This window comes from Ruegeria sp. R8_1, from assembly GCF_017743815.1.
Taxonomy (GTDB): domain Bacteria; phylum Pseudomonadota; class Alphaproteobacteria; order Rhodobacterales; family Rhodobacteraceae; genus Ruegeria; species Ruegeria lacuscaerulensis_A.
Window position 1 is genome coordinate 57,672 of sequence record NZ_JAGHRL010000005.1, and the last position, 115,343, is coordinate 173,014.

Annotated in this window: 106 protein-coding genes, 1 tRNA gene and 3 pseudogenes (2 of these 110 cut by a window edge); 56 read left to right on the forward strand and 54 right to left on the reverse strand. The window is 56.4% G+C overall.

Annotated elements, in window-relative coordinates; all coding sequences use genetic code 11:
• Positions 1–1,626: the 5' portion of an alkaline phosphatase family protein gene (locus J7380_RS12495; RefSeq protein WP_209196128.1), read on the reverse strand. 45 nt of this gene lie to the left of the window's left edge; the window shows 1,626 of its 1,671 coding nt (coding positions 1–1,626); it begins with the start codon at positions 1,624–1,626; the stop codon falls past the left edge of the window.
• A gap of 238 nt (positions 1,627–1,864) precedes the next feature.
• On the opposite strand from J7380_RS12495, the pseudogene J7380_RS20375 reads away from it, so the two are divergent.
• Both J7380_RS20375 and J7380_RS12500 read left to right on the forward strand, forming a co-directional pair.
• Positions 1,865–2,498, forward strand: a pseudogene (locus J7380_RS20375) (tyrosine-type recombinase/integrase).
• A gap of 13 nt (positions 2,499–2,511) precedes the next feature.
• Positions 2,512–2,706 carry a hypothetical protein gene (locus J7380_RS12500; RefSeq protein WP_209196129.1) on the forward strand — a complete coding sequence of 65 codons (195 nt, stop codon included), beginning with the start codon at positions 2,512–2,514 and terminating at the stop codon, positions 2,704–2,706.
• 25 nt (positions 2,707–2,731) lie between these two features.
• On the opposite strand, the gene J7380_RS12505 is transcribed toward J7380_RS12500, so the two are convergent.
• From J7380_RS12505 to J7380_RS12525, 5 genes are all read right to left on the reverse strand, one after another.
• A complete protein-coding gene (locus tag J7380_RS12505) occupies positions 2,732–4,252 on the reverse strand; it encodes a trimethylamine methyltransferase family protein (protein ID WP_209196130.1) in 1,521 nt (506 codons plus the stop codon).
• Positions 4,240–5,043: a glucose 1-dehydrogenase gene (locus tag J7380_RS12510; protein ID WP_209196131.1), complete on the reverse strand. Its 804-nt coding sequence runs from the start codon at positions 5,041–5,043 to the stop codon at positions 4,240–4,242. The genes J7380_RS12505 and J7380_RS12510 overlap by 13 nt, the downstream gene beginning before the upstream one ends.
• 3 nt (positions 5,044–5,046) lie before the next feature.
• The gene (locus tag J7380_RS12515) at positions 5,047–5,394 is read right to left on the reverse strand and encodes an SDR family oxidoreductase (RefSeq protein WP_209196132.1); all 348 of its coding nucleotides are present in this window, start codon (positions 5,392–5,394) and stop codon (positions 5,047–5,049) included.
• The gene (locus J7380_RS12520) at positions 5,391–6,452 is read right to left on the reverse strand and encodes an LLM class flavin-dependent oxidoreductase (RefSeq protein ID WP_209196133.1); all 1,062 of its coding nucleotides are present in this window, start codon (positions 6,450–6,452) and stop codon (positions 5,391–5,393) included. Before J7380_RS12520 ends, J7380_RS12515 begins: the two co-directional genes overlap by 4 nt.
• Before the next feature lie 102 nt (positions 6,453–6,554).
• Positions 6,555–7,529, reverse strand: coding sequence for a LysR substrate-binding domain-containing protein (locus J7380_RS12525; RefSeq protein WP_209196134.1), 975 nt, complete (start codon positions 7,527–7,529; stop codon positions 6,555–6,557).
• A 101-nt stretch (positions 7,530–7,630) separates the two neighbouring features.
• Between J7380_RS12525 and J7380_RS12530 the strand changes: the two genes are divergently transcribed.
• Both J7380_RS12530 and J7380_RS12535 read left to right on the forward strand, forming a co-directional pair.
• Positions 7,631–8,122 carry a flavin reductase family protein gene (locus tag J7380_RS12530; protein ID WP_209196135.1) on the forward strand — a complete coding sequence of 164 codons (492 nt, stop codon included), beginning with the start codon at positions 7,631–7,633 and terminating at the stop codon, positions 8,120–8,122.
• A gap of 79 nt (positions 8,123–8,201) precedes the next feature.
• Positions 8,202–8,624: pseudogene (locus J7380_RS12535) on the forward strand (IS3 family transposase); the annotation flags it as partial.
• 465 nt (positions 8,625–9,089) lie between these two features.
• On the opposite strand, the gene J7380_RS12540 reads toward J7380_RS12535, so the two are convergent.
• A complete protein-coding gene (locus J7380_RS12540) occupies positions 9,090–9,368 on the reverse strand; it encodes a hypothetical protein (RefSeq protein ID WP_209196136.1) in 279 nt (92 codons plus the stop codon).
• Positions 9,369–9,408: 40 nt separating this feature from the next.
• On the opposite strand from J7380_RS12540, the pseudogene J7380_RS20380 reads away from it, so the two are divergent.
• Positions 9,409–9,531: pseudogene (locus J7380_RS20380) on the forward strand (integrase); the annotation flags it as partial.
• Between the two features lie 268 nt (positions 9,532–9,799).
• On the opposite strand, the gene J7380_RS12545 reads toward J7380_RS20380, so the two are convergent.
• From J7380_RS12545 to J7380_RS12575, 7 genes are all read right to left on the reverse strand, one after another.
• Complete coding sequence (locus J7380_RS12545) at positions 9,800–11,311, reverse strand: mannitol dehydrogenase family protein (protein WP_209196137.1); 1,512 nt, start codon at positions 11,309–11,311, stop codon at positions 9,800–9,802.
• Positions 11,311–12,084, reverse strand: coding sequence for an L-iditol 2-dehydrogenase (locus J7380_RS12550; protein ID WP_209196138.1), 774 nt, complete (start codon positions 12,082–12,084; stop codon positions 11,311–11,313). Before J7380_RS12550 ends, J7380_RS12545 begins: the two co-directional genes overlap by 1 nt.
• Positions 12,081–13,085 carry an ABC transporter ATP-binding protein gene (locus tag J7380_RS12555; protein ID WP_209196139.1) on the reverse strand — a complete coding sequence of 335 codons (1,005 nt, stop codon included), beginning with the start codon at positions 13,083–13,085 and terminating at the stop codon, positions 12,081–12,083. The genes J7380_RS12550 and J7380_RS12555 overlap by 4 nt, the downstream gene beginning before the upstream one ends.
• 12 nt (positions 13,086–13,097) lie before the next feature.
• Entirely contained in the window at positions 13,098–13,928 is an 831-nt protein-coding gene (locus J7380_RS12560; RefSeq protein WP_170448185.1) for a carbohydrate ABC transporter permease, read from the reverse strand.
• A gap of 12 nt (positions 13,929–13,940) precedes the next feature.
• Positions 13,941–14,807, reverse strand: a complete 867-nt coding sequence (locus J7380_RS12565; RefSeq protein ID WP_209196140.1) for a sugar ABC transporter permease — start codon at positions 14,805–14,807, stop codon at positions 13,941–13,943.
• A 106-nt stretch (positions 14,808–14,913) separates the two neighbouring features.
• Positions 14,914–16,215 (reverse strand): sugar ABC transporter substrate-binding protein, encoded by a 1,302-nt coding sequence (locus J7380_RS12570; RefSeq protein ID WP_209196141.1) that lies wholly within the window; start codon positions 16,213–16,215, stop codon positions 14,914–14,916.
• A gap of 95 nt (positions 16,216–16,310) precedes the next feature.
• A complete protein-coding gene (locus J7380_RS12575) occupies positions 16,311–17,336 on the reverse strand; it encodes a LacI family DNA-binding transcriptional regulator (RefSeq protein ID WP_209196142.1) in 1,026 nt (341 codons plus the stop codon).
• A gap of 121 nt (positions 17,337–17,457) precedes the next feature.
• Here J7380_RS12575 and xylB point away from each other — a divergent pair, with 121 nt between their 5' ends.
• Positions 17,458–18,894, forward strand: coding sequence for a xylulokinase (xylB, locus tag J7380_RS12580; RefSeq protein WP_209196143.1), 1,437 nt, complete (start codon positions 17,458–17,460; stop codon positions 18,892–18,894).
• 250 nt (positions 18,895–19,144) lie between these two features.
• On the opposite strand, the gene J7380_RS12585 is transcribed toward xylB, so the two are convergent.
• Positions 19,145–19,750 (reverse strand): XRE family transcriptional regulator, encoded by a 606-nt coding sequence (locus J7380_RS12585; protein ID WP_209196144.1) that lies wholly within the window; start codon positions 19,748–19,750, stop codon positions 19,145–19,147.
• 114 nt (positions 19,751–19,864) lie between these two features.
• Between J7380_RS12585 and J7380_RS12590 the strand changes: the two genes are divergently transcribed.
• Genes J7380_RS12590 through J7380_RS12610 form a run of 5 tightly spaced genes read left to right on the forward strand, consistent with a single transcriptional unit; the run spans position 19,865 to position 23,471 of the window.
• The gene (locus J7380_RS12590) at positions 19,865–21,055 is read left to right on the forward strand and encodes an LLM class flavin-dependent oxidoreductase (RefSeq protein ID WP_209196145.1); all 1,191 of its coding nucleotides are present in this window, start codon (positions 19,865–19,867) and stop codon (positions 21,053–21,055) included.
• On the forward strand, positions 21,048–21,725 hold the full coding sequence (locus J7380_RS12595) for a glutathione S-transferase (RefSeq protein ID WP_209196146.1): 678 nt from the start codon (positions 21,048–21,050) through the stop codon (positions 21,723–21,725). The genes J7380_RS12590 and J7380_RS12595 overlap by 8 nt, the downstream gene beginning before the upstream one ends.
• Positions 21,722–22,207, forward strand: coding sequence for a flavin reductase family protein (locus J7380_RS12600; protein WP_209196147.1), 486 nt, complete (start codon positions 21,722–21,724; stop codon positions 22,205–22,207). The genes J7380_RS12595 and J7380_RS12600 overlap by 4 nt, the downstream gene beginning before the upstream one ends.
• A complete protein-coding gene (locus J7380_RS12605) occupies positions 22,204–23,100 on the forward strand; it encodes an alpha/beta hydrolase (RefSeq protein ID WP_209196148.1) in 897 nt (298 codons plus the stop codon). The genes J7380_RS12600 and J7380_RS12605 overlap by 4 nt, the downstream gene beginning before the upstream one ends.
• Positions 23,097–23,471 carry a nuclear transport factor 2 family protein gene (locus J7380_RS12610; RefSeq protein WP_209196149.1) on the forward strand — a complete coding sequence of 125 codons (375 nt, stop codon included), beginning with the start codon at positions 23,097–23,099 and terminating at the stop codon, positions 23,469–23,471. Before J7380_RS12605 ends, J7380_RS12610 begins: the two co-directional genes overlap by 4 nt.
• 350 nt (positions 23,472–23,821) lie before the next feature.
• Here J7380_RS12610 and J7380_RS12615 read toward each other — a convergent pair whose 3' ends face one another.
• The 10 genes from J7380_RS12615 to J7380_RS12660 form a co-directional block, all read right to left on the reverse strand.
• Positions 23,822–24,976 (reverse strand): Gfo/Idh/MocA family oxidoreductase, encoded by a 1,155-nt coding sequence (locus J7380_RS12615; protein ID WP_209196150.1) that lies wholly within the window; start codon positions 24,974–24,976, stop codon positions 23,822–23,824.
• Positions 24,976–26,031 (reverse strand): sugar phosphate isomerase/epimerase, encoded by a 1,056-nt coding sequence (locus J7380_RS12620; RefSeq protein WP_209196151.1) that lies wholly within the window; start codon positions 26,029–26,031, stop codon positions 24,976–24,978. Before J7380_RS12620 ends, J7380_RS12615 begins: the two co-directional genes overlap by 1 nt.
• Before the next feature lie 27 nt (positions 26,032–26,058).
• Entirely contained in the window at positions 26,059–27,117 is a 1,059-nt protein-coding gene (locus J7380_RS12625) for a LacI family DNA-binding transcriptional regulator (RefSeq protein ID WP_170356299.1), read from the reverse strand.
• Positions 27,118–27,124: 7 nt separating this feature from the next.
• Entirely contained in the window at positions 27,125–28,747 is a 1,623-nt protein-coding gene (locus J7380_RS12630; RefSeq protein WP_209196152.1) for a dihydroxyacetone kinase subunit DhaK, read from the reverse strand.
• A gap of 11 nt (positions 28,748–28,758) precedes the next feature.
• A complete protein-coding gene (locus J7380_RS12635; protein WP_209196153.1) occupies positions 28,759–29,751 on the reverse strand; it encodes an ABC transporter ATP-binding protein in 993 nt (330 codons plus the stop codon).
• Positions 29,744–30,841, reverse strand: coding sequence for an ABC transporter ATP-binding protein (locus tag J7380_RS12640; RefSeq protein ID WP_209196154.1), 1,098 nt, complete (start codon positions 30,839–30,841; stop codon positions 29,744–29,746). Before J7380_RS12640 ends, J7380_RS12635 begins: the two co-directional genes overlap by 8 nt.
• A gap of 2 nt (positions 30,842–30,843) precedes the next feature.
• Positions 30,844–31,032 (reverse strand): hypothetical protein, encoded by a 189-nt coding sequence (locus tag J7380_RS12645; RefSeq protein ID WP_058274732.1) that lies wholly within the window; start codon positions 31,030–31,032, stop codon positions 30,844–30,846.
• Positions 31,029–31,967 carry a carbohydrate ABC transporter permease gene (locus J7380_RS12650; protein ID WP_209196155.1) on the reverse strand — a complete coding sequence of 313 codons (939 nt, stop codon included), beginning with the start codon at positions 31,965–31,967 and terminating at the stop codon, positions 31,029–31,031. The genes J7380_RS12645 and J7380_RS12650 overlap by 4 nt, the downstream gene beginning before the upstream one ends.
• Entirely contained in the window at positions 31,964–32,911 is a 948-nt protein-coding gene (locus J7380_RS12655) for a sugar ABC transporter permease (protein WP_209196156.1), read from the reverse strand. The genes J7380_RS12650 and J7380_RS12655 overlap by 4 nt, the downstream gene beginning before the upstream one ends.
• Before the next feature lie 79 nt (positions 32,912–32,990).
• Entirely contained in the window at positions 32,991–34,310 is a 1,320-nt protein-coding gene (locus tag J7380_RS12660) for an ABC transporter substrate-binding protein (RefSeq protein ID WP_170724798.1), read from the reverse strand.
• Between the two features lie 399 nt (positions 34,311–34,709).
• On the opposite strand from J7380_RS12660, the gene J7380_RS12665 reads away from it, so the two are divergent.
• Positions 34,710–35,489, forward strand: a complete 780-nt coding sequence (locus tag J7380_RS12665) for an MOSC domain-containing protein (RefSeq protein WP_247742548.1) — start codon at positions 34,710–34,712, stop codon at positions 35,487–35,489.
• Between the two features lie 76 nt (positions 35,490–35,565).
• Here the strand turns inward: J7380_RS12665 and J7380_RS12670 are convergent, their stop codons facing one another.
• Genes J7380_RS12670 through J7380_RS12685 form a run of 4 tightly spaced genes read right to left on the reverse strand, consistent with a single transcriptional unit; the run spans position 35,566 to position 39,781 of the window.
• Positions 35,566–36,348, reverse strand: coding sequence for an arginine deiminase family protein (locus J7380_RS12670; protein ID WP_209196157.1), 783 nt, complete (start codon positions 36,346–36,348; stop codon positions 35,566–35,568).
• A gap of 3 nt (positions 36,349–36,351) precedes the next feature.
• On the reverse strand, positions 36,352–37,956 hold the full coding sequence (locus tag J7380_RS12675; RefSeq protein ID WP_209196158.1) for a 5-guanidino-2-oxopentanoate decarboxylase: 1,605 nt from the start codon (positions 37,954–37,956) through the stop codon (positions 36,352–36,354).
• Positions 37,953–39,137 (reverse strand): pyridoxal phosphate-dependent aminotransferase, encoded by a 1,185-nt coding sequence (locus tag J7380_RS12680; protein WP_209196159.1) that lies wholly within the window; start codon positions 39,135–39,137, stop codon positions 37,953–37,955. Before J7380_RS12680 ends, J7380_RS12675 begins: the two co-directional genes overlap by 4 nt.
• A complete protein-coding gene (locus J7380_RS12685; protein ID WP_209196160.1) occupies positions 39,134–39,781 on the reverse strand; it encodes a TetR family transcriptional regulator C-terminal domain-containing protein in 648 nt (215 codons plus the stop codon). The genes J7380_RS12680 and J7380_RS12685 overlap by 4 nt, the downstream gene beginning before the upstream one ends.
• Positions 39,782–39,874: 93 nt before the next feature.
• Between J7380_RS12685 and J7380_RS12690 the strand changes: the two genes are divergently transcribed.
• From J7380_RS12690 to J7380_RS12705, 4 genes are read left to right on the forward strand one after another with little or no spacing between them, the layout of a single operon-like run.
• Positions 39,875–40,669, forward strand: coding sequence for an ATP-binding cassette domain-containing protein (locus tag J7380_RS12690; protein WP_209196161.1), 795 nt, complete (start codon positions 39,875–39,877; stop codon positions 40,667–40,669).
• 35 nt (positions 40,670–40,704) lie between these two features.
• Entirely contained in the window at positions 40,705–41,469 is a 765-nt protein-coding gene (locus J7380_RS12695; protein ID WP_170356310.1) for a transporter substrate-binding domain-containing protein, read from the forward strand.
• A gap of 9 nt (positions 41,470–41,478) precedes the next feature.
• Positions 41,479–42,225, forward strand: coding sequence for an ABC transporter permease subunit (locus J7380_RS12700; RefSeq protein WP_209196162.1), 747 nt, complete (start codon positions 41,479–41,481; stop codon positions 42,223–42,225).
• The gene (locus tag J7380_RS12705) at positions 42,222–42,983 is read left to right on the forward strand and encodes an ABC transporter permease (RefSeq protein ID WP_209196163.1); all 762 of its coding nucleotides are present in this window, start codon (positions 42,222–42,224) and stop codon (positions 42,981–42,983) included. The genes J7380_RS12700 and J7380_RS12705 overlap by 4 nt, the downstream gene beginning before the upstream one ends.
• A 70-nt stretch (positions 42,984–43,053) precedes the next feature.
• Here the strand turns inward: J7380_RS12705 and J7380_RS12710 are convergent, their stop codons facing one another.
• Positions 43,054–44,058: an AraC family transcriptional regulator gene (locus J7380_RS12710; RefSeq protein ID WP_209196164.1), complete on the reverse strand. Its 1,005-nt coding sequence runs from the start codon at positions 44,056–44,058 to the stop codon at positions 43,054–43,056.
• Between the two features lie 127 nt (positions 44,059–44,185).
• Here J7380_RS12710 and J7380_RS12715 point away from each other — a divergent pair, with 127 nt between their 5' ends.
• The 5 genes from J7380_RS12715 to J7380_RS12735 all read left to right on the forward strand — a co-directional run bounded on the left by J7380_RS12715 (position 44,186) and on the right by J7380_RS12735 (position 49,317).
• Entirely contained in the window at positions 44,186–45,598 is a 1,413-nt protein-coding gene (locus J7380_RS12715; RefSeq protein ID WP_247742550.1) for an amidohydrolase family protein, read from the forward strand.
• Positions 45,599–45,684: 86 nt separating this feature from the next.
• Positions 45,685–46,389 (forward strand): DUF3299 domain-containing protein, encoded by a 705-nt coding sequence (locus J7380_RS12720; RefSeq protein ID WP_247742551.1) that lies wholly within the window; start codon positions 45,685–45,687, stop codon positions 46,387–46,389.
• Entirely contained in the window at positions 46,386–47,564 is a 1,179-nt protein-coding gene (locus tag J7380_RS12725; RefSeq protein WP_209196166.1) for a carbohydrate porin, read from the forward strand. Before J7380_RS12720 ends, J7380_RS12725 begins: the two co-directional genes overlap by 4 nt.
• Before the next feature lie 50 nt (positions 47,565–47,614).
• On the forward strand, positions 47,615–48,856 hold the full coding sequence (locus J7380_RS12730; protein ID WP_209196167.1) for a membrane dipeptidase: 1,242 nt from the start codon (positions 47,615–47,617) through the stop codon (positions 48,854–48,856).
• Positions 48,857–49,056: 200 nt separating this feature from the next.
• The gene (locus J7380_RS12735; RefSeq protein WP_209196168.1) at positions 49,057–49,317 is read left to right on the forward strand and encodes a hypothetical protein; all 261 of its coding nucleotides are present in this window, start codon (positions 49,057–49,059) and stop codon (positions 49,315–49,317) included.
• A 123-nt stretch (positions 49,318–49,440) separates the two neighbouring features.
• On the opposite strand, the gene J7380_RS12740 is transcribed toward J7380_RS12735, so the two are convergent.
• Together J7380_RS12740 and J7380_RS12745 are read right to left on the reverse strand one after the other, a co-directional pair.
• Positions 49,441–49,517 (reverse strand) — tRNA-Pro (locus J7380_RS12740).
• Positions 49,518–49,605: 88 nt separating this feature from the next.
• Positions 49,606–50,721: a class I SAM-dependent RNA methyltransferase gene (locus J7380_RS12745; RefSeq protein WP_209196393.1), complete on the reverse strand. Its 1,116-nt coding sequence runs from the start codon at positions 50,719–50,721 to the stop codon at positions 49,606–49,608.
• A 288-nt stretch (positions 50,722–51,009) separates the two neighbouring features.
• Between J7380_RS12745 and J7380_RS12750 the strand changes: the two genes are divergently transcribed.
• Genes J7380_RS12750 through nqrF form a run of 6 tightly spaced genes read left to right on the forward strand, consistent with a single transcriptional unit; the run spans position 51,010 to position 56,870 of the window.
• Entirely contained in the window at positions 51,010–52,353 is a 1,344-nt protein-coding gene (locus J7380_RS12750) for a Na(+)-translocating NADH-quinone reductase subunit A (RefSeq protein WP_209196169.1), read from the forward strand.
• A gap of 5 nt (positions 52,354–52,358) precedes the next feature.
• Complete coding sequence (locus tag J7380_RS12755; protein WP_170356560.1) at positions 52,359–53,567, forward strand: NADH:ubiquinone reductase (Na(+)-transporting) subunit B; 1,209 nt, start codon at positions 52,359–52,361, stop codon at positions 53,565–53,567.
• Complete coding sequence (locus tag J7380_RS12760; protein WP_209196170.1) at positions 53,560–54,375, forward strand: Na(+)-translocating NADH-quinone reductase subunit C; 816 nt, start codon at positions 53,560–53,562, stop codon at positions 54,373–54,375. Before J7380_RS12755 ends, J7380_RS12760 begins: the two co-directional genes overlap by 8 nt.
• A complete protein-coding gene (locus J7380_RS12765) occupies positions 54,375–55,028 on the forward strand; it encodes an NADH:ubiquinone reductase (Na(+)-transporting) subunit D (RefSeq protein WP_085822202.1) in 654 nt (217 codons plus the stop codon). Before J7380_RS12760 ends, J7380_RS12765 begins: the two co-directional genes overlap by 1 nt.
• A complete protein-coding gene (nqrE, locus tag J7380_RS12770; protein ID WP_039526851.1) occupies positions 55,028–55,636 on the forward strand; it encodes an NADH:ubiquinone reductase (Na(+)-transporting) subunit E in 609 nt (202 codons plus the stop codon). Before J7380_RS12765 ends, nqrE begins: the two co-directional genes overlap by 1 nt.
• 10 nt (positions 55,637–55,646) lie before the next feature.
• The gene (gene nqrF, locus J7380_RS12775) at positions 55,647–56,870 is read left to right on the forward strand and encodes an NADH:ubiquinone reductase (Na(+)-transporting) subunit F (RefSeq protein WP_209196171.1); all 1,224 of its coding nucleotides are present in this window, start codon (positions 55,647–55,649) and stop codon (positions 56,868–56,870) included.
• Positions 56,871–56,905: 35 nt separating this feature from the next.
• On the opposite strand, the gene tviB is transcribed toward nqrF, so the two are convergent.
• The 3 genes from tviB to J7380_RS12790 all read right to left on the reverse strand — a co-directional run bounded on the left by tviB (position 56,906) and on the right by J7380_RS12790 (position 59,819).
• Positions 56,906–58,189 carry a Vi polysaccharide biosynthesis UDP-N-acetylglucosamine C-6 dehydrogenase TviB gene (tviB, locus tag J7380_RS12780; protein WP_209196172.1) on the reverse strand — a complete coding sequence of 428 codons (1,284 nt, stop codon included), beginning with the start codon at positions 58,187–58,189 and terminating at the stop codon, positions 56,906–56,908.
• Positions 58,190–58,194: 5 nt separating this feature from the next.
• The gene (locus tag J7380_RS12785) at positions 58,195–59,208 is read right to left on the reverse strand and encodes a GDP-mannose 4,6-dehydratase (protein WP_209196173.1); all 1,014 of its coding nucleotides are present in this window, start codon (positions 59,206–59,208) and stop codon (positions 58,195–58,197) included.
• 86 nt (positions 59,209–59,294) lie between these two features.
• A complete protein-coding gene (locus J7380_RS12790; RefSeq protein ID WP_209196174.1) occupies positions 59,295–59,819 on the reverse strand; it encodes a CBS domain-containing protein in 525 nt (174 codons plus the stop codon).
• A gap of 110 nt (positions 59,820–59,929) precedes the next feature.
• On the opposite strand from J7380_RS12790, the gene J7380_RS12795 reads away from it, so the two are divergent.
• The 7 genes from J7380_RS12795 (at position 59,930) to J7380_RS12825 (ending at position 67,282) form a co-directional block, all read left to right on the forward strand.
• Positions 59,930–60,115 (forward strand): hypothetical protein, encoded by a 186-nt coding sequence (locus J7380_RS12795; protein ID WP_209196175.1) that lies wholly within the window; start codon positions 59,930–59,932, stop codon positions 60,113–60,115.
• Positions 60,116–60,181: 66 nt separating this feature from the next.
• A complete protein-coding gene (locus J7380_RS12800; protein WP_209196176.1) occupies positions 60,182–61,207 on the forward strand; it encodes an FAD:protein FMN transferase in 1,026 nt (341 codons plus the stop codon).
• A gap of 12 nt (positions 61,208–61,219) precedes the next feature.
• On the forward strand, positions 61,220–61,462 hold the full coding sequence (gene nqrM / locus J7380_RS12805; RefSeq protein WP_170356551.1) for a (Na+)-NQR maturation NqrM: 243 nt from the start codon (positions 61,220–61,222) through the stop codon (positions 61,460–61,462).
• 65 nt (positions 61,463–61,527) lie between these two features.
• The gene (locus tag J7380_RS12810; protein ID WP_209196177.1) at positions 61,528–63,201 is read left to right on the forward strand and encodes a sulfatase-like hydrolase/transferase; all 1,674 of its coding nucleotides are present in this window, start codon (positions 61,528–61,530) and stop codon (positions 63,199–63,201) included.
• Positions 63,202–63,290: 89 nt separating this feature from the next.
• Complete coding sequence (gpmI, locus tag J7380_RS12815) at positions 63,291–64,808, forward strand: 2,3-bisphosphoglycerate-independent phosphoglycerate mutase (RefSeq protein ID WP_209196178.1); 1,518 nt, start codon at positions 63,291–63,293, stop codon at positions 64,806–64,808.
• Positions 64,805–65,935, forward strand: a complete 1,131-nt coding sequence (locus J7380_RS12820; RefSeq protein ID WP_209196179.1) for a peptidoglycan DD-metalloendopeptidase family protein — start codon at positions 64,805–64,807, stop codon at positions 65,933–65,935. Before gpmI ends, J7380_RS12820 begins: the two co-directional genes overlap by 4 nt.
• A gap of 6 nt (positions 65,936–65,941) precedes the next feature.
• On the forward strand, positions 65,942–67,282 hold the full coding sequence (locus J7380_RS12825; protein WP_209196180.1) for a S41 family peptidase: 1,341 nt from the start codon (positions 65,942–65,944) through the stop codon (positions 67,280–67,282).
• Between the two features lie 32 nt (positions 67,283–67,314).
• Here the strand turns inward: J7380_RS12825 and J7380_RS12830 are convergent, their stop codons facing one another.
• From J7380_RS12830 to J7380_RS12840, 3 genes are all read right to left on the reverse strand, one after another.
• Positions 67,315–68,841 (reverse strand): MFS transporter, encoded by a 1,527-nt coding sequence (locus J7380_RS12830; RefSeq protein WP_209196181.1) that lies wholly within the window; start codon positions 68,839–68,841, stop codon positions 67,315–67,317.
• 88 nt (positions 68,842–68,929) lie between these two features.
• A complete protein-coding gene (locus J7380_RS12835; RefSeq protein ID WP_209196182.1) occupies positions 68,930–69,289 on the reverse strand; it encodes a hypothetical protein in 360 nt (119 codons plus the stop codon).
• A gap of 10 nt (positions 69,290–69,299) precedes the next feature.
• Positions 69,300–70,061, reverse strand: coding sequence for a DUF6478 family protein (locus J7380_RS12840; RefSeq protein ID WP_209196183.1), 762 nt, complete (start codon positions 70,059–70,061; stop codon positions 69,300–69,302).
• Between the two features lie 241 nt (positions 70,062–70,302).
• Here J7380_RS12840 and J7380_RS12845 point away from each other — a divergent pair, with 241 nt between their 5' ends.
• The 4 genes from J7380_RS12845 to J7380_RS12860 are packed head-to-tail and all read left to right on the forward strand — an operon-like array spanning position 70,303 to position 76,542.
• Positions 70,303–73,389, forward strand: a complete 3,087-nt coding sequence (locus tag J7380_RS12845; protein ID WP_209196184.1) for an ABC transporter transmembrane domain-containing protein — start codon at positions 70,303–70,305, stop codon at positions 73,387–73,389.
• Positions 73,390–73,391: 2 nt separating this feature from the next.
• A complete protein-coding gene (locus J7380_RS12850) occupies positions 73,392–74,288 on the forward strand; it encodes a type II CAAX endopeptidase family protein (protein ID WP_209196394.1) in 897 nt (298 codons plus the stop codon).
• 59 nt (positions 74,289–74,347) lie between these two features.
• Positions 74,348–75,271, forward strand: a complete 924-nt coding sequence (accD, locus tag J7380_RS12855; protein WP_209196185.1) for an acetyl-CoA carboxylase, carboxyltransferase subunit beta — start codon at positions 74,348–74,350, stop codon at positions 75,269–75,271.
• Complete coding sequence (locus J7380_RS12860; protein ID WP_209196186.1) at positions 75,268–76,542, forward strand: folylpolyglutamate synthase/dihydrofolate synthase family protein; 1,275 nt, start codon at positions 75,268–75,270, stop codon at positions 76,540–76,542. Before accD ends, J7380_RS12860 begins: the two co-directional genes overlap by 4 nt.
• A 75-nt stretch (positions 76,543–76,617) precedes the next feature.
• Here J7380_RS12860 and zapE read toward each other — a convergent pair whose 3' ends face one another.
• A complete protein-coding gene (zapE, locus tag J7380_RS12865; RefSeq protein ID WP_209196187.1) occupies positions 76,618–77,676 on the reverse strand; it encodes a cell division protein ZapE in 1,059 nt (352 codons plus the stop codon).
• Between the two features lie 148 nt (positions 77,677–77,824).
• Here zapE and J7380_RS12870 point away from each other — a divergent pair, with 148 nt between their 5' ends.
• Positions 77,825–79,063 (forward strand): MFS transporter, encoded by a 1,239-nt coding sequence (locus tag J7380_RS12870; RefSeq protein WP_209196188.1) that lies wholly within the window; start codon positions 77,825–77,827, stop codon positions 79,061–79,063.
• 1 nt (position 79,064) lies between these two features.
• Here J7380_RS12870 and J7380_RS12875 read toward each other — a convergent pair whose 3' ends face one another.
• From J7380_RS12875 to J7380_RS12895, 5 genes are all read right to left on the reverse strand, one after another.
• Entirely contained in the window at positions 79,065–79,685 is a 621-nt protein-coding gene (locus tag J7380_RS12875) for an HAD family phosphatase (RefSeq protein ID WP_209196189.1), read from the reverse strand.
• Between the two features lie 146 nt (positions 79,686–79,831).
• Positions 79,832–80,287, reverse strand: a complete 456-nt coding sequence (locus tag J7380_RS12880; protein ID WP_209196190.1) for a YaiI/YqxD family protein — start codon at positions 80,285–80,287, stop codon at positions 79,832–79,834.
• Complete coding sequence (gene sthA, locus J7380_RS12885) at positions 80,284–81,732, reverse strand: Si-specific NAD(P)(+) transhydrogenase (protein WP_209196191.1); 1,449 nt, start codon at positions 81,730–81,732, stop codon at positions 80,284–80,286. Before sthA ends, J7380_RS12880 begins: the two co-directional genes overlap by 4 nt.
• Positions 81,733–81,735: 3 nt before the next feature.
• Complete coding sequence (fghA, locus tag J7380_RS12890) at positions 81,736–82,569, reverse strand: S-formylglutathione hydrolase (protein WP_170755760.1); 834 nt, start codon at positions 82,567–82,569, stop codon at positions 81,736–81,738.
• 104 nt (positions 82,570–82,673) lie between these two features.
• On the reverse strand, positions 82,674–83,603 hold the full coding sequence (locus tag J7380_RS12895) for an AEC family transporter (protein WP_170356533.1): 930 nt from the start codon (positions 83,601–83,603) through the stop codon (positions 82,674–82,676).
• A 177-nt stretch (positions 83,604–83,780) separates the two neighbouring features.
• Between J7380_RS12895 and J7380_RS12900 the strand changes: the two genes are divergently transcribed.
• Both J7380_RS12900 and J7380_RS12905 read left to right on the forward strand, forming a co-directional pair.
• Positions 83,781–84,398: a TetR/AcrR family transcriptional regulator gene (locus J7380_RS12900; protein ID WP_209196192.1), complete on the forward strand. Its 618-nt coding sequence runs from the start codon at positions 83,781–83,783 to the stop codon at positions 84,396–84,398.
• 132 nt (positions 84,399–84,530) lie between these two features.
• Entirely contained in the window at positions 84,531–86,276 is a 1,746-nt protein-coding gene (locus tag J7380_RS12905; protein ID WP_209196193.1) for a sugar phosphorylase, read from the forward strand.
• On the opposite strand, the gene J7380_RS12910 is transcribed toward J7380_RS12905, so the two are convergent.
• From J7380_RS12910 to J7380_RS12930, 5 genes are all read right to left on the reverse strand, one after another.
• Positions 86,260–87,489, reverse strand: a complete 1,230-nt coding sequence (locus J7380_RS12910; RefSeq protein WP_209196194.1) for a glycosyl transferase — start codon at positions 87,487–87,489, stop codon at positions 86,260–86,262. The genes J7380_RS12905 and J7380_RS12910 overlap by 17 nt on opposite strands.
• A 16-nt stretch (positions 87,490–87,505) precedes the next feature.
• Positions 87,506–88,270 (reverse strand): HAD-IIB family hydrolase, encoded by a 765-nt coding sequence (locus tag J7380_RS12915; RefSeq protein WP_209196195.1) that lies wholly within the window; start codon positions 88,268–88,270, stop codon positions 87,506–87,508.
• Positions 88,271–88,404: 134 nt separating this feature from the next.
• Positions 88,405–89,775 (reverse strand): HlyD family type I secretion periplasmic adaptor subunit, encoded by a 1,371-nt coding sequence (locus tag J7380_RS12920; protein ID WP_209196196.1) that lies wholly within the window; start codon positions 89,773–89,775, stop codon positions 88,405–88,407.
• On the reverse strand, positions 89,772–91,529 hold the full coding sequence (locus J7380_RS12925) for a type I secretion system permease/ATPase (protein ID WP_209196197.1): 1,758 nt from the start codon (positions 91,527–91,529) through the stop codon (positions 89,772–89,774). The genes J7380_RS12920 and J7380_RS12925 overlap by 4 nt, the downstream gene beginning before the upstream one ends.
• Positions 91,530–91,590: 61 nt before the next feature.
• Complete coding sequence (locus tag J7380_RS12930) at positions 91,591–95,244, reverse strand: CHRD domain-containing protein (protein WP_209196198.1); 3,654 nt, start codon at positions 95,242–95,244, stop codon at positions 91,591–91,593.
• Between the two features lie 332 nt (positions 95,245–95,576).
• On the opposite strand from J7380_RS12930, the gene J7380_RS12935 reads away from it, so the two are divergent.
• The 7 genes from J7380_RS12935 (at position 95,577) to J7380_RS12965 (ending at position 103,346) form a co-directional block, all read left to right on the forward strand.
• On the forward strand, positions 95,577–96,497 hold the full coding sequence (locus J7380_RS12935; RefSeq protein WP_209196199.1) for a LysR substrate-binding domain-containing protein: 921 nt from the start codon (positions 95,577–95,579) through the stop codon (positions 96,495–96,497).
• Positions 96,498–96,754: 257 nt separating this feature from the next.
• Positions 96,755–98,338 carry an ABC transporter substrate-binding protein gene (locus J7380_RS12940; protein ID WP_209196200.1) on the forward strand — a complete coding sequence of 528 codons (1,584 nt, stop codon included), beginning with the start codon at positions 96,755–96,757 and terminating at the stop codon, positions 98,336–98,338.
• A gap of 68 nt (positions 98,339–98,406) precedes the next feature.
• Entirely contained in the window at positions 98,407–99,501 is a 1,095-nt protein-coding gene (locus tag J7380_RS12945) for a Xaa-Pro peptidase family protein (RefSeq protein WP_209196201.1), read from the forward strand.
• Complete coding sequence (locus J7380_RS12950; protein ID WP_209196202.1) at positions 99,501–100,508, forward strand: ABC transporter permease subunit; 1,008 nt, start codon at positions 99,501–99,503, stop codon at positions 100,506–100,508. Before J7380_RS12945 ends, J7380_RS12950 begins: the two co-directional genes overlap by 1 nt.
• Entirely contained in the window at positions 100,508–101,410 is a 903-nt protein-coding gene (locus J7380_RS12955) for an ABC transporter permease subunit (RefSeq protein WP_209196203.1), read from the forward strand. The genes J7380_RS12950 and J7380_RS12955 overlap by 1 nt, the downstream gene beginning before the upstream one ends.
• A 4-nt stretch (positions 101,411–101,414) precedes the next feature.
• A complete protein-coding gene (locus tag J7380_RS12960) occupies positions 101,415–102,329 on the forward strand; it encodes an ABC transporter ATP-binding protein (protein WP_209196204.1) in 915 nt (304 codons plus the stop codon).
• A gap of 60 nt (positions 102,330–102,389) precedes the next feature.
• On the forward strand, positions 102,390–103,346 hold the full coding sequence (locus tag J7380_RS12965; protein WP_209196205.1) for a dipeptide ABC transporter ATP-binding protein: 957 nt from the start codon (positions 102,390–102,392) through the stop codon (positions 103,344–103,346).
• Between the two features lie 2 nt (positions 103,347–103,348).
• On the opposite strand, the gene J7380_RS12970 is transcribed toward J7380_RS12965, so the two are convergent.
• Positions 103,349–104,023: a GntR family transcriptional regulator gene (locus J7380_RS12970; protein WP_209196206.1), complete on the reverse strand. Its 675-nt coding sequence runs from the start codon at positions 104,021–104,023 to the stop codon at positions 103,349–103,351.
• Between J7380_RS12970 and psrA the strand changes: the two genes are divergently transcribed.
• The 6 genes from psrA to J7380_RS13000 all read left to right on the forward strand — a co-directional run bounded on the left by psrA (position 104,022) and on the right by J7380_RS13000 (position 110,808).
• Positions 104,022–105,353 carry an iron-containing alcohol dehydrogenase PsrA gene (gene psrA, locus J7380_RS12975; protein ID WP_209196207.1) on the forward strand — a complete coding sequence of 444 codons (1,332 nt, stop codon included), beginning with the start codon at positions 104,022–104,024 and terminating at the stop codon, positions 105,351–105,353. The two genes, J7380_RS12970 and psrA, sit on opposite strands and share 2 nt — an antisense overlap.
• A gap of 74 nt (positions 105,354–105,427) precedes the next feature.
• The gene (gene phnA / locus J7380_RS12980) at positions 105,428–106,672 is read left to right on the forward strand and encodes a phosphonoacetate hydrolase (protein WP_209196208.1); all 1,245 of its coding nucleotides are present in this window, start codon (positions 105,428–105,430) and stop codon (positions 106,670–106,672) included.
• 13 nt (positions 106,673–106,685) lie between these two features.
• Positions 106,686–108,134, forward strand: coding sequence for a phosphonoacetaldehyde dehydrogenase (gene phnY / locus J7380_RS12985; protein WP_209196209.1), 1,449 nt, complete (start codon positions 106,686–106,688; stop codon positions 108,132–108,134).
• A gap of 12 nt (positions 108,135–108,146) precedes the next feature.
• Complete coding sequence (locus J7380_RS12990) at positions 108,147–109,085, forward strand: LysR substrate-binding domain-containing protein (RefSeq protein ID WP_348539100.1); 939 nt, start codon at positions 108,147–108,149, stop codon at positions 109,083–109,085.
• Between the two features lie 105 nt (positions 109,086–109,190).
• Entirely contained in the window at positions 109,191–109,895 is a 705-nt protein-coding gene (locus J7380_RS12995) for an NAD(P)H-dependent oxidoreductase (protein ID WP_209196210.1), read from the forward strand.
• Between the two features lie 262 nt (positions 109,896–110,157).
• Entirely contained in the window at positions 110,158–110,808 is a 651-nt protein-coding gene (locus tag J7380_RS13000; protein ID WP_209196211.1) for a GNAT family N-acetyltransferase, read from the forward strand.
• Between the two features lie 7 nt (positions 110,809–110,815).
• Here the strand turns inward: J7380_RS13000 and J7380_RS13005 are convergent, their stop codons facing one another.
• Entirely contained in the window at positions 110,816–111,823 is a 1,008-nt protein-coding gene (locus tag J7380_RS13005; RefSeq protein ID WP_209196212.1) for an AraC family transcriptional regulator, read from the reverse strand.
• Between the two features lie 233 nt (positions 111,824–112,056).
• On the opposite strand from J7380_RS13005, the gene J7380_RS13010 reads away from it, so the two are divergent.
• Positions 112,057–112,293 carry a DUF6489 family protein gene (locus J7380_RS13010; protein ID WP_209196213.1) on the forward strand — a complete coding sequence of 79 codons (237 nt, stop codon included), beginning with the start codon at positions 112,057–112,059 and terminating at the stop codon, positions 112,291–112,293.
• Positions 112,294–112,491: 198 nt separating this feature from the next.
• Complete coding sequence (locus J7380_RS13015) at positions 112,492–112,932, forward strand: phasin family protein (protein WP_170356509.1); 441 nt, start codon at positions 112,492–112,494, stop codon at positions 112,930–112,932.
• 57 nt (positions 112,933–112,989) lie between these two features.
• Here J7380_RS13015 and J7380_RS13020 read toward each other — a convergent pair whose 3' ends face one another.
• The 3 genes in view from J7380_RS13020 to J7380_RS13030 are tightly spaced (at most 12 nt apart) and all read right to left on the reverse strand, a layout consistent with a single transcriptional unit that may run on beyond the window.
• Positions 112,990–114,213 (reverse strand): DUF445 domain-containing protein, encoded by a 1,224-nt coding sequence (locus J7380_RS13020; RefSeq protein ID WP_209196214.1) that lies wholly within the window; start codon positions 114,211–114,213, stop codon positions 112,990–112,992.
• Positions 114,214–114,225: 12 nt separating this feature from the next.
• Positions 114,226–115,059 carry an alpha/beta fold hydrolase gene (locus tag J7380_RS13025; RefSeq protein WP_209196215.1) on the reverse strand — a complete coding sequence of 278 codons (834 nt, stop codon included), beginning with the start codon at positions 115,057–115,059 and terminating at the stop codon, positions 114,226–114,228.
• Positions 115,056–115,343: the 3' end of an alpha/beta fold hydrolase gene (locus tag J7380_RS13030; RefSeq protein WP_209196216.1), read on the reverse strand. Its footprint extends 1,350 nt past the window's final position; only the last 288 of its 1,638 coding nucleotides appear in the window; its start codon lies off the right edge, out of view — the gene reads right to left on this strand; the stop codon is at positions 115,056–115,058. The genes J7380_RS13025 and J7380_RS13030 overlap by 4 nt, the downstream gene beginning before the upstream one ends.

Below are 115,343 nucleotides of genomic sequence, written 5' to 3' on the forward strand. Positions count from 1 at the left end.
GCTAGGCTGACTGATACCTAAAATAGTGCTCAGAGTGACGGCGACGTCTACCGTGGAAACGGGGCGGCTAACACGAGCAGGCTTGATGCCAGGGCCAGCGAAAATGATTGGAACATGTGTGTCATAGCGCCAAGGCGATCCGTGCATTACAGCAATTGGACCATCCTCAAAGAGAAATGAATAAGGTGTCTGGACAACATAAATGTCGCCAGAGCGTGTTGGGTGATAGTTTCGCCGAATCTGCTCTTGAAGAGTATGGCCTCGCTGTTCAGCAAGCGGGTAGGTTGGCATTGCCAGCTCAATGCCAGGTGCAGCCATCAGTATATTGGCGATGCGTCGTTCGATTGCACGCCGGTCAGCGCCTGACGCTTCTATCGAGCCATAGTCCAGATAAACGTAAGGGCGGAAAAAGAACTGTATTGCGGATTCCACACCAAACTCATCGGCGATGACCGAATTCACTTCCATCATCAATGCTTCGGTTGAGTTACGGGATGTTGAGAGCCCAGCTTCGGCCATCTCTTCTGGCGCTTCCGGCATGCCATGATCGGCAGAAAGCACGTAAAGCACGTTCGCAGGCCCAACCTCTCGATCCATGAACTCAAAGAAATCTGCCAGTGTCTCATCCAAACAGCGCACCATTTCTTCATTTTCTAGGCTGGATGGTCCGAAGAAATGGTTGGTAGCGTCAACGCCAGAAAAACTGACGCTTAGGTAGTCGGGCCACTCGTCATCACCAAGCCCTTCTGATTTGACCACAGTTTTTGCGAAGTCTGCCGTGATCCGGTCTCCATGCGGCGACAATAAGACCTGCGTGTAGTAGAGCCCGTCGTCCGGCTTCCCATAGAAATGCGGGAAAGTGCGACCGAACGTGCCAAGATTGGTTACGAAGGAGCGTTCCTTTCTTTCCATCAGGTAAGGTGCGTCTGAACACTCCGGCCACCATTCACTTTCGATCTTCGCATCTGCGGGGCGTTTAGAATTCCAATCGAGAACCCAGTCAGGATACGCGTCATAGTAAAAGGTACTTGTTTCAAATGCCCCTGTTGCCGCCGACAGCCAAAAAGCCTTTCCAGAATGTCCCGCCATTGCAACCGCTGAACGGTCTTTACCAGATACGGAAAAAACTTTGGATCGCCCGACATTGGCCTTCACCAGTTCGTCTCCGAACGTCGTCGCCAACAGGTTAACGGGAGAACGGCCCGATGTCTCAGCAGCGGCTTGTGTCGGGTCAACCTGATCGATAGTTCCGCCGAAGCCTGGAACTGGCAACATCGGATAGTCTGGATCTTCGATATTATACCCCAATCGCTCTTTAGCCCTGTTGAACCACGCATTGCCGATCATTCCATGTTCAGAGGGATGAGCTCCGGTAGCTAGGGTCGCATGACCAACAATGGTTTCGGTGTTGGCATGACGATGATGAGCGTCAGTGTACCAAACTCCGTTTTCTATTAGTCTATTGAAACCGGCCTCGCCGAAGGCGGTTTGATAGCGAGGAATCAAGTCTCCGCGGAGTCCATCAACCGTGATTTGCACAACGAGTCGGATGTCTTCCGTTGCACTAGCTGCCGTCGTGTAAATTGAAAAAAGGAGTGTTGAGACTATGGCAAATGATCGCTGCATTTATGACCTCATAGGACTACCTAATGCTCTGAATACCAGCATCTGGGTCCACCGGCTACTGAGGGTCAATTAAGATGCTCTTTTGAACTTCCGCTTTGGACTCCTCTACTGCCGAATGCTCGCGCAGCGATGACGAGCTTCAAGCGTCTCTGATACCGGCCATTCCCTCAATCTGTAAAATCGTCCTGTCAGTGCGGTGCTGATGATTGGGTGCGGAGGGAGGATCGGAGCGCTTATCATGCCAAGAGTCCAACTTCCTGCAACCACTCCGAAACGCATTGCTTGGAACAAGGGGCGGATCATCGGTCAAAAAACGGCCTTTGCTACCAAAACAGGCCAGGGCGATCCGGGCTCGGTTCGAACGTACGGGTTAACTACGAGACCTGGCTCTGTTCAACGTCGCCATCGACAGCAAGCCGCGTGGCTGTGAACTAGTCAAACTAGCCGTTTCCAACCTCGTCAAAGATGAGCGCGTCCGGGAACGCGTATCGGTCATCCAGAGCAAGACCAAGCGACCGGTCCAGTTTGAACTGACGGAAAGCACGCTTGAAACCGACTTGGTCTGGATCTCATCACCCGAAATGTTTGCATGACGGTTCATGTTTCCCAGTCGCTTCCATGATCGGCCACACATCTCAACCCGCCAGTATGGACGCTTGGCGCGTGATTGAGTCACGGCGATAGGGCTGGAGCCAAGTGGATATGACGCCCACTCGCTCCGCCGGACAAAGGCAGCAGAGATTTAGCGAAAAACCAGCGACCTCTGCGCGGCCCAACTGCTGCATGGTCACACAAAGGACGACATTACAGTGCGCTACCTGGGCATTGAACCCGAAGATGCCCTAAGCATCGTTGAGCGTATCGATATCTGATCTACCTTGGCGAATGGCCTGGCCGTTCGCCATCTCAAAGCGGCTTCCTGTCACCTACACGGCGATGGTCGGGGTCGAGCCGACACTTCCGGATGCTGCGCGCAGTGTGATTGCCGACTTTCAAGTGAAACTGGCAAAAGCTGTTTCTGGCTACCATAAAAACTGGGCATTGAAACTTCATATCGTTGGTCCAGAACTGTGCAATTGAAATTCACTATTGGGCTGAATTGCCCTCACGAAAATCCTGGATCAATCTCGGATTTTCGACGCCCCACATAGGCATCCAGTTCTTCGCGAATTGCGGCGTCCATGTGAGGCGCTTCAAAGTCTTCCAGCAACTTGCGCGCTTTTGCGCGACTGCGCGCGGCCATGTCATTACTGCCAGCGGAACTCCATTGTTCGAAACTTGAAAAATCCATCAACTCGGGCATCGCGAAAGCGCTGCGGAAATGGTCCAGTGTGAAACTGTCGCCCAGGTAGTGACCGGCCGGTCCGATCCGTCGCACGGCCTGCAGCGCCTCATCGAACCGGTCCATTGATATCCCGCCCGCATATCGCGCCATCAACTGGTTCTGTTCGTCATCGGCGATGAACTTGCCATAGCAGATGGCCAACCCGCCCTCATCCCAGCCTGCAGAATGCAGCATCAGGTTCGCCCCCGCGTTGAAGGCGGTCATAAGGGTTGTGGCGCCCTCATAGCCCGATTGGGCGTCAAAAGATTTTGACGAGGCGTGGTTGGCTGACGTTCTCCATGGTACTCCGTATCGGCGGGCCAATTGCCCGATGGCTGTGGTAATCAGCGCGACCTCGGGTGTTCCGGCCATCGGCGCCCCCGATTGCATCGAAATCGACACGGTATATTGCCCGTACATCACCGGGGTTCCGGGCCGATAGAGCTGCATATAGGCGATGGCCGCCAGTGCTTCTGCGTTGACCTGCGCGATTGTGGCCGCGACATCGGCTGGCGTGTTCGCGGCAGCCAATACGAAGGGCGAACACAGCACCGCCTGTCCCGCATCTGCAAAAACGCGCGCGCCATCCAGCATCGCCTCATCCCAGACCAGTGGAGAATTGCCAGATGCATGCATGAAGATCGAGGTCGCGCCCTCCATCACATCCCCTGCCACGATCCGCGCCATGGCGACGCAATCCTCGGCCCGTTCGCGCGAGGTACCTATACCGAACAGCGGTAGTTCGGTTTCAACCATATGGTGACGCATCATCGCCAGATGGCGATGGGCCACGGGGATATCCATCGGCTCGCAGGTGAATCCGCCTGCCATATGAAAGCTGGGGCAGGCCTGCGTGAGGCGCGCGAAGTTTATGACATCCGCCTCGGTGGTGGAGCGGCGCACTCCATCAAGGTCCCGCGCGAAGGGCGCGCCTTTCATGGGGCAAAACACGCTTGTGTCTCCGCCCATGGTAAAACCGGTCGCCGCTCCGCGACCCTGCACCCGAAATTCGGACGGTGCTTTGCCAACCAGATCCATCAGCAAGGCGCGATCTATCCGAACGCGATCTCCGGAAACATCCGCTCCGGCCTGACGCCAATGGTTCAGCGCGACGGGATCACGAAAATCGATCCCAAACTCTTCGAGGATCGAAAGCGAGGCGTCGTGGATACGTTCAATCGCGTCAGCGTCCAAAACCTCCAGCGGTTTCAACCTGCGGGTAACTGGTGCTAGGCGTGTCTGTACTGTTTTCTGGTGCTGTATCCGCGCGGCGCGCCCCGATCGCCCCTTCACACGCGGCATGAAACACCTCCGTCGACGGTGATCTCGGTGCCGGTGATATAGGATGCCTCGTCGCTGGCCAAAAACACGGCGGCGTTGGCCACGTCCCACGGGGTGCCCACGCGGCCCAGCGGGATACGCGCGGCGCGCTGTTTGTCCAGCGCGCCCCAGTCAATAGCCTCGGGATCATCCGCGTTCTGTTCAGTGATATCCCGCGCCATCGGCGTGTCGATGAACCCCGGCAGGATCGCATTCGCCCGCACCCCATGCGGAGCCATTTCCGCCGCCAGATTGCGGGTGAAGGAAATGATCGAGCCCTTTGTGGCGTTGTACCCGATATAGGGCGTACCCAAATAGCGCAGCCCAGCGATGGACGAGATATTGGTCACCACCCCCATGCCACGCTCGACGAAATGTGGCAGGACATGTTTGGTAGGCAGAAACACCGCCTTCATATTCACATGGACCAGCGCGTCCCAATCCTCGACCGTACTGTCCATCGCGCCGCCGGTTTTCAGGATGCCGACGTTGTTCTGCAGAATGTCGATCTGGCCGAATTCGGACAGGCACTGTGCAATGGCGGTCTTTACCTGATCCTCTTGCGTAACGTCTGCGGTCAGGGCAAAGGCACGCCCGCCTGCCTGCCGGATCATGTCACAGGTTTCCTCGGCGGCAGTCTGATCCAGATCCAGCGCGGCGATGGCGGCACCCTCCTGCGCCAGTCGGATGGCCGTGGCCTTGCCATTGCCCATGCCGCCCTTCATCGAGCCCGCGCCCGTCACCAAGGCGATTTTCCCCGCAAGACGCGCCATGTGTTACCCCTCGTTCGTTTGTAAAAAGGCGTTCATGCCGCCGTCGATGGCTAGCACTTGCCCGTTGATGTATGACGCCGCCCCCGACAACAGAAAGGCGACCGGGGCCGCGATTTCCGCAGGCTCAGCCCATCGTGCCGCCGGGGTGCGGTTTTCGATCCTGCGCACGAAATACTGATCGTTCAGAATCTTGCGGTTCATCTCGGTCAGGACATAGCCCGGAGCGATGGCGTTGGCGCAGATGCCGTCCGCCAGCGACCGCGTCAGACCCGCCATGGCCGCGCCCAATCCGCGCGCGGCCCCGGTAATCAGGATGGTCTTGTTGTCCAGCGCAAAATCCGGCTGGATCATGAGGCGAGCGCGGCCTTGTCTGCCTCAAGCGCGGCATTGACCGCAGGCATCACCTGATCGCAGAACACTTCCAGCGACCGAAGGGTGTTGGCAAAGGGGATCGAGGCGATTTGCATAAAGACGCTCAGATGGGTGATGCCAAATTCGCGCGCCTCGGCCACGATGCGCTGCGTGACCTCTTCGGCGTCACCAATGATGGCGCGCTGCATCACCATTTCGATATCGGGTTCGTTGTCGAAGGGTACGATCTTGAGGTCCGCGCCCTCCATCAGCGGCTCGGGGCGGCGCATGTTGTTGGCCATGCGGGCATGGATGAGAACCTGCTCGGCCGCGGCGCGGGCATCGTCCTTGTCCTTGGCGATGTAGACATAGCGCTGAACTGCAAAGGGGAAATCGTCGCCCGTGAGGCCATTCTCGGTGCGGGTTTCCTTGTACAGCCGCCGCGCGGTACCCACGATCGCGTTTGGCCCGATGGCCGGTGTGGTCAGCGTTTCGGCCCCGTAATCGATCATCTTCTGGCGCATTTCCGGCGCGTTGCCGACCGCGAAGGTGCGGATGCGATCCTGAACCGGTGCGATAGACAGAGCGGCATCGCTGATCTGAATGTGGTCGCCCTGATAGTCGATCACGCCGCTATAGACACCCTGTTCAATGCAATCCCAGATCTCAAGCCCGCGCATCAGACGGTCATTGATCTCGAACCCGAACTTCTTGAATTCGCGCGGCTGATAACCGGTGCCCAATCCCAGCACCAGACGACCTTCGGTCAGTTGATCGGTCAGGCAGATATCCTCGACCAGTCGCAGGGGTTCATAAAACGGCATCACCACAACTGCAGGGCCCACCTTGATCCGCTTGGTGTGGGCGGCCATGTTCGCGGCCGTCATCAAAGGCGACGGTGAGATGCAATAGTTCGACAAGTGATGTTCAGCGAACCAAGCCACGTCGAACCCGGCTTCATCGACCATTTTCGTCATGGTGCGCATTTGGTTGAACACATCCGCATGTGATGACCCATCAACGGGCTTGGTCATCAGGTTGAACAACGAAAATTCCATGTCCTTGGCGCTCCGGTCTGGCTGCATCACGTTTCGGCGCAATCTGGCGGAAAGCTGGCAAAGCAACAAATGGTGAATCCTTTAGCAGCGGCAAAGAATTTCTTATGGAGTATGTGCCTCTTGCCTCAACCAGGTCAGAAAGGCCTGCACACGGGGCTGTTCAACGCGCCGTTCGGGGCAGATAAAATAGTAGGAGAATGGTCCTTTGACTGGCTCGAACGGCAATTGCACCAAAGCACCCGAGGCAAGCAGATGCCGGGCAATTACATCGCGGACAACGCCGATGCCCTGACTGTAGAGAATGGCGTTCACCGTGGCGCTACTGTCGCCGAAATAGGCCCCATGTTCAAACGCCGCCGGATCACCGCCATTTAGTTCGATCACCGCGCGCCATTCACTGTAATTGGTGTCGTGCAGAAAGGGCCGGTTCGCCAGTGCATTGATGTCCGACATACTGCCCAGCGTCCTAGCCGTTTGCGCCGAGGCGACCAGAATATGCTGCTCGCCAAATAGATGTTCTTCGTACCCGTCCGTATACCCGCCAGGGCCCCAGCGAATTGCGACATCCGCATCCTCTTGCCCAAAGCCTGTCTTTGCCACGGTCGACAGAGTGATCAAATCGACCAAGGGGTTGACCTCGACAAACCGATGCGCCCGCGACGCAAACCATGTCGAGGCGAACGAGGGCAGCAGGCTGACCGTCAGCGTCGTCCGTCCGGCATCAGGGGCCAGATTCTGCACGCTTTCGCCGAGCGTATTAAGCATCTCAGCCACGTCGTCGGCAAATTGCTCACCTTGTTCGGTCAGCAGGATCATGTTGTTGCGGCGACGGAAGAGTTTGATGCCCAGGCGATCTTCCAACAGCTTGATCTGCTGGCTGACCGCCGGCTGCGTCAGGTTCAGTTCGGACGCGGCCAAAGTGAAGCTTTGCAACCGCGCGGCGGCCTCGAATGCAATCAGGGTTTGCAACGGCGGCAGGGTTCGCCGCATGCGATTGCTATCGAACCCAACCGGTTCGAGCTTGGATAAGGCACCGGGGCGGAGCTGGTCCAGTTTGTTGCGAAGGGCACGTCGCATGATCTGCCTGCATAAGTTTATGTTGGGCAAAGCTTAAGCAATTCGATCTTGCGATCAAGGCACCTGAAATTTCAGACAGGCGTGAAGCCAAAGGAGTGGTCATGCTGGACCCCACTGAATTCACAGCCGCGATGCGCAACGCCGTCACGCCCGTTTCGATTGTAACCACCAGCGGAGAACACGGCCACCATGGCGCAACTGTCAGCGCCGTCTGTTCGCTGACGGCAGCGCCCCCTGCCGTTCTGATCTGCCTCAACAAGAAAAGCCGTATTCTGGGCATGATAGAAGAACATGGAGTCTATTGCGTCAACTACATCGCGCAGCAGCATGACAAGCTGGCGCTTGCGTTCGCCGGTGCCCCCGACCTTGCGGATCAACGTAATTTTGCGTCTGAACATTGGACGATTGACCAACGGACGAGCCTGCCGGTCTTGTCAAATGCTACCGCAATCTTCACCTGCCTGCATATTCAGACCGTCTCATTCGGCACGCACCGCATTCTGATCGGCAAGGTCGAGCGTGCAGAAAGCTCCGAGACTAATCCGCTGGCGTATTGGGACGGCGACTTTCGATCACTGGCCGATCCCGAATAGATCAGCTTTCGAAGGCATCGGAGAATGTACATGGAATATAGACGGTTAACATACGACAAGACTGGCAGGAAAGTTCAATCTGGCTGTCATCCTCGATTTGCATTCACGCCGGGTGATCGGTTGGACAGTGTCGAACCGCATGAAACGTGATTTGGCAATTTGAGCATTGAAAATGGCTGTGGCGCTCAGGCAACCGCCCAAAGGCTGCATCCATCATACGGATCGGGAATCGCAATACTGTTCGCACGACTACCAGAAGTTGCTACGCAAGTACGGGTTCCAGGTGTCGATGAGCGGCAAAGAAAATTGTTATGACAACTCGGTAGTCGAAACGTTCTTCAAAACAATCAAAGCAGAGTTGATCTGGCAACGGTCATGGCCAACCCGACGCCAGGCTGAAACAGCCATCTTCCAGTACATCAATGGCTTCTACAATCCCCGGCGTCGGCACTCAGCCCTGGGATGGAAAAGCCCGGTCGCCTTCGAAGGGAAAGTAGCCTAAACGAGCACTTGGGGCGGCATGAAAACGGGACAGGTCCACTTAGCTTCTTGTCAATGGATGGCATGTCCTTCTTTGCCTTTACCATACTAGCGATAGCGGTGCCATTGATGGACACATAGTCTAATCGTTCGATCATCTTTGTACTCCAAGTGTCTTATGCAGCATGACATCTTGAGGCGAGGCTGACCAGTTCAGGCGCTCATTCAAAAAGCTGGTTTATAGCTGACCTGCCTATTGGCACTCGAAAAGATCCATTCTTGCTTGGATCGATACTGCTCGTCTAATTGAATTGTATGGAAGGACGGGAAGATTGAATGATGGGATTGCTGCTGGATTTTTGAAGCAAGCTGCGTAGCGTCCGCTGACACTTGTAGACATACAGGCCATTCCTCTGTCGACCCTGAGTTGATGCTACGCATGCTGCCTTTGGCAAAATAGGAACCGCGCGTCTGCCGTTGAGCGATATCAATTCAAATCCGGTGCTCGCCAGTATTTTGTTCCCGTAGCATTCGTCGCGACACGCCAGCCTTTCTTGGTGAGTACAAAGATAGATCGACCATCAATGAACCGGACGGTCTCACCAGCCTTCTCTTCTCCGAACATAACGCCACTTTCGGCGGTTGCGTCGTAGCCGTCATTGAAAAACTTCGGGAAATCGCCGGGTGTTTCAAACAGAATTACGATCTGTGTCTCAAACCCGCCAATGCCCAACGCGGCCCCAACGCCACCCGTTGCCATGTTCATTTAGGTCTCGGAGGCGTTCTCTTGGGATATTGCGGCACCACGGCCAGGCGACCTACGCGCCGTTCAGCTCTTGCGGGGCCGCACCAAGGTGGACAGTACAGTCAGATACCTTGGCGTCGAACTTGAGAATGCCCTAGCCACCGCCGAAGCCATTGAAATCTAGCGCAGATGGGTCGCCTTAACGTGCGGCCCGAACTGAACATTCCAAATAGACTTTGCGGGTCCGGCTTGCGAACCAGTGTTGCCGTTGGCTCAATGGTTGCTGATGACTGGCCTCGACCCGAAGCAGACAAACCTAAACTCAAGGCTGGGCTCGAAGCTGAAAATCACTGTAGCCGCATCGTTTGTTAGATATTGTCTCAAAAATTAACGCTGTTTTACTTGGCTAGAACCAGCGTGCGCCCCAGCTGCTTGATTGGAGTTGCGGGAAGCTAGTTCGAAGAAGAGCTATGAGAAATATATTCAGCTAGGACCGCTCTGCTCCCATTTTTCCAAATCCCGTCTAACCACTGGCCAAAGGCAATGTTAAACTGTGAGCCGTCGCCGAATTCACCGCAATAAAGGTCCTGCTCAAGCCAACGACCGGGATCAGTTTTGGCTGCCAGTGCCGTTTTTCTCAGAATTTCCCAAACAGGATCATTGGCGGCGATTTCTGAGCCATCCTCGCGAATCCCTGCGCACATCCTGCACCAAAAAGCTTCAGCTAGAGCCAGTCCGTTTATGGAAGCGCCTGAAGCAATTGCATCGCGTATCGACGGCAGTACAAAACCAGGGTGTCGCGCCGATCCGTCGAATGCGACCCGGCGCGTGGTGTCGTGAATTGCAGTGTTGTCAAATCGACGTTCAACCAGCTCAAGGTACTCTTGCGGGGTCGTTTCAGGAACAGCGTCGACATGGGGTAGAATTTCTTCGGTTTGGACCTTTTTGAAAAACGCCAATATGTCAGGGTCTTGCATGCAGGCTGAAATCGTCGGGACATTTAGGATCTCGCCAACATTGGCGAGCAGTTGGTGTCCTCCGTTCAATATGCGCAGCTTCAATGCCTCGTATCCGTGAACATCCTTGGTCAGTGTGACCCCAACCTGTTCAAAAGGTGGACGCCCTGCACAAAAGTCATCTTCGATGACCCATTGGCGAAAGTTCTCATGTGAAACTGGGGCATGGTCGTCAACACCGAGCGCGTGGCATTGAGAAATCACTTGATCTGTAGTCGCCGGCACGATGCAGTCTACCATCGAATTGGGAAATGCGCCGTTCCGGTCGATCCAATCGGCGAGATCAGGGTCCGACAGGCGCGCTAACCCTACGATACAGTTTCGAAGGATAGTGCCATTGCCCTGCAGGTTATCACAGCTCAGCGCGGTGAAGGGGGTCAAGCCATTTGCACGACGTATCCCGAGCGCTGCGACAATGGCGCCGAAAGCGGTTCGGGGGTAATTTGGGTTTGCCGCATCATGGAGAATATCATCGTGATCCGTAGCGAATGCGCCGGTATTGGCATCCAGAAAATAGCCGCCCTCAGTCACAGTTAAGGATACAATTCGAATAGACGGATCAGCCATCCCGCGGATCAGTGCAGCGTTTCCTGCCTCAATCGGCAGATAGTCGATCATCGGGCCTATGACTTCCGCCGATACGCCGTTGGGGTCTAGTTCAATCAGAGTGGTCAGGTAGCCCTGCGCTAACAGCCTCTGGCGCATTTCGGCGTCATAACTGCGTACTCCTGCTCCGATGATGGCCCAATCGCGGGCCTTGCCCTGCTGCATGAGCTGATGAATGTACCAAGCCTGATGGGCACGGTGGAAATTACCAAGGCCGATATGAACGATGCCGGGCTTCAAGTCCGAATGCTGATAGCTAGGAGTTCCAACGGTCGATGGCAGGTCTGCAAGCTTGTCTCGCCGCAGTTGGATCGGAGGGGTTGCGTGTGTCACAGGGTTCATCAGCTCATCCAATTTCCGCCATCGACATTGTAGGTTTGCGCAACGATGTATTTTGCCTCGTCCGAGGCGAGAAACACCGCCATCCCGGTCAGGTCTTCGGCCCGGCCCATGCGGCCGTAGGGAACTTCTGCGGCCACTTCTAATTTCTTCTGTCCGGGGGGTTTTCCTTCGTGTTTCGCGAAGAATGCATCTACCCCGTCCCAGTGTTCTCCATCCACCACACCCGGAGATATGGCGTTCACATTTATCCCATGTGCGATCAGGTTCAGCCCTGCAGATTGAGTCAGGGAAATGATCGCCGCCTTGCTGGCGCAATAGACAGCGACCAGAGGCTCACCGCGACGTCCTGCTTGTGACGCCATGTTGATGATACGGCCCTTGGTACCATGCGCGATCATGTGGCGCGCGACGGCCTGCATGGTGAACAAGGCGCCGGCGACGTTGATGTCGAAGACACGTTGGTAGTCGGCGCGCTCAATCTCAACAACTGGGGCGGCAGTGAAGATCGCTGCATTGTTGACCAATATATCGATCGGGCCAAATTGAGCTGCGGTGCAGGCAATGGCGTCGTCGATACTCGGCTGGTTTGTCACGTCCATTTCCACGGCCAAAGCCGCGGCACCGATTTCAGTCGCGGCTTGCTGCGCACGCCGGATGTCGATATCGCCTATGGCGACACGGGCTCCTTCCGCAACATAGGCTTTCGCAAAGGCCAGCCCTATGCCGCGCGCGGCCCCAGTAATCAGGGCGGTTTTGCCAGCCAGACGTGTCATTCGATCCGCAAGCCCTTCGCATCAAACCGGTGTATCACATCGGCGCGTGGTGTCAGGTGAATGCGGTCGCCGTGACGGAAACCGACCTCGCCATCAGCGCGGACAGTGATTGTGTCGGCCAGCCCCGTCTCGTGGACATGGAAAAATGTATCCGAGCCCAGATGTTCGGAAACGCTCACCACCCCGGACCATTCCCCTTCGGTTTCTGAGACTGTGATATGTTCTGGCCGTATTCCGATGGTCTGTGCGCCGTGCTTTGCGGCCTCGTCGCCCTCGATAAAGTTCATTCTTGGGGAGCCAATGAAACCCGCAACAAACAGGTTGCGCGGTGTCCGATACAGCTCTAGCGGGCTGCCTACCTGTTCGATTACTCCGGCTTGAAGGACGACGATCTTGTCGGCCATGGTCATGGCTTCGACTTGATCGTGTGTCACGTAAATCATGGTGGTGGCGAGGCGTTCGTGCAGTTCGCTGATCTCCAGCCGCATGCCTACCCGCAATGCAGCGTCGAGGTTGGACAGAGGTTCGTCGAACAGAAATGCCGCCGGTTCGCGCACAATCGCGCGCCCGATGGCAACCCGCTGGCGTTGGCCGCCAGACAGCTGGCCTGGACGGCGGTCCAGATAGTCGGTCAGGTTCAGGACGCTTGCCGCGCCTTCGACGCGCTTGTCGATCTCGGCCTGATCCAGCTTCGCCATACGAAGGGGAAAGGCGATGTTCTTGCGCACGGTCATATGGGGATACAGAGCATAGGACTGGAACACCATCGCCAGCCCTCGTTTCGCGGGCGGGACATCGGTGGCGTCCGCGCCGTCAATGTCGATAGAGCCCGAGGTGATATCCTCCAACCCAGCGATCAGACGCAAAAGGGTGGATTTACCGCAGCCTGAGGGGCCGACGAAGACGGTGAACTCGCCATCTTCGATGGTCAGGTCCAGCGGTGGAATGACCTGCACATCGCCAAAGCTTTTGGTCACGGACTTGAGTTGGATGCGTCCCATATGTCGTGTTCCTTATTTCACAGCGCCGAAGGTCAGGCCGCGGACAAGTTGTTTTTGGCTGAACCAGCCAAGGATCAGGATTGGTGCGATTGCCATTGTCGAAGCTGCGCTAAGCTTGGCAAAGAACAGGCCTTCGGGGCTGGAATAGCTGGCGATGAAGGCCGTCAGCGGGGCCGCGTCGACGGCGGTCAGGTTGAGGGTCCAGAACGCCTCGTTCCAGGCCAGGATGAAGTTCAACAGCACGGTCGAGGCGATGCCGGGGATGGCCATAGGCGTCAGGACATAGAGGATTTCCTCTTTCAACGTCGCCCCGTCCATCCGCGCGGCCTCCAGAATTTCGCCGGGGATTTCACGGAAGTAGGTGTAGAGCATCCAGACAATGATCGGCAGATTGATCAGCATCAGGACAACGACCAGTCCTCCGCGCGTATCCAGCAGACCTAACCGAATGAACAGCAGGTAGATCGGGTAGAGAACGCCAACAGCAGGTAACATCTTGGTGGACAGCATCCACAGCAGAATGTCCTTGGTGCGCTTGGACGGCACAAAGGCCATGGCCCATGCGGCGGGCACCGCGATGATGACACCCAGAACAGTCGACCCGCCAGCGATAATGACCGAATTCCACAGGAACCGCATATAGTCCGAGCGCTCCTGCACGATGGCGTAGTTTTCCAACGTCCAGTTGAAGTTCAGGAACAAGGGCGGGCTGGCGATTGCCTGCGCTTCGGTTTTGAAGCTGGTCAGAATGGTCCAGAGGATCGGGAAAAAGATCAGCAAACCAACGGCCCAGGCGAGGGCGGTGTTCAGCGATTTGCGGCGGGTTGTGACAGCGCGGGCCATAGTCTTACCTCCTCACGCGTCCAGGTTCTTGCCGACGATGCGCATCAGGAAGATCGCAACGATGTTGGCTAAGATGATTGCGTAGACACCTCCGGCTGATCCGAGACCAACATTCTGGCTCTCCAACACACGCTGGAAGATCAGGTAGGTGAGTGTACGGGTGCCGAATGCGCCGCCGGTGGTCACGAAGATCTCGGCGAAGATCGACAACAGGAAGATCGTCTGGATCAGGATTACGATGGTGATCGCGCGGCTCAGGTGCGGCAAAATGATGTGGTAGAAGCGCTTCAGAACCGGCGCGCCATCCATCTCGGCGGCTTCCAGCTGTTCGCTGTCCAGCGATTGGATAGCGGTCAGCAAGATCAGCGTCGCAAAGGGCAGCCATTGCCACGAGACGATCATGATGATCGAGGTCATCGACGCCTCGGATAGCCACGAAATCGGCTCGGCCCCAAAAAAGCGCCACAGATGGGCCAACAGACCGTTTACCGGATCCATGAACATGTTCTTCCAAACCAGAGCGGACACAGTGGGCATGACGAAGAAGGGCGCAATCACGAGGATACGGACAACCCCTTGGCCCCACATCGGCTGGTCCAGTAGCATCGCCAAAAGGATGCCCAGAACAACAGTGATGACAAGGACCCCTCCGACAATCACAAGCGTTGCTTGAACTGCCGGCCAGAATGAGCTGGATGAAACAAATCGAACATAGTTGTCTAAACCGACCCAGCCCAGATCACCGCCCCGCAGAGGCAGGTATTTCTTGAATGAAAAATACAGCGTCATCGTCAGCGGCACGAGCATCCAGCCAAGTAGCAGGACCACTGCAGGTGCCATCATCAGGCGAGCAACGGATCGGGAATGTTGAGTAGCCATAACGCAAACCCTCTCTGTTCAGGCGTAACTCAGCCTGCGAGAAAAACGCGAATTGTGGAAGGGTAAGGCGGGGGGCAGATTACTGCCCGCCCGCGGGGAGAAGACCTCAGTACCCTGCGGCTTCCATTTCTTCTGCGGTAAACGCCTGCGCCTTGGCCAGTGCTTCTTCAACCGTTTGCTGTCCGGCATAGACCGCCGAGAACTCCTGGCTGACCTGGGTCGCGATGCCTGCAAATTCCGGGATCGCAGCGAATTGGATACCAACATATGGAACCGGCTTGACCGTGGGGTTGTTCGGATCAGCGGACAGGATCGAGTCCAGCGTCATCTTGGCAAAGGGAACCTTCTGGTATTCCGGGTTCTCATACAAAGAGGTGCGCGCACCCGGCGGAACATTTGCCCAACCTTCGTTTTCGGCTACCAACTCGATGTAGTCTTTTGACGTTGCCCATTCGATGAACTGTTTGGCTGCGTCTTCTTGCTGTGTGCCTGCCGGAATAGCCAATGCCCAAGCCCAAAGCCAGTTGGAGCGCTTGCCCAATCCGGTGTCAGGTGCCAGTGCAAAACCAACGCTATCCGCTACGGTCGAGTCTGTGGGGTTGGTCACAAACGACGCCGCAACGGTTGCGTCGATCCACATGCCGCATTTGCCCTGCTGGAACAGGGACAGGTTCTCGTTGAACCCGTTTGTGGCATAGCCTGCGGGACCAGATTCCGACATCATTTCAACGTAGAAATTCAGCGTGTCGGCCCATTCTGGCTGGTCGAACTGGGGCTTCCAGTCTTCGTCAAACCAGCGTGCGCCAAATGAATTGGACATGGCTGTGATGAACGCGCCACCTTCGCCCCAACCGGCTTTGCCGCGCAGGCAGATGCCGTTGATGTCAGCGTCACGGTCGGTCATGGCCGCCGCGGCTTGTTTGATGAATTGCCAGCTTGGCGCTTCGGGCATTTCCATGCCTGCTTTTTCCATCAGGTCGGTGCGATACATGATCATCGAGCTTTCGCCATAGAACGGCGCCGCGTAGAGCGTGCCATCATGGCTCAGACCGCCTGACATTGCGGGCAGGATATCACCAACGTCATAGTTCTCGGACAGACCATCCAGCGGAACCAGCCAGCCGTTCGCACCCCAGATCGGGGTTTCGTACATGCCGATTGTCATGATGTCGAACTGACCACCCTTGGTGGTGATGTCGGTGGTGACGCGCTGGCGCAAGACGTTCTCTTCCAGCGTTACCCACTCGACGTCAATTCCAGTCGCTTCGGTAAATTTGTCTGTATAGCCCTGCATCCGGATCATATCGCCGTTGTTTACAGTCGCGATAGTGATGGATTGCGCATGGGCCGCTGCCGTTGCGACGAAAGTCATTGCAGTCGCCGCACGAAGTGCGTGCTTCAGATACATCCCTGTCCTCCCTGAGCTTGGATGTCGTGCAGAGAGGTTAGATCGCAATTTGTCGCGCAGTCAATAAAAACTTTACGCGCGTTAATTTTGTACTGTTATGCGGATTCTCTTAGAACCAACCGAGCTGGGAAAAGAGTCTCCGTCCGGTTTTCGAATTTCCCTCCATTTTCAATGAGTTCGAAAAGTGTTTCGACGCTTCGCGCCGCCACATTGTCATAATCGTGCGCTGCGGTGGTCAGTGACGGGCAGGTGAATTTTGCAAAGGGATGATCGTCATTTGACGCTACACGCAAAGCGCAATCGTCTTTCCGCCCGACGCGAATCCCCTGCTCAAAACACGCCGCCAGAAAGCCGATGGCCAATCGGTCATTGCTGCACAGAACTGAATCCGTGCGCAACTTGTGTTCATCCAGCACCTTGAGCGCGCCGAGCCGCCCAATCTCTTCAAAGGCCCAACCTGTGCCTTCGATTTTGATCACATGCGGCTCAAAACCCAGACGTTCCATCACCTCGATATAAGCTTTTCGCCGTTTGTTTGCATTGGGATTTGCAGGTGTCCGCATTTCGAAGAACGAAGGCGGCTCGCCAGTACGGGTCATGTATTCCACGGTCTGAGACACAAAGCTGAAATTATCGGACCCGATAAATGCGGCGCCCAAACCGTCGAGGTTACTGTCAAACAGAACCGTCGGGACGCTGGCGCAGAATTTCTCAATCGCGGATTTGTCTGAGATACGTCCCAATGGTGCCAACAAAACGCCTGCGGGCTTTAAAGACTGCAAGCCGTCCAGGATTTCGTTTTCCAGCTTTTGTTCACCGTGAGAGCTGAACAGAAACGGGCGATACCCCGCTGCGATACAGCTTTGCTCAAGATACCGCGCAATTTCGGCAAAGAACGGATCGGCCAGATAGGGCACGACGATGCCAATATTCTTAGTCAGTTTACGGTTCTGGTTCACAGCATAGATGTTCGGGCGATAGTCAAACCGCTCCAGCGCCTCTTCGATACGAGCCCTCGTCGAAGGGCGAACACTGTCTGGATCGTGGAAGTATTTGGAAACAGTGGGACGCGAGATCCCGCTAAGGGCTGCGAATTCTTCCATATTCTTTATCTTGGTCATGCCAGTCTGCCTGCGGATCTCAGCCGCCTTGATCTTATCCTATTTTTACATATTCTTTGCGCGCGCTAAAAAGATCAATAGCAAGACAAGTTCCGGACTTTTGTGCAGGCAAGGGGTTTAAATGTATCTTGGGATAGATATTGGAACGTCGGCGGTCAAACTTGTCTGCGCGGATTCCAGTCGAATTCTTGCAACGTCTTCGGTGAGTATAAAGACCTCCTCTCCTAAACCCGGTTGGTCAGAGCAGCACCCGGATCTTTGGTGGCAGGCGACACGCGACGCCTTAGCCCAGCTTTCCAAGCAAACCAAATTGTCACAGGTGAAGGCGATCGGGTTGTCAGGTCAGATGCACGGGGCCGTATTGCTGAACCGTGATCTGCGCCCAATCCGCCCGGCAATCCTGTGGAATGACAGCCGGGCAGCGCGAGAATGCGATAAACTGCGCACGACCTTGCCGGAGATTGGTCAAATCGCTGGCGTCCTACCTTTACCGGGCTTCACCGCGCCCAAGATTACATGGCTGAAGCAACATGAACCGAGGCACTATGCCCAACTTGCCCATATCCTGCTACCTAAGGACTACATCGGTTTAAAGCTGCATGGCGAATTGGGAACTGATACGTCCGATGCCGCCGGTACAATGTGGCTCGATCAAGCGCCGCGTGGCTGGCATGCAGGTATCGCCGAAGCCACGGATGTAGACTGGGATTGGCTGCCGCAGGTGTTCGATGGGCATAGTGTCGTTGGGACTGTGACAGCGCAAGCCGCGACTGAGACCGGCTTTAAACCTGGAACTCCAGTTGTTGCCGGAGGCGGAGACGCAGCAACAGGGGCTGTGTCTTTGGGTGCCACCGAACCGGGTCGCGGGTTTATCTCCCTTGGGACTTCTGGCCAGTTGTTTGTGGCAGATCGAAGCTACAAGCCAAACCCCGAACGCTATGTGCATGCTTTTGCGCACACACTGCCCGACCGCTGGTATCAGATGGCAGCAATGTTGAATGGTGCACGGCCGATTTCATGGATAGGCAGCCAATTGGAACTGTCCGCGGCCGAGGTTGTCGCGCTTGCTGAAACGGCCAGCAGGGATCGAGTTCCAGTCTTTCTACCTTATCTGACGGGTGAGCGCAGTCCGCATGGCGACCCGCATATCCGAGCCTGTTTCTTTGGACTGGAGGATTCCACAACACGCGCAGACATCTGCCGTTCCGTGGTAGAGGCGATTGCTTTCTGCTTTGCCGATGCGGCGCAGAGTTTCGGTGGCACAATCGAAGATTTGCCGGAACTCGCAGCGATAGGAGGAGGCAGCAAATCAGATCTGTTGTTGAGACTGATCGCGACGGTGACCGGAAAGCCAATTGTGCGGTCAGCTGGGGCAGATTCCGGTCCGGCTTATGGTGCGGCAAGGCTGGCAGCTTTGGGTGTAGGCGCTTTGGAAAGAACTGATCTTGCAGTTCAACCTCCATCAACCGACCGGTTCGAGCCCGCAGATCTGGCGCCGTTGTTCGAAAGATTGACGCGGTTTCGGCAGCTTTACAAGGCCGTCCGTCTGACCGAATAGTTGTCAGCACTTTCAATAAAATCTACGCCGCTTTTTTCCCGCAGCGGGATCGTTGCTGTCTTAACAAACAAGAAAATCTTAAATACGCAGCTCGCTGATGCTCGAATTGACAGAGCGGACGGCAGCAATGTCCGAACTTAAATCCTTGGTCACCGTTGAATGCAAGCAGGTGGGACGAACGGCGGCCAAAACGTTTGCGACCGCTACATACGCATAGCTTTTCTTGGATAGCCTTTGACAAGACCAAACGTCACCAGGTGATGCGTATAGGTGACATCGCCCAGACCATTGTCGCTTCTTTTTCTGTCTTGTTGCGAAAGCGGTGCGCGATCATGGACGGGTAGGAGAAGCTATCTCCTTCACGCAAAGAAATGATCTCGTCCCCGAGACGCAGTTCAACTTCACCGCTTAGGACGATGGCGTGTTGCTCACCTTCAAAGGAATACCCCTCCAGCGGCTCGGGCGGTTGTCCTGCGCCGGGACGGAATCGCGAAAGTATCAGGTAACACTGGCCGGACAACGTGCTGGAAAGTAATTCGTCCGCAAAGCCCAACTCATCTGTTGACCGCGTATACATCGCAGACAGCGCCCTGCGGTTTTCGCGTCGCACGACGTGCTTGCGTTCCAGCGGACCTTCTCCCGCCTGTGTGGGAAAGAACCAACCCGGGTCAACCGCAAGCGCATCGCTAATTTCTGCAAGCAGGTCCTCTGACACCTTGGCCGCGCCAAGTTCAATCCTGCTGAGATAGGCTTTGGAACATGACACCGCTTCGGACAGGTGCTGCAGGGTCAGTCCACGCGCTTTACGCACTTCGCGAATTTCACTGCCGAGCCGTTGGGCGTCAGTCTGGGACACGTCATTTTTCATGTCTTCAGGATAAATGATTTCAGTTGACTTATCGATAAAAAATCAACTTAGTTGAAATATGAGGGAAAAATCAACCACGCTTGGACTGCATGGGAGGAAGCTATGCGCTTTGATTTGATTGCCAATTTTAGCCCCGGCGAGACGATTCCATGGGCGCGCACGCTGGAAATGATCCTCGAACAGTGTTCCTTAGCCGAGCAGGCTGGTTTCACAACCGCATGGTTCACCGAGCATCACTTTGCCCATAACGGCTATATGAATGCGCCGCCCAACCCGATCCAGATGGGTACGCATGTGGCCGCGCACTGCAAGAAACTGCGGGTTGGGACGGCCCCCATCATCTTGCCCGATTGGCACCCCCTGCGTGTCGCCGAAGATGCTGCAATGTTGGATAATATGACCCAAGGCCGGTTTGATTTTGGTGTTGCCAAGGGCATCAACGAACGCTCGACCCTTCAATTCAATAAGGACGCGGACCGGCGCGACAATGCCAAGGTCATGCGGCTGTATCAGGAGAGCCTTGAGATTATCCTGAAAGCCTGGACCAACGAAGCGTTCACCCATCATGGTGAGTTCTATCAATTCCCTGTTCCCGGCTGGAAAGAGACCAACCGGTTCTTTGATCCTCTGGACCCGCGCTACCACGACGAAGACGGCGAATATAACGCGATGTATGTGCATCCACGCCCCTATTCCAACCCTCATCCGCCGGTCTGGCTGATGTCGAACGCTCCGCCCACGTTCAAGCTGGCGGGCGAGCGCGGCTGGGGCGTGATCTCGATGGCGGCGGGGCCCAAGGCGACGCTGGCCTGTTGGGAGCCGTATCGTCAGGCCCTGTCGCAACGCGAAGGGCGCGAGGTGAAGCTGGGCGAAGGCGTTGGTGTCTGCACGGCGTTTTATGTCGGTGAAAGCATGGAGGAAGCGGTGAACACCATCCGCGGCCCGATCAATGCCTATTACGAATTCCTTGGCGGGTCGCGTCCCAAGGGGGAATGGACCAAGCACGGCTATCTGGACGTGGGCGAAGAGATGACACCCGAGGATGAGGATATGGACTGGTTCGACTTCCTCAACAAACGCGGGATCATCGTGGTGGGCGATGCCGAATACGTCGCGGACAGATTTGCCGAGCGGCAGGAAACCATCGGCCTCGATCACCTGATGCTGATGCAGCAGTATACCGGGGTGCCCTACGAGAAAATTCTGGCCAGTTGGCATCGTCTGTTCGAACATGTGGTTCCCAAGTTTGGCACGCAATCCATTGCTCAGAAAAGGATGCTTGAACATGCTTGAAATATGGGGACGTCCCTATTCATCGAATGTGATTCCGGTGATCTGGACAGCGAATGAGCTGGGGTTGGACTACACGCTGCAACTGGCCGGGGGCAGCTTTGGCAAGCTCGACACCGAGCAGTATGCGCAGATCAATCCCAACAGGATGATCCCGGCGATCCGGGATGGGGATTTTGCACTTTGGGAAAGCCTCGCCATCGTACGGTACCTCTGTGACCGCTACGGTGCGGGAACGCTGAGCCCGTCGGACGTTCAAACCCGTGCGACTGCGGATCAGTGGATGGAGTGGTCTGCCAGTCGTGCCTTTGGGCCGGTGATTTACCTGTTCTTCGCAACGGTACGTACGCAACCCGACCAGCGCGACCCGGAAAAGATCGCCAAGCTGCGTGACGAGGCGCATGAAGCCCTGACACTTCTGGATCAACACCTTGCGGATCGTGCCTATGTCTGCGGGGACAGCTTTACGATGGCCGATATTCCCTTGGGCTGTGTGGCATATCGTTACTTCAACGTCGAGGTCGACCGCCCGCCGCTGCCACATGTCGAGGCTTGGTACCAGCGACTTGCCGGCCGTCCCGCATATCAGGATCACGTCATGCGCCATTTCGGGACCAACCCCGACGAATGGGCCGAGTTGGAAAAAGCCTGTGCCAGCGAAGGGGTCCTATGATGGACGTCCGAGACTATCGCCGCGCCCTTGGCGCCTTTCCGACGGGGGTGACCATCGTCGCCACCTATGACACAGACGGCGCGCCATGGGGCCTGACCGCCAATTCCTTTACCTCGGTTTCGTTGCAGCCGCCGGTTGTCTCGGTTTGCGTCGCAAAGTCAGGCCGGGTGTTCCCGACGCTGTCGCAATCGGATCATTTCGCGGTCAACATCCTGTCGGCCGTGCAAAAAGACCTTGCGATGCACTTCGCCAGTGATGTCGAAAACCGATTTACCGACACCGAATGGACCGCCGGAACCGCGACCCCGCTTATCCCCGGAGCCTCGGCTCAATTGGAGTGCGTGGTTCACAGCAGGGTCGATGCCGACGATCATGAGATCCTGTTGGGCCGTGTCATCCACTACACCCATGTGCCCGTCCCCCCACTTGTCTATTGCCGTGGTGCATTTTTCTCAGCACCCCAACCCGAGGCTCTGCCATGAAAGATCATCTGACCTATCACACCCGCTTCAGCCCTGATGAATTCGACGCGCAATACAATCTGCGGGCAGGGCGGCCTGACTATGAAGAGACTGTCATTCCAGCCTGGAGCCGCGACAGCGAGGCCGCGCGCGCCACATCCGATTGCAGCCTCGATATCCGCTATGGCGAAGGTGAGAAACAAAAGCTGGATGTCTTCCGCTGCCCGGATGCGACCGCACCGACATTGGTGTACGTGCACGGCGGCTATTGGCAGCGCGGCGACAAGTCGATCTATAGCTTCATCGCTCCGCCCTTTGTCGCGGCAGGGTTCAATGTTGTGATCATCGGCTATGACCTTTGCCCATCTGTGACCATCACCCGAATTTCCGAAGAAATCCGGGAAGCGATGGCATTTATCTGGCGCAACGCGCGTGACTTGGGGATCAATCCAGACCGTATCACCGTGATGGGCCACTCGGCTGGCGGCCATATTACGCAGATGATGATGGCGACCGACTGGCCCGCGCTTGGCGACGATCTTCCTGCAGACCTGATCAAATCCGGCATCCCTGTGTCACCGCTCAGCTATCTTGAACCGGTGCGTCTGACCGAGGCACTGAACGCCGGTATCCGCATGACCCCCGAAGAGGCCGAAGCGGAAAGCCCGATGACCAACCATCCGCCAATCACGAATGCACCGCAGCTGGTCGTTGTCGGCGGTGCGGAAACTGACGAATTCCACCGGCAAGCCCGGATGTATGTCGAAAAATATGAAACGCCCGCGCGCCAGATGGGCCTCTATGTCGTTCCGGAAGTCGATCACTTTGACGAACTGAACGTGCTGGTCGACCCAGCAAGCCCCTTCTTCAAACTCACTTGCGATATGCTTCAAGGAAAAGGACCGCAAACATGACCGCTTTGACCCGAGACCTCGTCGACGCTGTCGGCGACGCGTTTAACGCCAACGACATCGATGCAGTGATGAAGCACTTCGCAGACGACGCCACATTTGACCACGCCGTCGGCCCGGACGTGCATGGCGTACGTCTGGAAGGCGCCGAAACCATCCGGGGTGCATTTTCTGCGCTGTTCGAAAAAGTCGAAAACGTGCACTGGGAAACGTTGGACTGCGCGATTTCAGGCAACAAAGCCTACTGTGAATACCGGCGTACCGCGACGCATAAGGATGGCTCGAAAGAAGAGTTCCTCAGCGTCGACATCCTGACCTATCGCGATGGGCTAATTGTGCACAAAGACACCTATTACAAGCAACGGACAAGCTGATCAGTTCACTTCGCTGCGATCAAATTTCTAAAGACTTGCTGAAGAAACCAGCTATCGATTTGGGCGCTGTATATTGTTCGTGAGGCCAACTTACTGCGACGGTTCTGTCGTCGAAAGACCCTGGTCCGTGGCTACATGCAACGCATACAAAATCAGGGCTGTGTCAATAGTCATCCAATTTTGACCCCCTTAGTGATGAACAGGTCCGGCGCAGCGCAACCTCCATTTAACGCAGTTGCGGCGGGCCTGGGGTTTGGGATTAACGTTTTTCGCGGTTTTTGAAGTACCAGCTTTCGTTTTCGGTTTCGAAGATCTTGCAGTGGTGTGTAATCTGAACGTTGCAACGGGATTTATTCCAACTTGACCCAAGCCGCATTCCTTGAAGAGCTTTGCACACAAGCAGCTACAAACTTAACACCATTGAGCCCGTCGTGAACCGTTGGATAAACAATCGAAGCGTCAGGTGAAATCCCGTTTCGAAAAGCTAGGATCGCCTCAGCAGCTTCTCCATAGATATTAGCGAAACCTTCCAGATATCCTTCGGGATGGCCCGGAGGAACTCTGCTCAACCGATTGGCAGCGTCACCAGCACCAGCTCCATTTCGGGTGATCAGCCGCTTGGGTTCATTGTATGGCGTGAACCAAAGGTAATTGGGATCTTCCTGAGACCACTCCAATCCTCCTTTTTCGCCATAGACGCGCAAACGAAGTGCGTTTTCATTGCCGGGTGCCACCTGAGAAGACCACAGCATACCGCGCGCTCCGCCTTCGAAGCGAAGCAAGACATGCGCGTTGTCATCGACTTTGCGCCCCGGCACAAAGGCCTGCAAGTCCGCCGCCAAGCTTTCCGCTGTCAGCCCGGTCACAAAGCAGGCAAGGTTGTAAGCATGGGTTCCGATGTCACCGGTTGATCCGCCCGCGCCCGAGCGTTCGGGATCGGTTCGCCATTCCGCCTGTTTGAAGTCCTGCTGTTCGGTCAGCCAGTCCTGCGGGTATTCAACCTGAACCACGCGGATCTTGCCAATATCGCCGTTGGCGACCATTTCACGCGCCTGCCGAACCATCGGATAGCCCGTATAATTATGGGTCAAAATGAATAGGGCGTTCGCGCTTTCTGCCGCTTTGACCAGCTTTTTTGCATCCGTAAGGGTCGAGGTGAGTGGCTTGTCACAAATGACATGAATACCGCGTTTCAGGAACTCACGTGCGGCTGCATAATGGACGTGATTTGGCGTAACGATTGACACCGCCTCGATCCCAGATTTCAGCCGGGCTTCCCTTATCGCCATTTGCTTGAAGTCTTCATAAACTCGTTCGAGGCCCAATGCCTCACCGCTTTCAAGAGATTTCTGTGGTGTCGAAGACAAAGCTCCAGCAACCAGCTCGAACTTGTCGTCCAGTCGCGCGGCTATGCGATGAACGCCGCCGATGAAGGCGTCGTTTCCGCCGCCAACCATGCCAAGCCGAATGCGTCCTGACGTTTCTTCACTGCGTCCTGCGACCATCACTTAATCCCCAGCATTGCACGATTTGCGGCTTCGTCGGCACCACCATCCGCGAAGTCATCAAAAGCTTTCTCGGTCACACGGATAATGTGATCTGACACAAACCGAGCGCCTTCGCGCGCACCATCCTCGGGGTGTTTGAGACAGCATTCCCATTCGACCACAGCCCAGCCATCAAAGTCATTCGCGGCCATCTTTGAGAAGACTGCACCGAAATCCACTTGGCCATCACCAAGCGACCGAAACCGCCCGGCCCGATCTACCCAGCTTTGATACCCGGAATAAACGCCCTGACGACCGGTTGGATTAAACTCTGCATCCTTAACATGGAACATGCGTATTCGGTCCTTGTAGATGTCGATATTGTCCAGATAGTCGAGGCACTGAAGAACGTAATGCGACGGGTCGTATAACATGCACGCGCGAGGGTGATTGCCTGTCCTCTCAAGAAACATTTCGTAGGTCACGCCGTCGTGGAGATCCTCTCCGGGGTGAATTTCGTAGCAGACATCAACGCCGCATTCTTCGGCGTGATCAAGGATCGGAACCCAACGACGAGCGAGTTCATCAAACGCCGTTTCAATCAAGCCTGCAGGTCGCTGCGGCCAGGGATAGACATAGGGCCATGCCAACGCGCCTGAGAAGGTAGCATGTGCCGAAATGCCCAGGTTTTTTGATGCTGACAGTGCCTTTATAACCTGATCTACGGCCCATTCTTGGCGCGCTTTCGGGTTCCCCCGAACGGTTTCAGCTGCAAAGCCATCAAACGCACTGTCATAGGCTGGGTGAACGGCGACTAGCTGGCCCTGAAGGTGCGTTGAAAGTTCGGTGACTTCGACGCCATTTTCTTGGGCTTTGCCTTTGAAGTCATCGCAATAACCGATGCTGGACGCAGCCTGTTCAAGGTCGAATAGCCGACCGTCCCAACTGGGCACTTGAACGCCTTTGTATCCACAATCCGCCGCCCATTTGGTGATCGCGTCCCACGAATTGAACGGTGCTTCGTCCCCCGCAAATTGCGCAAGAAACAAAGCTGGACCTTTGATCGTCTTCATAATAATTCCTCCCCAAAACCTATGCCTCTATGGCGGTAAATTTTCCTTCAGATAGATGTCGATACGGATGCGTTCCTGCGCTTTGTTGAATGGAACCTTGTCCGAAGTTGCGCGCAACAGACGTACGGCAGAACGTACGATGTGGCCGGTGTCTTGCGAGATTAGAGCGTCAAATGTACCCAGCCTAAGCGCTTCCCGACTAAGCGGTGTGAGCTCATGAGCAATGATCACCAGATCTTCGCTGAGCTTGTTCTCGGAAAGAAATTGAATCAGACCTGCATTGCCCGCAGCTGACGAATAAATTCCGACCAGATCCGGGTAGGTTTCAAAAATTTCGGGCAGCAAAGTGTAGATCAGATCTGGGTCATCCCGGCCCTCGACCGATGCTACGACTTCGAGATGAGGGAAATCCTCTGCCACAACAAGATCAAAACCCTGACGCCTTTCTAGGTGATCGCGTGCCAAACGAGAGCCTGTCAGGACCAGTACTTTACCTTTGCGATCTACAAACCGCCCCATCAACTGGGCAGCTGTGCGTCCTGCAGACACATTATCGATTCCCACAAAGTGGTCTCGCTCAGAGCTCGGCAAGTCAGACACCAAGGCGACGACTGGAACGCCCTTATCTCTGACCCTCTTTACGGCGTCACGGACAGAAGGTGTTTCAGGACCGAAAACGGCAACTCCATCAACGTCCAAGCTTTCGACAGTATCCAGAATGTTGACGATATCCTGCGGCTCAAACGGAGCTACTTTCTTTATCGAAGTACGTGTCCGCTCGATAAATTGGTCACGAGATTGTTCTGCGATCTGACTGCTAATCGCCTCTACAAACTCGTTATCCGTGTCCGGTAACACAAAGAGGAAGTTGTAAACTCGGTTTCGCGCAAGGTTGGCCGCAGCCGTGTCGCGCACATAGCCCAGCTCATCAATTGCCTTTTGTACTTTCTGTACGGTTACGGCCCGCACGCCGGGGCGTCTGTTCAAGACCCGGTCAACAGTCGCCAGACTGACACCCGCAACACGCGCGATGTCATTGACAGTTGGCTTTTTAACCAATTCTAGTTTTTGTTTTTGGTCTTCCACGTGTTCTTCAGCCCTCAATCTCCCGCGCTAAGCCTTCAAACAACAAAGCAACAGCCTCAGCGCCGGGATCGTTATGTCCAACTAGGTTTTCTTCGGGAACATAGGCTGCCCGGCCCGCCTTCGCACGGCGAATTTTGGCCGTGTTGTCTGCACCTTCGCGAGCAGCCTTTGCCGCGTGAGTAAGGCCCGATGGGAGTGCGGCAAGCGCAGGTGCCAAGGCGTCAATCATGGTCCTGTCACCGACCTTGGCGCCGCCGACTTGGCTAACGCGGTTCAGACCTTCGACCAAAGACTTCGGTACCGAAGCGCCGCTCGCACAGGCATCTCCAGCGGCGTTAAAGAAGATTGCGAGTATTACGCCGGAAGAACCACCCATCGTCTGGCTCAATTCATTGCCCAACGCTGGAAACAGTTGTGTCAAGTCAGCAAGCGGCATGCGGTCAAGGCTACCTTGCAACGCCCGTGCTGCAGTCGCCAAAGTGCTGCCCGTGTCGCCATCCCCGGATTTGGCGTCCAGCTCGTTCAGGTTCTTCTCAGCGTTGATGAGAAGTTCAGACAAACGAGAGATCGTTTCCTTCGTCGCGGAATTGTTCGAAGGAATTGGATCGATCGGAGTCAAACCATCAGGCAAAGGCGCTACTTTTATTGGAGTGATGGAATTGACGCCGGGCCAAGCCACCAGATCGACCTGAGCTTCTAGTTTTGACAATTCGTGTTGATCTACGGGCAGAATAGAAACAGAAAATCCGTGCATATCCAACGATGTCATCATTGGTGCTGGGCCAATTATATGGCTGGCAATACCAGTCTCAGACAGGGCATGTGTGAGGACAGCCATTTCTAATGGTGTTGTAGAGCCAAGGTTATTGACCAACGCCACACAATCCCCGGAACCTACCCGCTGCTTCAGCTTCCCCACCACTGTGGACATGGCCGATACAGCATTCGAGAATTCCACCTGCTGCACACCGGGCTCGCCATGGATGCCCAAGCCGAGTTCCGCTTTGCCGGGCGCAATTCTGTCTTCTTTCGGAGAACCTGGAACGGTGCAGGTGTCCAGGCTCATACCGATGCTGACGACCTTCGCTATAGTGGTTCTTGCGGCATTGGTAACGGTGTCCAAGTCAGCACCATCTTCAGCTAGTGCGCCAGCGATCTTGTGCACGAACAGCGTTCCTGCCACGCCACGCGGTTGCGGAAGGTCGGGCAGGGCGATGTCATCATCGACAACAACCATCTCTACTTTGCGGCCCAATGCGCGGGCGCGCTCAGCCGCCAGACCAAAGTTCAACCGATCACCTGTGTAATTCTTGACGATAAGCAAGCACCCAGCCTCACCCGTAACGGCGAGAATGCCAGCCAAAACCGCCTCAACTGACGGGGATGCAAATACTTCTCCACATACTGCTGCTGTCAGCATACCTGCGCCAACAAAACCCGCGTGGGCTGGCTCGTGCCCAGACCCTCCGCCGGAAACCAAAGCGACTTTCGACTTGTCCCAATCGGACCTGTAGACGACTTTGATGTGCGGGTAACCGTCCAGCCGGGTAAGTTGTCCTCCGGATGACGCAAGAAGACCATCTATGGCCTCTGTCACCAGAGTTTCTTTCGTGTTGAGGAACTGGGCCATGCTTTTGCTCCTTAAGTCACTCGCGCGCCGGACGCGTCAAAATACAATGGGTTGTGTGGGCGGATTTTTATTACTTTCCCAGAGGGGTAGTCCTGATGGATATCGATCAGGGTCACAACCGGGTGGCCGTTCAAGTCTAGGTGCAGCCGCGTTTGATCTCCCAAGTGTTCGGCACGCACTACACGTGCATCCGTGCCTTCACCTTCGATGATGTTTTCCGGGCGAAGACCAATCTGCGGACCTTTGTGATCGCCTCCGAACAACGCGGACGGCAGGATGTTGATCCGTGGCAGTCCCAAGCGGCTGGCCACATACACACTTCCGGGATTTTCATAGATGTCGCGAGGGGTACCGTACTGAACCAGCCTGCCGTTTTCCAAAACGCCGATATGCGTCGCCATTGTCATGGCTTCGACCTGATCATGGGTCACGTATAGTAAGGTTGATCCCAGGTCTGCCTGAATCCTTTTCAGTTCCACGCGCAAATCCGCTCGAAGTTTGGCGTCCAAAGAGCTGAGGGGTTCGTCCATCAGGAATATCTGGGGGTCCCGCACAAGCGCCCGTCCAATTGAAACGCGCTGCATTTCGCCGCCGGACAGCTCAGTTGCTTTGTTATCCAGCTTGTGCGGAATTTGGAGAATTTCCGCGACCTCGCCAACCTTCCGGGTGATCTCATCCTCGGGTGTTTTCAGGATCGGTGACCGCAGGGGAAAAGACAGGTTCTCTCGTACTGTCATATGGGGGTATAGCGAGTATTGCTGGAAAACCATCGCTACATCACGCTGGGCAGGAGTATCTATTCCAACGTCACGACCGGCAATGTGCACCGTTCCTGAATCCAGTTTCTCAAGCCCGGATATCAATCTTAGCGTCGTTGTTTTCCCTGCGCCCGTCGGCCCCAACAACACCACAAAGGCACCGTTGGGGATCGTCATCGATATACCATCCACCGCTTTCAGACTACCGAATGACTTCGAGATATTTTGCAAAACGACTTCAGCCATTGCTTAGTACCTCGTCGTTCAAAGCGGACCTCAACGCGCGTCCGGTAGACTTTTCAAACAGGGTTACTGCAGGTGAGCGGAATTCCAGTCCTACCGTCTCGCCGGGATTTACCACTTCACGCGCATCAATGCGGGCTTTCAGCTCTCCGTTCGGGCTTTGCAGTGTCACGATCTGGGTGGTTCCCAGATATTCCGCTGCCAGGACTTTGGCCCGGTAGGCGCTGTCGTCTGACAAAAAAACATGCTCGGGACGAACGCCGAAAACCAGGTCACCTTCCGCCCCTTCCATCAGTTTGGGCACGGCTTCGTCGTGACCATTCAGTCGCACCATTTCCGAGCCAGGCCCGACCTTTCCCTGAAACGGCAGGAAGTTCATCGAAGGAGATCCAATGAAATCTGCAACGAACATTGTGGCCGGTTTGTCGTAGATTTCCTGAGGTGTACCGAATTGCTCGATCACAGCGTTGTTCATCACCACGATCTTGTCGCCCATCTGCATGGCTTCCAGCTGGTCATGTGTAACGTACACAGTGGTTGCGCCCATGCGATCATGAAGAGCGCGCAGTTCTTCTGCCATATGCTCGCGAAATTCGGCATCCAAAGCGCCAAGTGGTTCGTCCATCATGAACGCCTTGGGTTCGCGAACAATCGCGCGCCCCAGTGCCACGCGCTGCCTGTCGCCGCCTGACAACCCACCTACCGGGCTATCGAGGATGTCGTTGATCCCCAGAATTCCTGCGACTTCCTCAACTTTGGCCTTTACGGCGGCGCGGGACATACCCTGCGATATCAGTGGATAGCTGATGTTCTTGCGCACGTTCATGTGGGGATACAGCGCGAACATCTGGAACACGAAAGCAATGTCCCGCTCTGATGGCGGTCGCTGGCCGATCTCTTCACCGTCCAAGTAGATTTCACCCGAGGTTGGAAGTTCCAACCCTGCGATCATCCGCAGCGTCGTCGTCTTTCCGCAACCGGATGGCCCAAGAAGCATGAAAAACTCACCGTCCTCAATCGTGAACGAGCTTTCGCGTACAGCGGTGAAGTCGCCGAACATCTTTTTTACGTTTTTGACTACGATCTGGGCCATTTCTACTCCGGGAAATGGCTGACGATGATGAACATGACGGTTCCGATCAACGTGACGATAAAAGAGTAGGTGAAGGCCCAAAGGACAAAGGGCTGCATCAGCATGAAGACACCCAGTGCAATTAGGATGGTTGCGACCATCTCCCATGGGCCGCGGCGAAGCCGCATCAATCCGGTAAGAAACTCGCTCATTTGCGTACGGCTCCGAATGTGATCCCGCGCAGCAAGTGCTTGCGCATCAGGATAGTGAAAATCATGACCGGGATAAGGAAGATCGTGGCACCTGCCGCCACAGCTGGCCAGTCCAGGCCACCGATACCGATAATGGTCGGGATAAAAGGCGGCGCTGTTTGCGCGTTCGCAGAGGTCAGCAGCACGGCAAACGCGTACTCATTCCACGCGAAGATCAGGCAGAAGATCGCAGTTGACGCGATGCCTGTGGCGGCTTGCGGCAGCACCACTTTGTAGAAGGCCTGAAACCTCGTGTAGCCATCTATAAGGGCGGCTTCTTCGTACTCCCGTGGAATTTCGTCGATGAAACCTTTTAGCAACCAGACCGCCAGGGAGATATTCACGCCCGTATAAAGCAGGATCATTCCCAGATGCGTATCGCTCAGCCCAAGGTTTCTGAACATCAGGAAGATCGGGATTGCAACAGCAACCGGCGGCATCATCCTTGTACTCAGGATGAAGAACAAAAGGTCGTCCTTGAGCGGGACCTTGAACCTACTGAACGCATAGGCGGCCAGCGTGCCAAGGAAAATACTCAGGAAGGTCGAGCCGAACCCGATGATAACCGAATTCATAAAACGCTCACCGAACTTTGATGGCCCGACAATCACCATGTCGTATTGGCGCACGATCTCATCGGCCCAGTTCTGCGGCGGGTTGGCTTCCAGAAACTCCTGCGTTTGCCGCGTGCGCGTGGTGAAAAGGTTTACATACCCTTCAAGCGTTGGGTCAAAGACCACTTTGGGCGGATAGCTGATCGCATCGGCCGGGGATTTGAAGCCAGTCAGCAAAATCCAGGCCAGTGGGATCATCGTAATCAACGCATAAGTAACGACCAAGAAGCCTGCGATCCACTTAGACCGGTTCGAAGGTTCAGTGACGGAAAAACCACTCATCTCTGTTTCACCTTGTTCAGGGCTTTGACGTAGATCGACGCAAGGCCGAACACGGTGACGAAAAGGATGATCGCATAGGCCGAGGCATAGCCCGTACGCCATTTCTCAAAGGCTTCGCGTTTCAGGTTGATCGAGGTTAGTTCCGTGATAGACCCCGGCCCACCGCCGGTTAACTGAACCACCAGATCGAACATTTTGAAGTTCTCGATCCCTCGAAACAGTACCGCAAGCATTAGGAACGGCAAGACCATTGGGATGGTGATTGTGAAGAACTGCCGCAGCTTGCTAGCCCTGTCGATCTCCGCCGCCTCGTATATGTAATCTGGGATGCTGCGCAGCCCGGCCAGACAGATCAGCATCACAAAGGGGGTCCACATCCAGGTGTCAACGATCACAATCGCCCAAGGGGCCAACGTAACGGATCCCAGCATTTCAAAGCTCGATGGGTCCTTGCCGGTAAACCAGGACACGATGTAGTTAAACAGGCCAATCTGAGGCTGGTACAGGAACTTCCAGAAATTCCCGACAACAGCCGGAGACAACATCATCGGCAGCACGATGATCGTTGTCCAAAGATCGTTGCCCTTGAATTTTTTGTTGATTAACCACGCCAGCGTGAACCCGATCAGAACTTGAAAAAAGATCGTCCAGAACAGGAAATGCGCGGTCGCCTGCATGTTTAGCCAGGTGTCAGAGTCCGTAAGGATACGCTCATAATTCCTGAGACCGACATCTTTGACTTCACGCCCGATCCGGTTGGCCTTGTAATTGGTAAAGCTCAGTTGGATGGTCCAGATCAACGGAAAGATATTGATCGCCAGCAATAGAAATATCGTTGGGGAGATGAATATCCAGGCGATCGCGCGATCGGATAATCCCCGGATTTTTCGCGCAACTCGCTCGGGCGTTGCCTGCGCAACGCGATCTACGGTCCTGTCAGACATCTCTTTGCCAGTTCTTGTTGGTTTCGGACTCACGGGTGAAGGTGGAGCGGGATTGCGCCCGCTCGTACCTGCGTCCGGGCTATAGCTTGCCTTCGTCTTCGAAGACTTCCGTCCAATCTTCAATCAGAAGATCCAACGCTTCCTGAGCTGTACCTTGGTCAGCAACCACGTAGTCGTGGATGCGTTTCTGCATTGCCAGCAGAAGCTCAGCATAAGCAGGCTCTTGCCAGAAATCCTGCACACCGCCCATTGCTTCCAGGAAGTCACCGGCGAACGGTTGGCTATCAACGAAACCGGGATCCTCCAGCACTGAGTTATGTGCCGAGTAGCCGCCCAGTTCCCACCATTTGGCCTGAACGTCTGGCTGCGCGAACCACTTTATGTACTCGAGCGCGGCGTCCTGTTTGTCAGAGTAACTGACTACAGAAATTCCTTGTCCACCCAGTGTTGAACCCGCTTGATTTTGCGGTGGGTTCACGAAGAAGTCGATCTTGTCACCGCCGGTATTGGGGTCGGCATAGAGACCAGGGAAGAAGGCAAACCAGTTCATCGCCATGGCGACCTGACCGGACTTAAAGGCGTCCAAGCTCTCACCCATGTAAGAGTTGGTGTATCCCGGAGGTGTAGCCGTTTCGTAGAACTCTTTGTAGAATTCCAGTGCTTCAACTGCTTCTGGTGAATTTACGGCACCTTCCATGTCATACGAGCCAGGTGTGTTTTCATACTTGAAGCCCCATGGATACAGTGCCCCGGTCACACCCATTGTGATCCCCTCCGAGCCGCGCTCGGTAAAAATTGCGGCCCCGTAAACCGTCTTGCCATCGATCTCACGACCTTGGAAGAACTGCGCGATCTGCAAGAGCTCTTTCTGAGATTGAGGCTCGCGCAGATCCTGACCGGTCGCCTCTTTGTAGGCCGCTTGGATATCAGGGTTTTCAAACCAGTCCTTGCGGTAGAACCACCCATTCGCATCGCCCATCGCAGGCAGCGCGTAGTAGTTTGGTGTACCCTTGGGCCAGGTCGAATAAGCGTAGACAGTGGCTGGCGCGAAGTCATCCATGCTGATGCCTTCAGCATCGAAGAATTCGTTAAGTTGGACGTAATGACCGTTTTCGGCACCACCGCCGATCCATTGGCTGTCACCAATTAACAGGTCGCAGAGTTTACCCCCAGAGTTCAGCTCATTTAGCATCCGGTCCGCAAAATTTGGCCAAGGAACAAATTCGAAGTTCATCGTGTGGCCAGACTCTGCTTCAAATTCTTTTGACAGCTCGACCAGCGCGTTGGCCGGATCCCATGCAGCCCAACATAGTGTCAGATCTTCAGCATTTGCCTTGGTAGAAAGAGTAGTAGCGGCAAGGACTATTGCGCTGGCCGAAGCCAGTTTTGTGTAAGTCATCCATTCCTCCCTTTTTTGCGCCGTCAATCGAGGATGTGCGAATCGCGGCATATGACCAAGGCTATTTGAGGTACGCACCTCAAGTCCAGAAATTTTTGAGGTTCGTACCTCAATAGACAGGAGAAAATCGCAAAGTTTTACTATAAGTATCTGTTTATTATGTGTATTATGAAATCATTTTTATGCATAAGTGGTTTTGGCGGAGAGATTCTAAATGGCCATATCGACTAAAATTGGCGAAGCTCGTGATCGCAGTCATCATGCAAGCAGCAGGTTTAGCTAAGCCGCGTCTGAAGCGCTCACAGATTATTTGGTCGATACCTTTGCGAATTGTAGATAGCGTCAAACAGCGCAGCCTGCTCTGGGTATTGGGTCACTCGATTGGTAAGGTGCAGACGTATGAAAAATCTCTCTATCGTCCGAATGAGCCGCTACCCAGTAAAAGGCTTGAGTTCGGAGCCTATGCAAACTGTCACGCTGCGAGCAGGAGAGGGCATTCCGGGTGATCGGTTGTTCGGATTTGCTAGATACAATTCGGGTTTCGATGAGCAGAACCCCAAGCCACTGCCGAAAGATCGTTTTGTCGTTTTGTTAAATGAGGCTGCTCTGGCAGGCATTCAAACAAATTTTGACCCCGAGACCCAAGCTCTAGAGATCAAATCTGACAGCAAGATACGACGCTTTAATATGCGAACGCCCGAAGATCGGATGAGCGCGGCAAATATTCTTTCGTCGGAGATTGGTTTAAAAGATCCCGAACCGCCAAAGTTCGTCTCGTCTTCGCCTCATCGGTTTACGGATGTGTCTGTGGTATCACCGAAAATGATGAACGCGATATCCGTTTTGAATCTGGCTTCTGTGGAAGAACTGGGCAAGCAACTGAACGCGAATGTCCACCCAGCGCGCTTTAGATCGAATATCGAGATTGACGGGTTACCTGCGTTTGCCGAGCTGGATTCCGTTGGTTCAGTTTTGAGATTTGGTGATGTTAAGCTGAAGATTCTCTCGCGTACCAAAAGGTGCGCAGCAACTGAAGTTAACCCGATAACAGCCGAGCGGGACTTGAATGTACCCTATCTTATTCGAAAGGTGATGGGTCACATGGACATGGGTGTCTATGTCGAGGTCGCCAATGGTGGAACGCTAATGGTCGGTCAATCTGGGGAATTGCTCGCCTAAACAAGAACAGATTGTCAAAAGGCTTGAGACATAAACTATGCTTCAAGTCCAGTTGTCCTGCCTGTCCCTGAGACCCTCAAAACCTCAAGGACAGGCAGGACATTCCGCCATCCAGTTTAGCGCAATCGGTGTTGTCGATCTGAACAACCTCAAATCCCGCCTTGTTCAGAATGTCGGCCGTGCGCGGGAAACCTGCTGCCATCAATACCAGATTATTGAAACGAATTGCATTGGCAGCCGCTTCTTCACCATCGGCAACATGCAAAACCCGATAGCCTTCAAAACACCCGGACGCATCCAGGCGTTTGGTTGCAAGGATGGTCTCGGCATCCATCAGCGAACAATCGGTCTTGAAATGCAACACGCCTTCAGGCGTAAACACCTCACGCAAAGCATGGCCCCACTCATTGGCAATTTCCGCCAGCTCAGCCACGCCTGCCGCGTCGGTGCGATCCGAACGGCCCACCAAGATTTCCTTTCCGGTCACCAGAATGTCGCCGCCTTCGACATGGCCGGGGCCTTTGATCTCCCGGACGTCGTCATAGCAGGCACGGATCGTCGATGCTATTTCCGCCACTTCACCCATGCGAGAGGGCGCGCCGGGACGCATCAGAATTGCACCTTGCGGAAGGCAAAGTGCGGTATCCTCGACGAATTGTGCGTCAGGATAAGCGTCAAGCGGTTCAAGCTCAATCACCTCTGCCCCAGTGCTGCGCAGCGCACTGACATAGGCCGAGTGCGCGGCCAGCATCCCGTCCAGGTTTGGATTGCCGATATCCTCGGCGCGCAACCCTTCCGCAATTGTCGTGGCGGGCTTGCGGGTGATGGCACGTGCAAATTCAAAGGTCGGATTCCGCATGAGTTACTCCTGATCCGGGCGATTCCCGGTAATGTCGATTTCCAGAATTGAAGGGCAGTTTCGCGTGCGGGCCGAAGCCAACGCGGCCGCTATCTCAGCGGGATTCTGAGAAACCCGTTCATAGGGTATGCCAAACGAGGCTGCGGTGGCGGCAAAATCAGGTGGAGTCGGGTCGCATCCGATCACCTCAACCCCAGCATCCTGCACTGACGCAGCAATTTCGCCGTAGCCGTGGTTGTTCCACAAGACAAAGGTAATGTGCAGGTTGTGATCCACCGCGGCCATAATCTCGGGCAGCGAGAATTGGGCACCACCATCGCCGGCGATGCAGATCACAGGGGCCTGAGGAGCGGCAATTCCGGCACCGATAGCGGCCGGAATGCCATACCCGAGCGCGCCATAACCGGTGGCGGCATTGAACCATCCGCCCGGACGGTCGTGGTCGTAATAGAGGTTACCTGCGTAGATCGGTTGCGTGGAATCGCCCACTATAAGCGCGTTGGGGACAGTCGCGCGCATGGCTGCCAAGATCTCGACCTGGGCGCGGTAGTCCGGGCCGATCTCTTCAAAAGCTGCGGCGCGGGTTTTTTTGGCGCGACCTGCGCCATCCCGTTGGTCGGGCCGGTCGGGCAGGGTCGCAAGCAATGCGGCGATTGCCTGATCAGTCCGGGCCTGTATGGCAATTTTCGTGTCATGACGGGCCAATTGATCCGGGCAAACATCAACACGTATCAGACCGGGCATCATGGGCATCTTTCCCGTAGCGTACATGTCATAATCTGTTGGGCCCAGCTCAGTCCCTAAAGCGAGAACGCAATCGGCGTTTTCGATCAGTGCGCGTACAGATTTCAAACTGGGGCTAGCGGGAACGGTCAATGGATGATCATGCATCAACCCACGCGCGTTGACGGTCTGCACGACTGGGGCGTCTAGGCGCTCGGCTAAAGTTTTCAGACCTTCGGCGCCGGTTTTCGCACCGCCACCGGCTAGAATTACAATGCGTTTTGCGGCCAAGAGCTGCGCGGAAGCCTGTCGGATCAAGTCGCCGTCCGGGGACCGGCTGGGTAGGGTCTTGGCAACAGGGGAGCTTTCGGCAGCGTGTCCTGCCACCTCCAGTGGGATCTGAATATGAGTGGGGCCGGGACGTTCTGAGCAGCAGGTCGCGAAAGCGCGTTCCAGAGCTGGGTCCAGATCACCGGGCAGGCTCACATGTTCAGAAACCAGCGCCACGGTTTTGGCAAGGGCGTGCTGATCGGGCAGTTCATGCAAATGGCCATATCCTTGGCCGAGCGTATCCGTTTCGTTGACGCCAGAGACCACCAGCATTGGCACAGAGTCCGCGCGTGCCTGCGCCATCGGCGTCAGGGTGTTTGTCAGGCCCGGGCCCGTGATGACAAAAGCTACGCCGGGCTTGCCCGACGCGCGCGCATAGCCGTCAGCCATAAAGCCCGCACCCTGTTCATGCCGAGGGGTGACATGACGAATTCCAGAGGCCGCAAGGCCGCGGTACAGCTCGACCGTATGCACTCCGGGAATGCCAAAGACACAAGACACGCCGCGCTGCTTCAGCCCTGCGACCAAGGCTTCGCCCACTGTTTGGTTGGTCATGCGACGTTCCGATCGCTGAGGTTTGCATGGGCAACGATGCGGTCCAGTGCTTTTGCGAAACGCTCGTCGTCAATGGTCAAGGCGACCCGGACCCAATCTGTAAGGCTTTCGCCAAAGGCCGAGCCGGGCATGACGGAAACACCATGCTCCAGCAGGTCCCAAGCATAAGTGTCCCCGTCCATGCCGCAGGCTGATACATTGACCAACGCAAACATCCCGGCCTCTGGGCGGTGTACGACAAGCCCGGTTTCGGCGTGTAGCCGATGTTCAAGGATCAGGGCGCGGCTTGCAAAGCGGGACGCCATGCCCGCCGCAACCGACGATCCGTCCCGCACTGCTTTTTCCGTCATGTCTGCGATGAAGGGTTGGTTACCGAACAGCATTGTCTCGGAGACCGGTAGAAGCGCTGCACAAAACTCGGCCGGGCCTACACACCAGCCGCTGCGAAAACCGGGGGCGGCGTGGGATTTCGATATCGACGAGACCGCGATGACCCGGTCTGCCAGCTGCGGATCAGAAAGCGGCGACACAAAGCTGGAATCATCGAACACCAGATGCTCGTACACTTCGTCCGAGATGATCCACAGGTCATGTTGTTGCGCAATTTTACCGATTTTACTGATATCTTCCGCAGTCAGGATCGCGCCTGTCGGGTTGTGAGGAGTGGTCAACAGTATCGCCCGGCTGCGCGGCGTGATACGCGCGGCAAGATCGTCGGCGTGCAGTCGAAACCCGTTTTCAGCGCGCAGCGGCACCGGAACCGGTTCAGCCCCGCTGGCGCGGATGACGCCCTCATAGGTCGCATACATGGGATCGCCGACCAGAACTTCGGACCCGGCTTCGGCGACGCCCTGCATCACCGCAAAAAGTGCTGTCTGCGTGCCGGGAAAACACAGAATATTTTCAGGCAGAAACTGCCGCCCACGGCTTTCGGTGTATGTTTCGGCCAAGGCTGCACAAAGCCCGGCCTCTCCGCGCCCATTTGAATATCCGGTACGGCCCGATTGCAATGCCAAGGCCGCCGCGTCGCACAACTCCTGCGGTGTTGGCACGTCCGGTTCGCCGATCGTCATTTCCACGAGATCTGCGCCTGCCTCGGCCAATGCGCGCGCCTTCAGGTGGACTTCCCACTTGCCGCCGCCCAATCCGGCCAGCCGTTCGGTGATTGCTGTCAGCCTCATTTGGGCTTGCTCTCCTGCGTTAGATCCAAATCGAGAATGGCGGAAACGGATTGCAGCCCTATTTCAACCAGTTCACCTTGTTCAAATGCGTCCGGCAGCGCCCCGCCTTCAAGCCACAGACCATCGATCACCGCGTTGCACGCAATGGCCAGTTGCCGCAAACGGGCAGGGGGCGCGGGCCGGTCAACTTCGTTCAGCGAGGCTGCAATCAGTTCCTCAAGCTGGTCCCGAAAATAGGCATATGTCCGTTCATGCGTCGCTTTCATCTGCGGGTCGTGCTGCACCTTGTTCAGAAAGCTGGCCCACAGGGCGATGGCGCGGGGGTCGACAACGGGTGGTGTCAAAGACGCCGTCACGAAAGCGGCCAGCCTGGTTTGCGCGCCGACCTCTGTGCCCGTCGCAAGTGCAAAGGTCTGGTCGGTCATTGTGTTCATGTGGTGCTCGTAGGCGGCGACGATCAGATCTTCTTTGGAGCTGAAGTAATGGCGGATCAGCCCCCCCGTAACATTTGCGCGTTCTGCGATTCCCCGCACCGTGGCGCCGCGCACGCCCTTCTCGGCAACCAGTTCCAGCGTGGCTAGAATCAAAGCTTCCTGCCGGGATTCGGCCGACTCGCGCCTGAATTTTTTGCGTTCTTCGCTCACAACTGGTTCGTTTTCGCTGATTGCATTAATTATACGCTTGCATAATTACGATGTTCGCGGCTTACTGCAATCGGAAAATTGGGGTCGCAAAATATGGACACAGCCGCTGCCGCATCAGCACAGCAACCCGACACCCGCCGAGAGGCGATCCGGGTAGAGGATTTGCATAAATCCTTTGGCGATTTAGAAGTTCTGAAAGGCGTGGACCTGATCGCGCATCAAGGTGACGTTGTTGCGATCATCGGTGGTTCGGGTTCTGGTAAGTCGACCATGCTGCGCTGCATCAATTTTCTGGAGACGCCAACGTCGGGCAAAATCGTCATCGGCGGCGAAGAGGTCGCGATGCGTTCAGATGGCAGCCCGGCCAGCCAGAAGCAAATCGAACGTATACGCACCAAACTGGCGATGGTGTTCCAGCAATTCAATCTGTGGACGCACCGCACCTTGTTAGAGAACGTGATCGAGGTGCCGGTGCATGTCCTGAAGGTCCCAAAGGCAGAAGCGATCGAGCGCGCGCGCGAATTGCTGGTCAGGGTTGGCCTGGGCGGTAAAGAGGACACGTTTCCCGCTTACCTTTCGGGTGGTCAGCAGCAGCGGGCCGCGATTGCACGGGCGTTGGCCGTTGATCCGTCTGCCATGCTGTTTGACGAACCCACATCCGCGCTGGACCCTGAACTGGTCGGAGAAGTTCTGACCGTGATCCGTGACCTGGCCGCTGAGGGGCGCACCATGCTGCTGGTCACGCATGAGATGAAGTTCGCCCGTGAGGTCGCGAACCACGTCGTCTACCTATATCAAGGTCGTATCGAAGAGCAGGGCCCACCTGCCGAGCTCTTTGGAAATCCGCAATCCGAGCGGCTGAAACAATTTCTCAGCTCGGTCGGATAGAACAAAAAATAAACACTATCAACACGGAGAAACTTATGAAAATCAAAGCATTCCTGACTGCAGTCTCTGCCGCAGCCATGCTGGCGGCAGGCGGTGCTGCAGCCGAGCAAGTCAAGATTGGTATTGCAGCTGAACCCTATCCACCATTCGCCTCGCCGGACAGCGCGGGCAACTGGGTCGGCTGGGAAATTGAGGTAATCGAAGCGGTTTGTGCTGCGGCCGAGCTTGACTGCGTGATTACGCCTGTTGCCTGGGACGGCATCATTCCGTCTTTGACTGGTCAGCAGATCGACGCGATCATGGCCTCGATGTCGATCACCGAAGAGCGGTTGAAAACCATCGACTTCAGTGATGCGTACTACAATACGCCTGCGGTGATTGTGGCCGACAAATCAATTGATATCGAGCCGACACCTGAGTCGCTGGCTGGCAAGATTATTGGCATTCAGGCCTCGACGATTCACCAAGCCTATGCGCAGGAATACTTCAAGGACGCCGAGTTGAAAGTCTACCAGACTCAGGACGAAGCCAATCAGGATCTGTTCGCAGGCCGAATTGACGCGACCCAGGCAGACAGCATCGCGATGGCGGATTTCGTGAACTCGGACAATGGCAGCTGCTGCGAAATCAAAGGAGCCGTTGCGGATGATCCCGCCATTCTGGGCCGTGGTGTGGGTGCAGGCGTACGCAAGGGCGATACCGAGCTTCTGGAAGCGCTGAACAAAGGGATTGCGGCGATCCTGGCTGACGGCACGCACGAGAAAATCACCGAGGGCTATTTCACCACCAGCATCTACTAAGGCGCTGTTGTGACCGGACTATTCGAGACACTGGGCCTCGGCGCCAGCGCCGAGTTGCTGTCGCTGTCCAGCTGGGGCGGCAACCTGTTGCGCGGGCTTGCCAATTCTCTGCAGATCGCCGTGGGCGCTTTTGGAATGGGGCTGGTAATCGGGCTGTTCGGTGCCTACGGGAAACTCTATGGGGGGAAGGTCACACGTGACCTTCTTGCCATCTATACAACGGTGATCAGGGCGGTGCCCGAACTGGTACTGATCCTGATCCTGTACTATGTCGGCAGCGATATCATCAACAAGATCTCTGAGGCGTTCGGAGGAGGTCGAGTTGAAATCAGCGGTGTCGCTGCGGGCATCTGGGTCTTGGGCATTGTGCAGGGAGCCTATGCCACCGAAGTGCTTCGTGGGGCCATCAAGGCGGTTCCGGTCGGGCAGATCGAAGCGGCAAAATCCTATGGAATGCCCGCATTTATGATCATGCGCCGGGTGACGATCCCTGCAATGATGGGATTTGCGGTGCCAGGCTTGGCCAACCTGTGGCTGATCGCAACCAAGGATACGGCCTTGCTGGCCGTTGTCGGGTTCAGTGAATTGACACTTGAAACACGACAAGCGGCAAGCAGTACCCGTGCTTACTTTACCTTCTTTCTCGCGGCGGGCTTTTTGTATCTCATGGTCACCCTTTTCTCGGGTGCGGTTTTTGCCCGTATCGAGAAATGGGCGCGCCGTGGTCAGCCTTCGTTGAAAGGGGGTTCCTCATGATCACCGTGAAAGCGCTGATGCAGCCTCACCGTATCGTCATGATGCTGTTGTTTGCGGCCCTGATTACCTGGTGTGCCTTTTCGCTGCGATGGGATTGGATCCCGCAATACGCGCCGCTGGCGTTGCAGGGCCTTTGGACGACGATCTGGCTGTTGGTGGTGACAACCGTTCTGGGGTTTTTATTGGCGGTGCCGCTGGGCTTGGCGCAGGCGATCGGCCCTTGGTACCTGGCAACACCTGCCCGAGTGTTTTGTACCATAATCCGAGGCACACCCCTGCTGTTGCAGATTTGGCTGTTGTATTACGGACTGGGTTCGCTGTTTCCGCAGTTTCCTTGGATAAGGTCGTCAGAGCTGTGGCCCTACCTGCGCCAAGCATGGCCTTACGCGGTGCTTGCGTTGACCTTGTCCTTCGCTGGTTATGAAGGTGAGGTGATGCGAGGTGCGTTTTCCAGTGTCGCGAAAGGGCAGCTTGAGGCTGCAAAGTCTTTTGGAATGCCACGTTTTACTATGTTCCGCCGGATATGGCTGCCGCAGGCTGTGCGCAACGTACTGCCAACTTTGGGCGGAGAAACGATCCTGCAGCTCAAGGCAACTCCCTTGGTTGCAACGATCACGGTGGTCGAGATTTACGCCGTCTCTTCGCGGGTTCGATCTGACACGTTTATCGTATACGAGCCGCTTCTGTTGTTGGCCTTGGTCTATATGGTCCTAGCCGGGTTGATCGCTTTGGCTTTTCGCCGATTTGAAGGTGTTTGAAGTCAGACACTGTCTTGTCGGCCCGCACTTGTTAAGTATTGGATATCCACTCCAGATATTTGCAACTTAATTACAAGCCAAGGCGGAACTTGGTCGGTGTCATTCCGGTTTGACCTCGGAAAAAGCGAGTGAAGTGGGACTTGTCGGAATAGCCAAGCATCAGACCAATCTCCGCAATTGTCATCCGGTCTTCTTTTAGGTGCTTCTTGGCGATATCGACACGCAGCCGTTTGATTTCGCGGGGTAGTGTTGTGCCTTGTTGCTGAAGCGCTTTCAGGAACCGTTCCGGCTGTATTCCCAGCAATCCGGCCACCATCTCCGGCCCCAAATCGGTTTCATCCAATTTGTCGCGCAAGACAGAGCGCAAGGCAGCCACCACGGTTACTTCTTCATCATGTTGGGGCGAGGCTATTGGCCTGGCAGAGCCGTCAGAGACATGGTGCAAAAACAACCATTCCACAGGAAAACTAATTTGCATTCCGGGATCGGGTCCAAGGCCAACCTCGATCCCCTTGTAGTCGATAGGTAGACCATTGATGTATCTGCTTTCCCATCGCACGCGCGAAGAATCCCAGGAATCGCCGACGACGGTCTGCAATAGACGTACATAGAGTGCGGCTCCAAAACCGGTCACCTGAACGGGTGGAACAGTTGGTTCTTGCTGCCTCTCGATACGATAAGTCGCTTTGTCCGCTTCAATGATAAGGCTGTGCCGTACAGAATTGGATTCCTGCGGCACAAGCCCAACAAAGCGGGTAAAGAACTCGAACAGCGTTTTTGTAGTTTGCAGGGCTTGAGCGAACGGAGGCCACTCTTGCAGGTTAAACGTCTCGCCTACATTCAGTCCAAGGTATCGGTCCCCTGACACTTCTGAGAAGGCATTTACCAAGCCGTAGACCAGCTCTGAGTGAACGAACACGGATGGGTCGGTCAACAGTTCGGCTTTCAAGCCGACCTGATCCAGTGCTGGTTGCGGATTGATCTTACGTTCGGTGAGATATTGCAAAAACGGAGCAGCTAAGGAGAGGCGAATAAAGCCCTCGCTATGCTCTCGAGAGGTGGCGTTGAAAGGCAAGCTCGTCATCCTTGTGAGGATTAGCAGTTATATTCAGTGGCCATTTTTATCATCACATTCGAACATCCTAATACAAAAGTGGCAACCGAGGCAAAACTTTCCGGACTACAGTTGGCAGAACATGAATATGAAGGGAGCACTTATGTCCGGTCTGCGAATGTCTCTTTGTTCGGTGGCAATTGTCGCTGCCGGTCTTTCTTTTTCTGCGTCCGCGCAGGCTCAGGATCAGGAAGAACCCCAAACGCTTTTCACCAACGTACATGTCTTCGACGGCGTCAATGAACAGCGTATCGAAAATGCGAGCGTTCTGGTTGAGGGCAACCTTATCAAGGCCGTCTCAACTGATGCGATCGATGCCCCCAATGCCACGGTCATTGACGGAGAGGGGCGGACACTGACCCCTGGGTTTATCGAACTGCACGCGCACCTGATGCTGATGGGGCCGACCTTGCCCGCGATGGAGGCCAACACAACGTGGGAAGACTTTGCCATACACGGTGCGCGGATGGCCGAGATGTACTTGATGCAGGGCTTCACCACAGTCAGGGACGCGGGTGGGGCCAATGGCGGGTTACGCCGCGCAATTGACGCAGGCCAAATTGACGGACCGCGTTACTTTCCATCTGGTGCATTTATCGGAACGCGAGGTGGTCACGCTGACTTCGCGAATTTCACCGCTCCGCCGGGCTCGGAGACCAACATGAGCCGTCTGAACATGGCGCAGGAAGTTAGCGGAGTGGACGACGTTTACAGGTTTGCACGCAACAATTTCCGCATGGGTGCGACACAGTTGAAGTTCATGCAATCCGGGGGCGTCGTTTCGGCCTTCGACCCATGGCAATTGCTGGCTGGATCGCCCGAAGAGATCAGGGCCGCTGTGCAAGTGGCAAATGAGTACGGCAGCTATGTCATGGCGCATTCCTATCGTAAGGAAGCGATCCTCAGTGCGCTTGACGCAGGTGTCATGTCCATCGAACACGGCTTCTCGTTTGACTGTGAAATTGCCCAAGTCATGAACGAAAAAGGGGCGTATATCACCACCAACCTGACGGCCTTCGATCCCGGACTGCTCGATATTCCAGCGGTAGCAAACGTCCCGTCGAGCCTTGCCAAAGCCAAGTCCGCTTCGGCCACATTTGCGGGCTACATCGACAATATGAAGGAATGTCCGGTGAAGCGAGGGTTTCAGACCGACTGCGTTGGTTCCGTCGAGGCCTGCAATATCCAGATTGCCTATGAAAAACACCTGAATAACGAGTTTTTCGGGCCTTACACATCCATGGTCACGCTGACATCGACAGGTGGCGAGGTGGTCGCTTTGTCAGGTGACTTCATGAACCCGTATACCGCCGGAAAACTGGGAGTGATCGAAGAAGGCGCCTATGCGGATATCCTGCTGATCGACGGTAACCCGCTCGAAGATTTCTCTGTGGTTGGTACGGGTGATCAGTGGTTCGGCGCCGACCCGAGGCCTGAAAGCCCAGATACGATCCGACTGATCATGAAGGACGGCGTCATCTACAAAAACACACTGGATTGACCTGTCTAAATAGCCGGAGATTATTTATGCACCATTGGTTTCGCTCCGTAGTATTGGCAGGGTTGGTCTGGTGTGGACAGTCAGCCATGGCGACGCCCGATACCGCGTTGAACTGGGCAGACCTACCGGACCCATCCTCGCAGACCTTTGAAGACCCCTACCGTGATCTCAGCCCCGAACAATTCGACGATGTCCTCTACGTCGTAAGATTGCGCGGAAGGCTGCAGCAGGATGGTGGCAGCGAAGAAGAACGGCAAAAGTGGCAAATGCTTTTGACCGAGACCGAGGATGCCTTGACAGCTGATGGAATTGATGTCGACTGGCTGCTCGATCAGCGAGAGGTGGTAACGGAACGTCGGAGAAAGGCTGGTACCAACGGAAATCCGGAATTCGACGGTCAAACAGTCACGCTTGCGGGTTTTGCCATTCCTGCTCCCAGTGACCCGGACGGGCGGCCTGTCGCGTATTTGGTGCCTGAACGCGGGATGTGCAGTCACATGCCTCCACCTCCGCCCAACCAGATGATCCGCGTGCGGCTGAACGGGGACTGGACGCCCAGCTATTTCCATGAACCCGTTCGGCTTACGGGCATGCTGACTATCGATCCTTCCGTTCAGAATATGATGGTTGTGGATGGCCTCATGCCGATGAACGCGACTTTCCAGTTGGAAACGGAACGTGTCGAAACTCTGGAAACTGAAGCAGACAGGCTGGAATGGAAGCAGCGTGCAGCTGATCGCATCCGCGCGGCAGGCAACCGCAAGACCGGCGGGGCAAGGGCGTCTGAATGATAAGACTTATGGTTGCCGCATTGAGCATTGCCTTCGCTGGGGCAGCGTCGGCTCAGGGATTATCCGGGCCATCTTCGGTCGAAGCTGATTTAGAGCCCGGAGATGGGCTGACCGACCCACAATACCGTTCCGATTTTCCGCGCAACATCGCATCGGGTTGGTTTGAGTGGAAAGACCGGCTGGCTGCGGGTGGGTTTCGGTTCAACATTGACTACTTGGTGTTGGGTCAAACCACAAACGCTGATCTGGGAACCGGTGAAGCGGCAAGTGGAATTGCACGCCTCTACGGCGGTTGGCAAGCAACTGAACGGGGTTCCCTGACATTCAAGATCGAAGACCGACACAGTTATACGGACGTTGCTCCGCAATTTCTCGGGCTGGATGGCGGAGCCCTTTCAATCACAGGAACAGCCTTCAACGACAATGGTCTGCTATTGACCAACCTGTTCTGGACCCAAAGGGCCGAGAATGGGTCGTGGACGCTGCAAGTCGGGCAGATTGATGTAACAGACTTTGTGGATATCTATGGGTTGGTAAGCCCCTATAGTGGTTTCCAAAATCTGTCTTTCAATACCAACCCGACAATTAACACGCCCAACCAAGGCCTTGGTGTTGCCGGTGGGGTAAAGCTGAGTGAAAACCTTTACGCCGTTGCCAGCGTATCCGACGCAAACGCCGACCCGTCCGATCCAGACTTTGATGTGTTCAGCAACGGCAATCTCTTCAAATCACTCGAACTTGGTTACACCTCCGGCTTTGATCGCATCTACTTCGACAACATCCATTTGACCCTCTGGCATGCGGATGCGGCTGACGATGGCAGTCGAGCGGAAGACTACGGCGCTGCGTTCTCTGCCGCATGGTTTGTTGACAATAAGTGGATGCCGTTCTTCCGCGCAGGGGCCTCAAAGGGGACCGCAGCGCTTTATGACCGGTCTATCTCTGCAGGTCTGGGCTACTATGGTCGCAATACCGATTTGGCGGGACTGGGCCTGAACTGGGCCGAGGCAAGAGGCATAGACGGTGACCAGTTCACGCTCGAAGCATTCTACCGGTTTTCAATCTCGCCCGGGCTGCAGATCACGCCGTCATTGCAGTTCATTTCTGATCCGCTGCTGAACCCCACTCAGGATAGCATTACGCTGTTCGGCCTGAGAACACGGATCGTTTTTTGAGGCGGTTCGAAAGTGGCAGCTAAAAGCAAAACAGTTAAGGAGGTTTTGTCATGAAGACTCTGTTGGCCATCAGCGCTATCGCGGTCACCCTTGGTGGCGCTCTACGAGCGAGCGAGGAAAGCAAGACATGGGACGCTTCGCCCGAGGCAAAACAGTTCGTCATGGACACGATCGTAATCGGCATGCTGGCCAGCCCCTATGGCACCGGCTGGACCGAATACAAACAGTTGCACGACTATTTCGCGCTCGCCCGCGAGAACGGTATCACCGGTCATGAAATGACCTTGGCCGCCGCCGACATGACTTTCGACACCCTGCTGGAGCAGCACTATCACTTTCGGGCCGCCATGGCAGAGCAATCGGACCAGTTTGTGATAGTGAACGAAACACGTGATATCGAGGCGGCGCATCTTCAGGGCAAGACGGCCGTTATCTGGAACAGCCAGACAGCGACAATCCTCGATGGAGACCTGAAGAAAATGGCGCTGTTCAAGGACATGGGTATCAAATCCATGAACCTTGCCTATAACGACATCTTCCGGACAGGGTCCGGCGGGCTTGCAGCTCAGAAGGGGCTCGATATCGGCCTGACGCCCTGGGGCAAGTCGGTAATCGACGAGATGGTGCGCTTCGGCATTATGCTCGATCTGAGCCATACCGGCATCAAAACCGCCAATGACGCCATGGACTACATGGACGAAAACTACCCCGGAGTGCCCTATATCTACACCCATTCGTTGCCCGCCGGTCTTTACAAGGATGCGCCGGAGGCCTCGCCTCAGGGATGCTATCGGAACATTACTGATGAAGAAGCGATCCGAGCGGCGGAGTCCGGTGGCTATGTCGCGCCTACATTCACCGAGTGGATGATGGACGGGATCTGGCCCGAGGATATCTCGCCCAAGCAGGCTGCGGACATGATCGACTACTACGTCCAGCTGATCGGCGTAGATCATGTAGGTATTGCTTCGGACGATATGTTCTCCACCAAGTTGGTCGTGGATTTCGCCAAGGCCAATCCCACCATGTATGATGACGGCGGCTACATGATCGATGCTTTCAACAGGGGCGCGACGGGCAACGGCGAACTGGCTAAAATCCTCGCTGCCGTCACTGATGATCTCTGGGCGCGAGGCTATACCAATGAGGACCTTGCGAAGATTTATGGCGGTAACAAGATGCGAGTTTATGCGCAAGTTTGGGAGGGCAAACCACCCGAACAATTCCTGAAAGAGTACCCGGAGCGTCTGCGCCTAAGGCAAGAACTTCGTGATGGGTTCTATTCGCGTTAGATTTTTGGGAGCTTACCGAAACAAGACAGATGACATCTCGCACGGGCGAGGTTTACGTCCCACCCTTTGCTAGGTTGTCCCGCATCCAAAGTGGTTGCAGATTGCAGTAGTGGCAGAGTTCGATGAGGTGTTCCAAAGACCGGGCAGACGAAAGAGGTATAATGTGGTCCACCTCCCATTGACCAAACCGATCCCATGACATGCCGTCTGTGAACCGGGCCTCAAGGTGTTGTTTTAAGGTTTCCTTAGAGCAACCGACCACCTCGGATGGGCAGGCCGCCGCTTTCTTTGCATCGCACACATTGGTGGTTGCCGTCGTACCGCTCAAGCGCGCAGAACAAGAGCTGTTGCTGCGCGAAGAGATTGAAGACGAGCCGGTCATCATCGCGCCGAATTGGTCTTCGGATGAGCCACCAGAGATACCGGCCGACGATAATGGACTAGAAGATATGAAGCGCTAATTCGGTAGTTGGTGGATGCAGGTAATGAACGAACTGAGCACATTTATCGAACGAAACGTTGCTAATATCGTTGCAGCTTTCACTCTGAAAACAACAAAGGCGCCCTCAGGCGCCTTGTTCTATTGGTCGGAGTGAGAGGATTCGAACCTCCGACCCCTGCCTCCCGAAGACAGTGCTCTACCAGGCTGAGCTACACTCCGACCGTGGCGGCGGGTCTATACCCGGCAATTTGGATGCGCAAGAGGGATTTTGCGGTTTCAAACACCGCGGCTTTTGCTGCGATTGGCGTCAGGGCAGGGCGTCCGTGCGGTAGAGGCGGATTTTGGTGCCGCCGTGGTCAACAACCGGTCCAGGCGGCAGCAAAGGCAGGCGAGTTGCGCGGGCAAGCCCCGCATTGCTGGTCACGATCCCCACACGCCAGCCGCTGAAACGGGAGGCGAGTACTTTGCCCAACGCCCCGTAAAGAGAGCGCAGGCGTTTTTCATCGCCGATTCGTGCACCATAAGGTGGGTTGACGATGACCAGACCGGCGTCGCCGGAAGGGGGTTTGATGTCGCTGACGGCGCGGGTTTGGAACCTTGCAACCTCACTCACTCTGGCCTGCGTCGCATTGGCTTGGGCGGCTTCAACAGCGCCAGAGTTGCGGTCAGAGCCGGAGAAAACAAGATCGGTTTCGGATATATCCTCATTAGCACGTAGGTTACTCCACGTGGCGGGGTCGAACCCGGCAAGGTTTTCGAAGGCAAAGCTGCGGCTGCGACCAGGGTTCAGCCCCAAGGCGATCTCGGCGGCTTCTATGACAAAGGTGCCTGAGCCACACATCGGGTCCAGAACCGGTTCGGTCCCGGTATATCCGCACTCGCGCAGGAACATAGCGGCCATGGTCTCGCGCATGGGGGCTTTGGAAACTGCCGGTTTATGGCCGCGTTTGTGCAGGGGCTCGCCGGATGTATCGACTGAAAAAGTGCAGATATCCTTTTCAATGCGCAGCAGGACCCGAAGGGTGGCATCGCCCGAGATCGGCGCGCCGAGAGTTTCGGCAATTGCGTGCTCGACCCGCTGTTTCGCGGCGCCTGCATGGTAGATACGGGATTTGCGGCTGGTCGCCTCAACTTTGACCGGCACTTCCGGGCGCAGAAAATCTGACCATGGAAACTTGCGGGCACGTTTGTCGAGCTGGGCCAGGTGAACGGCGGGAAAGCTGCCGATGCGCAGCAAGACCTTGTTGGCACCCCGCAGACACAGATTGGCGCGCCAGACATCGGTCCATCCGCCGTGCAGGCTGACACCGCCGGATACAATTTTGGCGTTTTCGAACCCGTTTTCGACCGTCTCGGCCAGCAAGGGAGCCTCAAGCCCAGGCGTGGCCACCAGAAATATCTCAAATTTGTCGCTGCGTTCCATTCCCGGTGCATACACCGGATGCGATCCGGGCGCGATATGCATTTTCCTCGCATTGAAACTGCGCAAGATGATAGGAATGTGACAATTACTTGCGACTTTGAGCGGTAACAGGTTTGCGTTTGTGAACATCCCCGCGTAAAGGGTCCATGATCGAAAATATGCCTGCGGATTTTGGACCGTTTTCGGCGCTTGTGCGACGAAGATCCCGATAAACCGTGCTATTGCAGGATTCCGAAAGGACGACGGCAGAGTTGGCGCAGACAAAGAGGCTTGGAAGACCGTAGCGACATGCAAACTTTCAAACTGAAAAAAGGGTTCGAGCTGCCGGTGCAGGGTGCGCCGGATCAGACGATTCATCCGGGACCCGAATTTTCGACCGTCGGGATTCTGGGCGGCGACTATATTGGCTTGAAGCCCAAGATGCTGGTGCAAGAGGGTGACGACGTCCAGCGCGGTACGCCCCTGTTCTGCCACAAGGATGCACCGGACGCGATGATGGTGGCCCCTATGACCGGCAAGGTCGTAGCCATTAACCGGGGCGCGCGGCGCGTGCTGCAGAGCGTGGTAATTGAGGTTTCGGACCCCAATGACACCGGCATTGATTTCTCGGGCGTGGGCAATGGCGACAGCGCGGCTGGGATCACCGAGAAACTATGCGCAGCGGGTTTGTGGACCGCGTTCCGCACCCGGCCTTATTCCAAGATGCCTGAACCCGGAAGCGCACCCGCGGCGATTTTCGTGACTGCGATGGAAAGTGAGCCTCTGGCGGGTGATGCAGCAGTGATCATCGCTGATGCAGGGGATGCGTTCGCTGCGGGTCTGGCGGCGATCGCGCACTTGACCGAAGGCAAGACCTATCTGTGCCACAAAGAGGGTGACTCGGTACCGGGTGCCGATGTGGCGGGAGTTGAAGCCGCCGCATTTGCAGGTCCGCACCCGTCGGGGCTGGCGGGGACGCATATCCATTTCCTCGAGCCGCTGTCGGGAGACAAGCAGGTCTGGACCATCGGGTATCAGGACGTCATCGCCATTGGTCGCCTGATGCAGACCGGCCATCTGGACCCCAATATCGTGATCGCTCTGACCGGTCCGGGCGCGCGACAGCCGCGCTTGATCCGAACGGTCATGGGCGCGTCGACCGACGATCTGACCCGCGACGAGGTCGACGTGGACGGGGTGCCGCGGATTATCTCGGGCTCGATCCTGTCGGGCGCGCAGGCCGAAGGCCCGACAGCCTATCTGGGGCGCTTTGCGCGGCAGGTTTCGATCATCCGTGAAGATCACGATCAACACACGATGGGTTGGATTCTTCCAATGCCCTCGAAATTCGCCGTACAGCCGGTATTGGGCTCGGCCTTTGCGAAAAAGCTGTATGCGTTCACTTCAAACCTGAATGGTGGCCGTCGTGCGATGGTGCCGACTGGCGTGTTCGAAGAGCTGATGCCGCAGGATTATCTGCCCACGCAGCTGCTGCGCGCATTGCTGGTCATGGACACGGACACGGCACAGGCGCTGGGTGCGTTGGAGCTGGATGAAGAGGATTTGGGCCTTGTAGGCTTTGCCTGTCCGGCAAAATATGAATACGGGCTGGCGCTGCGCGACTGCCTGACCAAGATTGAAAAGGAGGGCTGATCCACATGGGTTTGCGCAGCTTCTTCGATCGGATTGAGCCGAACTTTACCAAGGGCGGCAAGTATGAGAAGTATTTCCCCATCTACGAGATGGTCGAAAGCTTCATCTACACTCCGAAAACCGTCACCACCGTAGCCCCACACGCACGGTCCTACGTGGATATGAAGCGGATCATGACCTATGTCGTGATCGCCACGATCCCGTGCATCCTGTGGGGCATGTGGAATACGGGTTATCAGGCGAATTCGGCCATTGCGACGCTTGGCCCGGATGCCGCGACCGGCTGGCGGATTGCTTTGTTGCAGATGTTCGGCATCTCGCTGGATCCGTCCAGCCTGTTTGCCAATGTGCTGCACGGGTTGCTTTATTTCCTGCCGATCTACATCACGACGCTGGTCGCGGGTGGTATTTTCGAGGTGATCTTTGCCACCGTGCGCGGGCATGAGGTGAACGAGGGTTTCCTTGTCACATCGATGCTCTACACGCTGATCCTGCCCGCATCGACACCGCTGTGGCAGGTCGCTTTGGGCATCATCTTCGGCGTTGTCATCGGCAAAGAAGTATTTGGCGGCACAGGCAAGAACTTCCTCAACCCCGCATTGGTGGGGCGGGCGTTCTTGTATTTCGCCTATCCTGCGCAAATGTCGGGGGATTCGGTCTGGACCCCGGTGGATGGGTTCTCGGGCGCGACCGCGTTGGGGATCACCGCAGCCGAAGGCGTTCAGGCGCTGGCGGCCGACGGTATCACCTGGGCCAATGCGTTCTTCGGCACCATTCAGGGCAGTTTTGGCGAGACATCGACCCTGGCCTGTATGATTGGCCTGGCCTTCCTGCTGACAACGAAAATTGCCAACTACCGCCTGATCCTGGGCTGTTTGGCGGGGACCATTGGCTTTAGTCTGTTGCTGAACCTGATCGGGTCGGACACCAACCCGATGTTTGCGATGCCCTGGTACTGGCACATCGTTCTGGGCGGCTACGCCTTTGGTCTGGCCTTCATGGTGACCGAGCCGGTTTCCGCCAGCCACACCAACATGGGCCGCTATATCTACGGTGCGCTGATCGGTGTCATGGTTGTGATGATCCGCGTCATTAACCCCGCTTTCCCCGAAGGCATGATGCTGGCTATCCTCTTCGGAAACGTCTTTGCGCCGCTGATCGACTATTTCGTCGTTCAGGCCAACATCAAACGGAGGGCGCGTCGCCATGTCTGATACGCAGTCCCAAGAACCCAAGGGCGCGATTGCCAAGTTTCTGGCCGCCTCGCCGGATTCTGTCGGCAAGACGATCATCGTTGCGGTCGCTGTCTGCCTTGTGGCCTCGATGGTCGTATCTGCCGCAGCCGTCAGCCTGCGCCCGGTACAAGAAGCCAATGCGCTGAAGGACAAGCAGGTCAACGTTCTGCAAGTCGCCGGTGTCTATGAGCCGGGCGTCGACGTCTCGGAAGCGTTCGCCGCTTTTGAGCCACATGTGCTGGAGCTGTCGACTGGCGCTTTCGTCGATGATCAGTTTGATCCGACTACGTTTGATGACATTGCCGCAGCCAGTGACCCGGATCTCAGCGTTGCGCTGGATAGTGACCCTGCCGGTATTGGCCGTAAGGCGAATTACAGGGTGATCTATCTGCTGCGCGATGATGCGGGCGAGTTAGACAAGGTGATCCTGCCGCTGCATGGCTATGGCCTGTGGTCCACGCTCTATGGCTTTATCGCGCTGGAGAACAACGGCAACGATATCTTCGGTCTGCAATTCTATCAGCATGGAGAAACCCCCGGCCTTGGGGCCGAGGTGGACAACCCCCGCTGGAAAGCGCTGTGGAATGGTAAACGTCTGCGCGACGACGCGGGTGAGCTTCAGATCACCGTCGCCAAATCGCAGCCCGCCGCAGGCCCCGACTTCTATGTCGATGCGCTGGCCGGAGCCACACTGACTTCGGTCGGTGTCGATAACCTGGTGAAATTCTGGATGGGGGATGGGGGCTACGCTCCGTTCCTGGCCAAACTGCAAGCAGGAGAATTCTGATGTCTCAGACCAAGAAAGAGATGCTGGTCGACCCGCTTGTCGACAACAACCCGATCACCCTGCAGGTGCTGGGCATCTGTTCGGCGCTGGCGGTGACCTCGTCGCTGCAGGTGTCGTTCGTGATGGCGCTGGCGGTGACGTTTGTGACCTCGTTCTCGTCCTTCTTTATCTCGTGCCTGCGCAACCAGATCCCAGGCTCGATCCGGATCATCGTGCAGATGGTGATCATCGCCTCGTTGGTGATCCTGGTGGATCAGGTGCTCAAAGCCTATGCATTTGAGATTTCGAAAACCCTGTCGGTTTTTGTCGGTCTGATCATCACCAACTGTATCGTGATGGGCCGGGCCGAGGCGTTTGCGATGAAAAACCCGCCGGTTGCGTCGTTCATCGACGGTCTGGGCAACGGGATGGGCTATGGCCTGATCCTGCTGCTGGTCGGCTTCATCCGCGAGCTGTTCGGGGCCGGGTCGCTGTTTGGCGTCACCATTCTGGAGACTGTCAACAACGGTGGCTGGTACGTGCCCAACGGCATGCTGCTGCTGCCGCCGTCGGCATTCTTCATCATCGGTCTGATCATCTGGGCCTTCCGCACATGGAAGCCGAACCAGGTGGAAGAGCGTGAGTACAAAATTCAGCAGGTAGAGGCCCACTGATGGAAGGTCTGATCTCACTGGCCGTAAAGGCCATCTTTGTCGAAAACCTTGCGCTCAGCTTCTTTCTTGGGATGTGTACTTTCATCGCCGTGTCCAAGAAGATTTCGACCGCGCTGGGTCTGGGCATCTCGGTCATGGTGGTGCAAGCCATCACCGTTCCGGCCAACAACCTGCTGCTGAACTACCTGCTGAAACCGGGCGCGCTGGCTTGGGCGGGTTTCCCGGATGTGGACCTGACCTTCCTCGGCCTGATCTCTTACATCGGTGTGATCGCGGCGATGGTTCAGATCCTCGAGATGGTTTTGGATAAGTACTTCCCGCCGCTTTACAACGCGCTGGGGATTTTCCTGCCGCTGATCACGGTGAACTGCGCCATTCTGGGTGGCTCGCTGTTCATGGTGGAGCGCGACTATAACTTTGCCGAGGCGACGACTTATGGTCTGTCTTCCGGCTTTGGCTGGGCGCTGGCGATCACCGCGATGGCGGGCGTGCGCGAAAAGCTGAAATACTCGGACATTCCCGACGGCCTGCAAGGGCTTGGGATCACCTTCATCACCGCGGGTCTGATGGCGATGGCCTTCATGTCCTTCTCGGGCGTGAAACTGTAAGGAGGGGCGCATGGAAACTTTTAGCTTAGGCGTCGTTCTTTTCACCCTGATCGTGCTGGGGCTGGTGGCCATCATCATGGCTGCGCGGTCCAAGCTGGTGTCGACCGGGAACGTGAACATCACCATCAACGGGGAGAAAACTGTGTCCGTGCCCGCCGGGGGCAAGCTGCTGCAAACGCTGGCGGCCGAGAAACTGTTCGTCCCTTCGGCCTGTGGCGGCGGCGGCACCTGTGCGCAATGCCGGGTGCGGGTGCATTCGGGCGGTGGCTCGATCCTGCCAACCGAGGAAAGCCACATCACCAAACGCGAGGCCGCCTGCGGTGATCGTCTGTCCTGTCAGGTCGCGGTCAAGCAGGACATGGATATCGAAGTTCCCGAAGAGGTCTTTGGCGTCAAGAAATGGGAATGCACCGTTCGCTCGAATGAAAACGTGGCAACCTTCATCAAGGCGCTGACGCTGGACCTGCCGGAAGGCGAGGATGTGAACTTCCGCGCTGGTGGCTACATCCAGATCGAGGCCCCTGCGCACGCGTTGAAATACACCGATTTCGACGTGGAAGAGGAATATCGCGAAGATTGGGATAAGTTCAATCTGTGGCAATATGAATCCGTCGTGGCCGAACCGATCGAGCGCGCCTATTCGATGGCCAACTACCCGGACGAAAAAGGCATGATCATGCTGAACGTCCGCGTAGCCTCGCCGCCTCCGGGATCCGATGGCATCCCTCCGGGTCAGATGTCGTCCTACATCTTCAACCTGAAACCGGGTGACAAGGTCACCATCTCGGGTCCGTTTGGTGAATTCTTCGCCCGCGACACCCAAAAAGAGATGGTATTCATCGGCGGTGGCGCAGGCATGGCCCCTATGCGCAGCCATATCTTCGATCAGCTCAAGCGTTTGCAGAACCGCGATCGCAAGATCAGCTTCTGGTACGGTGCGCGGTCGAAGAAAGAGATGTTCTTTGTCGAGGATTTCGACCAACTGGCCGAAGAGTTCGACAATTTCGACTGGCATGTCGCCCTGTCGGACGCGCAGCCCGAGGATGACTGGAAAGGCTATACCGGCTTTATCCATAACGTGCTGTTCGAAGAATACCTCAAGAACCACCCGGCGCCCGAGGATTGCGAGTTCTACATGTGTGGCCCGCCGATCATGAACCAGTCGGTCATCAACATGCTGCTGGATCTGGGTGTGGACCGCGAAGACATCATGCTCGACGATTTCGGCGGGTAAGAAGAAAAAAACCGGCGCACCAGAGCGCCGGTTTTTTATAGCCGCAGGTCGCTGACCTCGGGCGGCAGGCAGGATTTAACGTCAAACAATACGCTCTGATCCTTGCCAAAGGCGCGGATATGCGCGGGGTTCATCGCCAGAAACTCCTGATGCGCAACGGCCAGAACGATACCGTCATAGGCCCCGGTTTCCGGCTGCGCGGTCAATGAAATCCCGTATTCCTCTTGCGCGGCGGCGGTATCGGCGTGGGGGTCATAAACATCAACTGTGACGCCATAATCTTGCAACTCGTCAATGATATCGACAACGCGCGTGTTGCGCAGGTCGGGGCAGTTTTCTTTGAAGGTCAGCCCCATCACCAGAACGCGGGCGGCGGCCACGTTGATCCCCTCGCGCATCATCCGCTTGACCAGTTGCGAGACCACATAGCCGCCCATACTGTCATTCAACCGCCGCCCGGCGAGAATGATCTGCGGGTGATGGCCCACGGCCTCGGCCTTGTGGGTCAGGTAATAGGGGTCGACGCCGATACAATGTCCGCCCACCAGACCGGGGCGGAAGGGGAGGAAGTTCCACTTGGTCCCCGCTGCGCGCAGCACCGCATCGGTGTCGATATCCATCCGGCCAAAGATCATCGCCAGCTCGTTCACCAGCGCGATGTTCAGGTCGCGTTGCGTGTTCTCGATCACCTTTGCGGCTTCGGCGACGCGAATGCTTTCCGCCTTGTGGGTGCCTGCCGTTATGATCCGCGCGTAAAGGGCATCCACCAGATCGGCCACCGCGGGGGTCGAGCCGGACGTAACCTTGCAGATATCCGCGATCCGATGGGTCTTGTCGCCGGGATTGATCCGCTCGGGGCTGTAGCCTGCAAAGAAATCGCGGTTGAACACCAGGCCCGAGGCGCGTTCCAGCACGGGCACACAGTCTTCCTCGGTCGCGCCGGGGTAGACGGTGGATTCGTAGATCACCAGATCACCGGGTTTCAGCACGCCTCCAACGGTTTCAGAGGCGCTGAGCAGCGGTGTTAAGTCAGGCTGCTTGCCTGCCGTGATCGGGGTGGGAACGGTGACGATATAGGTGTCGCATCCGGCGATATCTGCCGGATCGGTGGTGAAGGACAGGCCGGTTGCCGCGCGCAGGTCCTCGGGCTCGACCTCATGGGTTGCGTCCTGACCGGCGCGCAGGGCGGTGATCCGGGCTGTGTTGATGTCAAAGCCGATCACAGGGCCGATTTTGCCGAAGGCCACCGCAAGCGGCAGGCCGACATAGCCCAGTCCGATCACGGCGATCTTGCGGGCGTTGGGGTCTGTTTCAAACATCGCCGTCACTTCCCATGATAGTCGCGGAACCACGCGACGAACTGGGCAATGCCCTCTTTGAAATCGGTCTGCGGGCGGTACCCTGTCAGGGATTGCAGCAGGTCATTATCGGCCCATGTCGCAGGCACATCGCCCATCTGCATGGGCATGTAGTTGCGGATTGCCTTTTTGCCCAAGGCATCCTCGATGGCTTCGATGAAGTCCATCAGCCGCACCTTGTCGCCATTGCCGATATTCACCACCCGCCACGGCGCTGCCGGAGACAGGCTATCGCCCTCGGCAATCTGATCCGCACTGTCCGGGCGCTCGGGCGGAACGTCGATCAGCAGGCGGATACCCCGCACCAGATCCTCGACATAGGTGAAGTCGCGGTACATGTCGCCGTGGTTGTAGATGTCGATCGGGCGGTCATCCAGAATGGCGTCCACAAACTTATAGAGCGCCAGATCGGGGCGGCCCCAACTGCCGTAGACAGTGAAAAAGCGGAACATCGTCGTCGGCAGGTTCCACAGATGAGCGTAGGAATGGCCCATCGCCTCATTCGCTTTCTTGGTAGCTGCGTAGATGGTCAAGGGGGTGTCGGCCTTTTCGACCTCGGTAAACGGCATCTCTTCGTTGGCACCGTAAACGGATGAGGTGGAGGCCATCAGCAGATGCGCGACGTTGTGTTCGCGGGCAATCTCCATGACGTTGAACGTGCCCACGACGTTCGAGTTGATATAGCTGCGCGGGTCTTCCAGGCTGTAGCGAACCCCGGCTTGTGCGGCGAGGTGAACGATGACCTCGGGCTTGAAGTCATCGGCGATCTGTTTCAGGCGCTCGTGATTTTCCAGCAGGTCCTCGGTTGCGGAAAAGCCCGGATTTTGCAGCAGCATCTGGTGGCGGCGCTGTTTGAGAGTGACGTCGTAATAGTCGGTCATCCCGTCATAGCCGTGCACACGAAAGCCTTCGGCCAGCAAGAGCTTGGCCAGATGGAACCCGATGAACCCGGCCGTTCCGGTGACAAGAACCCGTTTCATGCAACCCTCTGTTTCATCGCCGTTTGATGCTGCATCAGGGATACTGTCACGGGCCCAAGGTCAAGCGGTTTTCGCACTTCAGAGCGTCAGCCGACGATCATCTGCTTCATGCGAAGGGCTTCGTATTCTAGCTCTTTCAGGCGGAAATGAACGACGTCGCCAATGGTGATAACGCCGCGCAGGGCGCCGTCGGCGAGAACCGGCATATGGCGGAACCGCCCCTCGGTCATGGTTCTCAGAACCTCGTTCAGCGGGTCATCAGGCGCGCAGGTTTTGACCTCACGCGTCATCAGATCCTCGACCGATTGGGGCAGCGTCTGACCGGGAGTGTCGGCCATGCGGCGCACGATATCGCGTTCCGACAGAATGCCTTGCAGTGCGCCGTTCTGGTCTGTCACCAGAACCGCCCCGATTTTCTTTTCCTTCAGCGTGTTCACTACGGAGTGGATCGTATCGTTCGGGCGTACCGAGAAAACCGCGTCGCCTTTGCCCTCAAGCAGTTTGGTCACTGTCGTCTGCGAGTGTGACAGGTTCGAATCGACCGACTGACTGCGCGTGCTGGTATCGGCTTTATCGCCGCGGGTCGGTGGCTGGTAAGAGCTTGGGGCCATGGGCAATCTCCTTTTCTTTTGCTATTTACCTTAGCGCAGCTAAACGACCTGTACAGGGTGCAATTGCCCGTTCCGGTGAAAACTGCCGAAAACCAAGGATATCTGACCTTTTGTCCGACCTCTCTCTGACCCCGCCTGTTGCAGCGCTGATCTTTTTCGCCGTGGTCGTCTGCGGGCACAACTTTCGTATGGCATGGAAACAGCAAGCGCCGGGGTGGCAGAAAAAGGCGTGGCTGTTTGGGGTGCCTGCCGGAATCGGTCTGCTGGTTCTGGGCTTCATACCGCTGAAACTCTGACGTTGGTTTGACTCTGATCCGGGGCGCTGGCATATGCCGGGCACGTTTTCCTAAGAGGGTGCTGTGATGCGTCTTGTCCCCGTTTTGGCTGTTGCCGCACTGGTGTCTGGCTGTCTGTTCGACAAAGAGCCAGAGGTCGTGCGCCTGTCTGGCGAAACCATGGGGACGACCTTCAACATCACCGCCATCGGCGTAGACCTGGACGAAGAGGTGCTGGCAGGTGCGGTCGATCAGACGCTGGCCGAGGTCAACGCCAAGATGTCCAACTGGGATCCGAATTCCGAGGTGTCCACCTTTTCTGCATCCGACAGCACCGATGCCGTTGCAGTATCGGACGAATTCGCGCTGGTGATAGATGCGGCAAATGACGTGCACGAGAAATCGGGCGGCACGTTTGACGTCACCCTTGGCCCGCTGATCGAGCTGTGGGGCTTTGGCCCGCGCAAACCCGAAGATCCAGTGCCATCAGATGTCGAGATTCAGGCCGCGTTAGACAGCGTCGGTCAGTCCCGGCTTTTGACGCTGGACCGCGAGGCCGGAACGTTGGCCAAATCGGATGCCGGTGTAGGCATCAACCTGTCGGCCATCGCCAAGGGTTATGGCATTGATGCGGTGGCCGAAACGCTGCGCGACGCCGGGATCGAGAATTACATGGTCGAGATCGGCGGCGATCTGGTCACTATGGGCCAGAATGACAAGAACGAGGCCTGGCGGATCGGGATTGAGAAACCTGAAACCGGCGCGCAGGCCATCCAGTTGATCGTTCAGCTTGACGATCTGGGGATGGCGACCTCGGGCGACTACAAGAACTTCTTCGAACAGGACGGCGTGCGCTATTCGCATATTATCGACCCGGTGACAGGCCGCCCGATCACGCACCGGACTACCTCGGTCACGGTGCTGGCGGAAAACGCGATGATGGCCGATGCCTGGGCCACGGCCATGTTGGCGCTGGGGCAGGAAAAAGGGCTGGACCTGGCCGAAAAGCATAAACTTGCCGTGTATTTCATCTCGCGGGATGTGACAGGGGGCGAAGATGCCTATATCACGGTTCATAGCAGCGCGTTCAAAGACGCGTTGGGCAGCAACTGACGGATACGGATCATGAGCACTTTTATTCTGGCTTTCATACTGCTGGCTCTTGTGATGGTGGGCATGTCGCTGGGCGTGATGCTGATGGGCAAGACCATCAAGGGCAGCTGTGGCGGTCTGAACGCGATCTCGGGTGCGGATAAATGCGTGGTCTGTCAGAAAGATGTCGACCCCAACAGCCCGCTGCGTGATCAGCTGCAGTGCAAGCGCGCCAAGAAGATGCTGGAACAGATGGAACGCGAAGCGCAGGTGTAAATTCCGCTTCGCCGCTGACGCGGAATTGGTTAGCCTCGGCCCCGGACGATCAAAGGGGCGCATCCGTGGCCAAAGCCAAAAACATCATGTTCATCATGTTCGACCAGCTGCGCTGGGATTACCTGAGCTGTTACGGCCACCCGCATCTTCATACGCCGAATATCGACCGCTTGGCGGCGCGGGGTGTGCGATTTGACCGGGCTTATATCCAGTCGCCCATTTGCGGCAGTTCTCGCATGTCCACCTATACCGGGCGCTATGTGCATTCGCACGGCGCCTCGTGGAACGGCATCCCGCTAAAGGTCGGCGAGATGACGATGGGTGATCATCTGCGCAGGGCCGGAATGGAGTGTTGGCTGGTCGGCAAAACCCATATGCGCGCGGATGCCGAGGGGATGGCCCGGCTGGGCCTTGAGCCTGACAGCCTGATTGGGGCCCGTGTGGCGGAATGCGGTTTTGACGTGTTCGAACGCGATGACGGGATGCTGCCCGAGGGGCCGGATGGTTATTACGATCCGGACGGCGCGAAAGAGTACAACAAGTACCTCACTGCCAAAGGCTATGACAGCGACAACCCGTGGCACGATTTTGCCAATTCCGGTCTGGATGCAGATGGCAACGTACTGTCCGGCTGGTTCCTGAAAAATTCGACCGAGCCCGCAAATATCGCCGAGGAAGACAGCGAAACCCCATATCTGACCGGGCGCGGGATCGATTTCATGGATACCCATGATGGCCCCTGGTGTTGCCATCTGAGCTTCATCAAACCCCATTGGCCCTATATCGTGCCAGAACCCTATGCCTCGATGTACGGCCCGGAGGACGTGCTACCGGTAAACCGGTCTGACGCCGAGCGTGACGACGCGCACCCCGTTCTGCGCGCTTTCATGGACACAAAAGTGGGCCAGACATTCTCGCGGCAGGATGTGCGCGAGGCGGTGATCCCGGCCTATATGGGGCTGATCAAACAGGCGGATGACCAGATGGGCCGCCTGTTCGACTGGATGGAAAAAACCGGTCGGATGGAGGACACGATGATCGTGCTGACCTCGGATCACGGCGATTTTCTGGGCGATCACTGGATGGGGGAGAAGACGTTCTTCCACGACGCTTCGACCAAAGTTCCGCTTATCATCTATGATCCATCACCCGCCGCTGACGCCACGCGCGGCACGGCCTGTGATGCGTTGGTGGAATCCATCGATCTGGCCCCGACCTTTCTGGATGTGGCGGGGGGCGCAGATGCCTCGCATATCCTCGAAGGGCATTCCCTGTTGCCGATCCTGCATGGGACACAAGCGGAAACTCCGCGGGACGTGGTGATTTGCGAATATGATTATTCGGCCTCGCCACTGGCGGAGAAACTGAATGCCTCGATCCGCGATGCGGTGATGTTCATGGTCGCCGACAAGAAGTGGAAACTGATCCATTGCGAGGGCGGCCATCGTCCTTTGCTGTTTGATCTGGAAAACGATCCGCTGGAATTGACCGATCTGGGCGACAGCGCCGACCACGCCGACATCATCGCGCAGATGTATGACCATCTGTTTGCGTGGACCCGCAGGCAGTCTCAGCGCACCACCCGGTCGGAACAGCAGCTGATCGAGATGCGCACCAAAAGCCGGGGCAGGGGGGTTGTTGTCGGCATCTATGATGAAAACGACATGCCGCTGGAGTTGACGGTGAAATACCGGGGCCGCAAAGCGCGCCCGTATCGGGATATTGTCGGCAAGGATTAAATTCATCGGGTCTGCGCCAAAAGGCGGTTCACCCGGCGCAGGCCAAGGGGTAAAAGGTCACACAAGAGCAGCAATCCCGGAGAGTCCGAATGACCGCCCCCAAACCCGTCGTCCTGTGCATTCTTGATGGTTGGGGTCTGTCCGAGGACACCCAGGCCAACGCCCCCTATCTGGCGCAGACCCCGACATTTGACGCGATCATGGCGCAGGGGCCGCACGCGCAGCTGATCACACACGGGCCTGACGTGGGTCTGCCTAGCGGCCAGATGGGCAATTCCGAGGTCGGCCATACCAATATTGGCGCAGGCCGCGTGGTTGCGATGGATCTGGGGCAGATTGATCTGGCAATCGAGGATGGGTCATTTTTTGACAACGCGGCCCCTCAGGATTTCATCGCCAACGTTAAGGCGGCGAATGGAACCGCGCATTTGATGGGTTTGGTCTCGGACGGGGGGGTGCATGGGCACCTGAACCACATCGTAGCGGCGGCCAAGGCGATCACAGATGCGGGCGTGCCCGTGGCGCTTCACGCGGTGACCGATGGCAGGGACGTGGCGCCCAAATCGGCTTTCACATATATCACCGAGCTGGAAGAACGTCTGCCCAAAGGCGCACGCCTCGTCACCGTCAGCGGGCGCTATTTTGCGATGGACCGCGACAATCGGTGGGAGCGTGTCAGCGAAGCCTATGCTGCAATGATCAACGGGCAGGGGCGGGCGGCAAGCACGGCGCATGGCGCCATCAACCATGCCTACAATCAGTCGGAAACCGATGAATTCATCGTGCCAACGGTGCTGAACGGGTTCGACAGGGTAAAGGATGGCGACGGTTTCTTCTGCCTGAACTTCCGCGCCGACCGCGCCCGCGAAATCCTACGCGCGATTGGCGAGCCGGATTTTGCCGATTTCGATACCGGGCCACGTCCGCATCTGTCGGCCTTGCTGGGGATGGTGGAATATTCAGACGGCCACAACGCCTATATGACCACCGTCTTCCCCAAGCGGGATATCGTGAATACGCTGGGTGAATGGGTGGCCAAACAGGGTTTGCGTCAGTTCCGTTTGGCTGAGACCGAGAAATACCCCCATGTCACCTTCTTCCTCAACGGTGGCAAGGAAACCCCCGAGGTGGGCGAAGACCGCTATATGCCCAAGTCGCCCAAAGTGGCGACCTATGATTTGCAGCCCGAGATGTCCTCGACCGAGGTGACGGCCAAGTTCGTCGAGGCGATTGAAGAGGGCTATGACCTGATCGTCACCAACTATGCCAACCCCGACATGGTAGGTCATACCGGCGATCTGCAGGCGGCGATCAAGGCGTGTGAGGCGGTGGATCAGGGGCTGGCGCAGGTCATCGAGGCGCTGAACAAGGCTGGGGGTGCGATGATCGTGACCGCCGACCACGGCAACTGTGAGATGATGGTCGACCCCGAAACCGGCGGACCGCACACGGCGCATACGCTGAATCCGGTGCCCGTGGCCCTGGTTGGTGGCCCTGAGGGTGCGGCTTTGCGCGACGGACGTCTGTCCGATTTGGCCCCCACTTTGCTAGACCTGATGGGGCTGAACCAACCGCCGGAAATGACTGGGCAGAGCCTGCTGTCATGAGGCTACGTGCGGCTCTTGCTTTTGTCATTCTTGGATCACCCGTTTACGCGCAGACAGATCCTGCTACGGCGGCCTTGAATGCAGCCCGGCAACTGGAGCAAGCGTCAATCACCCTAACCGAGGCAGACAGCGCCCGTGACAGAGTGCGCGCCCTTACAGCAACCATTCAGGCCTATGAGGCTGGATTGACGGCCATGCGCGACGGGCTTCGACAAGCGGCAACACGTGAAGCGCAACTGTCCGCCGCGCTGCGGGCGCGCGAAAAGGACGTCGCGCAGCTGCTTGGTGTTTTACAAACCATAGAAACAACAAGCCCGCCCGTTTTGATGCTGCACCCGTCCGGTCCGCTCGGGTCGGCGCGCGCGGGTATGATGCTGTCCGAGGTCACACCCGGCCTGAACGCCCGCGCGCAGTCGCTTGCGAGAGACCTGCAAGAAGTACAAACACTACGTTTACTGCAGCAAAATGCATCCGAGACACTGGTCGAGGGGTTGGCTGGCGTACAAACCGCGCGCACCCGTTTAAGCGAAGCCATCGCTGACCGTACCGACTTGCCCCGCCGCTTTGTCGAAGACCCGATCCGGACTGCGATCCTGATCTCGTCCACAGAAACTCTGGACGGGTTCGCCAGCGGGTTGTCTCAGATTTCCGAGGGTGAGATTGCAGCCACAAACGCGGATGTTTCTGATAAGAAAGGGCAGATACAGCTGCCAACTCAGGGTGTCATTCTGCATCACGCGGACGAAACAGATGCTGCGGGTGTAACACGTCCCGGTATTGTTCTTGCAACGCGGCCTCGGGCAATTGTTACATCCCCGACAGCGGCAACGATCCGATACCGTGGACCACTGCTGAATCTAGGGAATCTGGTAATTCTCGAACCTCAACCTGGGCTTTTGTTCGTGTTTTCGGGCCTGCAGGAGGTTTACGGTGAGACCGGACAGGTCATCCCCGAAGGCTCTCCGGTGGGGTTAATGCCGGGTGAGACGCCAGAAATCGGCGCTATTTTGTCAACAAGCGGTGATGGCACTGGAACTGACCGGTCAGAAACGCTCTATATAGAGGTAAGACAGGATAATAGCCCCGTGGACCCGGAATCGTGGTTTCGGACCGACAAGGATGGATAAACGAGTATGAAGAAATTTGTGATGGCCGGTCTGGCCGGAACCCTGGCAGGCGTAATTGCAACAACTCAGATCGCTGGGCCGTTGCTGGCGCAAGAGGCCGAAAGCAAGGCCAGTGTCTACGAACAGCTTGATCTGTTTGGCGACATTTTTGAACGCATTCGCGCACAGTACGTGGAAGAGGTCGACTCGGAAGATTTGATCGAAGCTGCAATTGACGGGATGCTGACATCGTTGGACCCGCATTCCAGTTACCTGTCCCCCAATGACGCGGAACAGATGCGCGTGCAGACCCGAGGCGAGTTTGGCGGGTTGGGAATTGAAGTCACCCAAGAAGAAGGGTTTGTCAAAGTCGTCTCGCCTATAGATGGCACTCCGGCGGACGAAGCTGGAATCGAGGCGGGCGATTTCATCACGCATGTCGATGGTGAAAGTATTCTGGGTCTGACGCTAGACAAGGCCGTTGATCTGATGCGTGGCCCGGTTGGGTCCGAGATCGTGATCACCGTGGTGCGCGAAGGCGAGCAGGAACCATTCGACGTCACAATTGTTCGCGATACCATCAAACTGACCGCCGTACGCGCGCGGACTGAAGGCACCAGCGTTGTGCTGCGAGTGACCACGTTTAATGATCAGACCTTCCCGAACCTGCAGGCCGGTCTGGACGAACAGATCAAAGAGATCGGTGGAATCGACAAAGTTAACGGGGTCGTACTGGACCTTCGAAACAACCCTGGCGGGTTGCTAACGCAAGCCATCAAGGTTTCGGACGCCTTCCTGAACGAAGGCGAAATCGTCTCGACCCGTGGTCGCGATCCGGGCGAGGGCGAACGGTTCAACGCTACCGCTGGCGATCTGGCTGAAGGCAAGCCGATCGTGGTTCTGATCAACGGCGGTTCTGCCTCGGCCTCCGAGATTGTGGCTGGCGCGCTGCAAGATCACCGCCGCGCCATCGTTGTCGGCACCAAAAGCTTTGGTAAAGGCTCGGTCCAAACGGTCATGCCGTTGCGTGGGGATGGGGCGATGCGCCTGACCACGTCGCGCTACTACACTCCATCAGGACGTTCGATTCAGGCACTTGGGGTCAGCCCGGACATTATTGTAGAACAGCCGCGCCCTGCACCCACTGCAGAGGAAGAAGAAAGCAACCGTCCCTCGCGCTCAGAAGCTGATCTGCGTGGCAGCCTGAACAATGACAGCCTCAGCGAAGATGAAATTCGTCAGATCGAGGAAGATCGCGAAAAAGCGGAAGCGACGGCAGAGCTGCGCGAAGAGGACTATCAGTTGGCCTACGCAATAGATATCCTCAAGGGTTTGTCGGCCTTCAACCCGAACGGCCCATCCCAGTAACAAGAAAGGGCCGCTCAAAAGGCGGCCCTTTTCTACTCCTCGATCTTTCGTAATTTTTCTTCGTTCAACCGTAGGGCAAGGATTACTCCGACCGAAACGGAGAGGGCGGCAAAAACAAAGGCCATATTCATTCCAGCATCAAACGCCGAAGCGATCGCGGCTTTAACCTTTTCACCTTCGGCCGAGCTGAGTTTAGCCATGACAGCTTTTGCAGAGTCCGTGGTGAGCGTGCCGCCGTTTATGGCCCTCTGGTCGGTCTCAGACATCTGAATCCCGTCCGCGCCAAGCTGTCTGGTAAGGTTGGACAAGCTGGTGACGTACATAATGGCCGTGGCAATCGCGACCGAGATCGCCCCGTACACGAGATGGGTCATAAAGCTCAACCCGCCTACAAGTCCGGCGCGTTCCGGCTTGACTGCGCTGACGGCGGCTGTACCCGAAGGTCCGACCGTTAATGTTGCACCGAGCCCGATCATGGCCATGCCTGGCAATATCTGGAAATATCCAAGACCGGTTGGCATCACCACGATGCTGATTGCTCCAAACGTGGCGAACAGATACCCCCATAGCAACAGGCGTTTGGGACCGAAGTCGTTGTACAAAGTACCGGATACAATAGATCCGACTGCCAGCAACAAGGTGAGGGGCGCCAATCCCAGCGCCGAGTGAAAGACGGACCAGCCCAGAACCTTTTGCATGTATTGAGGAAAATAAAGTAACCCTACAAAAACCGCCGACACATTGAACATATTCAGGCCCAACGTGATCCGAAACTCGCGATTTTGCATCATTTGAGGCAACAGCAACGGTTCCTTCACGCGCTTTTCGACCTTTGGAAAGGCAACGAACAAAGCAGCGCTGACGAAGAACAGCATCAGAAGCGGCGGCGACACCCACCCCCAATCCGCACCGACGTCCAACCCGTAAAGCAAAAGCAAAACGGCAAAAGACAAAACGGCCATCCCGGCAAAATCCAAATGCTCGCCCTGTTTGTGTTGGGTTTCCCGCTCCATCAGCACCAGCGCGGTGACCATTGAAATGGTTGAGAACACCACGTTAGCCAGGAAAAACAAACGCCAGTCACCAAAACTGACCGCCGCGCCACTGATCAGCGGTCCGATGACGTTCCCGGTCGTGACGCCAGCGAGGATCATCCCCATAATCATCGCGCGATGTTCAGGCTTCGATATTTTGGTCGCACCAAAGGCCAATGTACACGGCCAGACACAGCCCGCACCGATGCCCTGTAACGCCCGGGACACGATCAGAAAATCCAAACTGGGCGCAAAAAAGCACATAAGGGACGCGAACAGAAAAATAACAAGGCCGTTCAGCATCATACGACGATGGCCAAACATATCTCCCATCCGCCCTCCGGCGACCATCGTCATCGCAAAGAACAGAGCATAGATGTTCAAAACCCATTGAGTACTGGTGATATCCGCGTCAAAGCTGTTTTCGATCGCCGGTACCAGGATCAATGCACCCGTAAAGTCTATTCCGATGCCAAACCCAGTCACCATCAACGCGATGACTTTGATTATGCTGGTGCGATCCATTTAAACATCCTGAGTCTAAAAAATGGAACCAGTGATGCATGAAATTGGTTTTTAAGATAGAAAAAAGAGGGAACGTATTCGCAGAAGGTTAGTCCGAAGCGCTGTGTGACCTGCGGAACGCTTGCTTCAACATATCTAACTCGGCACGCAACAGCTCAACCTCGACCCGCAGATCATTTTCAACCGGTGAGCCTGCTATGATCGAGAAATCGCCTAGCTTTTCCGAGGTCGCTTCATCGACAACTAAAAATGTGTGCACCCCATCCGATAAAGCTGAATTGGGGACCGGCACAGTTAAACGCCACCCGTCATCCACCTCTGTCAGTTCGGTGTCCACAATTTCCTGATTACGGTATCTGACCTTGACGCAAGGTTCTTCGTCTGCGGTCAAATGAGCTTGCCAAATGCCGTTTTCCAGAAATAGAGGCGTGAGAGAAAGCTGTTTCATTGACGGGGCCTCACAAATCGGCTCGGTGGTGTCGGCAGAAGGTCAGATCGTGCAGCACAACGCTGTTCATAGAAGGACGGTCAAAAATCACGTCCAACCAGACCTTCTGAATCCGCTGTTCATTCAAAGGCAGATGCGCCAGGTCAAAATCGATCGCGTGGGACGTATCACATCGCTCTAACCCGCGCAGCACCTGATCTGTGTTCGGTCCGTGCTGTATGTTCAGCCGGGTCATGGCGCTTATCTCGCGTTCCGTCCGCAAACTGAGATCGACTCGGAAAAGATGCTCTTTGGTCAGATTCCGGGTCGCCTCAGGTGGCAGTTCCACTGACACCGATAGGAACGACCCGCTGAACGCAAATACCTCTGTGCTTAGGCCGAATGGAGCGAGGTCTTTATCCTTGGTATTCCTAATTTGTCGCGCGGCTATCTCACACAGGGCGCAGTCATGGAACAATGTCACCTGACCGTCCAACTCTGCTTTGCGCGGGGCCGACGCGACACCTCGACGGGGCAGGGGCCGACGCCACAAATCCGGACGCCAGGACCAATCCGTTCCAAGAGGTTTGGGAAACTGCTCGGACCCGACCGACGGCCACCTTAACCTATTGTCGGCTTGAGAAATCAAACTGTCCAGATGAAAGCGCAGTTTGCGGGCTTCATCACGTTGTTTTCTCAACTGCAGCGTTTTTGTAGCCGACGCATCCTGCGCAGCTTGGCGCCAACGGGCAAGAACCCGTTGGTGAATATAGCGATCCAGAAGTTTGCCCATGGTCCCATCGCCTGAAGTTGCCTTTCTTTAATCAAAGACCGGGTCAAAGATAAGGCGCAAACGGTGTAGCGGGGATTAAATTTTGATTTTCAGCTAACGCTTTCTAGTGGGCAGGCGGTTTGTTGTCTGATAGGCGGTCCACCGTTCTTGCAATCGGTCGGGCCAATGCGTACCGTCCGGCACCTGATTGCCGTGGATCATCCGCATACTACGTACCAAAACCTTGAGGCAGGGCCGGGGCATGGAACCCACTCTTTTTTCATTTATTTGGAAATATTCCAAGAAACAGCAGCTTTTCCTGCTGGTGCTTACAGTGTTGTCCTTCCCGTTCCTTTACGCCTCGTTAGAGTTGCCGAAACAGATCATCAACGACGCGATTGGCGCGCCGACAGATACCGTTACTGTTTTCGGAATAACGGTCACGCAAGTTCAGTACCTGCTGATCTTGTGTGTGGCATTTCTGGCCACGGTCATCGCCAGCGGGTTGATGAAGATGCGCATCAACACCATGAAGGGCGTGCTGGCCGAGCGGATGCTGCGGCGTTTGCGATTCACCTTGATCCACCGCACCATGCGGTTCCCAAAATCGTACTTTGCCACCACCAGTCAGGGTGAGTTGGTGTCGATGATCACGTCTGAGGCCGAACCGATGGGCGGGCTAATGGGTGACGCCATCGCACAACCAGTGTTCCAATTCGGCCAGATGATGACCATCGTCACCTTTTTGTTCATGCAAAGTGTGTGGTTCGGCCTTGCCAGTATCGCCCTGATCCCATTGCAGGCGTGGCTGATCCCAAAACTGCAGCGCCAGATTAACCTGTTGAACAAGGATCGTATTCAGCAGGTGCGACAGCTGAGCTCGGAGATTGGCGAAAGTGCAGCTGGCATCAGTGATCTGCGCGCGAACGGTGGATGGCGTTATCGCCTGGCGCAGTTCAGTTACCGACTTGGGACTTTGTTCGAGATCCGCTTCAAGATTTACAACAAAAAGTTCTTCATGAAGTTCCTCAACAATCTGATCACTCAGATGACGCCCTTTCTGTTTTATTCGGTCGGCGGTTATCTTGCGATCACCGGAGAGGTCACGGTCGGCGCGCTTGTTGCGGCTCTGGGCGCGTATAAAGATCTGAGTGGCCCTTGGAAGGATCTCCTGACCTACTACAATCAAGTTCAGGACATGTCATTGCGCTGGGAAATCGTGACCGAGCGTTTTGCGCCGGACAACATGATCCCGGAAGAGCTGTTCGTAGGTGAGCCTGAAACGATCCCGCGCCTTACAGGCGACATCGAGTTGCACAATGTGACTGTCCGCGACGATGACGGCAAAACGATCCTTGAAGACATCGACCTGACGATCCCAAGTGGCGCTCGGGTCGCGATCAAATCCTCAAGCGCGGCCGAGCGCAGCGCGTTAGCGCAGGTGCTGACCCGCGAATTGCTGCCGGTTCAGGGTGATGTAAAGATCGCAGGCCATAACCTTGCGAGCCTGCATCAAGCCGTCATTGCCGCCCGTATCGGATACGCCTATTCGCGCCCGTACTTGTTTGACGGGACATTGGGGGACAATCTTTTGATGCCCTTGCGCACCCGTCCGCAACAACCGGATGATGAACCAAAAACCCAAAAACGGTGGCAGATCGAAGCCGAGCGATCTGGGAACCCAACCGACTCGCTGTCTGCCGAATGGATTGATCCAGGTCTTGCGGGACTGGAAAACGCCGACCAGATTCGCGACTGGTGGTTCGAACTGGTCGAAGCGATGGGGATCGACGAGTTCATGTTCCGTCGCACTTTGCGTACACAGTTTGATCCGGCGCAACATCCAGCGCTAGCGCGCGACGTTGTAGCGCTACGCGAGAGCGTCGCGCAGCGGCTGCGCGAAAAAAACCTGGACCGATATGTATACCGGTTCGATCCCGACCGGTTTAACCCGGCTGTGCCGTTGGGCGGCAACCTGCTGTACGCAGCCCCGTCCCGCGATATATCTCCGGACATTCTGGCCGGTGACGGGCGGTTCCTGGAAATGCTGCGGGCACATGATCTGGATGACGAAGCAATGGCTATAGCCCGGGCCGTTCTGCACACGCTGAACCAGACTTTCGGTCGCGACGGGACAGATCACCCTCTGTTCCTGCGGCTGGGCATGACAAAGGACATGTACTACCGTTTGCTGGACATTGAAGATCGCCGTAAGGCCAAGGGCGACGATGCCATCAACGAACGTGAACGTGCATTGCTGCTAACCGTTCCGTTTTTGTTAACTGCCGAGCAAATCGGCCCCGACTTTCCCGATGAATATAAGGAAAAGATTCTTTCCATCCGCAGCGGTCAGGCCGAAAGGTTGCGCGCCTCAATGAATGGCATGTTCATTCCTGTCGCCCCAGACACCTATATCGACCGCATGACCGTTATGGAAAACGCATTGTTCGGACGGATTTCTCTTACGGCGGGTGCCCACGCCGACGACATCGAAGATGTTGTCGCCGAAGCGATGAACGAAGCGGGTTTGCGCCGCCGCGCAGCGGCCATCATCTATGACCTGCCATCAGGTCTGGGCGGGAACAATCTGCCGACAGTATTCCAGGAACGTGCGGCCTTTTCCCGTGCAGGGATCAAGCGACCCGACGTTCTGATTCTGGACACAGCGTTGGCAAGCCACGATTCGGAAAGCCGTTTGCGTACACGTCTCAAGCTGCGTGAATTGCTGCCTGACTCAATCATGATTTTCATGGAAAACCGGTTTGACCACCCCGAAGCCTATGACCTTTTTGTGGAAATCAAGGACGGTCGGATTGACGGCGTATCTAAAGCTCGCGTTGAAGACGAGCCAGATGCCACGGCCGATTTGAGCCGCAAGCTCAAGATCATTTCGTCCACCGAGCTGTTTTCGGGTGTCGATGGCCGCAACCAAAGACTGCTGGCCTTTTCTGCCCAATGGTATGACGCAACCGCCGGTCAGGTGATCTTTTCACGCGGACAGGCTCCAGATGCCGCCTATTTGTGTATTTCTGGTCAAGCGAGGCTGGAATGGCCTGAAGAAGGCGGAGAAGCGCGGCCGATCTCAGATGTCGAACCTGGTCGACTGATTGGGGATCTGTCCGTCATCACAGGCGATCCGCGCCAATTGGACCTCGTGGCTGTTAGCGATTGTTCTTTTTTACGGATAGGAGCCGAGGAACTACGCGCTGTTGTTGATAGCGACGCAAAAGTCGCAACGCAGCTGTTGCAAACAGTGGCCGGATACCTGACATCACTCGCCGTCCGTGTAAACGAAAAGGACTCGACCATTTTCTTTGAAGGCACCGACGCTGCAAGTCCGGAAACTTGAACATGGGCAAGCGAACACGTTCGACTTATGCGGCCCATGAAGTGCTGGTGGCCCAGGCCAGATCAAACCCTGAATTGTGGAGGCTTTTTGCGGGTCTAGGGTTGATCGTGGCGGTCGTTATCGCATTGAACCTTGTGATTTTCGCTTTCGCGGCTTGGGCGGGATCCTCCGCTTGGGCCGCTGGGCTTTTGACCGGATCGACACCATTCGCGCTGCTTGTATTGCTGGCCAGCTTTGCATTCGTGACCGTCGGAGTAAGATTGGCCGTACGGCAAGTACACCACAGAAACTTGCGATCGGTCTTGGGCCCGTTTCCGGAAACCCTTGTCCAATTCTGGCGCGTTTTCAGGACATTGCTCTTGCTTGGAGCGGCCGTTGCCGTTTTGCCACCTTACGACATGGGCACCGAGTTGATCTCCAATACACCACTTGCGACATGGCTGATGTTTTTACCTTTGTCGCTTGCAGCCGTCCTGATTCAAACAAGCGCCGAAGAGATACTGTTCCGCGGCTATATACAACAATGTTTGGCGGCGCGATTCCGGTCGCCACTTATTTGGATCGGTGTGCCGTCCATTTTATTTGCAGCTGGTCACTACGCGCCCGGAACCGCCGGTTCCAATGCTGGTCTTATCGCGCTGTGGTCCTGCATGTTTGGCGTTTTGGCTGCGGACCTAACGGCCCGAGCAGGCACGTTGGGGCCTGCAATCGCGCTACATTTCTTTAATAACATCATTGCGTTATTGTTTATTTCGCTGCCCGATAGCCTCAGCAGTCTTGCGCTTTACGTGCTGCCATACGACATGTCGGATACTGATGTTCTGCGGCAGTGGCTACTTGTCGATTTCGCCGTGATGATTGTCGGATGGCTCGCTGCACGACTTGCACTCAGGCGTTGATTGCATTTCTTTCCGTAGCGTCTTATTTGACGTCAAAGCCGCATCAGCAAGGTTCCGATATGAACTGGATCACAAACTACGTCCGCCCCCGGATCAACTCGATTTTCTCTCGCCGGGAAGTGCCAGAAAATCTCTGGCACAAGTGCGACGAATGCGGAACCATGTTGTTTCACCGCGAATTGGCAGAAAACCAGAATGTCTGCACCCAGTGCGACCATCACATGGCAATCACCCCGCGCGATCGCTTTGCGCATCTCTTTGACGGCGGCATTTTCACCGAAGTCGACGTACCTGCCCCCAAGGATGATCCGCTTCAGTTCCGCGATCAGAAAAAATACCCCGATCGCATGAAGGCGGCGCAGAAAAAGACCGGCGAAAAAGAGGCGATGCTGGTCGCCGCTGGTGAAATTGGCCGCACCCCGATCATTGCCGCTGCTCAGGACTTCTCGTTCATGGGCGGTTCGATGGGCATGTACGTAGGCAATGCCATCATCGCTGCCGCGCAAGAGGCGGTAAAGCTGAAACGCCCGCTGATCCTGTTTTCTGCAGCCGGTGGAGCACGGATGCAGGAAGGCATCCTGAGCCTGATGCAGATGCCTCGCACCACGGTCGCGGTTGAGATGCTGAAAGAAGCGAACCTGCCTTATATCGTCGTCCTTACCCACCCGACTACCGGGGGTGTGACCGCGTCTTATGCGATGCTGGGCGACGTGCATATTTCCGAACCCAACGCACTGATCTGTTTCGCCGGCCCCCGCGTGATCGAGCAGACCATTCGTGAAAAACTGCCCGAAGGGTTCCAGCGGGCCGAATACCTTCTGGATCACGGAATGCTGGACCGTGTGACCAAACGGACCGAAATGCGCGACGAACTGATCACCATCACCCGTATGCTGATGAAGCAGCCGCCTGCGGTCAAAGGCGATCTGCCTGCACCCACACCCCAAGAGGCCGAAGCGGCCGCACCCTCGGCTGAAAAATGATATCCTCCTCTTCTGACGTCATCCTTGACCGGATGATGGCGCTGCACCCCAAGATCATTGACCTGACCTTGGACCGCGTGTGGCGTCTGCTGGCCGCAGTGGACAATCCGCAGACCAAACTGCCACCGGTGATCCATGTCGCGGGCACTAATGGCAAGGGCTCGACACAGGCCATGATCCGAGCCGGTCTTGAAGGGGCAGGGCTATCGGCTCATGCCTATACCTCACCGCATTTGGCTCGTTTTCATGAACGTATCCGCCTGGCCGGAGAGCTGATCTCGGAACCCGCGCTCACAGAGGTGCTGGACGAATGCTACGCCTCGAATAATGGCGAAAACATCACCTATTTCGAAATCACGACCTGTGCAGCCCTTCTGGCTTTTGCCCGTACGCAGGCGGATTACACCTTGCTTGAGGTCGGATTGGGTGGCCGTCTGGACGCCACCAACGTGATACATGAGCCCGCTGTGACGGTGATCACGCCCGTTTCCATTGACCACGAACAGTTCCTTGGCAACACGCTTGGTAAGATTGCCGCCGAAAAGGCAGGCATCATCAAACCCGGCGTACCCTGTATCGTCGGGCCGCAGCAGGATGAGGCGCTCGAGGTTATCGAATACACTGCCGCTCGTCTGGGCGCACCGCTATTGATCCACGGCCAACACTGGCATGTGCACGAGGAAAACGGACGCCTTATCTATCAGGACGAAACCGGTTTGCGCGACCTGCCGCTGCCGAACTTGTTGGGCGCACACCAGATCCAGAACGCAGGCGCTGCAATCGCAGTCCTACGCCACCTGAACATGGGTGATGACGCCTATGAGGCTGCCGTGACACGTGCCGAGTGGCCCGCCCGAATGCAACGCTTGAAAACGGGTCCGCTGGTCGAGGCCGCCCCCCAGGCCGAGTTGTGGCTGGACGGGGGCCACAACGCCGCCGCCGGGGTTGCTTTGGCCGATGTGCTGGCGAAACTGCCGCAACGCCCCACGCATATGATCTGTGGGATGCTCAACACCAAAGACGTCACCGGCTATCTGGCGCCGCTGGCCCAACAGGCCCAAAGCCTGACCGCCGTGTCCATCCCCGGCGAGGCCGCAACACTCAGCGCGGAAGACACCGCATCCGCTGCTGCCAAAGTCAACCTGCCAGCCACCACCGCACACAGCGTCGCTGATGCCCTCAACGCCATCACCACCCAAAACCCGCAGGCCCGCATCCTGATCTGCGGCTCACTCTATCTGGCCGGTCACATCCTGCGCGAAAACGGCTGAACCCGGTTCGCGCAGCTTCATCTGGCTAAAAATACCTCGGGGGAGACGCACGAAGTGCGGCGGGGGCAGAGCCCCCTATTTCCCCCAATCCTGATCCTGCATTTCCCGCAGGCGCGAGGCTGTGCGCTCAAACTCAAACGTGCCTTCACCCTCGACATACAGCATCTCAGGCTCGGCCGCAGCGGAACAAATCAACCGCACCCGCGCCTCATAAAGCGCATCGATCAATGTCACGAACCGCTTGGCCTCATTGAAATTGCTGCGTGACAGGCGGGGAATGTCTTCCAGAACCAGCACCTTCAGCTCTTCTGCAATCGCCAGATAATCCGCCGGGCCCAGCATCCGCCCGCACAGATCATAAAAGGATGCCCGCGCCACACCGTTGCGAAAGGCGGGCAGCTCAACCGCACGCCCTTTGACCTGCAGCACCAGCGGTTCTGCTGCACCACCCGACAGGTCATTCCACACATTGCGCACGTTCTGCCGCGCCTCGGGGCCGATTGGCGTGAAATAGACCGGAACGCCCTCCAGCCGGTTCTGACGATAATCGGTGGGCGAGACCAGCTCCCACACCTGCAACTGTTCTTTGATATGGGCAATGAAGGGCAAAAACAGCTGCCGGTTCAGCCCATCCTTATACAGATCATCCGGGTGCCGGTTCGAGGTGGTGACGACCACAACCCCACCCGCATGCAGCAGGTCGAACAACCGCCCCACGATCATCGCATCGGTGATATCGGTGATCTGCATCTCATCAAAGGCCAGCAAGCGCACCGATTTGATCACCTCCTGCGCGACCGGGGCCAAAGCATCCTCGACACCCTCCTGGCGCGCCTTATGCATCCCGGCGTGAATTTCCTGCATGAAGGCATGAAAATGCACCCGCCGCGCCGGGATACCCTCCAGCGCGTCCACGAACATATCCATCAGCATCGACTTGCCGCGCCCGACACCGCCCCACAGATACAGCCCCTGCGGCGCGGGCGGGGCTTTGCGGAAAAACCCCCGCTTGACCGGCACGGACAGGGCCGCGCGGATGCGTTCGAAATGGGGCAGCACCGCCTCTTGCGCGTCATCCCGCGTCAGGGTGCCATCGGCGACGCGCGCCTCATACAGCGAAATCAAATCCGTCATAGGCCCGAGCCTTACCCGCCGGGTTGCCGCTTGAAAAGCGGGCATTTTCCTGACGCATCAAATTTCCTTAACTCAAGCGGCAAATCTGCTGATTTGACCGATAGCGAAAAACCTCTAGCGTTCAGGCAAAAGGAACTCCGAGGTCTGAATGCCCCCTTCTGCGCGTCTTTTTAATCCGATCCTGATCGTGGGCTGCATCATCATCACGGTCAGCTTTGCCGTGCGCGCCTCGTTCGGGGTATTTCAGATCCCCATTGCCGAGGAGTTCGGCTGGCTGCGTACCGATTTCTCGATGGCTATTGCCATTCAGAACCTGGCCTGGGGCATCGGCCAGCCAATCTTTGGCGCGATTGCTGAAAAAGTCGGCGACAGGCGTGCGATTGTGCTGGGCGCGCTGACCTATGCGGCGGGCATGGTCCTGTCGGCCTGGTCCGTGACCCCGTTTGAACATCAGACCTATGCCTGGCTGGTTGGGTTTGGCATCGCGGGCACCGGCTTTGGCGTGGTGCTGGCGGTTGTGGGGCGGGCGTCGTCAGACGAAAACCGTTCGATGTCGCTGGCCATCGTCACGGCGGCGGGCAGTTTCGGACAGGTACTGGGCGCGCCCGCTGCCGAGTGGATGCTGAGCTTTCTGCCCTGGCAACAGGTCTTCATCGTCTTTGCCGCCGCGATTCTGGCCCTTGTGCTGACCCTGCCTTTCATGCGCGCGCCGCAACCCGCCATACGCGCACAACTGGAAGAGAGCATGGGCCAGATCGTAGGGCGGGCCTTTCGTGATCCGTCTTATGCGCTGATCTTTCTGGGTTTTTTCAGCTGCGGCTATCAACTGGGCTTTGTCACCGCCCATTTCCCCGCCTTCGTGACCGAAATGTGCGGCCCCATTCAGCCCGGCGGCGTCCTCCATTCCATCGGCATCACCTCGACATCTGCGCTGGGGGCCATCTCGATCTCGCTGATCGGTCTGGCCAATATCGGCGGCACCTTGCTGGCCGGCTGGGCGGGCAACCACTTTCCCAAGAAATACCTGCTGGCGGGGGTCTACACCGCGCGCACATTCGCGGCGGCGGCGTTCATCATCTTTCCGATAACACCGATCTCGGTCATCGTCTTTTCGCTGGTGATGGGGTCGCTGTGGCTTGCAACCGTGCCCTTGACCTCGGGGTTGGTCGCACATCTGTATGGGCTGCGCTACATGGGCACGCTTTATGGCATCATCTTCTTCAGCCATCAGGTCGGCAGCTTTCTGGGCGTCTGGCTGGGCGGGCGCATGTATGACGTTTACGGCGATTACACGATGGTCTGGTGGATCGGCGTCGCCATCGGCGCCTTCAGCGCCATCGTTCACCTGCCCATCCGCGAAAACCGAGGCGCAGCCGTCCCGGCGTGATCTATTGTGCCTCGCCCGGCGTCAGCAACCCCTCAGTCACAAGCCGGTCGGCCCAGCCCTGCGGCCCGTCGAAATGATGCGTCTGCCAGCCGCGCGCGCGGGCCATTTCGATGTTTTCCAGCCGGTCATCCGCAAACAGAAGCGATGCAGGCGACAACCCGCAATCATCCTCGACCATTTCATAGATCGGCGCATGAGGTTTGACCGCTTTCATCCGCCCCGAGACATAGTGCCGGTCAAATTCGTTCAGAAACGGATAAACCGTTGTGGCAAAGTCGAAATTCTGCACCCCGAAATTGGTCAGCGCAAAGACCGGAACACCCTTGGCCCGCAACGCTCGCTGCAGCCGGACCGAGTGCGGAATTTCAGGCGCGGCCAGCTCGATCCATTTGTCATGCCACATGCGGATCTCATCGCGCCATTCGGGGTATTTCTCGGCCCAGTCATAGATCGTGTCGGTGAAATGTTGCCCCTGATCGACCAGATCGTTCATGCCGTGCAGATCGACCTCGGCAAACATGGCGCGGCGGCGATCCTCGCCGATGGTCTTGTCGTAATATCGCTCGGGTTGCCACTCGATCAGAACGTTTCCAATGTCGAAAACCACGGCTTCAATCGGCATGCTGCGCCCCTGTCAAATCAATCTGTGATTGCGCCGACTGAACCAAGCCCCAGCGCAATTTACAAGGCGAAACCGCAGCGCGGCACGCGCTGCCCGGCCCAACGGGAGGACGCGCATCTTTGATGCGCAGACGACCGGCGGGAGGGTTACGCCCGCAGCGCCGCCCTCAGTTCCCGCTCCAGCGCATCCAGAAACCGCGATCGGTCAGCCTTGCTGAACGGTTTGCCACCGCCGCTCGCGCCTAACGGGTTGGCGGCGCGCAGATCGGCCATCAAATCGCGCATAGCCAGTTGTTGGCCGATATTGGCCGCCGTGAACGCCTCGCCATTGGGGCGCAGCACCCGCGCGCCTGCCTCGACGCATTTGGCCGCCAGGGGGATGTCGGACGTCACCACCACATCGCCTCCGCCACAGCGGTCGGCGATCCATTTATCCGCCTCATCCGCGCCCTCAGAGACGATCACGACCTGCACCAAAGGGTTGGCCGAGGGCCGCAGCCCGCCATTCGACACCAGAGCCATCGGCACTTTGTGGCGGGTGGCGACCCGCTCGGCCTCGGCTTTTACGGGGCAGGCGTCGCCGTCGATATAGAGCGTCGTCACGCTTTCTTCGCCTGTTTCGCGGCGGGCTTTTTCTTGACCTTGAATTCCTCGGGGATCGGCATCCGGTTGAACGCGTCCAGCCCGGCGATCTTGTAGGCTTCGGCCAGTGTCGGATAGTTGAACGTGTTCTGCACGAAATAGTCCACGGTGCCCTTCAGGTTCAGCACGGCCTGCGCAATGTGGATCAACTCGGTAGCGCCTTCGCCAACGATCTGCACCCCAAGAACACGGCGGGTTTTCAGCGAGAACAGCATCTTTAGCATCCCGTGTTCCAGCCCCATGATATGCCCGCGCGAGGTTTCACGGAACCGCGCCACGCCGACCTCATATGGGATGCCGCGTTCCTGCAATTCTTCCTCGGACATGCCGCAAGTGGAAATCTCGGGCACCGAATAGATGCCATAAGGATACCACGGGCTTTCCGGCAGGGTCGGGGTCTCCAACGCGTGGCACGCGGCGACGCGTCCTTGCTGCAAAGACGTTGACGCCAGCGAGGGGTGCCCAATCACATCTCCTGTGGCATAGATATGCGGCACGGCAGTTTGATAGGTCTTGCGATCCACGTTGATCCGGTTGCGGTGGTCGGTCTCCAGCCCCACAGCCGACAGATTCAGGGCCGAGGTCGCGCCCATGCGACCGGCGGCGAACAACAGCATCTCGGCCCGCACGTGGCGTCCGTTGTCCAGCGTGACCTCGACATGACCGCCTGCATCCTCGATCTTTTCGACCGCCGAACCCAGCCGTAAATCCACGCCATTTTCGCGGATTTGGTGAGTGAAATCATGGATCAACCGGCTGTCGATAAAGTCCAGAAATGTCTCGCGCGGTTCGATCAGCGTGACCCGCACATCCAGCGCCGAGAACATGGTGGCATATTCCACCCCGATCACGCCCGCGCCGATCACGCAGAGCGACCGGGGAATTTCGGCCATCTCAAGGAAATCATCGCCGTCGACCACGGCTTTGCCGTTGAAAGGCACGTAATCGGGCCGGTAGGTCTTGGTGCCGGTGGCGATCAGGAATTTGGCGGCAGTCAGGCGAGAGGTCTCGCCCGCGTCAGTGGCAACCTCAACTTCATGCGGGCCGATGAATTTGGCCAGACCGTTCAGCGTTTCCACATGGTTGCGGTTGAACTGATGCTCCAGCACGTCAACCTCATGGTCCAACGTCATGTGCAACCGCGCCTTGAGGTCTTCGGCCCGGATCTGGTCCTTCACCCGGTACGATCGACCGTAGAAACTGCGCTCGCGCCAGCCTGACAGGTTCAGCACCGTTTCGCGCAGGGTCTTGGATGGGATGGTGCCGGTATGTACCGACACTCCGCCCAGCCTATCCTTGCGGTCGATCACCAGCACCCGGCGTTGCAGCTTGCCTGCCTGAATCGCAGCAGCCCGCCCTGAAGGGCCAGACCCGATGATGATCAGGTCGTAATCGTAATCGCTCATGCGTTAGTCCCCGTACAGCGCCTCGGCGTGAAAGGTGATGTGGTCTTCCATGAAGGTCGACACAAAGAAATACGAATGGTCATAACCCGGCTGCAGGCGATAGGTTGCCTGTTGGCGACGCTCTGCAATCGCCTGCGCCAGCGCCTCGGGGCGCAACAGGTCGATGAACTGATCGCTGGCGCCGGTGTCAATCAGGACGGGTCCGTCAAAACCCTTTTCCTTCATCATAAGCGAGGCGTCATGCTTGGCCCATGCGGCCTCATCCTCACCCAGATAGGCGCTCAGTTGCTTGCGGCCCCAATCGGCCCCCGTCGGGTTCGAAATCGGTGCAAAGGCCGAGACCGAGCGATACCGCCCCGGCAGGTTCATCGCCAGCGTCAGCGCGCCGTGGCCGCCCATGGAATGGCCGGTGATGGCCTGACGGTCCATGTCGATGGCAAAGTTTTCGGCCAGCAGGGCGGGCAGCTCCTCGGCCACGTAATCCCACATGTTGAAATGTGGTGCCCAGGGGGTCTGGGTCGCGTTCACGTAAAAGCCCGCACCTTGACCCAGATCGTAGTCCTCGTGATCAGCCACGCCTTCACCACGGGGCGAGGTATCGGGGAACACCACCGCGATGCCCTGTTCCGCCGCCCACGCCTGCGCGCCCGCTTTGGTCATCGCGTTTTCATGGGTGCAGGTCAGGCCCGAAAGATACCAGAGGACCGGGACGGGGCCGTCCTTGGCCTCGGCCGGCAGAAACAGGCCAAAGGTCATGTCACATTGGCAGGCAGTTGAGGCATGGCGGTAGACGCCCTGAACGCCTCCGAAGCAGGTGTTTTCCGAAACGGTTTCCATCTGGCTTTTGTCCTTACGTTAGGGTTGCGCCATGGCTAACGTTCCCAACACGGCTCGTAAAGTGCGGTGGTCAATACTGCTGGCATTTTTAAAAAAGGTGAAGATCAGGGCGTTCCGACCCAAGCGATCACCAATGGTACAGTCAGGATACTGGCTGCAGTTGACAGCAAGATCGCGGCCGACGCCCGATGTGGCGCAACGTTGTAATGCGCCGCAAGCATATAGACGTTCCCAGCGACCGGCAGCGCGGCCGCCGCAATCGCGACAGCAGCGGGGAAGGGCGCGATGGGAAAGATCCAAAGCAAAGCAATGGCCACACATGCCGGATGGATGACAAGTTTGCAGAAACTCAGCCAACCGGCCACATGCACCCGCTCAGCCGACTTGCTGGCCAGCGAGGCTCCGATAGCGAACAGAGCGCCGGGCGTAGCAGCCCCCCCAAGGATCGTGAGAAAATCATTAAGCGGCGCGGGAACAGGCATCTGAAACGCGGACCAAAGCATCCCCGCCGAAATCGAGACGATCATCGGGTTTTTCACCAGACCCAACCCAATCAGTTTGAAAGTGGCTGGGGTGAGCCGTCCGTCTCTGCCCCCATTGATTAGGATCACGATCAATGACGAAAACACCACCAGATCAACCGTCAAAACCAGCATCACGGGGCCAATGGCGGCTTCTGTGAAAAGAAGGGCCAGCATAGGCAAACCGAGGAAACCGACATTGCCGATGGCTGCGCACTGTGCTTCGACCGCTGCGGTCGGCACGTCCAGCCCTCGGAACCAGGCGACAAGCGTTGCCAGCAGATAAACCACTACTGTTCCCGCAAGATACCCGACAACAAGCCTGGGGTTGAATATTTCGGCAAAGGGCAACGTTGCAGCAAAGCGGAACAACATGGCCGACAGTGCAAAATAGAACACGAATTTAGTCAGATAAGCCGTCGCTTCCTCGGTGAAGAACCGGGTACGACCCGCCCAATATCCAAGGCCGATGATCGCAAAGAAAGGAAGCGTGCGCAGAAAGATATCGACCATGCCGGAAGTGTTAGCACAGATTGATTGCGCGGCAAGCTCCATCGCAAGGTCCGATATTCGACAGCCTGACTGGCGAAATTACAATATTTGATTGCGCGTTCAGAATTGCTTTGGTGCGAATCGTTGTATCTGAACTGACCGGTTTATAAACTCCTATATATACTGTTGGGAGAGAGCATGTCTGAAACCGCAGCCATTCTGCGCACAGGTCGCAAATTCGATCAGGTTCTGAAAGGCGCGCGAGAAGTCTTCATGGCCGATGGTTTCGAAGGTGCAAGCGTTGATGACATCGCCCGTGTTGCCGGCGTCTCGAAGGCAACACTTTATAGTTACTTCCCCGACAAACGCCTTTTGTTCATGGAAGTTGCCCAAACCGAATGCACACGTATGGCCGAGCATGTGGTGTCCCTGGTCGACGACTCACTACCAGCGCGCGAGGTCATGATGATCGCGGCCAAACAACTGACGGCCTTCTTGGTCTCAGATTTTGCGCAGCAGGTTTTTCGCATTTGCGTGGCCGAACGCGACAGGTTCCCAGAACTGGGCGAAGCATTCTACGAGGCCGGACCAAAACACGGCACGGGCCACATCGCCGAATATCTGCAAAAAGCGGTAACCAAAGGGGAACTGCTTATTGACGATGTTCAACTTGCTGCTGAACAATTCTCGGAATTGTGCAAGGTACGGATTTGGACATTGTCGGCCTTTGGTATTCAGACAAGCTTCTCACAAGACGAAATTGATGAAATAGCTTCGCAAGCAGTCGACATGTTCATGGCGCGGTACGGTGCATGACGACCGGGCACAACCTGAACTGACCAAAATTTAAGCACTCGTTTCAACATCCTGCACAGCGCCGTCCTTAGATTTGACAGGTTGCGCGTTCTGAAGAACCCTTGATCACAGCAAGCTAAGGGTATTCGACCATTGACCAGTGACTCTAACAGTTTTTCGCGCCGGTTGGGCGAGTTGCTCGACCGGATTTATCCGGATCACGATCAGGTCGCACTCGCCGAGCAGATCACACACGCATTTTGGCCGTCGCAAACGCACAGACGCAGACAAGGTCGCAAGCCGGGGAACAAGTTGTGGTCGGAAAAAGACAGCGTCTTGATCACCTATGGCAACTCGATCGAAGATCAGGTCCACAAGCCCCTTGACCTGCTGCACGACTTTTTAGTGCGACACCTAAGTGGGGTGGTCAACGGTGTGCATATCCTGCCGTTTTTTCCATTCACCTCCGATGACGGTTTTGCAGTCTCAGACTACTACAGCGTCAGTACTCAGCTTGGGGATTGGCCCGATATCACGCGCATAGCCACTGATTTTCATCTGATGTCCGATCTGGTCCTGAACCATGTGTCCAGTCAGGGCAGCTGGTTCACAAACTACTTGCAGGGCAAAGCGCCACACGATCGGTTTTTCTTTGAAGCCTCTCCCGAAGACGACCTGTCACAGGTTGTCAGGCCGCGCACCACGCCCTTGCTGCGGCAAGTCGAGACCAGCACAGGTGAGAAATACGTCTGGTGCACATTTTCCCACGATCAGGTCGACCTGGATTTCTCGAATCCCGCAGTTCTGATCGAAATGCTGCGGATCATACGACTGCACATCGACAAAGGCGTTCGTATTCTGCGCCTTGATGCGGTTGCTTTTGTTTGGAAGGAAATTGGGACGAACTGTATTCACCTGCCGCAAACCCATGCCATCGTACAACTGCTGCGGCTACTGTGCGACTACGCGACCGAAACGCTGGTTCTGTTGACGGAAACCAATGTACCCCGGACCGAGAACCTCAGTTATTTTGGCAACCGGAACGAGGCGCATGCGGTTTACAACTTCCCTCTGCCGCCGTTGATCCTGCACGCGCTGCAATCAGGCACAGCGCAATTTCTGCGCGAATGGCAGGCCGCCATGCCCCCGGCGCAATTGGGTTGCGCGTATCTGAACTTCACTGCCTCTCACGACGGTATCGGGATGCGCCCTGCCGAGGGATTGCTGCCGCCCGACGAAAAAGACCGAATGATCGACACGGTCCGCAGGATCGGAGGTCTGGTCTCGATGCGCGCACTGCCGGACGGGCAGGAAGAACCCTACGAGCTGAACTGCGGTTATTTTGAAGCCATGACCGAGACATTTCACGGCCCCGATCAGTACCATCTGGCGCGTTTCATCTGCTCGCAGACCATCGTGATGTCTTTGGAGGGCATACCGGCCTTTTACATCCATTCCCTGCTGGCCACACCCAATGATCACGAGGCAGTGGAAAGGCGCGGCATGAACCGGGCGATCAACCGGCATCGCTGGCACTATCCCGATTTGTTGGCACGTCTGGCCGATCCGGGGTCAAATCAGGCGCTGGTGTTGTCGGAGCTGTCCAAACGTCTGCGCCTGCGGTCGCAGCAACCGGCGTTTCACCCCAACGCCACGCAGTTTACTCTGCGGCTGGATGATCGCGTCTTTGGCATATGGCGGCAGAGTCTGGATCGCAGCCAGTCGATATTTGCGCTGCACAATGTCTCGGCCGAGCAGGTCCATGTCAGCCCCGCCGAGATCAACATGATCGCCGAAGAGGTCTGGACCGACGCATTGACGGGCGAAATCCTTACCACCAACGGTCCCGACATCGTGCTGGCCCCATATCAGTGTCGTTGGATCACGAACGCGGGCTGAATTCGTCCAGATCATTGGAAACGGCGGCTTTCAGGCGAAGCAGAAACTCGGGGTCGGCCGAATGCACTCGGTTCCACGTGGGGATGAACGGCGTTTCATGCGGGTTGTCCAGAAATATTTGCCCGGCACGAATGATGTTTTCGGCGAACAGCTCGATGGATTTCTCTTCCTTGTGGCGGTCCAGTTCCAGCCCGTTCATCTTAGCATCGGTATAATACCCCTCTAGCAGATCCAGCGCCGAGCGGTAATAGGTCGCCTTGAGAGTGCGGAAGGTGTTCGGCGTGAACACCGTGCCGTCGGCGGCCAATTTGCGAAAGATCGCCTTGCAGATATCCGTGGACATACGCGACAACCCCCGATTTGCGTCCTCGGGTGATAAGTCCTGATGTTTGTGGTCGTAGTTGTCGGCAATCTCGACCTGACAAACGGATTTCGGGGCCAGATTGCGCCACGCCTCGGACAATACGCCGATCTCAAGCCCCCAATCCGACGGGATACGCAGGTCGGGCAGGGTAGGGGTGCGGATGGCGAATTCGCCCGACAGTGGATAACGGAAACTGCGCAGGTAATCGAGGTAATCCCGGTCGCCAATGACCTTTTTCAGCGCGATCAGCAGCGGGCTGACCAACAGGCGCGTGACGCGGCCGTTCAGCTTGCCGTTGCCGACGCGGGGATAGAACCCCTTGGCCATCTGAAAGGGAAAAGTCGGGTTGACCACCGGATAGACCAGCCGGTCCAACATCTCGCGATTATAGGTGACGATATCACAATCATGGATCGCCATCACCGAACTGTCGGCGCAGGCCAGAAGATAACCGATGCAGGACCAAACGTTTTTGCCTTTGCCCGGCTCTTGCGGGGCCAGACCCATCTCACGCAGATGGGATTCCAACGCGGTCAGGCGGGGGCTGTCATTCCAGATGACCGCATGGTTTTGCGGCAGATCGGCAAAGAAGGTTCGGGCACGGCGATATTGATCCTCATCCGCCTGATCCAGTCCGATGATGATCCGGTGGAGGTAAGGCACCTGTGCCAGCTCATTTAGAATTCCGGTCAGTGCGGGGCCTTCCAGTTCGGAATAAAGGCAAGGCAGAATGAGCGTGATTTTTCGGGTCTCGGCAAAAACCGAGATTTCATGCGTCAGATGCCCGGCCGGTCGGCTGCGCAAATTATGCAGCGTCGTGATGTTTCCGTTCTGATGGAAATCTGCCATATGAAATGCCCCGTTCTTATCGAAGGTCCGCCGTCAGGGTCAGGATCGCATCCGACCACCCTTGCGGTCCACTCTGTTGTGTTCTGAGAACCCGCGCTTCTACCGGTGCCGGGAAAGGTGGTATATTGGGGCCGTGCGGGTTGGCGACCACGACACCCTGATCTGCGGCCTGTATCATCTCGATATCATTGGGTGCATCACCCAGCGCAATCGTGCGGACAGGATGCAAATGCCGCACTACTTCACGCATCGCATCCGCTTTGGTCTGACCAAAGGAAATGGTCAGAAACCGCCCGCCTTTTCGAGCGTAAAGCCCATGAGCGCGAGCCGCCTCCAGAAATTCTGCGAGGTCTACATCAGAACCGGTCCAAACTCCTGGCTCGCTAAACTTTCGTTGCCGCGCCAAGTTTGCTTGTCGGGAGCTCAACCCGGTTTTCTGCGCAACCTCATCGATCGTCATGTCGCCGAAGCCGACAAATCCCTGAGGCAGCTTTTTCAGCAAGGCGCGCAAGCGTGGATAGTCGTCTTTACCCTCATCGGGATTGTCCGGCCAAAGTATTCCAGCGCCGTTTTCCACAATCGCAGGCATGTCTGCCTGTCCCATAGAGTCCCGTAGGGGCATGATTTCCTGCGCTGTTTTACTGCTGGCAAGAACCACACCAGCGCCTATCTCAGCAAGGCGTTTCAATCCCGGCTTGGCGGCAGACCAACTATAGGTTTTGTGGTCCAGTAACGTCCCATCCAAATCAGAAAACACCAGTATAGGCAGCGGGCGTTTCATCTCGGGCCTAAGTCAATTCGTTGTATCATCCCCTGAAACGGTAAAATCCCGCTTTGTGCGATGTAAATCCATTCTGTCGAAATTCCGGTCAATTGAGTTGCCCGCGCCCAAAAATTAGGCGCGGGCGATCTGGCTTACTCGATAAATGTCTTCGCAAGACGGTCACTGATAGGTTGAGCCAGATAGGTGAACACTGCTCGCTCGCCTGTGTTCACAAACAGATCGGCGGGCATTCCCGGCACGAGGTCCAGCGCCGTTACAGCGATGGGCTGCCGGGCGTCGAGTTTGACGCGCGCCTTGTAGTACGCCTCGCCGGTGCGGTCGTCCTCCAGTGCGTCAGCCGAGATATCAAAGATCTCGCCACTGGCCTCCGGCACATCGGCTTGGGCAAAGGCGGACAGGCGGATACGGGTGGTTTGACCGATATAGAGCTTGTCGATATCACCCGTTTTGATCCGCGCTTCTACGATCAGGTTCTGATCCGCCGGAACGATGTCCATGATGGGTTCACCCGGACGGATGACGCCGCCATTGGTGGACACCGCAAGGTTTACGACCCGACCACTGGTTGGGGCGAGAACTTGAGTACGTTGCAACCGCGCCAGCGTTCCCGCGAACTGAGGCCGAACCAGATCAAGCTGCGCCTCAACCACGGCCAGCTCTCCGGCGATGACCTCATCACGCAGCTTCTTTTGACTCAGCAGGGACAATTCCAGTTCCTGCATTTGGTCTTTGGCCTGCGCGATCTGGGTCCGCAACGATGCATCTGCGCCGTTTAGACGCTCAAGCTCGATCTGGCGTGCGCTGACGCGCGTGACCGCGACCAACCCCTTGTCCAATAGCTTTTGAAGGTTCGCCAACTCGACATTGGTAATGTCGATCTGATTTTTTGTACTGCGACGCTGTTCCTCAAGCCCTGATATCTGGTTACGCAGCGCCGAGATACGCTGAGCATTGATCTGCGCCTCGGTCCGCCTTGCGCGCGCTTCGGCGTCGAATAATTGTTTTTGTGTCAGATAAGGCGAGACCCAGTGCAAGCGGTCCATGCCGTCCCGATAAGCTGACATCGCAGTGGCTTCGTCGAATTGCTCCTGCCCGCTCATTTGTGCCAGCAAGCGCGCGCGGCGAACAGACAGCTCACCCAACTGGCTGCCTTGCACGCTCAGTTCAACGTCGATCTCGGTGCTGTCTAACTGAACCAAAGGTTGGCCTTGCTGCACGAATTCTCCGTCTGCCACAAGGATCGAGCGGATGATGCCGCCGTCCAGATGCTCGACCGTTTTGCGATCGCCTTCGACCACGAATGAGGCAGGGGCAACCACAGCGCCATCCAGCTTGGACACGACCGCCCAATAGGCGCTGCCGCCGACGAAAACCGCCAGAGTGAACAGGCCGAAAAGAACATAGCGCCCGATGCCCGCCGAGGTTTCATTGATCTCTTTCAGCTGTGCCTCGTGAAAGGACACGGCGGTGTTGGATTTGGAATACTTCACCAGGTCGGTCATTGGGCTGCTCCGCTGATCTGAGTTTCACTTGATGGGTGGGCAACCGGCTTGACCGCGCCCGATTGCGTCGGGGTGTTTAAAACGTTGCGGCGGTTGACCTTCATGACATCGTCTTTTTCGCCGAACTGGGTCTGGTTCCCATTGCGCAGCACCATGACCTTGTTTGCCGCCTGCAGTGTTGCCGGACGGTGGGTCATGACGATCGCGATGGCACCACGCGCTTGAGCCGCCAACAGCGCATCGCGCAGAGCCTGCTCACCATCGGCATCAAGGTCCGAGTTGGGCTCATCTAATACAAGAACAAACGGATCACCGTATAAGGCGCGAGCCAGAGCAAGACGCTGACGTTGCCCGCCTGACAGGAAAAACCCTTGACCGATGCGTGTTTCATAACCTTCCGGCAAGCTGCTGATCATCTCGTGGACCCCCGCCTCGCGCGCCGCGCGCAGCACTTCGGCATCGTCTATCGCGGTGGAAAAACGCCCGATGTTTTCACGGATGGTCCCGTCGAACAGCTCAACGTCCTGCGGCAAGTAACCGATCTGTTTGCCCAAATCCTCGCCGTTCCATTTCGACAACGGGCTGCCATCCAGCAAGACCTCTCCGCGTTGAGGAAACCAGATCCCGGCAAGCATTTTACCCAGGGTGGTTTTGCCAGATCCGCTGTGGCCGATAATGGCCAGAACGTCCCCGGCTTTAAGGTCGAAATCGATACTGCGGATGTTGGCATTGATAGCGCGCGGCGGGCCAGCCTGTGCGATCTTGACGTCCAGGGTCTTGAAGGCTCGGGGCAGGTTCAGGTTCGGCGGCGCATCCGCGTAAACTTCGGTCAACTGCTTAAGCTTGGAATACGACCCGCGCGCAGCCAGGAAGGTGCGCCATTGGCCGATCAGTTGGTCAATGGGCGACAGCGCTCGGGCCAGAACAATAGTTGCGGCGATCATGACACCTGCGGTCGACTCGCCCGAAATAGCCAACGCGGCACCTAAACCCAAGATGGCCGATTGCAGGCCCATCCGAACGGTCTTGGACACCACCGAAAAGCTTGCCACACGATCTGCTGCGCGTGTTTTGTAACGGTGTGCGTCCGATTGCAAAGCAGTCCAGCGACGAACCAAATCACCTTTCATTCCCAACGCATGAACCAGTTCTGCGTTCCGGTCGCTTGTGTCGAACAGCGCGTCCGAACGACCTCGGGCCTGCGAAGCTTGTTCCATCGGGCCGCGCGCGCGGGCGTTGTTGATCAGCGCCATGATGGTCAGGGTAACTGCTCCGGCCAGACCCAACAGGCCCAGAAGCGGATGCAAGACGTACAGGACCAGTAAGTAGATTGGGATCCACGGAGCATCGAAAAAGGCCGTTAAGGTGGTGCCCGAAATAAACTCACGAAACCCGTTGACGTCTTCGACCAGGTTTTCCCCGCTAGAGGTTTCGCCCTGAACCCGACGACGCATGGCTGCGTTCAGAACCGGTGCGCCAACGCTTAATTCAAAACGGGCCGCCAAACGCCCTAAGATGCGCATCCGCATCAGATCAAGGCACGCAATCACGACGAATACACCCGCCAGCAGCACGGAGAGTGCGATCAGCGTGTCGGCATTCTGGCTTGTCAGAACGCGGTCATAGACCTGAAGCATGTACAGCGGCCCGGCCAGCATAAGCAGGTTCAGGAACAGGCTGAAGAAGGCGACAGCGACAAAGCCTTTGCGCAGTGACCCCCAGGCAGTTTTGACGGGATTGGCTTGCTTGAACATTTCCTTGACCCTTTCCGGTTTGAAAAACGGGGCAGCACGTAGCCGCCCCGCTGTTGGTCAGTTACGCAACAAAGTCGTCGTCGTTCAGGTCGGCACTGTTGATACCCACAAGGCGCACCGAGCCTTCATTGCCGAAGGAGATCACGGCATCATCACCATCCTGAGCAACGCCGACGCTGCCGCCAAAGTCGGGCCCAAAGTCGCCGAACTGAAGCTGATCCAGACCGACTTCAAAGTCCTGAATGACGTCGTTGCCGAAGTTGCCCTCGAAGACGAAAGTGTCATTGCCAGCGCCGCCGATCAGAATGTCGTCGCCACCCTCACCGTTCAGGACGTCATCGCCAGCCTGCCCATTCAGAGTGTTGGACCCCGAATTGCCCGACAAGATGTCATTGCCACCATTCGGGCTGCCCGCATTGTTTGACCCGTTGATGTTTTCGAAGCCGAACACCTGATCAATCAGCGCGCCATCGGGTGCGTTGACTTGCGCCACGCCATTGCCGTCCTCGTCCAGATCCAGAACAACGCCCGGTCCTGCGGTGAACAATGCGGTGTCAATCCCTTCGCCGCCGATGATGATATCAGCACCACCAAAGGAATGGATCGCATCGTTACCGGCACCACCGTCGAGGATGTTGAACTCGTTGTTGCCAAGGATCAGGTCGTCCCCGTCCGAGCCCACAACGTTTTCGAAGTCATCAACTTCGGCGACGATCTGGCCGTTCTGGATGATGGCACCGTCCTGAGGACCTTCATCACCACTGCCAGCCGCGTTCGGCGACGGACCGCTGAGGTCCAGATCAACAACCACACCGTCAAAGCTGGAGACGTCGATCGTGTCGCTGTCATCCGAGCCGACAACCCGCTCGATCGAGCGCAGGATGTCCACTTCGATTTGGTTGTCGATGACATCTTCACCAATGACACCGGTGCCACCTGTGGCTTCGGTATCCAGTGTGGCGCCTGCGTCAACCAACGTGTCCTGAACCACCGGGCCGTTCTGACCAGCAGGCGCATTGTGCAGATGGATGGCCGAGACAACACCCGGGATCGGCGTTTGCAGGTCTGCTTCGTTCAGGCCGGTAACGCTGAGTTCGCTGGAATAGGTAACCTCTCCGGTCAGCAGGTTCTGAGTGATGACAGCAGTGGCCTGTCCGGTTGCTTCACTGTCAGAGGTCGGTCCGGGCTCTTGCGAAGCATCCAGCCCACCGCTGAGGGTGATGGTGCGGATGCCATGCTCGGTCACATCGCTGTCTACCAACAGTTGGCCGCGAATTTCACCAGCCGGGAAGTCCGATGTGTGGATGTTGTAGTACAGGTTGCCCTGAACAGCTTGCTCCACAAATTCAGCTCCGTTGGCTATGGTGGAACCAAATTGATCAGGTGCCGAAACAACCGCGTCAGTGACGGTGACTGTAAAGCCGGTGTCACGTGTGGCCGTCCCGTTACCGTTCGCATCCAGGCTAACTTCGACTGCAACATCCAGATCCGAGAAATCGGCCGTGTCGATGCCTTTGCCACCGTCAATGAAATCATTGCCCAGACCGCCGGTCAGAACATTGTCTGCATCGCCTGCAATCAGGATGTCATTTCCTGCGCCACCAACAATGTCGCCATTGGTTGTTCCCAGGTCGACAAAGACATCATCGCCATCGCTCAGCAGAACGTTGCCATTGATAACGCCCTCGTCGTCGTTGACGATGGTCACAAAGCCGGCGTCCGACGCATCAATCGCGTTGACCGTACCGCGGATTTCACCTTCGTTCAGAACCGCACCAAGCAGGTTAAGACCGCCATCAACGCGCAGACCGGCTGCAGCATCCGAGTCTTCGGAACCGGCAATCAGGCCTTCGTTGACCACGACACCTGCAAACGAGGCGTCATCCTGACTGGTGAACAAGCGCAAACCGTCACCGACCTGATTGCCTTCGACAGCGTCGCCACGACCTTGGAAGACACCTTCGTTCAGGATCGAAGCGGAAACAACATCGCCTGACACATCACCGGTTTGCAGCGAAACGGCAGAGCCATTGTTGCCTTCGCCTGCGTCGACCAGGCCAGTGTTGGTAAAGCTGTAGTTGTCAGCTGTTCCATCCGCATAAACGGTGCCGTTGCGCTGATCGCCAGTGCCCAGAATGTCACCTTCATTGACAACGTCCAGACCAGTTCCGTCGATGTTCAGCGCACGGCTGTCCGAAGTCACGGTACCCCGGTTAACAAATGAACCGCCTGTGTGGTCACCAGTACCGAAATAGACGCCGTTCTGCCCGCCTGCGAACACGCCGGTTTCTTCGTTGATCAGCTGACCACGGAAGTTCACGTTGTTCACCGCACGGAATGCACCGACCGTTCCGTTTGCACCTTCGGACGACACCGTACCGGTGTTTGTGATGGTGCCTTCAAAGAGGGCCGGGCCAAAGCCACCGCCTTCCTGGCGGACACCCTCCAGACGGATACCGTCGCCAGCGGTGCCCAAAGCTGCACCTGCATTGCCCCGACCCGCGATCGTGCCGTCGTTGGTGATGGAAACGTCGCCATTACCTTCGCCGGCAAGTGACAACGAAACGCCCGCGCCATCATTGTGTTCGCCCGCGTCAATAGTACCCGATGCAAGGTTTTGGATCGAATAGTCGCGTGCGGTGTCATCAGCGTAGACTGTACCATTGCGCTGATCTCCGGTGCCCAGAATGTCGCCACCATTGATAAGATCAACACCGGAACCATCGATGTTCACAGCGCGGCTGCCGGACTGGATGGTTCCAAAGTTCAGAACGTCCAGATCATGTTCGCCATCTCCGATATACAGACCGTTGCGCGGCCCTTCGATCACACCGGTCGAGGTGTTCAGGATCTCACCTTCGGTATTGGCGCCATCAGCGATGCGCAGACCTGCCGCCGTACCCTGATCGCTTTCGGTCGAGATGACCCCGCTGTTAACGATTTCGGTTTCCAGGATGGCTCCCTCGGCACCGTCGTCGATGCGCACGCCGTCGCCGGCCAGCGTCGTGTTTGAAGCCGCCTGACCGCGACCTTGGATTGTTGCACCAAAACCATTGAAGATATCGGTTTCGACACGGTCGCCGATTTCATCACCGACCTGCAGAGAAACGCCTGCACCTTGGTTGCCTTCGCCTGCGTCAATCGTACCGCCCGAAAAGTTCGAGATCGAAATGTCTTCCGCAGTTGAATTGGTATAAATCGTTCCGTTGCGCTGATCACCCGTACCGATGATATCGCCAAAGTTACGAACGTCGATACCTTGCCCCTGAATGTCGACAGCGCGACTGTCAGAACTGATCACACCGCCGCGGAAGTTATCCAGACTGCCCGAGCTTGCAGCCCCCGCAAACTGGACGCCATTGAACTCACCCACGATCTCGCCAAAGTTTCTGATCGAGGCGCCTCCAGTGACCTGAACGCCTGTTGCAAGCGCATCTGGACCGTTATTGGCTTCGATCCGCCCGGACCGGAAGTTAAAGATGTCGACGCCCTGACCTTGGGCCTGTACCGCTGCGACCGCGTTGTTGGTGACGATTTCACCAAAGTTCAACAGGCGCGAAAAATCATTCGCCAGCACAAAAGCCGGGGTGTCATCCACCACAGTGCTCTGGAAAAAGTTGTTTATAAGGGTTTGACCATCGCGGGTGGTCTCTTGCGCCAGCGTGGACGATGTCAAGAGACGGGCGCGAAGACTGCTAAGAAGTTGGGACAGCATGGGATACTCCGTCAAGAATTGTTGCATTCTGCGGGCCGCCCGCTGCTTTGGGCGTTCCACGTATCCAATGGGTAGTCAGCCGCTTCGGTCAGCTAAAATTCATCCTTCGAATTACGGGTATAACCAACGCGAATACTCACAAGGTCTGTGAGTTAGTAGTAAGTGAAATCAATAAGTTATCGTGCCTCTAATCACTTTGACCGCCTATTCACTAGCGGCTATTGACACTTATGTGTTTGAAAGTGATCGTTTCTTCATGCGCAACACTCACCGTCAGGGTATGAATCCGAAGGTGCTTTAAGACGCGCGACTTGTATCAGTAGTTGGTGATCATGAATTTCAGAGACTTGGAATACGTTCTGGCCATCGCCAAATATGGGCAGTTCAGCCAGGCGGCAGCAGCTTGCAACGTCTCTCAGCCTGCGATGTCCAATCAGGTCAAGAAACTTGAACAGGAGTTAGGGGCGGAACTGTTTTTGCGCCTCAATAACGAGGTTCGACCGACACTGTGCGGTGTTCAGGTCTTGCGCATTGCCGAACGTATTCTGAACGATGCGCAAAAGATCCGCGATACGGCGACCCAGTTCCGCGACCCCGAGGCCGTTCCATACACGATCGGAATGACGCCGACTCTCGCGCCCTACCTGACACAATATTTCTCAGATCTGTTTAGCGCATTGTTTCCCAAAATGCGCGTGACGATGATCGAGGATTTACCACAGAATATGCTGCGCATGGTCGAGGATCACACATTGGATCTTGCGCTGGTCGCCAAGATCAACAACACCGAGACGCTGGAATTCACGTCAATCTGGTCCGAGCCGTTGTTTCTGGCAGTGCGCGAGGGGCATCCGCTTTGCACCCTGCCATCGATCGCGCCTGAGGACGTGCCGCGCCACGATTTCATCCGCCTGCCGCACAGTTTCGGCTATGAACTGGAAAACCGCTTGCCCAAGATCGACCCGGTAAACCGCGCCAGCAAGCGGTTCGATCTGACCGCCCTGCGGTTCGAGACGATCTGCCGGCATATTTGTTATTCCGATGATTGCACAATCGTGTCGGCCTTGGCGGCCGAGCAATTCAAACGCGACCGCTGGCCTTTGTGCTTTATCCCTTTTGACGCGCCGGGCAACCTGCGCGATCTGGGCGCGGCGACCCGGCCGGGCTGTCCAAGACGGCCGCTTTTGGACCGGATCGGAGCCTTCATTCTGGAACAGCCTCCGGTCGGCGTGACCCCAACATTCCAGATGTGATCGCCGAAAACCGGAAACTTGCGCTGTATCAAAGTCGGCGCGTCTGATTCCCCTCAAAGCTAGGAACAGGACCGGGCCGTCCGGCGACGGAATGCTGTCTTTGCAGGCGCGCGCTCGCGGAATCGTTAACTTTGTTGACAATGGATTTTGTATTTTGGATACATTGGCCAGTGATTTCGCTCCGGCAAGCGTCGCCAAAGAGTGTTCTGACAAAAAGCACTAAGCGAAAACCAAACAATATTTACTGGGAGAAACTCATGAAACTTAAGTTTTTGGCCGCAACCGCAGCGATTGCGTTGTCCAGCGCTGCGGCGCAGGCAAATACGTTGGTTTATTGCTCGGAAGGCTCGCCCGAGGGCTTTGACCCGGCGCTGTTCACCGCAGGCACGACCTTCGATGCGTCCTCGCACCCGATCTACAACCGCCTGATGGAATTCGAGACGGGCACAACGAACGTCATTCCCGGCTTGGCCGAAAGCGTTGAAGCCAGCGATGATGGTCTGGAATACACGTTCAAGCTGCGTCAGGGCGTCAAATTCCATTCCAATGACGAATTCACCCCGACCCGCGACTTCAACGCGGATGACGTGATCTTCTCGTTCATGCGCCAGAAGGACGAAGGCCACCCGTTCAATCAGGTCTCGGGCGGCACATGGGAATATTTCCAGGGCATGGGTATGCCTGATCTGGTCGAGTCCATCGAAAAGATCGACGACTACACAGTGAAATTCACCCTTTCCAAACCCGAGGCCCCGTTCGTGGCAAACATGGCGATGGACTTTGCCTCGATCCTGTCGGCGGAATATGCCGACGCGATGATGGAAGCGGGCACGCCTGAAAAGCTGAACACCGCGCCCATCGGCACCGGCCCGTTCTCGTTCGTGGCCTATCAGAAAGACGCCGTGATCCGCTATGCGCAGAACGCCGATTACTGGAAGGCCCCCGCAGATGTGCAAAACCTGATCTTTGCGATCACGCCCGATGCGTCCGTGCGCTATCAAAAGCTGAAGGCGGGTGAATGCCACATCATGCCGTATCCGAACCCCGCCGACATTCAGGCGATGCAGGATGACGCCGACATCAACATGATGGAGCAAGAAGGCCTGAACGTGGGCTATCTGGCTTACAACACCACGATGGAGCCGTTCGACAACCCGAATGTCCGCAAAGCGCTGAACATGGCGATCGACAAGAACGCGATCATCGACGTGGTGTTCCAGGGCTCGGGCCAGGCGGCCAAGAACCCGATCCCGCCGACCATGTGGGGTTATAACGAAGGCATCACCGACGATCCGTATGATCCCGAAGCGGCCAAGGCGATGCTGGAGGCCGAAGGCGTCAGCGATCTGTCGATGAAGGTCTGGGCGATGCCGGTGCAGCGCCCCTATAACCCGAACGCCCGCCGCATGGCCGAACTGATCCAGGCAGATTTTGCCAAGGTTGGTGTGGATGTCGAGATCGTCTCTTATGAATGGGGCGAGTACCTGTCGCGCTCGAAAGAGCTGAACCGCGACGGTGCTGTTCTGCTGGGTTGGACCGGTGACAATGGCGATCCGGACAACTTCCTGGCCGTGCTGCTGGGCTGTGACGGCCGCGAAGCCTCGAACCGCGCACAATGGTGCCACGAGCCCTTCGAAGATCTGATCCTGAAGGCCAAGCAGACCACTGATCAGGCCGAGCGCACCAAGCTGTATGAAGAGGCGCAGGTCATCTTCAAAGAGCAGGCCCCCTGGGCCACGATCGCACACTCGGTCGTTTACATGCCGATGAGCAACAAGGTGCAGGGCTACAAGGTCCACCCGCTGGGCGGCCACATCTTCTACGGCGTCAGCGTCGAATAAATCACCACTCACGGATCGGAGCCGCCCGCGTGGCGGCTCCGGTTTTCTTTTTCTGGAGGTCGGCCCTGATGCCGGATTTGTCCGAGTACCGTCAACTGGCAAAGGACATGTCAGTTGATGCCGTGGCCCTCGTGCCCGGTCCCAATTTCACCCGCGCTTTGGGGAAACCCTTCATGAGCCACGAGCGGCCCTTTGTGGTCGTGATCCCGGCCCAGGGCGCCCCTGCCGCGATTGTCCCCAATCTTGAACTTGGCACCTGGGCTTTGGTCGGCTTTGACGGCGCCGTGTTCGATTGGATGGACCAGACAGGCTATGACAGCGCCTTTGCTGCTTTGGCTGCGCATATGCCGCTGACATCGCTGGCTGTAGAAGGGCAGGTGATGCGGGTCTTTGTATCGAAGGCTTTCACCAACGCGCTGCCCGATCTGCGCATTGTGGATGCTGAACGCGAAATCTCGGGCCTGCGGATTATAAAGACCGACGATGACATCGCGGCACTGCAAGCTGCCATTGATATCTCGGAACGCGCGCTGGAGCGTGTGATAGCCGACGTGCGCGTCGGGCAGACGGAAAAACAGATCGAACAGGCGCTGATCCAGGCACTGTTCGCCGAGGGCGCGGCCTCATTGGCGTTTGCGCCGATTGTGGCGGCTGGGGACAATTCGGCCCAACCGCATGGCAAGGCGCGAGCGGATTATCAGATCAAACCCGGCGATGCGTTGTTGTTCGATTTTGGCGCGCGCAAACACGGCTTTGCCGCGGATATCACCCGCACGTTCTTTGTGGCCGAGGTCTCGGACGAGGGCAGGGATGTGTACGACACCGTCCTGCGCGCCAATCTCGAAGGGTTCAACGCCTGCCGCCCCGGTGCTACGGCGCACGATATCGACGACGCAGTGATCAGTGTGCTTGAGGCGTCGCCCTATGCTGACCGTATTCGCACCAAAACCGGGCACGGGCTGGGCCGCGACGTACATGAAGCGCCTTATATCATGCGCGGAAATCATCAGGATATTTTGCCCGGCATGGTCTGGACCAATGAGCCGGGGCTTTATGACCTTGGAAACTTTGGTGTTCGCATCGAAGATGATGTATTGGTGACGCAGGATGGCTGCCGGTCACTGACCCACTTTCCCAAAGATCTCACAATCATAGGTCGCTGATGTTTGGCTACTTCCTTACGCGCCTTGGAATGTTCGTTCCGACATTTCTGGGCGTGACGCTGATTTCCTTCATGTTTATCCGGGTGCTACCAGGTGACCCCATCATCGTCATGGCCGGAGAACGCGGCATGACCGAGGAACGCTATCAAGAGATGGTGGTCAAGCTGGGCTTCGACAAACCGGTGCTGCAGCAATACTGGGACTATTTGGTCGGCGTGATGCATGGCGATCTGGGTGAAAGCTTTGTCACCAAGAAACCGGTTTGGGATGAGTTCTTTGCTCTGTTCCCGGCCACGTTGGAGCTGTCGATCTGCGCCATGATTTTTGCGGTGGCTCTGGGCCTGCCCGCGGGTGTGATTGCAGCCGTGAACCGAGGCAAGTTCTTTGATCGCGCGTTGATGTCCTCGGCTTTGGTTGGCTATTCGATGCCGATCTTCTGGTGGGCGCTGCTGCTGATCATCGTGTTCTCGGGCAATCTGGGCTGGACGCCCGTGTCGGGGCGGATCGACCTGCTGTATTACTTCCCCAGCGTGACCGGCTTCATGCTGATCGACAGCTTGCTGTCGGGGCAGGAGGGGGCGTTTACCTCAGCCGTGCGTCATTTGATCCTGCCCACTATCGTACTTGGCACCATCCCGCTGGCGGTGATCGCGCGCCAGACACGCTCGGCCATGTTGGAGGTTCTGGGCGAGGATTACATTCGTACCGCTCGCGCCAAGGGCCTTGCGCCCACGCGGATCAACGGGCTGCATGCGCTGCGCAATGCTCTGATCCCGGTGATCACGGTGATCGGCCTGTCGGTCGGTACGCTGCTGGCGGGTGCAATTCTGACCGAGACGATCTTTAGCTGGCCGGGCATCGGCAAGTGGATGGTCGACAGTATCTTCCGCCGCGATTACCCGGTGGTGCAGGGCGGGCTGCTGATGATCGCCGTGATCGTGATGCTGGTGAACCTGATGGTCGATGTCCTTTACGGCATCATCAACCCCAAAATCCGGAGACGGTGATGGCCGAGCTTTCCGCAACCACCTCCAAGACCGAGGACCGCCCCAGCGCCCTGCGCGAATTCTGGTTCTATTTCAGCGAAAACCGTGGCGCGGTGATCGGGTTGTATGTGTTCATGGCCTTCGTGATCTGCGCAGCCTTTGCGCCTTTGCTGGCGCCCTATGACCCGACCGAGCAGTTCCGCGACCACATCCTGCAACCCCCCGCGTGGCAAGAGGGCGGCAGCTGGGCCTTCCCGCTGGGCACCGATCCGTTGGGGCGGGATATGCTGTCGCGGCTGATCATGGGATCACGCTATTCCTTCTTTGTGGGCATCGTTGTGGTCTGTGTGGCCGTGACGGGCGGTGTGATCATCGGGCTATTGTCCGGCTTTGCGCCGAAATGGGTCGATACGCTGATCATGCGGGTGATGGATATCATCCTGTCCTTCCCCTCGCTGCTGTTGGCGCTGGTGCTTGTGGCCATCCTTGGGCCGTCGCTGACCAATGCGATGATCGCCATCGCCATCGTGTTTCAGCCGCATTACGTGCGTCTGACCCGTGCCTCGGTTCTGTCTGAACGGCAGAAAGACTATGTGACCTCGGCCCGTGTGGCAGGCGCGGGCAAGGCGCGGCTGATGTTCAAGACTGTGCTGCCCAACTGTCTGGCTCCGATCATCGTGCAGGCGGCGCTGTCCTTCTCGACCGCCATTCTGGACGCCGCCGCGCTTGGATTTCTGGGAATGGGCGCACAGCCGCCCACGCCGGAATGGGGCACCATGCTGGCCGAAGCGCGCGAGTTCATTCTGCGCGCCTGGTGGGTCGTCACCTTCCCCGGGCTTGCCATTCTGGTCACCGTGCTGGCGATCAACCTGATGGGCGACGGCCTGCGCGACGCGCTGGACCCGAAACTGAAGCGGAGCTGACGATATGAGCTTGCTGGATATCCGAAACCTCACCGTCGAGTTTGCCACCGCCTCGGGCCAGTTCCGCGCCGTGGACGGGGTGGACCTTTCTGTCGACAAGGGCGAGCTGATGGCCATCGTCGGCGAAAGCGGCTCGGGCAAATCCGTGTCGATGCTGGCGTTGATGGGCCTGTTGCCCTGGACAGCCACGATCACCGCCGACCAGCTGAGTTTCGAAGGCATCGACCTGACCAAAATTTCGGCTCGCGACCGGCGCAAGATCATCGGGAAGGACATCGCCATGATCTTTCAGGAACCGATGTCGTCGCTCAACCCCTGTTTCACTGTGGGGTTCCAGATCAAAGAAGCGCTGCGCATCCATCTGGGCCTGAACCGAAAGGACCGCCACCAACGCGCGATCGAGTTGTTTGATCAGGTCGGCATTCCCGCGCCGGAAAGCCGGTTGAATACCTTTCCGCACCAGATGTCAGGCGGGATGAATCAGCGGATCATGATCGCCATGGCGATTGCGTGCAACCCCAAGCTACTGATCGCTGATGAGCCGACAACAGCGCTGGACGTCACCATTCAGGCGCAGATTCTGGACCTTCTGGTGCGGCTGCGCGATGAACAGGGGATGGGTCTGGTGCTGATCACCCACGATATGGGCGTGGTGGCCGAAACCGCCGAACGCGTGCAGGTACAATACGCCGGTCAGAAGGTCGAGGAACAACCGGTCAAAGACCTGTTTCGCACCCCGCGCCACCCCTATACCTCGGCGTTGCTAAGCGCACTGCCGGAACGGGCAACTTCGAAAATGCTGCCAACCATCCCCGGTGTGGTTCCCGGCCAGTTTGACCGACCAAAGGGGTGCCTATTCAGCCCGAGGTGCAGGTTTGCGGATAACACCTGCCAATCCATCCCCCCCCACACCACATAGTGAATCATTCGGCAAAGCCCGGTGTCACCATGTCGAAAGAATTGCAGCCGGAGAAATCGCATGACGGCCCCTATAGTTCAGGCAACTGCGTTGGCTCGGCACTACGAAGTCCGAGGTGGACTGTTGTCGAAATCCGCAACGGTCAAAGCCCTGTCCGGAGTAGATTTTGAACTGAAACCCGGCAAGACACTTGCCATCGTCGGAGAATCCGGCTGCGGCAAGTCCACATTGGCACGTGTCGTCACTATGATCGAAGAACCGACGTCCGGAACACTTACAATAGACGGCACTGATGTCACCCCATCGAAATGGGCCGAAATGCGTGAGACCGTTCAGATCGTATTCCAGGATCCGTATGGCTCGCTCAATCCCCGGCAACGGATCGGGCAGATTCTACAGGAGCCGCTGACCATCAACCGCCCCAACATGTCCGCCTCCGACCGCGAGGCGCGGGCGCGCGAGATGCTTAACCTTGTCGGCCTGCGTCCCGAACACTACGACCGTTATCCGCATATGTTCTCGGGCGGTCAGCGCCAGCGGATCGCCATTGCCCGCGCGCTAATGTTGAATCCTAAGGTGTTGGTCCTGGACGAACCGGTCTCGGCATTGGATGTATCGATCCAGTCCCAAATCCTGAACCTGCTGGTCGAGTTGCAGGAACGCCTGAACCTTGCCTATCTTTTCATCTCGCATGACCTGTCGGTAGTTAAACACTTCGCCGATGATGTGATCGTTATGTATCTGGGCCGCGCGGTCGAGCACGCCACGAAAGACCAACTGTTCGCCGCCCCCCGTCATCCCTATTCCAAGGCGCTGTTATCGACCACGCCGCGCGCGGACCCTGAGGCGCGCAAGGAACGGATCAAGCTTGAGGGCGAGTTGCCCTCACCCATGAACATCCCCTTGGGCTGTGCCTTCGCACAACGCTGCTGGCTTGCAACCGATGAATGCCGCGCCGCACCACCAGGTCTGAGTGGTGAGTCGCATCAGGTGGCTTGCCTACACCCGCTGGATTGATTTTAGTCACCGTTGCGCGTGGCAGTCACCATCTCCAGCAACTGATCCTTGGTGCGTGCTATGTGGCGGGTCAACAGAGCGCAGGCGCTCTCGACCTGTCCGGCTCGGGCCAGCGATAGCAGCTCGCGGTGGTCTTTCTTAGCAGGCTCTCGCTGTTTCATTACACTCAGGTGCATTCGGACATAGCGGTCCGATTGCAAGTTGACGCGTTGCAGGATTTCATTGCTCAACCCGCGATCAGCGGCAGCATATAGCGCCATGTGGTAAGCATTGTTCAACCCGCCCCAACGGCCCACGTCGTTGGCATCGTAAGACTTCTCCATCTCATCCAGAATGCGCTCACACTCGGAAAAATGGGTTAGGGTCATCCGCGGTATTGCGTGCCGGAACAGATCGACTTCAAGCAAAACGCGCAGATCGAAAATCTCGGCGATCTCGGACAGGGAATGTGTAGTCACCGACGCGCCACGGTTGTTCGTCAATTGAACAAGACCTTCGGCGTCCAGCCGTTTGAGTGCCTCGCGGATTGGCATGCGGGAAACGTCGTAATCCTCGGCCAGCGCTTCTTGCCGAATAACCTCACCCTCGACCATCTCCCCGCTTAGTATCCGCTCGCGCAGGTCGTTTGTTATGACATCGGGCAGGCTTTGCCGTGGGATCGCGCGTGTTCCGCTCATGTGTTGTGTCTCGAGTGGTGGAGTATGTATCCAAAATACAAAGTCACTTGCGTATTTCCAAGGCTCTCAATCAGTAACGTCAAAATTTTTCAATTCTATTGCAACAACCAATACTTATCATCCAAACAATCTATTGGACCGATGGAGCAAAGTGATCCAGATTGCCGCCGAACAAAGTAGGCCAATTTCCTATGAGGGTCCAATGTGGCGCTATTCCAATCCGGTTGAAATCATGTTTGGTGCCGGTTCTGTTGCGGAACTGCCAAAACTGATTGACGGCCGAAATTATGCTTTGGTCACTTATCCGAGCGATCCCTTCCAGCGCCTGGCGCAGCGGGTCGAAGAAGCGGCTGGACCAGCTGCGGTAATAATAAACGACATCGCACCCAACCCGGATTACCAGCTGCTTAGGCAGCAGTGCGCACAGTTAGCTGGAATAGGGCACCAAATCGAGGTGATTGTAGCCTTGGGAGGCGGGTCTGTAATCGACTCGGCCAAGGTTTTTGCGGCCGCAGATGGCAGTTTTGACAATGTAGTAACGTATTTAGAAACCGGCGGCGGCGCGGCAAACTTGGGAACCATTCCCATTATTGCGGTTCCGACGACTGCTGGCACCGGTAGTGAGGTTACATGTTGGGCCACTGTTTGGGACGAGCAGCGCAGCCAAAAATACTCGCTTTCGCGACAAAATCTCTACCCAGAAGCTGCGGTGATTGATCCCGAACTTATGGTCAACAAACCCCATGAACTGACCCTGTCAACTGGGTTGGACACACTTTCCCATGCTTTGGAAAGCATATGGAACATCAATGCAAACCCTATTTCGGCCCGACATGCCGTCCATGCAGCTGGCACCATTCTGGACACTTTGCCCGATCTGTTAAACGATCTAGGCAACCTTACTCTGCGCACGCAGATCGCAGATGCAGCACTCAGCGCCGGGCTGGCCTTTTCCAACACAAAGACTGCCATCGCCCATAACCTGTCTTATCCAATAACCCTCGGCTGGGGTATACAGCACGGAATTGCCTGTTCGTTCACGCTGCCAGTGATCTTAAGTTCGGTCGACGGCATTGGCGGCTTTAGACAGGCTGCCCTGAACGATATTTTCGGTTCGGATCTGAGTTCCGCTTCGATTGAACTGACGACCTTCCTGAACCGGCTAGGTGTTTCCACCCGGTTTGCAGACTACGGCATATCAGACGCTCAACGAATGGATATTGTCGATGAAGCCTTTGCCGGTGAACGCGGCCGTAATTTCGCGGGCACAAAAGAGGCATTCCTGAAATCGCTGGACGCGCAGGATGGCAAAAAATCCAAGGTCGCCTGAACCATCTTTCAAAACAGACCCCGTGTGTCAGCTACTTTTTGATCTGACTATCGCTCATACGCAAGGACCGCCCTATGACAGCTCAAACCCCGATCACCGCAAATGAACGAGTTTATCCGACTCCCAAAGTTCCCGCGATTGCGATTTGTCTCGATGGCTGCGAGCCAGAGTATCTGGATGTAGCCATCGCCAAAGGGCTGATGCCCACGCTCAAGCGAATACGTGAGACCGGCACGGACCGACTGGCGCACTCGGTCATTCCATCCTTTACCAACCCCAACAACCTGTCAATCGCGACCGGACGTCCGCCAAGCATTCATGGAATCTGTGGAAATTACTTAATCGACCCCGACAGCGGTGAAGAAGTGATGATGAATGACGTTCGTTTTCTGCGCGCGCCTACTATCTTTTCAAAGTTCTACGAGGCTGGATACCGGGTCGCCATGGTGACTGCTAAGGACAAGCTGCGCGCTTTGCTTGGTGCCGGATTGAAGTTTGACGAAGAGCGCGCTGTCGCGTTCTCGTCCGAACGCTCGGGCGAGACGACAAAGGCCGAACACGGTATCGACAACGCAAGCCAATGGCTGGGAATGCCTGTGCCCGAAGTGTACTCGGCGGACTTGTCGGAATTCGTTTTCGCTGCGGGTGTGAAGCTGTTGGAGGAGTTCAAGCCTGATATCATGTACCTTTCGACCACAGACTACATTCAGCACAAATTCGCGCCTGACCAGCAGGGTGCACTGGATTTCTACGCGATGTTCGACCGGTATCTGGCGCAGCTGGACGCTATGGGTGCAGCTATCGTCATCACTGCAGATCATGGCATGAAGCCCAAACACCATACGGACGGAACACCTAACGTAGTCTATGTTCAGGACCTAATGGACGACTGGATGGGGAAGGATGCAGCCCGTGTTATCCTGCCGATCACTGACCCTTATGTGGTTCACCATGGCGCGCTTGGCAGCTTTGCCACCGCTTATCTTCCTGAAGGTGCGAACCGTTCCGATATCGTGGCCAAGCTGAAAGCGACCGATGGTATCACCCATGTCCTGACCAAGGAAGAAGCCATCGCGGAATACGAACTTCCCGGTGATCGGATTGGGGATATTGTCATGGTCTCGGGTGAGAATATCTGCATCGGCACCTCCGAGGATCGTCACGATCTGGCCGCCTTGAAGGAACCGTTGCGCAGCCATGGCGGCCTGACCGAGCAAGAAGTTCCCTTTATCGTCAACCGCGTCCTGGATTTACCCTCGCAACCAGAACTGAGGAACTTTGACGCGTTTTTCTATGCTACTACCGCCGCAGCGCAATAAAATGGACGGGATCATGAACGCTTCAGATATTCGCCACGAAGGAATGCGCATCGGAGGAGAGGTTGTCTTTACCGATGCCACTGTACCGGTCCACTACCCCTATACGAATGAGGTCGTGGGCACCGTCCCGGCAGGGACAGCGGAACACGCGCGCAAGGCATTTGAGATTGCCGCAAACTACACGCCGAAACTGACCCGATACGAACGCAGCCAGATCCTGCAGCGCGCGGGCGAGTTGATCGGTGAAAAGCGGGACTACCTGGCCAAATGGCTGACGTTGGAACTGGGCATTTGCCAGCAGCATTCGATTTACGAAACGAAACGCGCGCAAGACGTCTATCAGTTTGCCGCTGCCGAGGCGTTGAAAGACGATGGGGAGATCTTCTCGTGCGATCTGACCCATAACGGGAAAGAGCGTAAGATTTTCACCAAACGTGAACCCGTCAAGGCAATCAGCGCCATCACACCGTTCAACCATCCGCTAAACATGGTCAGCCACAAGATCGCTCCGTCAATTGCGACCAATAACTGTATGGTTTGCAAACCCACCGAGCTGACGCCGCTGACCTGTTTGGCGCTGGCCGATATTCTGTATGAGGCCGGTCTGCCGCCCGAGATGTTCCAGGTTGTAACCGGTTGGCCGCAGGACATTGGTGACGAGATGATCACCAACGAAAACATCGACATCATCACCTTCACCGGAGGTGTTCCGGTAGGCAAGTTGATCGCGTCGAAAGCCGGATACAAACGCCAGGCGCTGGAGTTGGGCGGAAATGACCCGTTGATCGTTTTGAACGATCTCAGCGATGCTGATCTGGACAAGGCCGCCACCATCGCGGTCGCAGGTGCGACCGGCAATTCGGGCCAGCGGTGCACTGCGATCAAACGCATTTTGGTACAAGAAAGCGTGGCCGACAAATTCGTTCCTCTGGTGTTGGCGAAAGCGAAGGCGATCAGGTTCGGTGACCCTCAGGACCCGGAAACTCAACTGGGCTGTGTGATCCATGACAAAGCCGCCGCGCTGTTTGAAAAACGCGTCCACATGGCCGAGGCCGAAGGTGCGGAAATCCTGTACCACCCCGGTCGTCAGGGGGCCTTGCTGCCTCCGATTGTGGTCGACAAGGTTCCCCATGACAGCGAGTTGGTGATGGAAGAAACTTTTGGGCCTATCGTACCTATCGTGCGCGTGCCCGATGACGATGCGAAGGTTATGGAGATCTCGAACGGTACCGAGTTCGGCCTGTCCTCGGGTGTGTGCACCAACGATTTGAACCGGGCAATCGGCTTTATCAACGGGTTGGATGTCGGCACTTGCAACATCTGGGAACAACCCGGCTACAGGATCGAGATGTCGCCCTTTGGGGGGATCAAGGACAGCGGCAACGGCGTGAAAGAAGGCGTAATCGAAGCGATGAAGTTCTTTACCAACGTCAAAACTTATTCGCTGCCCTGGCCCGGCTAGTGGCGCAGGTGGGTGTTTCGTACTATCCCTGACGCCATGTCATTTGATTTGAAAAACCTAAACCTGTTTGTCCGAGTGGCCACCCTGGGTGCCATTGGACGGGCAGGGGCGGAGTTCGGGTTCTCGGCCACCAACACCTCACAACGTCTGCAGGCGCTTGAGACCGAACTGGATGTCAAACTGCTGAACCGCACCACGCGGGCTGTGTCCCTGACTCCGGACGGAGAGCTGTTTCTGGAGCATGCCAAGCGCATCCTCGAAGACGTTGAAGATGCGCGTACCATGCTGTCTGGAAACTCTGGAACAGTGTCAGGCAAACTGCGGGTAACAGCCTCCGCCTCATTCGGGCGGTCGCATATAGTGCCACATGTACCCGAATTCCTTAGGCTCTACCCGCATGTAGAACTTGATCTGAACCTCACCGATACGGTGCTCGACATTGTGGAACTGGGGTACGATCTGGCATTTCGTCTAGGCGATCTTGGCCCATCCAGCCTGTTGGCCCAGAAACTGGACGATGATCCGCGTCTGCTGGTCGCGGCACCTTCCTATCTGGAACGGGCAGGGGCACCTGAAACTGCGGCCGATCTGGCCAATCACGCTTGCCTGACAATGCACCCGCGCGAGGTCTGGCACCTGATTGATCAATCGGACACCATGCATGATGTGCGCGTGTCTGGCCCCGCGACCGTCAGCCTTGGTGATGCAGCGATGGACTGGACGCTGGCCGGGTTGGGGATCAACAAAGCCTGCCTATGGCAGACCGGAAATCATATTCGATCCGGGCGTTTGGTTCGGGTTCTGCCACATCTGCGCGCGTGGCCGGATTCGAAAATCTGGGCCGTACGCCCACCGGGCCGATTGATGCATGCCCGAGTCCGCGCGTTTTTGGATTTCATGCGTGTTCGGATCATCGCCGCCAACAAGGTGCTCTACGCCGATCTGATCTGAAGCTATTCTTCCGGTATACGGGATTATCATTTCCGAATTCTGCAGATAGCGGCGGACAATGGAACGGCATAGATGCGGCTCATCACCAATTCGGAGCCTCATTCCATGAAAGACCTCATCGAAACCAGCGATGTTCAGACTCAGATCATCGACGCCTTCAATTTCCGTCACGCAACTAAAGTGTTCGATCCTGAACGGAAAATCACTGAGAGCGAATTCAACACAATTCTGGAAGCGGCACGCCTGTCGCCGACCTCGTTCGGGACCGAACCGTTCCAGTTGCTGGTTGTTCAATCCCCCGAGAAACGAGAGCTGTTTCGCGACTTCACCTGGGGCGCGAACGGGGCCACGAACGGCACTGCCGGACAGCTTGGAACCGCTAGCCATTACGTGATTATCCTGTCCCATACCGGCGCAACCATGAAAGCAGGGTCGGATTATTTGGCCCGGCACAACCGCGAGGTCAAACAGTTCCCCGAAGAAGTCATCGAGATGCTCGGCGGGGCTTACGCCAAGTTTCAAGCGCATGATTTCAAACTGGAAAGCGACGCGGATATCGAAAAATGGGCTGCGCGTCAGGCCTACATCGTTCTCGGCAACATGATGACAGCCGGTGCGCTGATGGGAATTGATTCGTGCCCTATCGAAGGGTTCGAGTTGGACAAAACCGAAGCTGTTTTGCGTGAACATTTCGGGATTGATACCAACCTATACAAACCCGCCGTCATGGTGGCGTTCGGCTATCGTGCGGATGGTCCGATGTTCCCCAAAACGCGCCGCGAGATGGCCGATATCGTCACATGGGCGTGACTTATATGCCCGGCAGGACGTGCCGGGCACCCCACCTGCTACCTCACAAACACACAGCACGAGGCGCATGGTGCGTAGCTGGCTCATGTATCAAACGCGCAAAATCGGACAATCTACTGACAGTTCAGGACAGGACGCATCTGGAACGCTAGGTCAGTTCGAAAAAGTTTGCCAAATGCGTCATAAGACTAAATTACAGAGCGTGATTTGAAAGATCCGCGAAGACAAGAAAAACGGGGAACCAAACGAAAGCGGCGGTGCAATGGGTTCAACTTCCCTACATCTGGACAATGACCGAGGCTTCAAGGCAAGGTTGGACAACGGTGTCAGCATCTACGTGCGCCCAATGGGCGTTTCCGACAAACATCTGATCGCGCAAGCCATCCATGATCTGTCCGACCAATCCCGATACATGCGCTTCTTTTCTGCGTTTCACGACGCCCCAGAACCAGTTTTGGACCTTCTGGCCAACGTGGATGGCGACAAGCACGTAGCTTGGGGTGCCGTAGACTCTGAACAGAAAGGGCGGCCCATCGCTGCCGTGCATGCAATCCGGGGTAGCCGGCAAGACAAGGATGTCGAAATCGCTTGCACGGTTTTGGACGACTATCACGGTCACGGCATATCCCACCTTTTACTGGCGGCCACCGTGTTCGACTGTCTGGCTTTAGGGGTCGAGCTCGCTCATGCTGAAGTTCTGTTTGGAAACTACAAGGCCAAGGGTTTGTTCGAAGGGTTAAATGCCGACCTCGTGGAAAGCGACGAAACACTGTTGTATCGTATGGAATTGCCTTCACTCTTACGGACGATTGAACGGAAGGGTCATCCAAGTTCTTTGAAGCAATTTATGCACGCGCTGCGAACTTCTGCGGATCCCAGCCCCACAATAGGCGTTCCGTGGCCAAACCCATGAAGCATATTTATTGTGAGGTTCTATAATATTTGGGCGTGCGTCCGGTCCATCGCCGGAACGCGCGGACGAAACTAGCTGTTTCCGAGAACCCCAGAACGTGCGCGATCTGCTCGGTGCTCAGTGTCGCTTCGCGCAAATACTTTAGCGCAAGCTCCATTCGAACAGCGTCCACAATTGCACTAAAGGTCGTTTGCTCTCGTTTCAGGTGCCGCCTGAGGGTACGACTGGTCAAACCAAGGCTCTGAGCGACGGTATCCATACTTGACGAAAGTGCAACATTTTGAATCAAGCTCCGACGGACCTGACCACTGACACCGTCTTTTTGGGTGATCTCGGACAGTTCGTTTTCGCAAATTCGAACGAGCTGATTGAAAGTCAACTGGTTTCCCAGTTCGACTTTATGATCCAACCATTCCACTCCGACATGGAACCGGTTCCGTCCGGCGTCCAGAATAATCTCGTCTGCTGCGTCATCCGGCAAGGTGTATACGCTGTCATCGGAATATCTGACTTCGATACGGCGTGAGGTAAAACCAGCGCCCATGACATCCCTGTGCAGCGAGTTGTAGATGCCCAACTGTAGATTGACGAGGAACTCGTAAAACTCTTTCCCGGCGTAAGAGGCCGGGACAGGCTCAAAACCCCACCCTTCAGCACCCTCGTCCTGCACAAACGCCATCGATGCGGTAGGAGCAGCCAAAAAGTGGTACTTTTGCGCAAACTCCGCGGTCTCGCGATAATCCACGCTGCAGAGAACCGCGTATCCGTAAAGCCCGTAAGACGAAACGTGCAGGTTTTGGCCGATCTCATATGGTATGTGAGGGTGCCATTTCCGGTCCGAAATATTCCTGAACGCCTTCAACAGCTGATCATTGGAAATCCGAAGATCAACGTCGTACAATTGGGACGCTTCAATCCCCGTATCGTCGAACATATGGCCCGTTTCTAAGCCACGCCGCCGCAATACGTCGAGTGCTGCGTTTATCTTGGCGACGTTGTGAACCCGTTCCAGCAAGGTTCCTCCCAAACCTCCTTCAACCAGAAATCTGACTGGTTGGCCTTTCTAGTCATCCATTATGTCCTGATCGGTAATAAACATGCAAGACATCGACAGGTTAGCATCGCTTAGGTCTGAATCTGCCGTATGAATCAAATCACAGGGTTCATAGTCACAGATTTCATGACGCGACAAATTAGGTGGTGCATTCGGCATCGTCAAAAGGACAGCAAAACAGGAGGAGACCTGATATGAAGATTACCATTGACCTCGATATGACACCGGCGGAGCTACGAGATGCCCTGGGTCTTCCGGATGTTAAGTCCGTACAGGACCGTTGGGTCGCCAGACTGGAAGAGTCGCTAAACGAAGAAATCGCCAAAATGTCGCCCGAGGCGCTTGCTGAAAAATGGGCCGGGGCACTGATTCCAAACACTGATCTGCTAAACGTTTTCATGAAGATGATGCCTGGGGTCGACACCAAGTGACTGCGGTCGTAGCTCATGGCAGGTTGTGACCCAACGTAACAATCATCCAGCGAACGCATGAACACGTAAGCTACTGGTTTTGATATGATTTAACGTCGACCTCCACCTATGCTGCAGTGCAGAATATTTATTGCACTGCAGCGAAGTCTCAATATATGATCACAGTATCAACGAAATCAGACCCGGAAGGAGGCCAACATGGCTACTGCAAAAACCGCTGCCAAGGCACCCGCAGCTGAAGAAAACAACGTCACCTCGATGGTGAATTCGATCACGTCCTCATACAAGGATGTTGCCAGCAACTTCAAAGGTTACAGCGAAAACCTGACCCAGTATGGTTCGGTTGCAAACGAAACTGTTCGCAAGACCTTTGACGGTGTCGTCGCATTTGACCGCGCGCTGATCAACTTCCTGCGCGCCAACCTGGACAACACTGTCGAGCATGGCCGCAACATCGCGAAAGCACCGAACATCGCCAACGTCGCTTCGCTGCAGCAAGCCTTTGTGACCAAGCAGATCGAAGCCGTCAGCGGCCAGATCAAAGAGCTGAGCGACATCGCAGAAGAGCAGTCCAAAGCAGCTCTGGCACCTCTGTTCAGCGCAGTTGAAGACGCTGTCGCAAAAGCCGACAAGAAATAAGATCAACACGGTTTACGTGTTGATACCCCGGCGCCGCCTCGCGCCGGGGTTTTTTTGTTATCCGATCAGGTGTTCAACTGTAAAAAGAATGCCGCCGATCCCGAAACCCAGTAAAGCGCCGTTGATACGGATGAATTGCAGGTCTTTCCCAGCCTCGGTTTCGAACCGCTCGACCAGCAAATCTGGGTCCCAACCAGAAATTGTCTGAGCGACAAACTCACCAATATAAGGTCGGGCTTCTGGTATCATGCGCGCGGCAAAGTCGGCAATGGATGCGTCGAGCTTTTGCTGCAACGCCTCATCATGGACCAAACGTTCTGCCATCTGTCGTATGTATGTCTGGATGGCGCTGACAGCTTCGTCGCTTTCCAGATAATCCGCCATTTTGCCTTTCATACTTGTAATCAGCGCCCGCAAGTTATGCTCGAAACTTACCGTACCCGAATAGTCAGCGGCAGCGTTTTCAATAACGTGTTGAAGGTGATCCGTTTTGGTAAAATCGCCAAGCACCTGAACGGCAGCGTCTTCGAAATCATTACGCAGCTTGCTATCAGGCTTTGCCAGGTCTTCAAGGACCGACAGCAATCCATTCACAATCAACTCCGAGGCATTGCGATCCAGCCTCGATGCGATCCACCACCGGCTGTTGTCACGTACAAGCCGTTCGACTGCCCCACGATTCTGATCAACCGTTTCGTGCAGAAACTCAACAATCTCCGTCAGGGTCTCGCCCTTTAGACCCCGTTGCAACAATTTCGACAGTTCTTTTGCGACTTTGGGGTTCCCGGCAGCCTCTCCTGTCAGCTTTCGAACCAGCTTACTGAGCATTCGCATCAATTTGTTAGGCATATCGGCCCGCAAGACCTGCACGACACCCTGCAAAAGTCTTTCTATAAAGTATCCTGATTGGCCTTCACGCAGCAACCAGACCGCAAGTTTCGCGGATATAGCGCTGCCCTTCAGCTTTTCCAGGATCAAGTCGGTCTGCAGGAAATTCTCTTCGATGAACCGCCCGACATTGACGGCCACTCGCGACTGGTTTCGCGGCAACAGGGCGGTATGCGGAATCGGCAAACCCAGCGGATGCCGAAACAACGCAACAACTGCAAACCAGTCTGCCAATCCCCCAACAATTCCAGCACCGGCGGCAGCGCGCAAAAGTTTAACAGGCCAGCCAGGATCCGTTGGTACAAATGTCACCAGATAGATCGCAACAAGAACAACAAGCGTTCCCGTTGCGAATTTTCGCATAGCCGGCAGGTCCAATTCTCGTTGTCCCATGCCAGGCTATCCTTAATGTGGTTCGAAGATAAAACGCTCGACCCGTTGGGCAGTTTCGACCGGCATGGTCACCATAAACAAGTGACCGCAGGGCATGACTTCCAACTTGCCACGATCCAGACGGCTGGCCAGGATACGGCCATTGGCGACAGGGACAATTGGATCGTCTTCGCCCATCAGAACCAGGGCCGGCATTTTCAACTTGGGCAAGTAGTGCCAACTGGTCCAACCGACAATCGCAGACAGCTGATACATGTATCCAACAGGTGTTCCGTGATCCAGAGCCTCGGAAAACTCGCGCATCAACTCTTCCTGCACGGCAACAGTACCGCCATACAAAGTCAAAGCGTTCTGAATCATAAAGGTTGGGTCACTGTGGCGCTTGGGCGTGACCATCTTCAACAACGTCTTCGGAGATCCCGGGATCATGATTGCGCCCGCAGCCGTGGCAGCAAGCGTAAGAGACAGAACACGGTTGCCATACATGTGCGCGAATTGCTGTGCCGCGCCGCCACCCCATGACACGCCAAAGACATGGACGTCGTCAATATCAAGCTGATTAAGAAGCGACGCAGCCATATCCGCGACATGTGACAATCGATACGGCAGTGTCGGTGTCGGCGTTCCTCCGACGCCGGGCGCATCAAAAATGATGACCCGGACATTTTCGAAGCTGGTGATAAAACGTTCGGCGCTTTCGATGTTGGCGCCAATACCGTTAAACAGTAAAAGCGTTTGCCCGGCGGACTCGGGATGGTAGTCCGCATAGCGAACAGGCCGACCCCATACATCCGCTGTGCGGATGACCATCTTTGCTTTTTCTGTCTGCTGGGATTCTATATTCATGCCTTACCCGCTTCAAGATGGACATAGGTACCGGGTGAGGCGCAAATGGCCGGATAATCTTTGTTCCCAGTCGATTTGGGCGCTGCTTTTTCCTTGGCAGACCGCTCGGTCATCCATTCAACCCAGTGCAGCCACCAGGTGCCGTCAACCTCGGTGCTGTTTTCAAGGTACATTTCGGTCGATTCCGGCGGATTGACCATGCGGCGGAACTTGGCCTTGCGGTTGGAAGGTGGGTTCACGATGGCCTGAATATGACCGCTGGAACTGAGAACAAACTCTGACGT

Coding starts and splice junctions, on each gene's coding strand:
- J7380_RS12500 (WP_209196129.1), top strand. CDS start 2,512: ATGGCCTGGCCGTTCGCCATCTCAAAGCGGCTTCCTGTCACCTACACG.
- J7380_RS12505 (WP_209196130.1), bottom strand. CDS start 4,252: ATGCCGCGTGTGAAGGGGCGATCGGGGCGCGCCGCGCGGATACAGCAC.
- J7380_RS12510 (WP_209196131.1), bottom strand. CDS start 5,043: ATGGCGCGTCTTGCGGGGAAAATCGCCTTGGTGACGGGCGCGGGCTCG.
- J7380_RS12515 (WP_209196132.1), bottom strand. CDS start 5,394: ATGATCCAGCCGGATTTTGCGCTGGACAACAAGACCATCCTGATTACC.
- J7380_RS12520 (WP_209196133.1), bottom strand. CDS start 6,452: ATGGAATTTTCGTTGTTCAACCTGATGACCAAGCCCGTTGATGGGTCA.
- J7380_RS12525 (WP_209196134.1), bottom strand. CDS start 7,529: ATGCGACGTGCCCTTCGCAACAAACTGGACCAGCTCCGCCCCGGTGCC.
- J7380_RS12530 (WP_209196135.1), top strand. CDS start 7,631: ATGCTGGACCCCACTGAATTCACAGCCGCGATGCGCAACGCCGTCACG.
- J7380_RS12540 (WP_209196136.1), bottom strand. CDS start 9,368: ATGAACATGGCAACGGGTGGCGTTGGGGCCGCGTTGGGCATTGGCGGG.
- J7380_RS12545 (WP_209196137.1), bottom strand. CDS start 11,311: ATGAACCCTGTGACACACGCAACCCCTCCGATCCAACTGCGGCGAGAC.
- J7380_RS12550 (WP_209196138.1), bottom strand. CDS start 12,084: ATGACACGTCTGGCTGGCAAAACCGCCCTGATTACTGGGGCCGCGCGC.
- J7380_RS12555 (WP_209196139.1), bottom strand. CDS start 13,085: ATGGGACGCATCCAACTCAAGTCCGTGACCAAAAGCTTTGGCGATGTG.
- J7380_RS12560 (WP_170448185.1), bottom strand. CDS start 13,928: ATGGCCCGCGCTGTCACAACCCGCCGCAAATCGCTGAACACCGCCCTC.
- J7380_RS12565 (WP_209196140.1), bottom strand. CDS start 14,807: ATGGCTACTCAACATTCCCGATCCGTTGCTCGCCTGATGATGGCACCT.
- J7380_RS12570 (WP_209196141.1), bottom strand. CDS start 16,215: ATGTATCTGAAGCACGCACTTCGTGCGGCGACTGCAATGACTTTCGTC.
- J7380_RS12575 (WP_209196142.1), bottom strand. CDS start 17,336: ATGACCAAGATAAAGAATATGGAAGAATTCGCAGCCCTTAGCGGGATC.
- xylB (WP_209196143.1), top strand. CDS start 17,458: ATGTATCTTGGGATAGATATTGGAACGTCGGCGGTCAAACTTGTCTGC.
- J7380_RS12590 (WP_209196145.1), top strand. CDS start 19,865: ATGCGCTTTGATTTGATTGCCAATTTTAGCCCCGGCGAGACGATTCCA.
- J7380_RS12595 (WP_209196146.1), top strand. CDS start 21,048: ATGCTTGAAATATGGGGACGTCCCTATTCATCGAATGTGATTCCGGTG.
- J7380_RS12600 (WP_209196147.1), top strand. CDS start 21,722: ATGATGGACGTCCGAGACTATCGCCGCGCCCTTGGCGCCTTTCCGACG.
- J7380_RS12605 (WP_209196148.1), top strand. CDS start 22,204: ATGAAAGATCATCTGACCTATCACACCCGCTTCAGCCCTGATGAATTC.
- J7380_RS12610 (WP_209196149.1), top strand. CDS start 23,097: ATGACCGCTTTGACCCGAGACCTCGTCGACGCTGTCGGCGACGCGTTT.
- J7380_RS12615 (WP_209196150.1), bottom strand. CDS start 24,976: ATGGTCGCAGGACGCAGTGAAGAAACGTCAGGACGCATTCGGCTTGGC.
- J7380_RS12620 (WP_209196151.1), bottom strand. CDS start 26,031: ATGAAGACGATCAAAGGTCCAGCTTTGTTTCTTGCGCAATTTGCGGGG.
- J7380_RS12630 (WP_209196152.1), bottom strand. CDS start 28,747: ATGGCCCAGTTCCTCAACACGAAAGAAACTCTGGTGACAGAGGCCATA.
- J7380_RS12635 (WP_209196153.1), bottom strand. CDS start 29,751: ATGGCTGAAGTCGTTTTGCAAAATATCTCGAAGTCATTCGGTAGTCTG.
- J7380_RS12640 (WP_209196154.1), bottom strand. CDS start 30,841: ATGGCCCAGATCGTAGTCAAAAACGTAAAAAAGATGTTCGGCGACTTC.
- J7380_RS12645 (WP_058274732.1), bottom strand. CDS start 31,032: ATGAGCGAGTTTCTTACCGGATTGATGCGGCTTCGCCGCGGCCCATGG.
- J7380_RS12650 (WP_209196155.1), bottom strand. CDS start 31,967: ATGAGTGGTTTTTCCGTCACTGAACCTTCGAACCGGTCTAAGTGGATC.
- J7380_RS12655 (WP_209196156.1), bottom strand. CDS start 32,911: ATGTCTGACAGGACCGTAGATCGCGTTGCGCAGGCAACGCCCGAGCGA.
- J7380_RS12660 (WP_170724798.1), bottom strand. CDS start 34,310: ATGACTTACACAAAACTGGCTTCGGCCAGCGCAATAGTCCTTGCCGCT.
- J7380_RS12665 (WP_247742548.1), top strand. CDS start 34,710: ATGAAAAATCTCTCTATCGTCCGAATGAGCCGCTACCCAGTAAAAGGC.
- J7380_RS12670 (WP_209196157.1), bottom strand. CDS start 36,348: ATGCGGAATCCGACCTTTGAATTTGCACGTGCCATCACCCGCAAGCCC.
- J7380_RS12675 (WP_209196158.1), bottom strand. CDS start 37,956: ATGACCAACCAAACAGTGGGCGAAGCCTTGGTCGCAGGGCTGAAGCAG.
- J7380_RS12680 (WP_209196159.1), bottom strand. CDS start 39,137: ATGAGGCTGACAGCAATCACCGAACGGCTGGCCGGATTGGGCGGCGGC.
- J7380_RS12690 (WP_209196161.1), top strand. CDS start 39,875: ATGGACACAGCCGCTGCCGCATCAGCACAGCAACCCGACACCCGCCGA.
- J7380_RS12695 (WP_170356310.1), top strand. CDS start 40,705: ATGAAAATCAAAGCATTCCTGACTGCAGTCTCTGCCGCAGCCATGCTG.
- J7380_RS12705 (WP_209196163.1), top strand. CDS start 42,222: ATGATCACCGTGAAAGCGCTGATGCAGCCTCACCGTATCGTCATGATG.
- J7380_RS12715 (WP_247742550.1), top strand. CDS start 44,186: ATGAAGGGAGCACTTATGTCCGGTCTGCGAATGTCTCTTTGTTCGGTG.
- J7380_RS12720 (WP_247742551.1), top strand. CDS start 45,685: ATGGCGACGCCCGATACCGCGTTGAACTGGGCAGACCTACCGGACCCA.
- J7380_RS12725 (WP_209196166.1), top strand. CDS start 46,386: ATGATAAGACTTATGGTTGCCGCATTGAGCATTGCCTTCGCTGGGGCA.
- J7380_RS12730 (WP_209196167.1), top strand. CDS start 47,615: ATGAAGACTCTGTTGGCCATCAGCGCTATCGCGGTCACCCTTGGTGGC.
- J7380_RS12735 (WP_209196168.1), top strand. CDS start 49,057: ATGCCGTCTGTGAACCGGGCCTCAAGGTGTTGTTTTAAGGTTTCCTTA.
- J7380_RS12745 (WP_209196393.1), bottom strand. CDS start 50,721: ATGGAACGCAGCGACAAATTTGAGATATTTCTGGTGGCCACGCCTGGG.
- J7380_RS12750 (WP_209196169.1), top strand. CDS start 51,010: ATGCAAACTTTCAAACTGAAAAAAGGGTTCGAGCTGCCGGTGCAGGGT.
- J7380_RS12755 (WP_170356560.1), top strand. CDS start 52,359: ATGGGTTTGCGCAGCTTCTTCGATCGGATTGAGCCGAACTTTACCAAG.
- J7380_RS12760 (WP_209196170.1), top strand. CDS start 53,560: ATGTCTGATACGCAGTCCCAAGAACCCAAGGGCGCGATTGCCAAGTTT.
- J7380_RS12765 (WP_085822202.1), top strand. CDS start 54,375: ATGTCTCAGACCAAGAAAGAGATGCTGGTCGACCCGCTTGTCGACAAC.
- nqrE (WP_039526851.1), top strand. CDS start 55,028: ATGGAAGGTCTGATCTCACTGGCCGTAAAGGCCATCTTTGTCGAAAAC.
- nqrF (WP_209196171.1), top strand. CDS start 55,647: ATGGAAACTTTTAGCTTAGGCGTCGTTCTTTTCACCCTGATCGTGCTG.
- tviB (WP_209196172.1), bottom strand. CDS start 58,189: ATGTTTGAAACAGACCCCAACGCCCGCAAGATCGCCGTGATCGGACTG.
- J7380_RS12785 (WP_209196173.1), bottom strand. CDS start 59,208: ATGAAACGGGTTCTTGTCACCGGAACGGCCGGGTTCATCGGGTTCCAT.
- J7380_RS12790 (WP_209196174.1), bottom strand. CDS start 59,819: ATGGCCCCAAGCTCTTACCAGCCACCGACCCGCGGCGATAAAGCCGAT.
- J7380_RS12800 (WP_209196176.1), top strand. CDS start 60,182: ATGCGTCTTGTCCCCGTTTTGGCTGTTGCCGCACTGGTGTCTGGCTGT.
- nqrM (WP_170356551.1), top strand. CDS start 61,220: ATGAGCACTTTTATTCTGGCTTTCATACTGCTGGCTCTTGTGATGGTG.
- gpmI (WP_209196178.1), top strand. CDS start 63,291: ATGACCGCCCCCAAACCCGTCGTCCTGTGCATTCTTGATGGTTGGGGT.
- J7380_RS12820 (WP_209196179.1), top strand. CDS start 64,805: ATGAGGCTACGTGCGGCTCTTGCTTTTGTCATTCTTGGATCACCCGTT.
- J7380_RS12825 (WP_209196180.1), top strand. CDS start 65,942: ATGAAGAAATTTGTGATGGCCGGTCTGGCCGGAACCCTGGCAGGCGTA.
- J7380_RS12830 (WP_209196181.1), bottom strand. CDS start 68,841: ATGGATCGCACCAGCATAATCAAAGTCATCGCGTTGATGGTGACTGGG.
- J7380_RS12835 (WP_209196182.1), bottom strand. CDS start 69,289: ATGAAACAGCTTTCTCTCACGCCTCTATTTCTGGAAAACGGCATTTGG.
- J7380_RS12840 (WP_209196183.1), bottom strand. CDS start 70,061: ATGGGCAAACTTCTGGATCGCTATATTCACCAACGGGTTCTTGCCCGT.
- J7380_RS12845 (WP_209196184.1), top strand. CDS start 70,303: ATGGAACCCACTCTTTTTTCATTTATTTGGAAATATTCCAAGAAACAG.
- J7380_RS12850 (WP_209196394.1), top strand. CDS start 73,392: ATGGGCAAGCGAACACGTTCGACTTATGCGGCCCATGAAGTGCTGGTG.
- accD (WP_209196185.1), top strand. CDS start 74,348: ATGAACTGGATCACAAACTACGTCCGCCCCCGGATCAACTCGATTTTC.
- J7380_RS12860 (WP_209196186.1), top strand. CDS start 75,268: ATGATATCCTCCTCTTCTGACGTCATCCTTGACCGGATGATGGCGCTG.
- zapE (WP_209196187.1), bottom strand. CDS start 77,676: ATGACGGATTTGATTTCGCTGTATGAGGCGCGCGTCGCCGATGGCACC.
- J7380_RS12870 (WP_209196188.1), top strand. CDS start 77,825: ATGCCCCCTTCTGCGCGTCTTTTTAATCCGATCCTGATCGTGGGCTGC.
- J7380_RS12875 (WP_209196189.1), bottom strand. CDS start 79,685: ATGCCGATTGAAGCCGTGGTTTTCGACATTGGAAACGTTCTGATCGAG.
- sthA (WP_209196191.1), bottom strand. CDS start 81,732: ATGAGCGATTACGATTACGACCTGATCATCATCGGGTCTGGCCCTTCA.
- fghA (WP_170755760.1), bottom strand. CDS start 82,569: ATGGAAACCGTTTCGGAAAACACCTGCTTCGGAGGCGTTCAGGGCGTC.
- J7380_RS12895 (WP_170356533.1), bottom strand. CDS start 83,603: ATGGTCGATATCTTTCTGCGCACGCTTCCTTTCTTTGCGATCATCGGC.
- J7380_RS12900 (WP_209196192.1), top strand. CDS start 83,781: ATGTCTGAAACCGCAGCCATTCTGCGCACAGGTCGCAAATTCGATCAG.
- J7380_RS12910 (WP_209196194.1), bottom strand. CDS start 87,489: ATGGCAGATTTCCATCAGAACGGAAACATCACGACGCTGCATAATTTG.
- J7380_RS12915 (WP_209196195.1), bottom strand. CDS start 88,270: ATGAAACGCCCGCTGCCTATACTGGTGTTTTCTGATTTGGATGGGACG.
- J7380_RS12920 (WP_209196196.1), bottom strand. CDS start 89,775: ATGACCGACCTGGTGAAGTATTCCAAATCCAACACCGCCGTGTCCTTT.
- J7380_RS12925 (WP_209196197.1), bottom strand. CDS start 91,529: ATGTTCAAGCAAGCCAATCCCGTCAAAACTGCCTGGGGGTCACTGCGC.
- J7380_RS12930 (WP_209196198.1), bottom strand. CDS start 95,244: ATGCTGTCCCAACTTCTTAGCAGTCTTCGCGCCCGTCTCTTGACATCG.
- J7380_RS12935 (WP_209196199.1), top strand. CDS start 95,577: ATGAATTTCAGAGACTTGGAATACGTTCTGGCCATCGCCAAATATGGG.
- J7380_RS12940 (WP_209196200.1), top strand. CDS start 96,755: ATGAAACTTAAGTTTTTGGCCGCAACCGCAGCGATTGCGTTGTCCAGC.
- J7380_RS12945 (WP_209196201.1), top strand. CDS start 98,407: ATGCCGGATTTGTCCGAGTACCGTCAACTGGCAAAGGACATGTCAGTT.
- J7380_RS12950 (WP_209196202.1), top strand. CDS start 99,501: ATGTTTGGCTACTTCCTTACGCGCCTTGGAATGTTCGTTCCGACATTT.
- J7380_RS12955 (WP_209196203.1), top strand. CDS start 100,508: ATGGCCGAGCTTTCCGCAACCACCTCCAAGACCGAGGACCGCCCCAGC.
- J7380_RS12960 (WP_209196204.1), top strand. CDS start 101,415: ATGAGCTTGCTGGATATCCGAAACCTCACCGTCGAGTTTGCCACCGCC.
- J7380_RS12965 (WP_209196205.1), top strand. CDS start 102,390: ATGACGGCCCCTATAGTTCAGGCAACTGCGTTGGCTCGGCACTACGAA.
- psrA (WP_209196207.1), top strand. CDS start 104,022: ATGTGTTGTGTCTCGAGTGGTGGAGTATGTATCCAAAATACAAAGTCA.
- J7380_RS12970 (WP_209196206.1), bottom strand. CDS start 104,023: ATGAGCGGAACACGCGCGATCCCACGGCAAAGCCTGCCCGATGTCATA.
- phnA (WP_209196208.1), top strand. CDS start 105,428: ATGACAGCTCAAACCCCGATCACCGCAAATGAACGAGTTTATCCGACT.
- phnY (WP_209196209.1), top strand. CDS start 106,686: ATGAACGCTTCAGATATTCGCCACGAAGGAATGCGCATCGGAGGAGAG.
- J7380_RS12995 (WP_209196210.1), top strand. CDS start 109,191: ATGAAAGACCTCATCGAAACCAGCGATGTTCAGACTCAGATCATCGAC.
- J7380_RS13000 (WP_209196211.1), top strand. CDS start 110,158: ATGGGTTCAACTTCCCTACATCTGGACAATGACCGAGGCTTCAAGGCA.
- J7380_RS13010 (WP_209196213.1), top strand. CDS start 112,057: ATGAAGATTACCATTGACCTCGATATGACACCGGCGGAGCTACGAGAT.
- J7380_RS13015 (WP_170356509.1), top strand. CDS start 112,492: ATGGCTACTGCAAAAACCGCTGCCAAGGCACCCGCAGCTGAAGAAAAC.
- J7380_RS13020 (WP_209196214.1), bottom strand. CDS start 114,213: ATGGGACAACGAGAATTGGACCTGCCGGCTATGCGAAAATTCGCAACG.
- J7380_RS13025 (WP_209196215.1), bottom strand. CDS start 115,059: ATGAATATAGAATCCCAGCAGACAGAAAAAGCAAAGATGGTCATCCGC.